The organism is Gilliamella sp. B14384G10 (genome assembly GCF_016101685.1).
GTDB lineage: Bacteria > Pseudomonadota > Gammaproteobacteria > Enterobacterales > Orbaceae > Gilliamella > Gilliamella apis_A.
In genome coordinates this window covers 403700-519042 of record NZ_JACFQA010000002.1, presented here as the reverse complement: position 1 = coordinate 519042, position 115343 = coordinate 403700, and the positions used below count along the sequence as shown (strand labels likewise).

Genomic DNA, 115343 nt, shown 5'->3' with positions numbered 1-115343 from the left:
TCTAACGATGAGGCGTTAAATTATCAAGCTAAGGCAAGGGATTATTGTAAAAGTTTAGGTAGTGGTTATCGATTGCCAGATGTGAATGATTTTTCCAATACCAATCCTGGCTATGGTTGGATTGGCGGTTATGTTAATGAGTATGGAACGTTTGCTCGTCGGCAATTAAGTTATCAGGAGAATGGAAAATGGATTGGTGGAATTGCGAATGAATGGGGGTGTATGGCTGAAGATGATTTGTATGATCCTGGTCATAATATGCTTTGCCAAACTTATACAGGAACAGACTGGCAATCGTATCAGTATTGGACAAATAATGTAATTTCACAATCTGAGCAATCTAAAAATAACGGAAAACCATTTATATATGTAAATGAAGGATATATCGACACAATTGATATGATTCTCGGGGACGGTATTTTTGCTGCTTGTGTTACACCTTAAGTGTTAATTACGATTATAAATAAAAAGTAGGTTAATTTTGATTAACCTACCTAAGTTTAGTTTATTGAATTGCTTTAGCGACTATTTGCTGTGCTTCTTGTTGAAGAGTTAATAGATGCTCATTACTGATAAAACTTTCTGCATAAATCTTATAAGCATCTTCTGTACCAGAAGGACGAGCAGCAAACCAACCATTTTGCGTGATCACTTTTAAACCACCAATTGGCGCATTATTCGCCGGAGCAGTGGTTAAGCATTGAGTAATTTCCTCACCAGCTAGTTTATCTGTGGTTAATTGGCTGGCATCGAGTTTGGCTAATTTTTGTTTTTCAGTAAATGATGCAGGTGCTTGAATTCGACCATAATAAGAAACACCAAATTTAGCTTCAAGTTCTTGGTATTGCTCCTGTGGATTTTTGCCTGTTTTAGCCGTCATTTCCGCCGCTAATAAGCATAAAATGATGCCATCTTTATCCGTTGCCCAAACTTTGCCATTAGTTCTTAAGAATGAACCACCTGCACTTTCTTCACCGGCAAAACCGAGTTTACCATGATAAAGTCCATCAGCATACCATTTAAAGCCAACTGGATATTCAAGGTATTTTTTGTTTAAGCTATTAGCAACACGATCGATCATTGAGCTAGTGACCAGCGTTTTACCAATAGCGATATTTTGATGCCACTGTGGACGATTTTGAAATAAATAGTTTACGCAAGTTGAAAGGTAAGCATTCGGATTCATTAACCCTTTTGGTGTAACAATGCCGTGACGGTCAGCATCAGTATCGTTACCAAAAGCTAAATCAAATTTATCTTTGAGGTTTAATAAACCGGCCATTGCCCAGCGACTTGAACAATCCATACGGATCACTTCATCATGATCAAGGTGCATAAAGCTAAATGTTGGGTCAATTTTATTGTTGACGATTTCAAGGTTTATGCCGTATTTTTCAGCAATGCGGGGCCAATAAGTAATACATGCACCGCCAAGTGGATCAACACCAATTTTTAGCGATGATGCTTTAATTAATGACAGATCTAAAATATTTTCAAGATCGTTAACATAATCAGTTTCATATTCTTTAGTATGAACGTAGTCTGATTTTATTGCTTTCTCTAAGCTAACACGTTTAACACCACTAAGGTTATTTTTTAATAATTCATTAGCACGATTTTCGATTTGTTTAGTTATATCAGTATCAGCGGGACCACCATTAGTCGGATTATATTTGATACCGCCATCTTCAGGTGGATTATGTGATGGAGTAATAACTATGCCATCAGCTAATTGAGATTGTTTATCCTGATTATAAGTCAATATTGCATGAGAGATCACTGGTGTGGGAGTATAGCCCCAATTTTGCGCTATAACTACAGTTTGTTCATTCGCCACAAAGACTTCAAGCACTGATTTTAAAGCAAGTTCAGATAAAGCATGGGTATCTTGACCAATAAAACATGGTCCAGTAATATTGTTTGCTTTGCGATATTCGGCTACTGCTTGGGCAATTGCTAATATGTGTACTTCATTGAAGGTTGCTTTATTTGAGCTACCACGATGACCTGATGTCCCAAAAATAACTAATTGGCTAACATTATCAACATCTGGTTGAATTTGATAATAGTTATTTTGTAATTCTTGGATATTAATTAGGTCAGATGGTTGAGCTAATAATCCTGCACGGCTTGACTTAGCCATTTTTTACTCCTCTTTCATAACTTTATTTTAATATTCACTTTTATAATCATTATGTTAGTGAATTATTATATAGTTTACGGTAAAAAAGCATGGATAACTTGATTAATCATGCTTTCTGAGATACCCATGTCACTCATAATTGATTCAATAATATGAAGTTTTCTAGCTGTATTTGTATTACTAATTACCCAATATGGGGTACCAACAATTTCTCGTGGTTTAGTGTTTTTTCCTGAGGTTTCTAAAGATTGTTTATCTTTAGCTAAGTATTGCCGTTTACTACCATGTAGTGATGTTGCAGCAATTGAAAATAGTGCCGGGTTGTAGTTATAGAGGGCACCAAGTAGTAATAAAAAACGGCTAATGATCGATTTTTCATTTGTAAATGTATCGCTAGTAAGTAGATCATTAAAAATAGGGTAGTGATTTTCTTTGGCTAATATAGGATCAGCTTTAGTTAATACAGGTTGATTAAAGTTTAATAAACGTCGCAAAATACTTGATGCATCTTCACCAATATGTTTAGTTTGACCTGCAATAAATTGATAAAGTTCTTCGTCGATTTCGATAGTTTTCATTCTGTTACTTTGCCTATTAAATTATTTTACCGGACAACCATCAACGGGAATGGCGTCAAAATTTAAACTTTTAATTGGTTTGTCTTGTAAACAATCTGGTTTAGATTGATGAGAGACGGTTTCGTTTTTTGTCGTCGGTTGTTGATTTTCATCATGACAGGCCGTTATCATAACTGATAATAGTAAAGGAAAAAATAACCGTTTCATGTACTTGTTGTATGGTAGATTAACAATTGAGCTGAGTATAACTCAAGTTAACCAAAAATTATATTATCTAATGATAAAAAAATGAAAATGATATTGTTGTTTTTCAAAAAGAATATTATGCTAAACATGGTATAAAAAAGTATACTCAAATTATATGAGGAATAAATTATGAAAAAAATCGTCACATTAACTATTCTAGCAGCTATTTTATCTGGATGTAGTAATAGTGATATTTACTCTGGCGATGTTTATACAGCCGACCAAGCAAAACAAGTCCAACAAGTAAGTTATGGTACAGTTGTATCGGTAAGAGCAGTTAAGATTCAAGCGAATTCTGATGGTAAAAATAATGGTAATTTAGCTGGTACTGTAGGTGGGGCTGTAATTGGTGGTGTTTTAGGTAATACGATTGGTGATGGTACCGGTAGAATTTTAGCTACAGCAACGGGCGCTATTGGTGGTGCAATATTAGGTGATGCGATTGAAAACAAATCTAGTCAAGCTGATGCAGTTGAATTAGAAATTAAACCTGAAAATGGTTCTAATTTTGTTATCGTACAAAAAGGTGATGCTAAACAGTTTTATGCTGGACAAAATGTTAAATTAATTACTAATGGTCAACGTATCAATGCAGCTCCAAGATATAGTGGTAAATAATATCTTATTTATTTCAAATTTATCATTTAAATCTGGCTAGTTTTATCTGAATTTGCTTTCGCTTATAGTTATTATAAGTGAAAGCTTCTTTTAATTTTAATTATCTTATTAGCTATTTAATCCCCATCAGCTAATTGATTATTTAGTCGACATAAAAATTTGCCTGTCTAATCACAAATCGCTAAACTCAAACTAAATGTTTTAATAGTAATAAGGAACTATATAGCAATGCGTGTATTACATACAATGATCCGAGTCGGAGATTTAAAACGTTCAATTGATTTCTATACTCGAGTTATGGGAATGACACTGCTAAGAACCAGTGAAAATCCGGAATATCAATATTCACTCGCTTTTGTCGGTTATGGTGATGAATCAACCAGTTCAGTAATTGAATTAACTTATAATTGGGGAACAGAAAAATATGATCACGGTACAGCTTTCGGTCATATTGCTATTGGTGTAGATAATGTCGCTAAAATGTGTGAGGATGTTCGTCAAGCTGGCGGTCGAGTTACTCGTGAAGCTGGTCCAGTGAAAGGGGGAAAAACGATTATTGCTTTTGTTGAAGATCCCGATGGTTATAAAATAGAGTTAATTCAAAATAGCCAAGCGACTAAAGCATTAGGCAATTAATTCAGTTATGCTAATTTTAACTATCGCCGAATTATCGGCGATATTGGTTCGTTAAATTGAGTTAATATTTCGCAGCTAATAGAGCGGCTAATAGCTGTTGATGTGCTATAGCTTGTTTGCTTTGTTCAAGACTAGCACTAGTCATAATGGCATTTAATGACCTTAGTGATTCATCAAAATCATCATTGATAATCACATAATCATATTCATTGTAATGTGAAATTTCAGATTGAGCTTTATGCATTCTTTTGCTGATCACTTGAGCATCGTCTTGACCTCGTTTGATGAGTCGATTTTCAAGTTCTTTCAATGATGGTGGTAAGATAAAAATACTTTTTGATTCGGGCATTTGCTGCCTAACTTGTTTCGCCCCTTGCCAGTCGATATCTAAAAAAACATTAATACCTTGCATTAAAGATTGCTCAATTTCGGCTTTAGATGTTCCATAATAGTGATCGAATACATGCGCATATTCCACGAAAGCATTCTGCTTAATTAATGATTCAAATTTTTGATTATCAACAAAATAGTAATGTTCACCAGGCTGTTCTCCAGGTCTTGGTTTTCTTGTCGTATGAGAAATAGAAACTTTTGCTGGATGGTGATTTTCTTGTGCTAAATAGGCACGAATAAGACTTGATTTACCAGCACCACTTGGTGCCGAGATAATGAATAAAGTACCCGTATTCATAAATAATATTACCGTTTTTTAATAAGATAATGAGTGATTTTTATTGTCACAAAGAGCCGATAGGCGCTATTATAACAAAATTTGCTTATTGTATGTGGCTTATTGTTACATCTAGATTTTATTATTAGCAATCAATTATATAACGAATAATGTAGTATAGAAATTGAATCAATATTATTACAATTACTAAATATATTAGATAGCAATTTATTTCATTAAGGAAAGGAAAATGTCTTTAACATTTAAAGATGGTGTACAAGCGTGTATTCCAACTTTATTGGGTTATATTGGAATAGGTATTGCCGCAGGTGTTGTGGGTAAAGCATCTAACTTATCGGTATTAGAAGTGACTCTCATGGCAATTATTATTTATGCTGGTGCATCACAATTTATCATCACCGGTTTAATGATGGTAGCAACACCAATAACAGCGATTATTTTTACGGTGTTTTTAGTTAATTCACGGCATTTTTTGATGAGTATGGCTACCGCACCGGCATTTCGTCGTTTCTCATTATTGAATAATATTGGTATTGGCAGTCTATTAACTGATGAAAGTTTTGCAGTAGCCATGAATGCTATTGCTAATAAACAACCCGTAAATCCAGCCTGGATGCATGGACTAAATATAACCGCTTATTCTGCGTGGATATTATCATGCTTAGTTGGGGCATTGATTGGTGAATGGTTACCCAATCCAGCACAATTTGGATTAGATTATGCATTAGTGGCGATGTTTATTGGTTTACTTTATTTACAGTTAACAGGTGATAAATCTAAAACAGTTCTAAATCGTGTTATAGCAATGTTGACGGTCAGTGTGATATTGATCTTTTTATTACGTTTTGTCTCATCAGAAATGGCGATATTATTTAGTACTTTTGCCGGTTGCTTTATGGGGATTATTGTGGAGCGTAAAGCATGAGTATTTATAGTATATTAATCATTTTGGGTAGTGGTTTGGTGACTTGGTTACCTCGGGTTATCCCTTTCTTATTAGTCAGAAAATTGCAATTGCCTGAAGTAGTCATTCGTTTTTTATCCTATGTACCTATTTGTATTTTAACGGCACTATTTGTTGAAAATCTTTTTATAGTTAAACAAGGCGAATTTCCTAGTTTTAATGTTGAATATTGCTTAGCTGCAGTGCCAACTATTGGTATTGCTGTTTTGACTCGTAACTTAATGTGGGTCGTTATTGTTGGAATGAGTAGTATGGCATTAATTCGCTATTTTATTATCTAAGCTGATTTTTTTTATTCAAACAAAAACAGGGCTATTGCCCTGTTTTACTATTTAATTTTTTTAGGTTCTTTCTTTTTGTTCCAATCTTATAATGCTTTTAGTCAGCTTTTCCGCTTCGGCTGTTTGGCCTAATTGATTTAAATAATTGGCCATTGCTTTCTGATTAGCTAAGTTATTGACGATAACTTTTGGTTGTTGTTTCCACCATTTTATTAGAGCAAGTGGATCACTATTGGTTGATAATTGTTTGATACGGCCAATATAGGCTGCTTGTCTAAATTGATCAAGTTGAGAGTCTGGATAAGCTTTAGTTTTATACATGATTGGTAGTAAATCAATAACCGATTGATAATCTTCCGTTTCATAATAGAGTTGATCTGCCAATCTCAATATTTCAACATTACGCGGTTTTTCATTTAATAATTTTTCAATTGTGATTTTAGCTGCACTATATTCATGATTTTTGAGTTGTAGACGAATTTGTACCAGTTGAAAAGCAAATAACTCTTTTGGTTGGCAACATTTTGCCGCCTCGACTAAAGATTGATTGGCGGCGATTAATTGGTCTGCATCAATTTGTGCTTGAGCTGCAAGTAAATAAGATAAAGTTGAGCTTTTTGCACCTTTGGCACTTTTCATAAATAGTTTAGCGGCTTGTTGATAATCACCTTGTAAAAGGTAAAATTGCGCTTGTTCAACACGTTTAACCGATTTTTTCGGTGATTTTAATCTTAACCATTCACCTAGAGCAGTTTTTGAGTTGAAGATTTTTTTACATATTTCATAAACTAAATACAGGACAAGTAATCCTAACAATTGTAATATGACAAATGAGTTAAAAGACATACTTATTCTATATTTAGCAACTTCAAATACCGCTGACCCTTGATGGCCTTCAAAAATAGGGCCAAGGAAAAATCCACCGACTAATACTAAGAAAATAATGAGTATTTTTAACATTATTATTCTCCTATTTACCTAATGCTGATTTGACTCGGGTTTGCATTAATTTTTCAAGCTCAATAATGCTGTCGAGTTTATCGGGGATATTTTGATTACTAATCGATTGTTTTTGTAAACTATCAAGATCATTTAAGAACAATTTAACTGCTGATGCATTACCATCGAAATAAGCATTAATCCAAGTCGAAGCATCATGTAAAGCACGTTGATATATGAGTTCTTGATGTCTTGGTACTGCCTGTGCCGCAATTAATAACCGGAAACGAATATTTTCACGAAGATACAGAGTCTGTTCTAAACTTAAAGGTGTTTTTAAAATTTGACATCTAACAATTTGCTTTTCATCATTACCAGCCTTATCTAAACAAGTGGCAAAATGGTTATCTTTTGCGTCAAGTTTTTCAATTTTGATAAATTTGTCCATAAATTTTTCGGCATTGACAAGTAAATTATCTGACCAATCATCTATTGATGAGCTAACATTATCATTTTCAGCTAAGTTCGATGACGGTTTATTACTTGTTGAAACCTCATCTGCGGTTTTAATTTCATTTTGGTTAACTGCCTGCGCAGCTTCTTTATAATTACCGACTAAAGGTAGGTCTGTTAATGATTCAGATAAACCTAATAGCTTAATAATAATTCCATCCTCATCAATAAAACTGATTTGTGATAAGGCATTAATATCTTTGCTGATGGCTTGTCTTGCGGCTAATAGACTTGGATCATTGGTTTTGGCCAAACTTTCATCAGCACTTTTTAATAATAGACGAGCACTGGTATAATCTTGGTCATTCCAAATTTTTCTACCAGCAAGATGGACTAAATAGTTAGCCTGTGAGATTAACCAAACATTATTATCAAGTGTGGATAGGGCTGATAAACGTTCATTAATAGTATTTAAGTTTTGTTCGTTTAACTTAGTTGCATCGTTAATTTGTATGGTTAATTGTTGTTGAATCTTTTGGTTTTCATTTAATTGGCGATCAACACGTTGTGATAAAGATGTAAACTGTTGGTTTTGTTGATTAACGGCATCATTAATATTACTTTGCAAATCATTAATTATGCTAGCTTTAGTATTTTGCTTTAAGTTTGCAACTTCTGTTTGTAAGGTGGCAATCTTTCGCTTTTGATTTTCAATTTGTTTATATCCTTGGAAATAAACAAATCCACTTAGACAAACTGTTAATGCTATGGCAAGTACCGACAGTTTTGATACAGGTGTATGGGATTTACTGCTATTAACCGATGAATTGGTTGGTTGTTCGATTTTTGGACTAGAAGTTTTTTTGATTGGTTCTTTTTTATCTACGTTCATCGTCTTTTTCGCTTCTTTGTTTGCATTAGGTATAGGCGGTTGACTAAATGAAGTGGTGCTGATGTTTGAAAGTGTTGCATTGGCACCATAGTATTTTGCTGGCATAAATTAACCTCATTTAGATTTTTTAAATATTTTTGGCATTATGACATAGAGTTATCATTGTTTTAAATAAAAATTGATTATTTGCGCTAACAATTTTTAAAACTTTTTGCCAATTTAACTGTTTAGCTTTTGTAAAAATTCTCTCACTGGTAACGATTAGTTGCGCTTCATTCTTATGTTTATTTTGGCAGTAAATATCTAGTTGTAATAAGTGATCAACACTTGTAATTAATATGATTTGTTGGGCAATATTTTCGGCTAATATGTTTGGTTTATAAGTAATAGTTTGACGAGTATAGCATGCAATTGTTTTCACATTAACTGTTTGCAATTTTAACTGCTGAGATAATTGTTGACCACCATTATCCCCACAAAGAATTAATGCATTATGACCACTTATTGCTTGTTGATTTAATAATGATAATAATCCGGCACTATTTTCTTCATTAGGGTAATCAACATGAACGTTATTTTGCTGACTAAATAATTTGGCAGATTTTTTGCCAATGGCAAAATAGCGAAGGTGATTAGGTAACCTGAGATTAGGCAGATATTGTTCAATCATATAAGTGACTTGTGGTGAAACAATAATAACCATATCACTTAGATTGAGGTTATCCAATTGTTGCTGCAAATGCCTCAGATCTTGACCAGCTAAGATATTAAAAAAAGGTAGATGTATTGCTGATACATTGGCTTGATTTAATAATCGGGTTAAATTATCCCCTTCGGGGGAAGGGCGAGTAATATAAATCATTAGTTAATTAGTTCCGCTAATATTTTATCAGCGCCTTTAGCTAATAATTTTGCTGCCAATTTTTCACCTAAGCTCTCGGCTTCTGTGGCAGCTCCTGTTATACTAACTTTAATAATTGTTGAACCATCTAGACTGCCAACTAAACCATTTAAGGTTAATAAATTGTTATTTAAAAGACTTTGACAGGCAATAGGCACTTGACAGCCACCTTGCAATGCCTGATTCATTGCTCTTTCGGCTTGAATACAAATTCGGCTATGTTTATCATCAAGTGGCGCAAGTAATTGCAAGATTGTTTCATCATTGATTCGAGTTTCGATACCAACTGCACCTTGGCCTACCGCGGGTAAAATTAAGTCAGTATCAATGTATTGCTTGATTCGTTCCTGTAATCCTAGTCGTCTTAAACCAACCGCAGCTAGAATTATGCCATCATATTCTTGATTATCCAATTTTGATAAGCGCGAACCAACATTACCACGTAAATCCTTGATTATGAGATGTGGATATTTAGCCCGTAATTGACATTGACGTCTTAAACTTGAGGTGCCAATGATAGCGCCATTAGGTAAATCATCTAAACATTGATATTGATTTGATATAAATGCATCACGAACATCATCTCGTTGACAGATTGTAGCAAGTGTTAATCCTGTAGGAAATTGAGCTGGAATGTCTTTAATAGAATGAACGGCAATATCAGCTTTATTATCTATTATGGCTTGTTCTAATTGTTTGACAAATAACCCTTTACCACCGATTTTCGATAGCGGACTATCCAATAGTACATCACCCTTAGTTACCATTGGGATTAGTTCAACGGTTAAATCTCGGTGGATAGTCATTAATTGTTGTTTAACAAAGTTAGCTTGCCAAAGGGCTAAGGGACTTTTTCTTGTTGCGATGCGGATTTTCAATGATGCTCCCTATCTACCGAATTTTAAATATTTTTGTTGTTATATGTCATTCAACATAAATTGGTTAGCCTAAAACTCATTATGTTTGAGTTTTAGGCTGCGACACTCATAATGTCAGTTATAATTCATCAACAAAATTAATGGCAAAACCAATGTAATTTGCTGGGGTTAACTGTTTTAAACGAGCTTTTTCATGTTCAGGTAACGCTAACGAATCGATAAATTGTTGCATTCCTTGTGCATCGACACGTTTACCTCGCGTTAATTCTTTTAATTTTTCGTATGGTTTTTCGATACCATAACGACGCATCACGGTTTGAATTGGTTCAGCTAATACTTCCCAATTTCGATTAAGTTCATCAAGTAGATGCTCTTGATTTACTTCAAGTTTATTTAGACCTTTAAGTGTTGACTGATAAGCAATAATCGCATAACCAATACCTACTCCGAGATTACGTAATACCGTTGAGTCGGTTAAATCTCGTTGCCAACGAGAAATAGGTAATTTACTACCAAGATGACTCATGATTGCATTAGCAAGGCCTAAATTGCCTTCTGAATTCTCAAAATCAATTGGGTTAACTTTATGTGGCATAGTTGAAGAACCAATTTCACCAGCAACGGTTTTCTGTTTAAAATGATTTAAAGCGATATACCCCCAAACATCACGATCAAAATCGATCATAATTGTATTAAAACGGGCAATACAATCAAAATATTCAGCAATATAATCATGTGGTTCAATTTGGGTAGTATATGGATTCCACTGTAATCCTAATGAAGTTACAAATTCCTCACTAAATTTATGCCAATTGATTTGTGGATAAGCAACCATATGCGCATTATAATTACCTGTAGCACCATTGATTTTACCTAGGATTTCAATTGACTCTAATTGTTTTAACTGTCTTTTTAATCGATAAGCAACATTGGCAAATTCTTTACCGATGGTAGAAGGCGTAGCTGGTTGTCCGTGTGTTCTTGATAATAATGGTAAGTCACGATAAGTCTTAGCTTGCGTAGTGATGATAGTAATTAATTTGTTCCAGTAAGGGATAAGAACTGTGTCTCTGGCTGTTTTTAACATTAAAGCATAAGATAGATTGTTGATATCTTCTGATGTACAGGCAAAGTGGATAAATTCATTAATAGCTTGCAGTTCTTCGTTAGTGTTAACTTTTTCTTTTAAGAAATACTCAACAGCTTTAACATCATGATTTGTTGTCTTTTCGATTGTTTTGATGCGTATTGCATCTTGTTCATTAAAGTTTTCAACAATTTTATTAAGGTGCTTAGTAGCTTGCTCACTTAGCGTTGGTACTTCAAGAATATCTGCTTGTTTAGCGAGTTTTTGTAGCCATCGAACTTCAACTTGCACACGATATTTTAACAAACCATATTCACTAAAAATGGTGCGTAATTCTGTTGTTTTGTCACCATAACGACCATCAATTGGTGATAGGGCGGTAAGAGCAGATAATTCCATCGGTTTTACTCCGTTGCTATTTTTTTAAATTTAATAACTTTGTTGATTAATATCTTTTAATAATTCTTGTGCTGCATTACATATTCGTTTACGACCCAGCAAAATTTGCCAGCGACTACCACCAACTTGGTACCATAAAATGGCGGAACGAACACAACCTAGTAGTGAAGCTCTAACTTTGGCTTGCACTAATGAATTTTGTAAATACTCAGCTTTACCTACTACTTTGATTTTGGTTGATAGAGGACTGATAATATCCGAATAGATTCCCGCTAATGAATAAGAGAGATCATCAACATGATTACCAATTGTCTCCTGATTCATATCTGAATAAAGTCCAGATATCCGTTGTAAACGTTGATCGATTTTACCTAGTGCATCATTATTTTTTAAAAGTTTGCTAGTGACACTTAATGCACCAAACAAATAACGGATGATTTCAACTTGTTGCTTTTGATTGGATGATAGTAGTGAGATAAGTGTTTCAAGACCAGTTTTAATATTGATAATACCATCATAAACATCATCAGTGGTTTTTGGTGATGTCTTAAATATGCTTTTAATTGCTATTTGATAAAGCGTATTGTTACAAACCCCTGTATTAGCAATTTGGGGAATAAGTGACGCACTTTGTGTTACGCCGGCAAGGGCTATTGCAATATGATGGTATTTACTATTCACTTTAATGATCCTTACTGCTTACAATTCGTTCCTCAATAATACCGCCACCAAGGCAGACTTCATCTTGATAGAATACCGCTGATTGCCCTGGTGTTACTGCTGCAACAGGTTGTTCAAACATTACTTGAATTTTATCTTGTTCTAATGGTGTGACATTACAAACAATATCTTGTTGACGATAACGGGTTTTTACTGTGCATTGAAAAGGTTTAGTTACAACTTTACGATCAACCCAGTGTAGTTGTTGAGCAATTAATCCATCCGAAAACAAAGCAGGATGATCATGACCTTGGGCTACAATTAATTCATTATTTTTTATGTCTTTGTCAACAACATACCATGGTGTATCATCGGCTTGTTTTAGACCACCTATACCAAGTCCTTTACGTTGTCCTAATGTGTGATACATTAGACCTTGATGTTGACCAATAACTTCACCGTCTACAGTACGAATCACTCCTGATTGTGCGGGTAAATAACGAGCTAAAAAGTCACTGAATTTTCTTTCACCAATAAAACAGATCCCTGTTGAGTCTTTTTTTGTTGCTGTTGCTAGGCCCAGTTTTTCGGCTATTTTTCGTACTTGTGGTTTTTCCAGTTCACCAACAGGAAATAAGCTTTGTCTAATTTGATTTTCACTCAGCGTATATAAAAAATAACTTTGGTCTTTATTGTTATCTATACCGCGCAGTAATTCGACTTTATTTCCATTTTCTCGCTTGCGAACATAATGACCGGTAGCGATATAATCAGCGCCAAGATCTTCGGCTGCATATTCAAGAAAAGCTTTAAATTTGATCTCTTTATTGCACAGGATATCAGGATTAGGCGTTCTACCCGCTTTATATTCGGATAAAAAATGTTCAAATACGTTATCCCAGTATTCGGCAGCAAAATTGATTGTGTGTAATTTGATGTTTAATTTATCACAAACTGCTTGCGCATCGGCTAAATCGATCGCCGCTGAACAATATTCTTCAGTGTCATCTTCTTCCCAATTTTTCATAAATAAACCAACAACATCGTAACCTTGTTGTTGTAATAAATAAGCAGAAACGGAAGAGTCTACGCCGCCAGACATGCCGACAACGACTTTTTTTCGAGTGTTTATATTTGGCATAATAACTAAATCAATGGGCAAAAATTTTGTGATAATTTTAGCATAATTATGATGAAATGTATAAGGCTATGCAAAAGAGGGATATGGATTAGATTAACAAATTTTGATTAATAGTTGTCTGCTGATGTTTATTCGCAGAAAAAAATAATTATGGTTCAAAACTCCATTGATAATATCAATGGAGTTAAAATTAGAAATAGTTTTATTATGGTGATATTAATTAAGATCTTTTAATAAATAGACTACATGACCGATTATTTTAAAATCGTCCTGTTCTTTTCTGTCAACCACCATAGCTGGATATTTAGGGTTATCTGAAATTAAAACTAAGTTAGCACCTTGATTTTGAATACGCTTGATACTTATATGCTCATCGTACTGTACCGCATAAAGAAAACCATCAATAGGTTTAGCATAAGCTTTATTGATAATAAGGATATCATGATTTGATATAGTTGGTTCCATACTATCACCCTTAGCCCAAACAGCGACTAGATTATCAACTTCACAACCATGATGTTTGATTAAGGTGATATCAAATGGAATTGTTTCCAAAACTGAAAATGCACTATTTGTTTCATTGAGATGATGAAATGGAATATCAATAGAACCTTTACCTTGGCTTTCTGGAAGTAAACGACATTCTCCCTTTCCTGTCACAAGCCACTCGATTGGTACATCGCATTTCTGAGCTATTGTTGCCAATCTATTTAGCGATGGATAGGTTTTACCACATAAATAATCTCGTATTACTGCTTCAGACATTCCTACTTTTTTTGCAAAAGCGTTTCCTGAGAGACCTTCTAAAACAATAGTTAATCGATTTTTAAAGTTTATTACTCCCGTACTGGTTAGTGCTCGTGTTTTTTCTTGATCTGACTGTTTTTTTACTTTATTTTCCATTGTTTTTTATTCCATTTCTAGATATTTTTTTGTTTTTATTATTTTAATTCGTTTTTTTATATGTTATTCTTTGTTGGTAACTTGTTATCGCTTTAGTCGCGTAATACCGATAATCTTTACAATAGCAAAAAATTTAACCAATAGAGGATCTCATAATGAGAGAACAAGATCAAGACTGGACACCATCAAGAGTAGTAGGTGAGATTAAAATTCGAGGTGGAAATTTAAGAGCTCTTTCACGTTCAAGTGGTTTACAGGCTGATACTTTACGTAATGCATTATATCGACATTGTCCTAAATATGAACGTATTATCTCTGAATATTTACAAGTACCTGTTGAGCAAATTTGGCCATCTAGATACGAAAAGAAGGTTAAAAAATAAGTTACAATTGTATTACTGAGTAGAAAAAGACGCCTAAGATAGGCGTCTTACGTTTTATTTCTTAGCTTGTTCTGCTGCTTTAACGATTGCTGCAAATGCATCAACTTTTAATGAAGCACCACCAACCAAAGCACCATCAATATCCGGTTGTGTAAATAGTTCAGCTGCATTTTTATCATTAACTGAACCACCATATTGAATGATTACTTGTTCAGCTACAGCTGCATCTTGTTTAGCAATATGATCACGGATAAATTTGTGAACAGCTTGTGCTTGAGCAGGAGTTGCAGATTTTCCTGTACCGATTGCCCAAACTGGTTCATAAGCAATTACCGCACCGTTAAATGCTTGTACACCTAATGCATTAATGACAGCATCGATTTGACGAGCACATACTGCTTGAGTTTGGCCAGCTTCGTTCTCAGCTTCAGTTTCACCAATACAAAGTACTGGTACTAAACCTGCTTCTTTTAATACACCAAATTTTTGCGCAATAAATTCATCAGATTCTTTGTGATAAGTACGACGTTCAGAATGTCCAATAATAACGTGAGTTACGCCGATTTCTTTTAACATAGTTGCTGATACTTCACCAGTATAAGCACCAGAAAGATGAATACCGACATCTTGAGCGCCTAAAAGAATGTTTGAGCCACCTAATTGGTGTGCTACAAAATCTAAATAAACGCTAGGCGGTGCAATTGCAATGCCACAGTTGGCATCTGTTGATAGCTCATTTCTTAATCCTGTGACTAAGTCTTTTGCCATACCGATACTACCATTGAGTTTCCAGTTACCCATAACGAGAGGTTTTCGCATATTTTTCTCCAACTTAAAATTTAAAAAGGTGTTGATTTCAGAATGAATTGGTTATAATACTACTTATTATACACCAAATAAATTGAGCTTGAGGAAAAATATGTCATTAGAAATATTGAATCAATTAGAAACTAGAATTCAAAACACTGTTAACACCATTAATACATTGCAACAAGAGATCGCTAGATTAAAACAAGGCAATCAAGAACTTGAGCAATTAATTAATGATAGTTCTGATGAAATGAAAGCATTACGTGATGAAAATGAAAAATTAAAACAAGACCAACAAATTTGGCAGCAACGGATTCAAACTCTTTTAAATAAAATTGGTGAAATTACCCAGTAAGCGATTTAATCGATTTTAAACGCGACTTATGTCGCGTTTCTTTTATGACGAACCAATATGTGAAAATTAAATTAAAATGCGTGAAAAGCTAAAATCTTTATGGCTTACTGAAACTATTCATTTAATTGAGTCACAATCTGGACGCTTTGCTGATCAAGATATTAATCGGCAAGTTAAAGCTATGTCAACATCTTTGGTTAATCGTATTGTTATGCGAGCTACCTTATTATCTAAACAAAATGGTTTATATTTGGCACAAAAAGTCATGTTGCGCTCAATTAAGCTCTCATTTTTGCTATTATTGTTTTTATCGCTTTTTATCGGTAGCTCGTTGACATTTGGCGCATTGAGTCAAAATCCAATCAATTTATATTGGGCGTTATTCAGTTTATTGGGTGTTCATTTTATTACGCTAATTATCTGGCTTTGTTCAATGTTATTTTTTTCTCGGTTTGGTGGTAGCTTATTAATTCACTGTTGGTTATGGATAGCAGAAAAACTTTACCAAAAAAAGACCGTGCAACAACTTGTTCCCGCTTTTGTTTCATTAGTTGGTTATCGAATTCGTTGGTTATTAGGTTTTGTTCTTAATCTGTTTTGGACAGTTATTTTGACTAGCGCTTTAATCGTTTTGTTAGTACTTTTTTCTACACAACATTATAGTTTTGAATGGAAAACAACTTTATTAAGTGCGGATTCAATTATCCAATTGACTCATTATTTAGGTTATTTACCTTCTTGGTTTGGATTTTCTATTCCAAAAGATGAAGTGATTAAACTTAGTGAACATGCATTAAGTGCTGGTGATATTCGTTCTTCATGGGCGATATGGCTGATTGGCGTTTTTATTTTTTATGGCTTAATTGTCCGTTTATTTCTAATGATTTCTTGTGGTGTCATCTGGATGCTAAGTAGTCGTAAAATTAAATTAAATTTAGATGATCCAGATTATCAAATACTAGCACGACAATTGCAGCCATTAGTCACTAATGTAGAAGATGAAGATAAATTAGGTGAAATTAGATGGCAATTGCCGATTTCGCAAATTGAAGAAGTACATGGTATCTATTTGGTTGCAGTGGACATCGTTGACAGTTGGAAACCGGCAACTATTGTTCCGTTCTATGGATTTCTCAATACCCGTGAACAACGGATTGCTATATTAGATCATTTGCAACTAAAACCGGCGAAAAAATTATTAATTGCCATCGATACTGATCGAGCACCTGATCGAGGATTATTGAACTTTATTCAACAGTTAATTAATAAATCACAGCAATCTCGGATATGGTTTATTAATCAAGGAAAGCAATTTCATAATTGGCAATCGTTATCTTTACCATTAGCTAATCCTAATTGGTTAGAGCAGGATAATTAATATGATAACTTCATTGAAATTAGCGATAGTTGGCCATGCAAATTTTGGTAAAACATCACTTTTACGAGCATTATCGTACAATAGTCATTTTGGTGATGTTTCAGATAAACCAGGCACCACAAGACACGTCGAGTCGATTAAGTTGCCGTTGGCTAATGATACTGACATCACTTTTTATGATACTCCTGGTTTTGAAGATAGTTTGGCGCTTTATGATTATATAACACAACTTTTACCAGCAAATACTAAGCTTGATGGTATCGATAAATTAACGAATTTTTTACAAAGTCCAGAGGCTGAAAACCTTTTTAATCAAGAAGCAAAAGTCATTAGACAAGTGTTAAATTGTGATGCAGCTATTTATGTCATCGATGTGAGAGAGCCTGTGCTACCTAAATATCACGATGAATTAGCCATCTTAGCGAATAGTGATAAACCCATTCTTGCTGTCCTTAACTTCACTTCAACTAAAGAACAAAACGAAAAGGAATGGAAAAGATTGCTTTCAAGAATGGGGATCCATGCTATCATTGGGTTCGACGCTATGTTTCCACCCATAGATGGTGAGGAAAAATTATACAAAAGTTTAGCTTTATTAATTGAACCAGCTAAAAAAATATTGGATAATTGGTTAGATAATATTACGAGGATTCGTGAATCGCGTAATCATACAGCAAATAAGCTTATTGCCGAAGCATTGGTTGATGTGACTGCTTTTTATAAAATGGCAAAATCGGATGATAATCAAGCTGTAACTGATATGCAAAATAAAGTCAGGTTACGTGAACAAAAAGTAATTAACGATTTATTGCAACTATATCAATTTGATTCAACTCAAGAGAGTGAAGAGAATCTACCTTTAATTAAAGGTAGATATAATGCTGATTTGTTTAACTTAGATGCGTTGAAATTGATGGGTATGCATTTGACCAAAGGATTTGTGTCTGGCGCAACTATCGGAGCTAGTATTGATTTAGCTACCGGTGGATTATCCTTTGGTTCAGCTGCGTTAATTGGCGCTGCGGTGGGTAGTTTGATGCAAACTGCAAAGCATTATGGATCTAGAATGCGCTATCAGTTTTCTGGATATAGTAAATTAAGTGTTGATGATGTGATTATTTGTTTTCTTTCTTTACGATTAGTTCAACTAAAAGAGAGTCTAAATTATCGCAGCCACGCGAACACCAGCCCGATTAGGTTATCTAGATTAGATAAAAACGAGTGGCAAAAAGGTGTGTTACCTAAAAGTCTAAAGGTAGCGAGACGTTATTCGCAGTGGTCGACTTTAAATAAAGGATCAAAAAGAAATGATAAAAAAAGACAGTCGGTTATTAATCAAGTTGCGCAACAATTGCAGCAGTGTTAGAAAACGATGTTTAGTAATTTCACTTATTTTTTCTCTGTTTGTATTGTTTGGTTGTAGTAGTAGTCAGGGGCAAGTAGCTGTAAATAAATCAGATCCAGTTATTTTGGCAAAAATCGATCAACATTATAAAAAATGGAAAAAAACCCCATATCGTTATGGTGGGACGACTTTAGCCGGTAGTGATTGTTCTGCTTTAGTCATGAATTTCTACAAAAATAGATTGGCAAAAACGCTACCAAGAAGTGCTGCTGAACAAGCTAAATTAGGTTATAAAGTTACCACCCCTAAAGCTGGTGATTTAGTATTTTTTAAAACTGGCCGTAGTCGAAGTGGTTTGCATGTTGGCATCTATTATGCTGATGGTAAATTCCTACATGCTTCGACATCAAAAGGTGTTATTTTCTCTAATTTAAAAGAAGATTATTGGAAAAAACATTATTGGATGACTCGTCGGGTAATTGATACTAAAGTTAAATAAAATTTTGACTCACTGATATGAAATATATTCAGTGAGTCTTTGTTTCCTTTCCTTAGTTTTTCCAATTTTATATCTGTGATTTTTCTCTTAAACCATATAACACATTGGCAACATACAACATTTCGCCAGGTGTTCCCAATGATATTCGGCACCAGTTGGTAGCTGGATTAAAATCACGTCCTATTAATATAAAATTTTTCTTCATTAATTCACGATATTGTCCCAACTCAATAGGGCTCTTATGAAAGATAAAGTTTGTTTCTGATTTAAGATAGTGTAATCCTAATTCTGACAATACTTTTTCCATAATATTACGTGATACATCAGTTGCTTTCTTTGAGTAGGTCAAAAATTGATTATCATCGATTGATGCAAGAGCTGCACAAACTCCACAGTAATTCAGTTTTTCACCTGCTACATACTGACCAATATTTTTGATATTATCTGGCGAACTGACAACATAACCGACTCGCAAACCTGCCATAGCATGAATTTTTGAAAAAGTTTTCAGTAAAATAATATTGCTATAACCTTGAAAAATTAAACTATCAACAGAACGGAATACCGGATCATTGACAAACTCGGCATAAGCTTCATCAATAATAAATAATGTATTTTTAGGCTTACTTGTTATCCACGATTCAACTTCTTTGTAACCAATTACCGTAGATGTAGGATTGTTCGGATTTACTAGATAAACAATCGAAAATCCTTGATGATTTTCAACCGCTTTGCGCAAACCGTTAATATCAATTTGCCAATCTTTTAATGAAGGAACTTTAGTTATTTTCAAATTAAAAGTTTTAGCGAAATGCTCCCCATCACCATAAGTCAATTCTGGAATAACTAGTTGAGTGTTAGGATTTATATGAGCAGCAATGGCACTACGAATACCCTCAGATGATCCTGCTGTTAATAAAATATGTCCCTCGCTAACATTATGATACTGTGCTAATCTTTTACTCAATAGCAGTATTTCAGCTTTAGCATATCGATTAGCTTTCGGAACTGCATCTATAGCTGCTTGTTTGGCTGTTCCCGACATACCTATGGCATTTTCATTAAAGTTGAGTCTAACTGGATTATCTAGACTAGGTGTAACAGCTGTATCCATTACCGGAAGTGAGAATGAAATCGTTTTTTGTAACTCGCTAGCATAGGCTTTAGATAATAATTGATTTACAGATAACCCAGCAATAGCTGCAGTAGAAAAACCCAATAATGTTCTACGACTAATGTTTAAATTTGTTACCATAATTCACCTCACGTTCAGTCCGCTTTTACAAATATAAAATACAGCAAGATTCATACCAATTTAATAAACAAATAGAAATAACTGATATCAAATTGATAAAATTAAAGATTGGTGAATTTATGATGTTTGAATACTAATTAGCTAGATTGAAAAGCGCACTAATTTAGTTCGGATTTGCACTGCATTATATCAATGTTTAAGATCATTGCTACTATTAATGAATATACGAACAATGATCTTAAGACCTCATAACTAAGACTATTTTTGCCTGATAGTTACTTTGTTATTAACTATCTGCTGGTGTTTCAATATCAGAATAGGTTGCCAGCATTTGCAAGAATTTATATTTAGAATTTACCATTTTAGTTGATTGCTCATGTAAAGTATTGGCAATAACTGGTTCAAGTGTTTCTAAACGACGGAAACGTTGCTCTTTAAGTAAAATATCCGTTAATGATTGACTGTTTGGTGCTTTAGAGTCTAACACTAAACCTGGTTTTCCTTCTTGCATGCGGCGTGGATCATAACGATATAGCGGCCAGAAACCAGATTTAACTAAATCTTTCATCTGTTCATGAGATTTAGATAAGTCGTAACCATGTTCTTCACAAGGGCTATAAGCAATAACCAGAGAAGGGCCATCATAAGCTTCGGCTTCTTGTAATGCTTTAAGTGTTTGGTTCAATTGCGAACCTAAAGCAACTTGAGCGACATAAACGTGGCCATACATCATTACACTGACCCCAAGATCTTTACGAGCTTTATGTTTACCTAAATCTGCAAATTTGGATACAGCTCCCATCGGTGTTGCTTTAGATTGCTGTCCTCCTGTATTCGAGTAGCATTGGGTATCGAGCACTAAGATGTTAACGTTTTCGGTTAAACTCATTACATGATCGAGTCCACCAAAGCCAATATCATAAGCCCAACCATCACCACCAATAGCCCATACTGATTTATCAATCAGATAATTAGCATCTTGCATTAACTCCTTAGCTTCTGCTGAAGTTAAATGCGCTAATTGTTGACGTAATAAATTAACTTGAGTTCGTTTTTCATCAATTGATAAATCTGGTGATTGTAAATTAATAACAATCTCTGGCGAAATCTCACCGGCAACATGTTCAAGCAAACGTAATGCTCGTTTTTTATGTTGATCATAAGTAATACGATAACCAAGTGCAAATTCGGCATTATCTTCAAATAGTGAATTTGCCCAAGCCGGTCCACGGCCATTGCGATCGGTTGTATATGGTGAAGAAGGTAAATTACCACCATAAATTGACGAGCAACCCGTTGCATTAGCAATAGCGAGATGATCACCATATAATTGGGTTAGTAGTTTGATGTATGGTGTTTCACCACAACCGGCACAAGCACCAGAATATTCAAATAAAGGTGTTAATAGTTGTGATGTACGTACATCAATTCGTTCTAGCGTTTTGATTTCCCGATCAGGAAGGTCGGTGAAATAATTATAATTAGCACGCTGAGTTTCTAAATTGTCAATTCGTGAACGCATGTTAATGGCTTTAACATCAAAGTTATTACGGTCACGTGAAGGACAAACTTCAACACATAAATTACATCCGGTACAATCTTCAGGTGCAACTTGTAAAACATAACGTTGACCTTTCATATCTCGAGCTTTTACTTCAAGTGAGCTTAGTGATTCTGGTGCATTGATCATATCTTCTGGTTCAACAACTTTTGCTCGAATGGCTGCATGCGGACAAGCAACTGCACAATGGTTACATTGAGTACAAAGTTCAGGTTGCCAGATTGGTATTTCTTCAGCAATATTACGTTTTTCCCATTTGGTGGTGCCAACTGGCCATGTTCCATCGGGTGGAAAGGCTGAAACAGGTAAACTATCACCTAAGCCAGCTAACATAGTTGCAGTGACCATTTTAACAAAATCAGGGGCGTTGCTTGGCACAACTGGCGGACGTGATGAACTACTTTCATCCACGCAACTTAATGGAATTTGCTCAAGAGATGCAATGGCTAAATCGAGTGCTTTCCAGTTATTTTCAACAATATCTTGTCCTTTACTGCTGTAACTTTTGGCAATAACTTCTTTTAGCTGTGAAATGCTAAAGTCATTTTTAAATATTTCTGATAAATGGAAGAATGCAGCTTGCATGACCGTATTAATTCTTGCACCTAAATTACATTCTCGAGCAATTTTAGCTGCATTAATAATATAAAAATGTGCTTTTTTCTTAATTAATTGAATTTGCACTTCTTTAGGTAATCTATGCCAAACTTCATCCTTACTATAAGGTGTATTTAGTAAGAAAATACCATCATCTTTTAATCTTTCAACTATTTGATATTTGTCGATAAACTGATCTTGATGACAACCGATAAAATGGGCACTGGTTATCAAATATGGTGAATCTATTGGTTCAAGGTTAACTCGAAGATGAGACGTGGTTAAACCACCTGCTTTTTTCGAATCGTAAACAAAATAACCTTGTACATAAAATGGTGAACTATCACCAATGATTTTGATATTATTTTTGGTCGCTGAAACCGTACCATCACTGCCTAAACCATAAAATAGTGCTTCAAGTGCTGATTTTTGTGGGATGGATTTTTCTGGTAATGGTAGTGACAAGCCGGTTATATCGTCATAAATACCAACGGTAAAGCGAGGTTTAGGTTTCTCTGTTGTTAGTTCATTAAAAATAGCTAATACACAGCGAGGATCGAACTCTTTCGATGATAAACCATAACGACCACCAATAATTTGCGGTAAATGGTTTCGTTCGCCACGTGAAAAACTCTCAGCAAAGGCTGTCATTACATCTAGATAAAGAGGTTCAGCTTGTGCACCTGGTTCTTTGGTTCGATCTAGCACTGCGATTTTTTTCGCAGTTTGCGGAATAACGTCAAGTAGATGAGTTGCTGAAAATGGTCGGAATAATCTTACGATAACGACACCAACTTTTTCATCATTTTTAATCAGATGATCAACAACTTCCTTCGTTGTGCTGACACCGGAGCCCATAATGACAATGATACGCTCAGCATCTTTTGCGCCATAATATTCGAAAGGTTGATACTTCCTACCTGTCTCTTTTTCAAAGGCTTGCATAGCATCTGCAACATGATTGAAGGTATTCTCATAATATGGATTAACTGCTTCACGGCACTGGAAATAGGTATCAGGATTAGCTGATGTACCACGAATAACTGGATTATCAGGCGTTAAGGCGCGGTGGCGAAAAGCATCAATAGCTTGATGGGGAAGCAAATTACGAATCTGTTCATCACTGATTGGATAAATTTTATTTACCTCGTGTGAAGTTCTAAAACCATCAAAAAAATGAATAAATGGCACTCTACTATTGAGTGTTGCAATTTGCGAAATTAAGGCTAAATCTTGTGCTTCTTGTACCGAGCTAGAACACAACATGGCAAAACCAGTTTGCCTGACAGACATAACATCAGAATGATCACCAAAAATAGACAAGGCATGAGTTGCAACAGTACGGGCGGCAACATGTAATACAAATGGTGTTAATTCCCCAGCTATTTTATATAGCGAAGGAATCATTAATAACAGCCCTTGCGATGAAGTAAATGATGTTGCTAATGCTCCAGTCATTAATGCACCGTGTACAGTTGATATTGCTCCCGCTTCCGATTGCATTTCAACAACTTTAGGTGTATCACCAAAAACATTGGGTTTGTTGAACTCCGCCCACGAGCTAGCTTGTTCAGCCATAGATGAACTTGGCGTTATTGGATAAATAGCAATGACTTCGTTTGCACGATATGCGACAGATGACACCGCACTATTAGCATCTGATATGATCATTAAAAAACCTTGTATCTTAGAGTATTATGACATTACTTAGTTATAATAATTTTGCATATTGTACCAGAAACTAAGATAGCTTTTAGTTATTTTTGAGTTAAATTTTTGGCTAACTATACGTTTTTAGTAAAAATAAATAAGGAAGGGTATTGGTATAGAAAAACATAAGACGCAAATATTAGGTTGATACTGCAAGGAATTTTTTTGAAGATTCTTATATCGATGATTTTTGTCCAGTAATATTAGCTGATTAGTTACAATTACTAGACAAAAATTGATATTGTATATATTACTGAATAACAACTCGTTCAGTTGATGAAGAGTGTTTTATTTCGCCAAGTAACCAAGCTTTTTCACCATGCTGATTAAGTAAATTAATTGCTTGTTCGGCTAACTGTTTTGGTAAAGCGATGATTAAACCTACTCCACAATTGAAAGTACGGTACATTTCATGACGGCTTACATTACCTGCTTGTTGTAACCAATTAAAGATGGCCGGCCATTGCCAACTAGATTCATCAATAACAGCTTGAGTGTTATCAGGTAAAACTCGTGGAATGTTTTCCCAAAAACCACCGCCAGTAATGTGTGCAATAGCATGAACATCGATTTTTGAAATCAAATCAAGTACTGATTTTACATAAATCTTAGTTGGCGCAAGTAAGTGATCTGCTAATGGTTTTCCGTCTAATTGTTCTGTTGCTGGATTAACACCACTAACTTCGATAATTTTACGTACTAATGAATAACCATTTGAATGCGCACCACTTGATGCAAGGGCAATTAGTGCATCGCCATCTTGAACTTTACTACCATCAATCATTTCTGATTTTTCAACTACACCGACACAAAAGCCCGCTAAGTCATAATCATCGCCATGATACATACCAGGCATTTCTGCAGTTTCACCGCCAACCAATGCACACCCAGATTGTTTACAACCTTCCGCAATACCTGTAACAACTGTCGCTGCAACATCAACATTTAATTTGCCAGTAGCATAATAGTCGAGGAAAAATAAAGGCTCAGCTCCTTGAACAATTAAATCATTAACGCACATAGCAACCAAATCAATACCAATTGATTCATGGCGATTTAAATCCATTGCAAGGCGTAATTTAGTGCCAACACCATCAGTACCTGAAACTAAAATAGGTTGTTTATATTTTTCCGGAATTGCACATAATGCACCAAAACCACCAAGTCCACCCATAACTTCAGGACGTTTGGTCTCTTTTACGACAGATTTAATACGATTAACCAATTCATTGCCAGCATCGATATCGACACCAGCATCTTTATAGCTAAGAGATTTATTATTTGACACGGGGAGCAGTCCTTTCAATAGAAAAAATTGCTTGTTATTTTAGCAAGGATGAAATTTATTGGCGACTAATTATTGTTAAAATAATTTCTTGATTATCAAGATTCGCTATTTTCGAACCAACTTTCTAAAATAATAATTGCCGAAGTCGCATCAACATGGCCTTTTTCAAGGGCTCGGTAGCCACGTGAAGCAAAGATGTGTGATTTTGCTTCAACGGTTGATAACCGTTCATCTTGTAAATGAACTTGATAGCCAAACATTCCATGCAGGCGGTTAGCAAATTTGCGTGCTCTTGCGGTTAACGGTTGCTCTGTGCCATCCATATTTAGTGGCAATCCTACCACTAAATAATCAGGTTTCCATTCATTAAGTACTTTTTCTATTGACTGCCAATTAGGGATGCCATCTCGAGCTTTGAATGAACAAAGTGGATTCGCAGTCTTGGTTATATCTTGACCGATAGCTGCGCCGATGCTCGCTGTACCAAAATCAAATGCAATGATGGTAGCCATAATTTATGCGTTACCCATTTGAGGTGAAATCATTTTAATATTAATGCCCAATGATTCAGCTGCTTTCTGCCAACGATCTTCAATAGCTACCTCGAAGATAATTGCAGGATCAACATTGGTAACTAACCAATCATTTTTTGCTACTTCACTTTCAAGTTGTAATGATTGCCAACTTGAATAACCTAATGCTAAGAAAAGATCTTTTGGTTGTTCTGGTGAGCCAATAGACTTTAATGCATCAAGAGATGTGGTAATCATGATATCATCAGAAATTTTTATACTTGAAGCAAACCCTTGATGAGGAGTATGAAGAATAAATCCTTGCTCTTCAGCAAGCGGGCCGCCACAAAACACTGGGTGTTCAAGTTCAGCACAACTTTTTGATGCGGTTATTTCTAAACGGGATAATACCGTTTCTACGTTGAGATCAACAATGGGTTTATTAATAATAATCCCCATTGCACCATCACGATTATGTTCACAAATATATATTACTGAACGACTAAAAATTGAGTCATTAACAGTAGGCATGGCTATAATAAAATGATTTTTTAAATTCATATGCTCACATTGTCGTTAAATTTATAATGCACATTTACCTATTTTGACTTTATGTTCAACATTACAGCGCATTAATATTTCAGGATGATTGGTTTCTTCATTAATTGATTCACCAACAATTTCAAAATTTTGTGATAAATAAAAGTTAATTGCATCACTATTTTGTTTGTAAACATGTACCATTAATTCGTTATGACGTTGTTTGGCCTTTTCAACTAATGCTGCCCCCGTACCTTGATGACGAGAATTTTTTTCAACATATAAACCTGAGATATAGTTTTCAGTTAGGCCAATAAAACCAACAACAACGCCGTTGATATCTTGAACATATATTGTTGACATTGGGATCAACATCTTGACTAATTCAAAGTTTTGTTTAAAAAACTCAGGATCGATAAAATTATGTGCTTGTTCATTACCTTGAAGCCAAATTGTCATTATGGCATCTAAATCTTTTGCTTGATATTCTCTAATCATTTTTAACTCTTTATATTTAATCTTGATTCAATAGCATCCATTAATAAACCTGTGATTGATAAATCTGGGTTAGCAGCTTCAATTTCTCGAACACAAGTCGGGCTAGTAACGTTAATTTCGGTTAGTTTGTCACCAATAATATCAAGTCCCACAAATAGTAGTCCTTTTTGTTTTAAAACTGGGCCGATACTGTTAGCGATTTGCCAATCACTATCACTTAATGGTCTGACTTCACCATGTCCACCAGCTGCTAAGTTTCCTCGTGTTTCCCCTTTCTGTGGGATTCTTGCTAAGCAGTAAGGCACGGGTACACCGTCGACAACTAAAACCCGTTTATCTCCATCTTTGATTGCAGGAATAAATGTTTGCACCATGCAATAACGGGTATTATGTTCAGTAAGCGTTTCAATAATCACCGAAACATTAGGATCATCTTGTTTTACTCGAAAAATTGACGAACCACCCATGCCATCTAGTGGTTTTAAAATGATGTCATGATATTGTTGATGAAAAGCTTTAATTTGTGATGTCTGGCGAGTAACTAAGGTTTCAGGTGTAAAATCAGCAAACCAAGCCGTAAATAATTTTTCGTTACAATCACGCAGACTTTGGGGTTTGTTTACTACCAATACTCCTTTCTCTTCTGCACGCTCTAATATATAGGTTGCATAGATAAATTCAGTATCAAAAGGCGGATCTTTGCGCATTAATATTACGTCAAGTTCACTTAATGCTATAGTCTGTTCGTCTCCAAAATCAAACCAATGCTCACTATTGTTATGAACTGTTACTGTACGTGTTGTTGCACTAGCTTCTCCATTGCGTAAAAACAGATCATTCATTTCCATATAATAAAGTTGATAGCCGCGTTTTTGTGCTTCAAGTAGCATCGCAAAACTAGTATCTTTTTTTAATTTGATATGGCTAATGGGGTCCATAACAATACCAAGTTTGATCATGGTAACTCCTTACTGATTATATTTGATTTTACTGAATTCGGTGTTGATGATTTGCATGCTGCTCTACCTATTTAATAATTTATATAAAATCAAGGTAGAAAGAGGTATTAGCAATAATAATCAAGTTTTCAACTATCATACCCGTTACCGATTAATAAGCAAAGCAATCATTTGTTAACTTATTTATTTCTTGCGACTAACCTAAATCACCTAAACGAACTTGAAGGGCTGTTATTGCAGTTAACGCCGCTGTTTCAGTACGTAATACTCTCGGTCCAAGCAAGATATCAGTAAATTGATATTGATGAGTCATGTTAATTTCTTCATTAGATAGACCACCTTCCGGCCCAATTAATAAACTAATATTTTTGTTATCATTCGCTAATTGATTAATTCCTTGTTCGGCTTTAGGGTGTAAGTTAAGTTTTAAACTATCGGTTAAATTTGCACACCAATTTTCTAATTTCATTACTGGATTGATGCTTGGGATGATATTTCGTCCACATTGTTCACAAGCCGAAATAACAATTTTTTGCCATTGCTGAACTTTCTTTTCGAGTCTTTCTTGATCGAGTTTGACGCCACAACGTTCTGAAAGTAGGGGAGTAATGGTATTAACACCTAATTCTACCGATTTTTGAATAGTAAACTCCATTTTATCACCCCGAGAAATTACTTGTCCTAAATGAATGTTCAATGGTGATTCTCGATTATCTAACACACTGTTTGCTGTTTTAACAATAACCGTTTTTTTATTAACTTCATGTATTACGGCAGGCGTAATTTGGTTGGAACCATCAAAAAGAGTAATTGATTCCCCCGTTTTCATTCTTAATACTCGAATAAGGTGATTAAAAGCATTATCATCTAAAGTGATCAAACTATTTTGATTGATTGTGTAAGGCTGAAAAATTCGCGTCATATAAACTATTATTTACTATTATTTAAAATAAATTATAGCGTAATTTATTAAGATTCGGTAATCTCTATTTTAAACAATATCTATATTTGGAATAGAATATGACATTAACAATTAAAGATAGAGTATTCATTGAATCACTAACGGCTTATACCACAATTGGTGTTTATGATTGGGAAAAAACGATTAAACAAAAGTTAGTTCTTGATCTTGAAATGGCATGGGATAATCAACCTGCTGGGCAAAGTGATGATGTGAAGTTTTGTTTAGACTATTTTGTTGTGTCGCAATCAATAACGTCATTTATTGAAAGAAATAAATTTGAGTTGATTGAAACTGTAGCTGAACGTGTCGCAATGTTAGTCATTGAGCAATTCTCGGTACAATGGTTGAAAATAAAAGTGTCAAAACCTGATGCCATTGCTAATGCTGGTAACGTTGCGGTATTAATAGAACGCAGCGCTAAATAACTACAACTAGATATCCCTTAATGAGTAAAGCGAACAAAATAATATGTGATCAGTCACATCATAAAAAGAAAGGTTTTGATAATACTGAACCTTTTTCAATTAAATTAACTGATGCTTTGCGTTGGCGACTGCAACGTAAAGTGTTACCGCCGAAAGGCGGATATCAAGCATTCATCCAAAATTGGGTTAGCTCAATTGATATTAGCTTAAGTGGTGATAGAGTTTGGTGGATCGGACATTCTACTACCTTGATAAAGCTTAATGAACAATGGATATTAACTGATCCAGTTTTTTCTAATCGAGTTTCGCCTGTTCAATTTATTGGGCCAAAACGACGAACAAAACCAGCAATTACCATTGAGAAATTACCTCCAATTAATGTAGTGGTAATCTCTCATAGTCATTATGATCATCTTGATTTTAATAGTATCCGCCAACTTATAATGCGGTATCCGCAACTTACTATTCTGGTTCCCTTAGGACTTAAAAGAAAACTATTAAAATGGGGAGCCAAGCAAGTTATTGAGTTAGATTGGTGGCAGTCAACTAATGTTAATGGAATTACCTTTAATGCTACACCGGCAAAGCATTGGAGTAATCGAGGTGCATTTGATGTGAATAAAGCATTATGGAGTGGATGGGTTATGCAGACAGATATTGATAAACCATTATCAACTAAAACGGTCTACTTTATGGGGGATACAGGTTATTGCGCAAGCTTAAAGAAAATAACCGATAAATTTAAGCAAATAGACCTTGCTTTGATACCAATTGGTGCTTATGCACCACGTTGGTTTATGCAATCGCAGCATATAGATCCACAACAAGCTGTACAACTTTATGATGAATTAAATTGCCAGTCAGCCATTGCGATCCACTGGGGGGCTTTTGAATTGGCTGATGAGCCATTAGATGAACCACCAACATTATTAAATTCATTAAAGAAAGATAGAGCATTTTATATATTAAAAATAGGTGATAGCTTAGCTATCAATCGTCGCAATAATGAACTAAAATAATTAGTAATAATAATTTAAACTACATTTTGATATTTGAGAGGGAAATATGATGAAATCTGTAATTATTGCATTAACTTGTTTAACGCTTAGTTTAGGTTTAACTGCTTGCGGTGGCAAAAATGATGAAGGTAAACAATATCATTGGTCAAAAGCTCATGGCGTTCTCGAAGATTGCCGCGGTGTAATGAATAAATCAGAACAATGTCAAAGAAATTCTAATAATCAACAATATTTATTCCAAATTGATAGGTATTAACTTATATGAGTGCTTGGCTTATTTATGCATTATTATCGGCGATTACTGCTGCTTGTGTGGCTATTCTTGGTAAAATTGGTTTACAGCACCTTGATGCTAATACTGCGACAGCAATTAGATCTATAGTAATGGCAGTATTCTTAGTTGGTGTTGTTGTTGTACAAGGAAAACTAAATTTAATAAATACTTTTTTTAATGATAAAAAAGCATTGCTTATTATTGCATTGAGTGGCGTTGCTGGGGCGTTATCGTGGTTATTTTACTTTATGGCAATAAAAGAAGGGAAAGTATCGCAAGTCGCCCCCATTGATAAACTTAGTGTCGTTTTTGCGGTTATTTTTGCAGCCATCATATTTGGCGAAAAAATTTCATTTCTTTCGGCTATAGGCGTTGCCATGATAGCTGCTGGGGCGATATTAGTTGCACTATTTTAATAGTGTATTAAACAGCTCAACAGTTACTATCTCACCTTTGGTTACATTGCCTCTATCTTTTTCAAGTAAGATAAAGCAATTAGCATGATTAAACGATTGCGTGAGATGGGAGCCTTGTTGACCAGTTGAGACAACCTCTAACTCGCCATTAGCTGAAATTTGCAATACACCTCGTTGAAAATCCAATCTACCGATACTTTTTTTCAGATTTGTTGCTGTTTTTGCTTTAAGTGATAACTCAACTTCTGTTAAATTTTGTCCAGCAAGCGCTAAAATTAATGGCTGAACCAATTGATAAAAAGTGACGAGAGTTGAAACAGGATTACCCGGCAATCCGCAAAATAACGCATTACCTATATTGCCAAAGGCAAACGGTTTTCCTGGTTTTATGGCAATTTTCCAGAAGTTAACTTTACCCAGTTCCTCTAGTGCCATTTTAGTATAATCAGCATCCCCGACTGAAACACCGCCACTACTAATCACTAAATCAGCTTGTTTAGATGCGGTTTCGAGTGTTTGCATAATTTTGCTCGGATCATCGACAATAATCCCTAAATCAATAATTTCACAATTTAATTTATTTAATAATAATTTGAGGGTAAATCGGTTACTATCATAAATTGCACTATTATTTGCTAATGGGGTACCAATCTCGGTTAATTCATTACCGGTGGAAAATATTGCAACTTTTAACCTTCGATATACTGTTAACTCAGCAATCCCAAGTGTTGCTAAACTGGATAAGGTCGGAATAGTTAATCGAGTACCTTTTTCGACAATAACCGCACCTTGTTTAGCATCTTCACCTATATAACGAATATTACTAGCTGGTTTTATCTCATGTAAAAATTTAATTCCTGATTCAGTTTGTTCTGTCTCTTCTTGCATTACAACTGCACTAGCTTCGTTAGGAACTGGTGCACCAGTCATAATTCGTAAGCAACTACCTTTAGGCCAATTTAGTGATGAGATATCGTCACCTGCATAAATGACTCCTGCTAACGGTAATAAGGTCGATTGATTGATATCAGATAATCTTACGGCATAACCATCCATAGCCGAATTATTAAAGCTAGGTACATTAATTGGCGAAATAACAGGTTCAGCAGTGATTCGATCTAAGGCATCAAATAATGCTACTTTTTCCATTGCCGGTTTATGATTATTTGTTGCTTCAAGTATATTTTTTTGGGCTTGTTCAAAGGTTAATAACATAAATGAAGCTCCTTGTAATCGATTTTCCGTGGTGTTAGACAAGTAGTTAATTGAGAGCAGATAATCTATTGAGTTATATAAATATATGATAATGATGCCGCAATATACGGCATCAACAAAGATTAAACATTAAATAAGAAATTCATAATATCACCATCTTGTACGATATAATCTTTCCCTTCAGAGCGCATTTTGCCTGCTTCTTTAGCGCCTTGTTCACCACCATATTTAATGAAGTCATCAAAAGCAATGGTTTGAGCTCGAATAAAGCCTTTTTCAAAATCGGTATGAATTTTACCTGCAGCTTGTGGCGCAGTATCTCCAACAGAAATTGTCCATGCCCGAACTTCTTTAACACCAGCAGTAAAGTAAGTTTGCAGATTAAGTAAACTATAACCTGCGCGAATTACTCTATTTAAGCCAGGTTCAGTTAAACCAAGGTCTTGCATAAATTCATCGCGATCAGCGTCATCAAGTTCAGCTAATTCAGCTTCAATAGCAGCACAGACAGGTACAACGACGGCTTTTTCTTGCTCAGCAATAGCTTTGACTTTTTCTAAATATGGGTTGTTTTCAAAACCATCTTCATTAACATTAGCAATATACATTGTTGGTTTTAGGGTTAAAAAGCTTAAATATTTAATTGCATCTAATTCTTCTTTACTAAAATCGAGTAATAATAGTTTTTTGCCTTGTTCAAGATGAGGTAAACATTTATCTAAGATTTCCAGTTCGTACTTGGCGTCTTTATCACCACCTTTAGCACGTTTTTGTAAACGGGTAATGGCTCTTTCGCAAGCCTCAAGATCAGCTAACGCAAGTTCAGTATTAATGATTTCAATATCTTCAGCCGGATCGATTTTACCTGCAACATGAACGATATTTTCATTTTCGAAACAACGAACAACGTGGCCAATCGCTTCTGTTTCACGAATATTGGCTAAAAATTGATTACCGAGGCCTTCACCTTTCGATGCACCTTTAACTAATCCTGCAATATCAACAAATTCCATTGTAGTAGGTAAGGTTCGCTGTGGTTTAACAATTTCCGCAAGTTGATCTAAACGCGGATCTGGCATTGGCACTACACCTGTATTCGGTTCAATCGTACAAAACGGAAAGTTAGCAGCTTCGATTCCTGCTTTGGTTAGTGCATTAAAAAGCGTTGATTTACCTACATTAGGTAGTCCGACAATTCCACATTTAAATCCCATACTGTTTATTACCTTGTATTATAAAAATCTTAAAAATAGGCAACAATTATATACTAAATTAGGCTAATTATGCTAATGTTGATACTGATATAAAATATTCAGCAAAACAAGTGTATTAAGTTTAGGAACTAAAAATTGTTGTTCCTATCATCATAATTAACTATTAATTACCTTTTTGATTAATTTTCCAGTGATAAACCGATCTGATATAATTGATTTTTCTTCAGCCCATACATCTCTGCGGTAATTGCCGCTGCTTTTTTCAATGGTAACTCTTTAACTAATAACTTTAAGGTAGTCATGACTTTGGCATCAATAGCATTATCAGTTTTGCTATGTCCTTCAACAATTAGAACAAATTCGCCTTTTTGGCGATTACTATCTTCTTGTAACCAGTCAATTAACTCATTTACTGGATAGTTGACAATCGTTTCCCATGTTTTAGTGAGTTCTTTTGCTAAAACAATATGTTTATCGCACCCCCAAATTGTTTGCATATCATTTAGGGTTCCTAACAGTCGATGAGTTGATTCATAAAAAATCATTGTTCGACTCTCTTCGCATAAAGTAGTTAGATAATCTTGACGAGCTTTGGTTTTTGCCGGTAAAAAACCTTCATAACTGAATTTGTCAGAAGGTAATCCAGCAACCGATAATGCGGCAATAGCCGCACAAGCGCCCGGAATTGGTACCACATTAATATTATTTTCTCGACAGGCTTTCACTAGGTGATAACCAGGATCATTAATTAGCGGTGTGCCTGCATCTGAAATTAATGCAATTGATAAACCTGATTTTAGTTTTTCGATCAAAACTTGTGCTTTTTCTTGTTCATTGTGATCGTGTAAAGCAAAAAGTTTAGCTTTAATACCTAGGTGTTGTAATAGTAGTCCACTATGTCTAGTGTCTTCAGCCGCAATAAGATCAACACTTTTAAGTGTATTAATGGCTCTTAGTGTAATATCATCTAAATTACCGATGGGTGTTGCAACAATATATAAAGTCATTCTATTTTGATCACTGTAAATTTTATGGTAAGGCATTAAATATACTATACCAAACCTTGTTTTATTGTATATACTCATTACCGTGAAATTAGTTTTAATAACTATTGGATAAAAATATGGCTTGAATGCTTTTTTGTACTGATGATATTTTTTCGTTCTATAGTTAGTAGTTTATTTAGAATGCGGAAATTATTTATATATTCTGTGAACAATTAGCCATCAAATGAGATGTATTAATAACTTTTAAATCAAGAATTGTACATTTTTGCCAGTGATTTTATTGATTTACTTTACAAGTAATTAATATAATAGCTTTTTGTTGTAAAAAAGTTAAAATGTGCATAACAAAATAATATAATATAAATTAATGAAAGGTGTTATTGTGAAAAAAATTCTCACATTAAGTTGTTTAAGTTTGATGATCGCCGCATGTACACAAACTAATCCAGCTCAAATTGAAGATATTTCTGACTCTTCCAGTTGTTCTACTTCGTCGGTATATTCAAAACCACCGGCGAATATTTCCACTGGGACTCGTTCTTCGTCACAAATTTATTCATCATCAACACCAACAACATCTCGCTCGCCAGTTACAGCCAATAACAATAGCACTAGAGATAGCCAAAGTGTGGTTACCTCCAATGAACGTATTGTTTATAATCGTGACTACAATGATATACCTAAAGGTGGTTATCAAGGTGATACTTATACAGTTAAACGAGGTGATACACTTTTTTATATCGCTTGGGTAACAGGTAATGATTATAGAGCATTGGCAGCCAAAAATAACATTAAAGAACCATTTGCTGTAAATGTGGGGCAAGTATTGGATGTTAGTGGTGGTACAACAGTGGTTGAAACTAAAAAAACCACCTCTACTATGCCTGTTGTCACAACAAATAATAACAATAACGGTTCAGTAACCAATACCACGACTAAAACTAAACCGGTTGTAACGACAGTTACAACAACTACAACTACAACTTCTGGTAAAAATAAACCAACCAATACGATTCAAACTACGGAAACGGTAACTGAACCAGTTGATACTGCAGTGCCAACTAAACTACCAACTACATCTAACGTAGCTAATATTATATGGCAATGGCCTGCACAAGGTAAAATTATTGAAAAATTTTCTAATGCTAGCAAAGGGATTGATATCTCAGGTAATTTAGGTGCTAAAGTCGTTGCTGCGGCTAATGGCCGAGTGGTTTATTCAGGTAATGCATTACCTGGTTATGGTAATTTAATTATTATAAAACATAACGATGACTATTTAACAGCGTATGCACATAACCAAACCATTTTAGTTAAAGAACAACAAAATGTTCGTGCTGGTGAACAAATTGCTACCATGGGGGCTACAGGAACTTCATCAGTAAGATTACATTTTGAAATTCGTTATAAAGCACAATCAGTCGATCCGTTAAAATACTTACCGACAAAATAATCGGTATTTTATATTAATATAGAGGCTTATGACCAATTAATCAGGTGTTTTATTGCAAACCAATTTGATTTAACAATTTTATTTTACGTAACTTAAGGAGTTATATTCATGGCAGTAAAAAAATTAGTTCTTATTCGTCACGGAGAAAGCGTTTGGAATCAAGAAAACCGTTTTTGTGGTTGGACTGATGTTGATTTATCTGACAAAGGTAACAAAGAAGCAGCAGAAGCGGGTCAATTATTAAAACAAGAAGGTTTCGAATTTGATTATGCATATACTTCTGTTTTAAAACGTGCAATTCACACATTATGGCACGTTTTAGATGCAGTTGATCAAGCATGGTTACCGGTTGAAAAAAGCTGGAAATTAAATGAACGTCATTATGGTGCACTACAAGGTCTAAATAAAGCTGAAACTGCTGCTAAATATGGTGATGAGCAAGTTAAATTATGGCGTCGTGGTTTTGCGATTACTCCTCCAGCACTTGAAAAATCTGATGAGCGTTTCCCTGGGCATGACTCACGTTATAGCAAATTACCAGAATCTGAATTACCTTTAACTGAAAGTTTAGCTTTAACGATTAAACGTGTTCTTCCTTATTGGGAATCAACTATTGCTCCACGTGTTGCTAAAGGTGAACGTGTAATTATTGCTGCTCACGGTAACTCACTTCGTGCACTAGTTAAGCATTTAGATAACATTAGTGATGATGATATTATCGATCTAAATATCCCAACTGGTGTGCCACTAGTTTATGAATTTGATGACAACATGAAAGTTGTTAAACACTACTACTTAGGTAATGCTGATGAAATCGCCGCTAAACAAGCTGCGGTAGCGAACCAAGGTAAAGCAAAATAGTATTAATTAATCTAAAGGGTAAGTTGAATAACTTACCTTTTATTTCCTAACACAGGGAATAAATATTTAACTTTTTGAGACGCTAATTTTGTCGAAAATTTATTATATTTATGGCGTAATGAACGCTGGAAAATCTACCGAATTACTGCAAATCGACCATAACTACTTAAGTAATAATATGCAAACATTATTGCTTAAATCTTCGGTTGATACTCGAGATTCTGCTGTTGAAATTGTATCTCGGCTAGGCTTACGTAAAAAAGCATTACAACTTGATGATAGTACAGTGGATGGCATAATTGAGCACATAAAACAAAATAATTACGCTTGTATTTTAATTGATGAAAGTCAGTTCTTATCATCTAGCACCATCTGGAAATTATCTGATGTTTGTGATGAATACAGTGTTCCTATGATGTTTTTTGGTTTAAAAACAGATTATATGGGGCATTTATTCGAAGGTTCGAAAACCCTATTAGAAATTGCTGATAATTATAGGGAACTTAAAACGGTTTGCTGGTGTGGTAAAAAAGCCACCATGATCCTTTTAGAGGGAGAAAATGGGCAAATAGTTAAATTTGGAAATTCGATACATCTTGGTGATAGCGAGTATCATTCAGTTTGTCGAAAACACTGGAAAGCTGGACAGGTAAGACCAAATCATTAAATTTACTTGTGCAGTTGGATAAATATTTTACCATCAGAAAATAATGCTCATATTTTGATGTGCAAAAATATTAAATTATTATAAGGAATTAATCGCATGAAAATTAAAAATACATCATTAGCTATTTTACTAGGTTTAGTTTCATATTCCGCCAGTGCAAAAGATTATGTAATTACTGATGGAGATAGAGTAATTCAAAAAGGTGATTGGCAAATATCAAACAAAAATATTAGTCCAGATGCACCTCCTTTTACCATTGGAAATGTAATCCTCAAAGGTGGTAAGCAAGAGGGATCTGAACTATTAACGATCAAAAGTGAAGGCTTAACAATTAATTTAAGCCCAACTCGTGGTTTGGGTATCGTAAACGTTGAAGGTAATGGGATTCGCTTAGGTTGGGACTCTCCGGTTAAAGAGATTGTTAATCCTAAATATATGAATTTAGAAAGCCGTGGTGGTGCAGGTTGGCTAGATGGCTTTAACGAAATGATGGTTCGTTGTGGTTTTGAATGGACAGGGCATGCAGTGCAAGCTGATGGTATGATGTATACACTTCATGGTCGTGCACAAAATACTCCTGTGTCAAAATTATTTGTTGAGGTTGAAGAGCAAGCTCCTTATACGATTACTATCAGAGGGTTAATTAAAGAAAATGCTTTCAAAAAGAGCAATTTTGAAACTTGGGTTACTATCAGACATGTTCCTGGCAGCAAAGAATTTACCGTACATGATATCCTGACTAATTTAAGTGATTATGATCGTGATTATCAAATTATTTATCACAGCAATTTCGGTACACCAATTTTAGAACAAGGGGCTAAATTTGTTGCACCAGTTAAAGAAATTTCACCTTTCAATGAATATGCAGCAACTGGTTTGAAAAATTGGCAAACTTATCAAGGGCCAACAAAAGGCTTTGATGAAATGGTTTATAACATTTTCCCTTATTCAGATGCAAATAATCAAACTCAAGTTATGTTGAAGAGTAATGCAAGTGATAAAGGGGTTGGGATTGCTTTTAATACTCAACAATTACCTGTACTGACATTATGGAAAAATACTGATACGCTTAAACAAGGCTATGTAACTGGTATTGAACCAGGAACAAGTTTTGCTTATCCAGTTACAATTGAGCGTGAGCAAAAACGTGTACCTCAATTGGGTGCAGGCAAAAGTACGGAATTTATTTTAACTTATAGCCTATTGTCAAATAAAGAAGAAGTAGCAAACTATGAGGCTAAAATAAAGGCTATTCAAGGAAACAAACAGACCAAAGTAGTTGAAGAACCTATGGCAAAAGAATAAGTCGTTCGCAAATACCGCTAACAATTTTGTTGGCGGTATCTTTTCCTGTTCAAAGAAAGTTTTAATCATCCTGTCGATTCAAAATATTATTATCTATAATATGTTATTCTAAGCTACACTAATCAACAAATTTTCGGATTCAATTAAATAACAGGAATAAATATGGCTGCGAAAAGGATAGTAATTGGAATAAGTGGTGCTTCAGGCTTTGCTTATGGTATCAAAGCTTTAGAACTATTAAAACCAATGGATATTCAGACACATTTAGTGATCTCAAAAGCGGCAAAAATTACCGGTCATTATGAGCATTCGAAATCACAATTAACGCAATTGCAAGGGTTAGCTGATGTTGTATATGCGATCGATAATATTGGTGCAGCGATAGCGAGTGGCTCATTTAAAACAATGGGAATGTTGATTGCACCATGTTCAATGCGAACACTTTCAGCTATAGCGAATAGTTTGTCAGATAATTTACTTACTCGAGCAGCAGATGTGGTATTGAAAGAGCGTCGTCGATTAGTGTTAATGACGCGAGAAGCGCCATTACATTTAGGTCATATTAAAAACATGGAGGCGGTGACTTTAATGGGGGGGATTATTTTTCCACCAGTTCCTGCCCTATATCAACACATTGAAAGTGTTGATGATATTATTACTCATAGTGTTGCTAGAGCGCTCGATCTGTTTGATATTGATGTACCTTGTTTACCTCGCTGGGGTGAGGATAGGAATCTTAATCAAAAGCCTGAATAAACAGTAATATCATGAAGACAAACGAGTTTAAAATAGCGCAATTTATCCAGCAACAACATGTACTAAATTTATGTGTGATATTAGCTAATAGCCAGCCATGGGCATGTAATGTCTTCTATGTATTTGACAAAGAGAATTGGTGTTTATATTTCTTATCGGAATTGAAAACTAAGCATGCACAAGCAATGCTACAGAATCCAAATGTTGCTGGTACTATAAGTATTAATCCAAAATCGATAACTAAAATTCAAGGTATTCAATTTAGCGCTATAGCTGAACAACTCATTGATAATGAAGCTAGCAATGCTTATAAGCTTTATTATTCCGCCTTTCCTTTTGCAAGAGTTATGAAAGCACCGATTTGGTCACTACGATTGCAAGAAATTAAGATGACCAATAATCTAATTGGTTTTGCGCACAAAAGCCATTGGCAACGAGACGAAGATCTGAAAAATCATTAATTTGATAAATGGTATGTTAGGTTTCAGCATAATCATTATCTAATCACAAACTAAAACCCACTAATAACTTAAATCAAAAATGAGTTATCACAACTTGGATGGGATATTTTCCTCATATTCAGCATCACCATCACAAATAGTATCCCAATTGGCTTTTGAACCCGTATAAATGTGTATACGCTTTTCAGCATTAATTGGCTCATTAATCAACCCAATACGTAATCGGTAAGTACTATTATCATTATCACGACTAGAAAATAGATGTGAACCACAATTACCACAAAAATGACGGTTGACACCTAAGTTAGAAAAAACTTTTATATTTTCTTCCCCTTTGATAAAAGTTAAATCTTCCTTGTTAATGAGTGTGGCAGAATTAAAGGCTGAACCGGTTTGTTTGCGACAACGTGAACAGTGACAAAAAACAATCGCTTTGATATCACTATTTAGTTGATAGACAATTTCACCACATAAGCAGTTACCTGTCATCATGATTAATTTCCTTGTATTATTTATAGTCGTATTATTACCGCATTTTACATGTAAATTTAAAATAAGCTATAGATAGCTAAATGATGAGCATAATTCAACAAAAGCACAAAAAATTTAAGGAACGGGGTTTTAAAAGCCTAAATCTAGCCACAATTTCACTGACATTGGTTATAAAACTAAAATCAGCTAGCTCTAAATATAAAAGTTTATTTCTGGCAAATCAAACTGGAATACTTCATTTCGCGACATGAGCAATGTGCTGATAACTGAGAGAGATTAGCATGGCAAACAGTGATGTTTGGCAAGGCTGGTGTTTGTCAGGAACAAATCACAGCTGGTGCGTTAAAGCGAACGCAGGCGGAAGACAGTCACGCAGTGACCATTTGCGTAGTCGCCGCGAGAGTTGGTAAAGAGGGTTCGCGTAAACCCTCTTTACTCGGACGTAATCGCCGTATAGAACTAATCACCAAACAACAAAACGTCCGAAACTAAAAAAACAAAAAAGTTGAGGAGAGGGTTTTTTAAAGCCTAAATCTAGCCACAATTTCACTGACATTGGTTATAAAACTAAAATCAGCTAGCTCTGAACATAAAAGTTTATTTTTATCAATCAGTTTGATGCTTCTCATTTAGCGACATTAGCAATGTGCTGACAACTGTGTAAGCTTAGCATGGCAAACAGGGATGTTTGGCAAGGCTGTGTTTTGTCAGGAACAAATACAGCCGGTGCGTTAAAAGCGAACGCAGGCGGAAGGCTGTCACATAGTGACCACTTGCGTGGTCGCCGCGAGAGTTGGTAAAGAGGGTTCGCGTAAACCCTCTTTACTCGGGCGTAATCACCGTATAAAACTAGCCACAAAACAGTAAAACGTCCGAAATTAAAAGAACAAAAAAGTTGAGGAAAGGGGTTTTTTAAAACCTAAATCTAGCCACAATTCACCGAAATTGGCTTTAAAACTAAAATCAGTTCGCTCTAAATATAAAAGTTTATTTCTAGACAATCAGATTGGAGTGCTTCATTTCGCGACATTAGCAATGTGCTGACAACTGAGAGAGATTAGTAGCATGGCAAACAGGGATGTTTGGCAAGGCTGTGTTTTGTCAGGAATAAATCACAGCCGGTGCGTTAAGAGCGAACGCAGGCGGAAGACAGTCACATCGTAACCATTTGCGAAGTCACCGCGGGAGTTGGTAAAGAGAGTTTGCTCAAATGCTCTTTACTCGGACGTAATCGCCGAATAGAAATAACTGCAAAACAACAAAACGTCCGAAACTAAAAAAGCAAAAAATATGAGGAACGGGGTTTTTAAGACAAAAAATGGCACTAATAATTAGTGCCAATAACCAAATATTACTAAAATTTGCCATTTTTATAGTTTAAAAATGGACTATATTTTAAGCATTAACATTTTTCAACAAAATAGCGCATTATGCGGTTATCAGTAGTTAGTTCTGGGTGGAATGAACATACCAAAATATTATCTTGTTCCGCCATTACACAATGATTATCAACAAAAGCGAGTTGTTTTACTTGTTTACCTGCTTTGGCAATATAGGGGGCACGAATAAATACCGCTGGAATTTGCTGACCGATAGGTGCAATATCTAACAGTGTTTCGAAGCTATTTATTTGTCGCCCAAAGCCATTTCTTTCAACAAGAATATCTATTAGTCCTAGTTGTTCAACCTCATTATGATTCGTTTCAGTGCCACAAAGTACTAATCCAGCACAGGTTCCAAAAATACCTTTACCTTGTTTAGCAAACGCTTGGATTGGTTCGAATAAATCATTTTGTCTAATTAAACGACTTATTGCTGTTGATTCTCCTCCCGGAATAATTAAGCCATCAAGTTGAAGCAATTGTTCGTTTTTTTTAACTGCAATAGGACTCACAAAATCAATGCTAGCAAGCATGTTTAAATGTTCGGTTACGGCACCTTGTAAATTAAGCACCCCAATGATTTTATTAGCTTTTACGTTGGCAATTGTTGTCATTACCAGCCTCGATCTTGCATTCTTTCTGATTCAGTTAATTTACTGATTTCGATCCCTTTCATTGCTTCACCCAATCCTTTGGATAATTCAGCTAATCTTGGATAATCATCAAAATAAGTTGTTGCTTGAACAATCGCTTTGGCAAATTTTTCTGGATTTTGTGATTTAAAAATACCTGAACCGACAAATACACCATCAGCACCAAGTTGCATCATTAATGCGGCATCAGCTGGCGTGGCTACACCACCGGCAGCAAAGTTAACGACAGGTAATTTACCAAGTTGTTTAATTTGTAATACTAATTCATATGGTGCGCCAATTTCTTTAGCAAATGTCATAAGTTCATCCTTAGATTTGCCAACGACTAAACGAATTTGTTCATTGACACGACGCATGTGTCTAACTGCTTCAACAATGTTGCCTGTTCCTGGCTCACCTTTGGTTCGTAACATAGATGCACCTTCACCAATTCGGCGTAATGCTTCTCCCAAATCTCGACAGCCACAGACAAAAGGCACAGTGAATTCATCTTTCAATAAGTGATATTGTTCATCAGCAGGAGTCAACACTTCGCTTTCATCAATATAATCCACACCCATTGATTCTAAAATACGTGCTTCAACAATATGGCCAATTCTTGCTTTAGCCATAACAGGAATTGTTACTGCTTTCATTACTTCTTCAACAATGGTCGGATCGGCCATTCTTGCGACGCCACCAGCAGCACGAATATCGGAAGGAACACGTTCTAAAGCCATAACAGCTACGGCACCAGCTTGTTCAGCGATTTTTGCTTGTTCGGCATTGACGACATCCATTATCACGCCGCCTTTTTGCATTTGTGCCATTCCACGTTTTACAGTTTGTGTACCGGTATGTTGTTTCATTGCTACTCCTGATTAATTAATGTTAGTTGTCTAATGTCAGGACTATTATTCAAAATTAAATCACTGCAATAAACAGCCAATTGGACTATAATTAACCCATCCAATTTTGCTTTTAAGGTAATAAGTTCTAGAAAACTTAAAAAATAAAAGATGTGGAATAAACAAAAATTGAGCCTTTTTAATGGCGCATTATTTAAAAAAGTCACGCAATTGATTGAGAACTATATCGAACAAGGAGTATTAATAGCCGGTGAACGATTACCATCTGAGCGTAATTTAGCCAAAGATCTACAAGTTAACCGTTCAACTATTGTGCATGCGCTAGATATTTTGACTGAACGAGGTATATTAGTGCGAAAGCAGGGCTGTGGGACTTTTGTTAATGAACAAAAGTGGGGGCTGCAAGCTTATTCGACTATTAATTGGCGATTGCCAGCCAATTTTTATCATCATCGTCAAAATGTATATCACCAAAAAGTGACACAGGTTCGGCATCAAATGGATCATATTTGTGATTTAGCTAATGGTGACTTGCCCACTAATATGATCCCAAAATTAATATTACCAAATATTACTTCCCATGAAATGGTTGCTTACGAAAAGAAAAGCGACATGTTGCAATTAGGGCTTCCTTCGCTTAAGCAGCAAATTGCGCATTATATGAAGAAACAATTTGCTATGGTGGTTGATACCGAACAAATTCTTATTACCTCAGGCACTCAACAATCTCTTTTTTTGATTACCCAAGGATTATTAAAACCTGGCGATGCGATAGGTATTGAATCACCATCATATTTTTATTCATTACCATTATTTCAAGCTGCAGGATTGCGTTTATACGGTATTGAATGTGATGAAGAGGGTATTACTTTAGAGAGTTTACAAAAAGTTACCTTAGAGCGACAAATAAAATGGTTATTTCTAAATCCTATCTTTCAAAATCCAATTGGTTGTGTGATGAGTAATCAGCGCAAGAAGCAGGTACTGGCATTTTGTCGAAAACAATGTATTGGTATTGTTGAAGATGATGCCTATAGTGGATTAGCTTTTGATGAAAAGACCAATATTTTACCGATTAAAAAATTTGATGTAAGTAATCAAGTGGTCTATTTAGGATCTTTATCCAAATATATCGGCCGTAATATACGTATTGGTTGGATGATAGCACCAATTGAAATTATCGAAAAATTAGCCAATATCCGGCATCATATTGACTCTGGCTTAAGTATTTTACCGCAACTATTAGCTGAGGAATATTTAAGTCACCATTATCAAACACATCAAAAATGGCTCCGCCAACAATTGCAGAATAAAGCTAATCAATTGATGGATTGGCTTGATGATTATTTTAATGGTGATGTTATTTACCGAGTCCCAACCGGAGGTTTTCATTTATATGCTCATTTACCAGTTAATAATGCTGCACAAGAACTGACAATATTAAATCAATTGTTGTCAAAACATATTATTGTTTCGCAAGGTACTGACTTTGGCGATAAGGTGGGTTCTATCCGATTAAGTTATGGACATTTTGAAAAAAATTTGCTTTGATCACACATACTAAAATCTGCGTTAAATTATTGATTATGGAAAGTTCTAAAACCGCATTATTATCTACCAATAAATTATTGCTTATTGCCGGCACTGGCTGGCTTTTTGATGCAATGGATGTTGGATTATTATCTTTTATATTAGCTGCTTTAAAGCAAGATTGGGGATTAACACCATCACAACTTGGTTGGATTGGCAGTGTTAATTCAATTGGTATGGCTGTTGGTGCCTTTCTATTTGGTATTTATGCTGATAAAAAAGGTCGCAAATCAGCTTTTCTATTCACTTTATTAATGTTTAGTATTGCCAGTGGCTTAAGTGCTTTTGCTTGGGGATTAGGTAGTTTATTAGTTTTACGATTCTTCATTGGTATGGGGCTAGGTGGTGAATTACCTGTTGCATCGACGCTAGTTAGTGAAAGTGTTGAGCCTGAAGTACGCGGGCGCATTGTGGTATTACTTGAAAGCTTTTGGGCTGTAGGTTGGATTTTAGCTGCGCTAATTGCTTATTTTCTAATTCCTCTGCCTGCAATTGGTTGGCGTGGCGCAATGATATTATGTGCAATACCAGCTTTTTACGCGCTTTACTTACGCTTTAATTTACCGGACTCACAATCGTATCAACATCAAAATTGCCATGCTCAAACAGAGCCAGTTATCAAAAAAATACAATCACTATTATCAAACTCATTCCGAAGTCAAACGATAATGTTATGGATAGTATGGTTTTGTGTAGTATTTTCATACTATGGCATGTTCTTATGGTTACCAAGCGTAATGATGCTTAAAGGCTTTGATATGGTAAAAAGCTTTGGTTATATTCTCATGATGACCTTAGCCCAATTACCCGGCTATTTCACAGTTGCGTGGTTGATTGAACGAGTAGGGCGTAAATGGGTATTAATAGCATATTTATTGGGCACTTTAATCAGTGCTTATTTATTTGGTATTGCTGACTCAATTAACCAATTGCTTATCAGTGGAGCATTATTATCATTTTTCAATTTAGGAGCATGGGGAGCAATGTATGCTTATACACCAGAACAATATAGCACCAATATTCGTGCTACCGGTGCTGGTATGGCTGCATCTATTGGTCGAATTGGTGGCATATTAGGTCCATTAACGGTTGGATTCTTAATGGCTAACCAAGTTGGTGTAAGCATGATATTTGCGCTATTTAGTTTATCAATTCTGGTTGCTATTTTAGCAATATTATTGCTTGGCAAAGAGACCAAACAAACTCGTCTTTTATAACTAATTAACCACCTTAGTTGTTTTAGTTGCGGACGTTTTATTATTTTATGACTAGTTCTGTATGGCGATTACGTCCGAGCAAAGAGGGTTTGCGCAAACCCTCTTTACCAACTACAGCCAATCTTGTCAATGTTGGCGATAATGAAGTTGTTGAAGTAAATCATAATGAAAATAGGAAACACATTGGATAATTCTACATCTAAAATTGAAATAAAAGCATACTCTTCACTCTATGCCATTGAAATATGCGATTTGTTTCATTCGACTATTCATACTATTGATACCGATATTTATAGCAAAGCAGAGCAAGAAGCATGGTGCCCAACACCACCAGATTATCAGATGTGGCTAAAACGTTTAGATAACACTCAGCCTTGGATAGCTATCTTTGGCTCACGCCTTGCGGGATTTATTGAACTTAAAGATGATGGTTACATAGACTGTTTTTACGTGCATCCTGACTTTCAAAAACGAGGCGTAGCTAGAAAACTCTATAACCATGTGCTTGATTTGGCCCACCAGAAAAATTTTTCACAATTAAGTGTAGATGCTTCAAAAGTGGCAATGCCAATTTTCCAAAAATGGGGTTTTATAATAAAGCGAGCTAACAAAATATACAGAAAAAATCAGGTCCTAATAAATTACCATATGTATAAAACACTTTGATTTTTATTGCGGCCTTTGTACGATAAATCTTCACTTAAACTAAATTCCTAACCGCGCTTTTTTGAGGCATTAGGGGTTATATTTAGACCTAAATACCTCTAGATAAGTGACTATTTATCGTCATTTCCCTGTTTTAGGCGCAAATTTCCTGCTGTACTGTTATTTATTCCTGACAAAACACAGCCTTGTTAAACATCCATTTTTGTCATGCTAACCTTACTCTGTTGTTAATACTGCTAATGTCGTAATCAGTTTTTGTACATTGCTTCTTAAGCTTAACGGTAATATAAAAGCAAAAAAATTCAGCAAAGCAATTTGGCAAACCAAAGTAAATTTTTTTATTTTTTATTTTCAAAATATTACTAATTTTGCCAGTTATTTTTTATCATTTTATTTACATAAAATTGTCTAAAAGCTAGGTAGGACAAGGTTTAATTCGCTGATTATCTATGATAGATTAATTTCTCCATTCACATTTAAGCAGGCAGGTTGATCTTGAATCTTTCCCCTAAAGCTTTCCATTATTTAGGCGTCGTTGCAACGATTGCATCATTAGGCATGTATGTGTCATATATCCCACAAATTATCGACAATCTTCATGGTTTTAAAACCAATCCAACTCAACCATTAGCAGCAGCAATTAACTGTTCATTATGGGTTTGTTATGGATTATTACAACCTAAAAAAGATTGGCCGATTGCTATAGCTAATTCCCCTGGTGTTTTGTTTGGTTTAATTGCGTTTTTTACGGCATTGTAAATATATTGTTATACTTCTTTGTATTATTTCAATACAGCATAATTTAAACCTTATGCTGTATTTTTTTATCAAAATTTTATCAAATTATTAGATGATTTCTGTTGACAAATATAGAGTATTTATTTTCAAAAATAGGTTTTTATATTGCAGATTAAATTTTAACCTTGAAATTAAATTCATAAATATCAATTTGTTATAGAGTTATCAACAGGTTTGTTAAATACTTATCAAATAATTAAGTGAATAATTCACAAGTTAGTTTTGAATAAATGAAAAAGTTTTAGTTTGTGTTATTTGATTCAATCATTGTCATCTATTTGCGATTCGATTATATTGGAGATCCGGCTGTTTATTAAACAGAGTTTATTTTTTAATACTCTTTTATATTAAGTGGTGATGTTATTAATTTAGATGTCGACTTAATCGTATGAGCGTTAAAGATATAAAATAAGGAAATCAAAATGACTAACATTAATCTTTCTGACGATTTGATAAAAGATTTTATCTATTCTATGTACCGTAAAGAAGTATTATTAAATTTAAAAGGGGTTGTTTTGACTGATGAAGATCGTAAACAACTTCATGAAAAAAGAGATTTTGTTAATCGATTGTCTGAAACTGAACTAGCCGATATTCGCTGTTGGGTTTTAGATAAATTGAAAGTACTTGAAAGCCAGCATAAGCAAGATTAATCGGTTAGAATCTTGCGCTAACTTCATTAATAAACTGATAAAATTTATTTATCATATTGCTTATAACGATATGGACAGTTTTATCAATCGTTTTACAATGCAACAAGACTTATTATTTATAATTTATAGGAAAGGGTATGAAAAAGTTAGTCGTCGTTTTATTGTTAGGTCTTCCAATGGTTGCCGCTGCCTCTAATTGTGAAGAAATTAGTGCCAGTATCGCTGAGAAAATCAAAAACAATGGTGTTGATGAAAACAGTTTTCAATTAAATTTAGTTCCATCAGAACAAGCTGAGCAAGGCGTTGTTGGTAAAATTGTCGGATCGTGTGACCGAGGTCAACAAAAGATAGTATATGTTCGTTCACAAGATAATTCGGTAACAACTGAAGCAAAACAACAAGAACCTTCAAATTCTAATCAGCAAGCCGAAAATGCTGAATTAGAGAAATCTTCTCAACAAGAAATAGTAGCGCCATCTTCAGAAGATAATCAGCAAATTGACTCGAAGACAGAATAATTACTGATTATTAGCTACAGTTATAGAAGATCTATCGGTTAATTAATGAAGAATATTTGAATAAATAGTAACGGTTAATAAACTATTATTTTTACAAAAATTGTTAGTTATTTTCTGAGCTATTATTCATCTATATTTATCCGGGGTGCCTTAGGCTGAGATTATACCCGTTGAACCTGATTCGGTTAGTACCGACGAAGGGAGTATAAAACACGCTTTTCTGCAAGTCTGTTGTACTCCTTAATTACTAATTTTTATAAAAAGGAGTCATCATTTTATTCACTTATTCAATCATGCCAAAGTGATTGGGATAACTATATTCAACATGAGTTTATTCAACAATTAGGTAAAGGTACATTAGATATTGCCTGCTTTCAACACTACTTAAAACAAGATTATCTTTTCCTTATCAATTTTTCCCGAGCATGGGGATTAGCAGTGTATAAAAGTCATGATCTGGTTGAAATCAAACAATCTTTAAATAACTTGAAAGCAATTGTTGAAGTTGAACTAGATTTACATATTATACTAGCGCTAGATGATTTTAGTTTTATAACCAGTTTCGGAGAAAATGTGGGGGTTTTTAGGCTTTAAAAACCCCGTTCCTCAATTTTTTGGGGTTCGGTGAGTTTCGGACGTTTTGTTGTTTGTTGGTTATTTCGATACAGTGATTACGTCCGACTAAAGAGGGTTCGCGCAAACCCTCTTTACCAACTTCCGCGGCGACCACGCAAGTGGTCACAATGTGACTACCTTCCTCCTTCATTCGCTCTTAACGCACTGGCTGTTATTTGTTTCTGACAAAAACAGCCTTGTCAAACATCCCTGTTTGCCATGCTACTAATCTCTCTCAGTTGCCAGCACATTGCTAATGTCGCTAAACAAGACTTGCCAAACTGATTCGCAAGAAATAACAATATATATAACAGTTGGGTTAACATGTATGCTAGTAAGGAATTCCAACAAACAATGCAAAATGAAATTGCGTTGATTGATCAGCGCTTAGTAAATTTGGATGCTAGTCATATTGAACATTTAACAAAATTATTCAGGCAAGCAACTAAACTTGAAACTGGTTTCTGGCAAATGGGATTAGATAAAAGTATTTAAATAATAAGCATACTTTACCACTCTGGGTAAAGTATGCTGAATTTGAACTATATTTAAACAATGTTTAAACTAAAGTAGTTTTGAATAATCTCGTTTGGTGGCATCGTCCCAAACGCTTGCTTGTACTTGGCCAATATGTTGTTGCTGTAAAAGTAACATGGTTAATCGTGATTGGCCAATTCCACCACCAATTGTTTGTAAAAAATCACCATTAGCTAATGCTTTATGCCACGCATATTGGAGGCGATCTTCATTATTCGTCAGTTTTAATTGTCGTTTTAAGGTTTCTGGATCGACACGGATTCCCATAGACGAGATTTCAAAACCACTATTTAAAACAGGATTCCAAACTAAAATGTCACCATTTAAGCCTTTTGAACCCATTTCATTATCACTACTCCAATCATCATAATCAGGAGCACGTACATCATGTTTTTCGTTATTTGATAATTCACCACCAATACCAATTAAAAATACGGCGCCTAACTCTTTGGTAATTGCATTTTCACGCTCTTTCGGTGATAAATTTGGATAACGTTTTAACAGTTGTTCACTATCCATAAAGGTAATTGTTTCGGGTAAAAAACGTGATAAATGATATTTTTCAGAGACTGCTTTTTCAGTCGCTTTAATCGAACTATAAATTTTTTCAACCGTTTGTTTTAAATAAGCTAAATTGCGATCTTCGGGACGAATCACTTTTTCCCAATCCCATTGATCAACATAAACAGAGTGAATAGGCGAAAGTTTATCTTCATCTGGGCGCAGAGCTTTCATATTTGTATAAATGCCTTCACCAACAGGAAAATTGTGCTGACTTAACGTTTTACGTTTCCATTTAGCTAGTGAATGAACAACTTCGAATTGTGCATTAGGAATACTTTTAATATTAACTTGAACGGCTTTTTCGGTACCTGACAAATTATCTTGAACGCCATCACCAATTTGACTCAATATTGGTGCTTGAACTTCAATTAATGATAGATTATTTGCTAATTGCTCGGCAAAAAATTGTTTAACAAAATTGATTCGTTGTTGCTGCTCTTTAAATGATATTGTCATGTTTAGTCTCGAAATATAAAAAAATTTGTGTTGTTAAATTAAACTAGAAAGCAGAAATATGCAAGTTTAGTTAACTGCTTAGATTAAAGATCAAAAACTATCTCAATTACTTATAAAACACATTTTTACTAATAACTATTTATGATGTTTTTACAATCTAATTATCTTTTTTAACTATTGCTGATAATTAGTGTCAGGATCATTTAGTTATAAAATCAGCTCACACTAAACATAAAAGTTTATTGTTTCCCAATCAGTTTGGTTTGTTTTATTTAGCGACCTTAGCAACGAGCTGACAACTGAGAGAGGTTAGCATGGCAAACAGGGAAGTTTGATAAGGCTGTGTTTTGTCAGGAACAAATCACAGCCGGTGCGTTAAGAGCGAACGAAGGCGAAAAGCAGTCACATCGTGACCACTTGCGTGGTCGCTGCGAGAGTTGGTAAAGAATAGTTGCGTAAACCCTCTTTACTCGGACGTAATTGCCATTTAGAAATAGCCACCAAACAACAAAACGTCCGAAACTCACCGAATAAAAAAATTTGAGGAGCGGGGGTTTTTAACCTCGATACTATTCCGCAAATTTATTTTTATGATCATATCGATTATAGTGAATATCATCGCTAATTAAATAGTTATAAATATCATCAACAATTTCTATACCATTTTTTTGATAATCGGCTTCACGTTTTTTGCTTCGTTCTCCCGGGAAGAAAACTTCACTATTACCTTTGGCTGGTTTAGTTTGTTTTAGTTGGTCTAGCATAGTAGACATACTTTGTTTAAATATATCAAGGCCAATAAAATATTCAGGATTGATAACAATATGCAGATGGCCAAGGTCACGGCCTTTGGATAAATCTGCATACATGGATGAAACATTTTTACCAAATGGTAAGCCAAGCAATATGCCAGAAAGTACGTCAACCATCATCATTAATCCATAACCTTTAGCACCGGCAATCGGTAATAGTGCATTTACTTTATATGGATCAGTAGTCGGCTCACCGAATTCATCAACCGCCCATGTAGGTGGAATTTGGGCACCTTTGGATCTAGCATATAATACTTTTCCCCAAGCTTGAACTGTGGTTGCCATATCGAATGAGACAATTCGCTCGTTATTGGTGGGAGCAGCAAATGCAATAGGATTGGTACCAAAAAATTCTTCAGCGCCACCATATGGAACTGCCATTGGATCAGATTGGCACATGGATATGGCGACTAAGTTTTGTTTGGCTGCCATCTCGGTAAAATAGCACAGTGAACCACTGTGTGACATTCGACGAATCCCTACTACTGCAACACCATTTTTCTTCGCTAATGCTATCGCTTTATCCATACCGACCTTTGCAGCAACTAATCCACAACCATTATCAAAATCTAAGATTGCTGACGATGGGCCAGTCTCTTTATAAGTGACATTAGGATAGGGAGTCATGCCACCTTTGGCAATCCGTTCCGCGTAATATTCAACTCGTACGGCACCGTGTGAGTGAATACCTCTGGCATCGGCAAATGCCAGTGTATCTGCGGCGATATCGGCATGCTCTTGAGTTAATCCAGCTTTATGTAACTTTTTGGCAATCAAGTTATGTAGTTTTTGTCTGTCTAATCTCATATTTAAACTCCTGTCCAATGTATCTATCCGTTACTGTTGAGTTTTATAGGTGCTATTGGCTGATAATGGTACCTTTGGTTTTTGCTAATAGCGATTCAACATCAGTTAAGTTACCGATATAAGCGGTGTTACCTGTTTGCTCAACAAATTCAATCACTGATTTTATTTTTGGTCCCATGGCGCCATCATCAATAGCCATTGGTTGTAAACGTTTGGTATCGACTTTCCCTAAAGCTTTTTGTTGTGGCGTACCCCAATTTTCATACACTGCATCTGTATCGGTTAATATCATTAGATGGTCAGCTTTTAATTCAATAGCGAGCTGTGCGGCACTATGATCTTTGTCAATGACAGCTTCAATACCTTTATAACCAGCATTATCTTTAACTACAGGTATACCACCACCGCCGTTACAGATAACGATAGTATTTTGGCTTAGCAATTCTTTTATCGTATCAAGCTCAATTATTTTTTTCGGTTTTGGCGATGCCACAACTCGACGAACATATTTACCATCTTGCTTGAATTGCCAACCATATTGATTTTGTAGATTCTGTTGTTCTTCTGGTTTATATACAGGACCAATATATTTGGTTGGATCTTTAAATGACGGATCGTTATTGTCGACCTCAACTTGGGTTAATACGCAGGCGACTTGGTCGACATTTTCATATTGTTGTAAGCTGCGTTGTATCATATAACCTAACATACCTTGGGTTTGTGCAACTAGGACATCGAGAGGATAGGCTGGCACGCTTGGATAACTGGCATTTTGTAAGGCAAGTAATCCAACTTGAGGCCCATTGCCATGGACAATTACCAGTCGATATTTATTGGCTAATTTTGCAATAAATTTGGTGGTGCTGTTGATATTTTGATATTGGTTATCAATAGAAAGTAATTCGTTTCGTTTTGAAATTGCATTACCACCTAGTGCAATAACTATCAGTTCCATATGGTATCCTTTGAGATATTTAGCTAATATAGTTTATTGTTTAGATATTTACATCGCGATGACAATCTTTGGAATAGATATAACTCAAAGGTTGTTGGCCTACCGCATAACAAGCTTGCAATGCATAAGCACCCATAAAGATATAATCATCCTTTTTTACAGGAATCCATTGATTATCAAGTAGGTACATTCCTTCACCGCTAAGTAGATAGGCGCCATGTTCTTGTACATGAGTCTCAATATAGCCATGGCTGGCACCGGGTAAAAAAGTCAGAATGTGAAAGTTCATATCAAAACCGAGCTCTTTAGGTAGTAGGTCTTGAATAAATACGTTATTCATATTTTCATAATTAACCCGTTCTAATTGCTCAACATGATTGACAATAATTCGTGTTTGGTAACCTAAAATAGGATTGTAGCGACGCTTATATAAAAATAAGCGTGATGAAGAAACTAAATTTTGTAAGTAAAGTTTAACGCCAGCAGGGCAATAGATATATCCGCCAGCATGGAGATCATATGATTGTTCATTTGCTTTAACCTTGACTTCACCTTCAATCACATAAGCAAATACCTCAATACCATCATCACCAAATCCTTGTAAGTTATGACCACCTTGATACATGGTAACCAGATAATCAACAAACGAAGCGCCTAATTTAGGGGTAGCTAAGATAGTTATGTCACAATTTTCAAAACCAGGAATAATATTTTTAACTAAACCATCTGGAGGAATTAAAGCGAAGTTTTGACGTTTGATAACTGCGCGTGATGCTAATAGGTCTTTTGGGTAACCGGTATTATTATTGATATATCCCATAATGATCTCCTTGGAACATATAATGTTCGGTCTGCTATGGTTTTTAGGTGCAACGAGCGTGAACCTAAAAGCATAACTTGGTGTACTAATTTTTAATTGGTCGACCATTTACTCGGGCTATAGATCGATAAATAGTCGACATTTTGCGCAATCAGTAAGTTATATGTTTACGCAAATTAATTAAAAAGAATAACGCCGTTGCAATGATTAATATTGCTATAGCAACGTAAAAACCAGTAATTTTGGTACCGGTTATATCCGCTAGTAAGCCTGTCAACGGTGGTGCAATAACGGATGAACTCATACCAAAAAAGTTAAATACACCAAATGCGGTGCCATAACTGTTTTTTGGGGCAATGTCAGCAACATGAGAAATTAAAATCGGTTCAACTACAAATTTGCCAAACAATCCATATAAGATTAAGCCGATTAGCAACAATGTGATGGTAGCTGATTCGACCGCCATTAACAGTGTTACCGCTGAAAGCAGCTCTAATACAATAATAAACATCAGTCGTTTAGATCTAAACTTATCAGAAATTTTGCTGATAACTAATGCACCAGGAATAGCAGCAAAGGCAACCAACGAGGATGCTGAACCAACACTACCGCCAGAAAAACCCCGTTCAGTTTCAAGAAAGTTGGGTAACCAACTTACTACCATGTAATAGCCATAACAAGTGGCAAAATACATGATATAACAAGCAACCATTGGGCTTGTAAAAAAGCTGTGTTTCTGTTTTGTTGCTGTTTCGGTTACGGTTTTATGTTTTTGCTGTTTGTTGTGTGCGATAACAGTTTTAATCGATGGCTCTTTAATAATTATGGCAAATCCAGCTATTAAAGCGAGAGTTAATGCTGCAATAATGAAGAGCATATATTGCCATGGCATATCTAATGATTTAACTAAAAAGCTGGTGGATAGTAAACAAATCCCCATACCTAATGCTGCACCAGTATTGATAATTGCCGAGGCAAAGCTACGATGTTCAGCAGGAATATTTTCTGCTGATAGTGACCATGCAGAACCATAATAAGAACCACAACCTAAACCAGCAAGTAAGCTACCGATATAAATCATCATCATCGAATGAGCATTACCAATTATTACCGCTGCAATAGTGAACAAAATAAAGCCTGGAATAACCACGGCTTTTTTACCATATTTATCGACTAAGATCCCTGCTGGAATTTGCATCAAGGTATAAGAAAAAAAGTAGCAACTAGCAATTAATCCTAGTTCAGTGTTTGATTGTGGGCCTACAGTTTGTTGAATTTCCGGAAAAAGCGCCGCTAAAACAGGGCGATATATCCACATTACTAACCAACCAAGGAATAATAAAGCAACGATTTTATGCCAGTACTGAATGCCACCTTTTGTTTCTACTGTTGTCATTTTACTTCCTTATTATTCCTGATAAGCCAATTGGTAAAGCGCATAGGTTAATGCTTTTATGCCTTCGACTAAGTCTTCAGTTTTAGTATCTTCTGCTGGATTGTGGCTTATACCTTTGATACTTGGAACAAATAACATGGCGGTAGGTACTCGTGGTGCAAAAATCTGTGAGTCGTGACCAGCACCGCTGTGCATAACACGATAGCTAAGGTTTTCTTGTTGACAGATATCTTTCAACATTTTGATTAATTGATCATCCATTGGGATTGGCACTTCATCCATCCAACGATTTATTTCGATCTCAAGACCGAGTTGTTTAGCGATACCGAGCATATCGGCTTCCAATTCTTCAGTGAATTTTTTAAGTTCAGCTTGATCAGTATGACGACAGTCTATCGTAAACATCACTTCACCAGGCACCACATTAACTACATTGGGTTTTGGATCAACATGACCAAAGGTTAATACTAATGGATCGCCTATCTTGATCGCTTTATTGATAGATTCGTGGCAAATTCGGCTAAAGGCATAGATAGCATCTTTACGGTAACTCATTGGTGTGGTGCCTGCATGATTGGCTTCACCAACTAGGCGAACATTATAACGGCGTTGGCCTACGATGCTGGTAACAACACCAATGCTTTTTTGTTCTCTTTCAAGCACACCACCTTGTTCGATATGAAGTTCTAAAAAGGCTTTGATATCAGTTCGTGCTTTTTGGCTGTTAAATTTAAAACCACAGCTGCTCATAGCATCAACAAACTTGATTCCATTATTATCTTGAATTGTGGCTATATCGTCATTGTTCGCTATGGCAAAGACGTTTTTACTTCCCCAAAAGACATAAGGAAAACGGCTACCTTCTTCTTCGGCCATTGAGATAAGTTCTAAACTGCGTAATGGTTGGCCATAGTTTTCTTTTAAATATTTCATGGCAAGCATAGCTGCAATAATGCCTAATTGTCCGTCAAGTTTTCCGCCATTTACGACCGTATCAACATGGGAACCAGACATAATCACCTGTTCTTTATATTTGCTACCTTCAAATCGGCCATATAAGTTTCCTACATCATCAAAATAGGTATCCATGCCGATTTGCGTAAGTTTTTCTTTAAGCGCATTTTGGGCAGCCAGCCACTCAGTAGTATAAAGTAATCGTGTTGTGCCACCTTGTTCTAAACCACCAAAACTGGATATCCATTTAACTGCATCAGCAACATCATCATATAAAATATTCATTAATATTTACCTATTTTTTAAAACTCGCCATCCATTATTAACATCAATCATGATTAATATTAACTACACATATCGTATTGTTTCGATATTCAGGATCATTTTAAACGTTTTTTTATATTTGTTTACCATACTATTAATAGCAAATAATAATGTGATCAAACTAGCTTTTTTATGTTTGTGAAATTTAATTAAATTAATTAGTTACTATTATAAAAAATTTTTTAACAATCTTTTATAATACTGATTTTAAATAATATTATATTTTTGTTATTGTAATTGTTTTGTGATGTATAAACTGCTTATTACTGATTTTTTCCGTAATATATAAATACAATCTAATTGTTAAATTTTTATAATGAGCTTAATGAGGTTCAAAATTAACAGCATTTATCATATTTGAGAGGCCTGTTCTCATGATTCAATCTTTTATAAAAAAGGGAAGCTTTCAAGATTCCGTCAGTTTGATGTTGATATCAAAAAAACTCAGTAATCTTGATGAGGTTGATGAAGTATCTGTCATGATGGGTACTCCTGCCAATAAGTCTTTATTAACCGCAACTGGTTTTTGGAGTGATAATTTTAATGATGCTACACCAAATGATATTTGTGTGGCGATTAAAACCAACGATGATTCTACAGATGTTGTCGAGTTAATCAGTCAACAACTTGAAGATGCTTTAAAAAATATTGCTCAAGCTCAGCAAGGTGGCGCAAAGCTGCTCAAAGCCAGACGCCTAGCCAGTGCGACCAAAAAATTATCTGATGCCAATTTGGTTTTAATTTCGATAGCGGGTGAATATGCTGCTGAGTTAGCCGATCGCGCTTTAGATGATAATAAAAACGTTATGATCTTTTCTGATAATGTATCAATTGAAGATGAAATCCGTTTGAAAACAAAAGCAGCTGAAAAAGATTTAATTGTCATGGGCCCAGATTGTGGGACTGCATTTATTGCTGGTGCTCCATTGGCGTTTTCCAATGTTATTCCAAAAGGAAACATTGGGGTAATCGGTGCATCTGGCACCGGTATTCAAGAGGTGGTTTCGCAAATCGCTTTATTAAATCAGGGAATTACCCAAGCTATTGGTCTTGGAGGACGTGATTTATCTTTAGAAGTTGGGGGAATTAGTGCACTCACAGCCTTAAAAATGTTAGCGGCTGATTCCGAAACTCAAGTTATTACCTTTATCTCGAAACCTCCTGCGGAAAGTGTCAGGGAAAAAGTTATTTCGGCTATGAAGTTAATTGATAAACCTGTAGTAGCATTATTTTTGGGCTCTAAAATTGATAAACCTAAAGATGATAATATCTATTTTGCCAGAACATTAGATGAAGCTGCTCGATTAGCCTGTTTATTAAGCCCAGTCGAAGCAATAGCAAGTAATTTACCTAATTTAGCTAACAAAACTATTACAGGATTGTATACTGGCGGAACGTTAGCCTCAGAAGCGGCAATGCTGTTGGCAGAGGAACTGAATCTAACAACAAGTCATCATCATGATAAAGGGGTTATGTTAGAGCAAAATGGCCATAAAATTATCGATTTAGGTGATGATTTCTATACAGTAGGTAAACCTCATCCGATGATCGATCCTTCAATCCGCGAAGATGAAATCGCTCAACTCGGCAATAAACCTGATGTTGGTGTATTACTTATTGATTTAGTAATCGGTTATGGTGCAAATGCTGATCCTGCCGAATCAGTAATTTCTGGTTATCAAAAAGCTTGCTCTAAACGTGACGATAATCATCCATTAATTGCTATCGCAACTGTGACCGGCTCTGAACAAGATCCTCAGTGCCGTAGTAAGCAAATTGAAGCATTAAAATCAGCAAATATTGTTGTGATGAATAATTTACCCGAAGCTATCTTGCTAGCTAAAAAACTCATTACAACAAATAAATCTGCCAATTTAGTTAAACCTTATCCTTTATTAAGTCATATTAGTGTTATTAATGCTGGTTTAAGAGGTTTTGCTGAAGATCTTCAGGCATCGAATATTCCTGTTGTGCATTATCAATGGGCGCCAATAGCCGGCGGCAATAAAAGATTAGCGGCTATTTTGCAAAAATTAAATTAAGAGGTTTTGATATGTTAAGTACCGCAATAAATGAAGCAAACCAAAAAATTATTGAACGAATTAAAGCGGCTAGACCACATTGGGTAGGTGTTATTGCTGCTAAAGAAGCCGTACCAACATTGGCGCAAGGTAAAAAATTATTACATGCTGGTCCTCCAATTGTTTGGCATGATATGACTGGACCAATGCAAGGTGCCTGTATTGGTGCATGCTTGTTTGAAGGTTGGGCACAAGATGAAAAGCAAGCTTTGCATCTGTTAGAGTCTGGACAAGTAGAATTTATTCCATGTCACTCAGTCAATGCCGTTGGTCCAATGGGGGGGATAACCTCAGCCAATATGCCAATGATTGTTGTTGAAAATGTTACTCATGGTAATCGAGCTTACTGCAATTTAAATGAGGGCATTGGTAAAGTAATGCGTTTTGGTGCTTATGGACAAGAAGTTTTAGACCGTCATCGTTGGATGAAAGAGTCATTAGGGCCTGCATTAAATGAAGCATTAAAACTATTTGATAATGGTATCGATTTAACGGCTCTTATGGCGCAAGCCATAACCATGGGTGATGAATTCCATCAACGTAATATTGCTGCTTCAGCATTGTTGTTACGAACGCTTTCACCAAAATTAATTTTACTTGACCGTAGTAAAGCAGAAATGGAAAAAATCTTCAGCTTTTTAAGTGTGACAGATCAGTTCTTTTTAAATGTTGCTATGGCATTTTGTAAATCCATTATGGATAGTGCAGCGCAAATCAAAGAAGGTACCATTGTTACTGCAATGACTCGTAATGGCAAAGAGTTTGGAATTAAAGTCAGTGGACTTGGCGATCAGTGGTTTACTGCACCCGTTAATACCCCTCAAGGTCTTTTCTTTACTGGGTATTCCCAACAAGATGCTAACCCAGATATTGGTGATAGTGCTATCACTGAAACCTTTGGTATTGGTGGCGCAGCCATGGTTGCAGCACCAGGCGTAACTCGTTTTGTTGGTGCAGGTGGCACAGATGTTGCTTATGAAGTATCAGAAGAGATGAGTGAAATTTATTTAGAACATAATATGCTATTCCAAATTCCAACTTGGAATTTCCAAGGCTGTTGTTTAGGTTTAGATCTTCGCTTAGTGGTCGAAACCGGTATTACACCATTAATTAATACTGGTATAGCTCATAAACAAGCAGGTGTGGGCCAAATTGGTGCAGGAACGGTAAGAGCTCCATTAGCATGTTTTGAAAAAGCACTCGAAGCATTAGCTAAAAAATTAGAAGTGTAGATTATGAAATTGATATATGCAGATGATGAATGCTTAAATAAACCGATTAACCGATCTAAGTTAAGTACCCATACAATTGATTATTGTCAACAGTATGGTCTATTTATAGCTCAATCATCGCATATCATCAAACCACTACTAATTAGTGCTGATATTCCGATAAAAGAGGGCGAATTATCGCTATTTAGTTGTTATCAACATACCATTAATTTAATCACGGCTAATCAGCTATTAATTACATTACATCGCTATAACAGTGGTTTATCACCAATGGGTGTAGTGTTTAAATCGTCTGATTTTGATTTCCTTATGTCGCTTTTATTGGATAATAAGATATCGCTTTATCAATTGTCGACAGGTGATTTACAAATCGGCACGTTTCTCATTTCATTTGATACACATTTTTGCCAACTTCATTCAAAAAAGTATTCACTAAATAACATGAGTAAATTGCAAGTTGCTAATCAGTTAAAGCAAATTCACAATCCTACGGGATTATTTGGCCAATTAAGCAATAATGTAAATGGTCATTATCCACAGCAATTAAATCAGTTATGCAATATTATGATGAATTTAATGAATGGCAATGTTGATGATATCTCGCCGTTTATTGGTTTAGGTCCCGGTTTAACACCAAGCTTTGATGACATTATTGTTGGTATTTTAGCTGTCACCTCAAGTGATCCTTGTTTTGTAGATCGAATGCAACGATTTAAAACAGCCTTTGCAAAGTTATCATTAGATTTATTAACTACAACAGTTAGTGTTGCCTTCTTAAATTATGCATTACAAGGCAAATTTTCGTTACTGGTATTACAAGTCATTAACTCATTTGTAAAAGGTCACTATCATCATTCATCGATAAAAAACTTAATGAATTATGGCCACACCTCTGGATCAGATCTTTTACTTGGTATATGGTTAGGTATTGATCGTTTTGTTTTAAGGGATTAAATCATGTTAGATACAGAAACCATGCGAACCTTTATCAAAGTAGTAGAAAGTAATAGCTTTTCAAAAGCCGCAAAACTACTTTACAAAACACCTGCCGCAATTAGTTATCGCATTAAATCATTGGAAGCCGATCTCAATACCCAACTTTTTGAACGAACCACTCGAACCGTGACACTTACATTAGCAGGGCAACACCTTTATGAACAGTGTAGCCAATGGTTGCTTTGGTTATCGACTATGCCCGATGAGCTTCAACAAATCCGTGATGGTGTTGAACGTAAAATTAACATTACTATCAATAATTTATTGTATGATGTTGAAGCTGTTGCCGATTTATTGGCTTTTCTGAAAGAAAAATTTCCTTTTACCCATTTTAATGTGAATCGACAAGTGTATATGGGGGTATGGGACTCGTTATTGCATGGTGAATGCCATTTAGCCATCGGTGCAACAGGTACTGAATCGCTTGATACTATGATAAATATACTTCCGCTTGGTGAAGTTAGTTGGGTATTCGTTGCGGCAAAACATCATCCTATTTCTCAAATTGAGGGGGCGTTATCGAATGAAACATTACGCAAATACCCAGCAATTAATGTTGAAGATACATCTGTTCATATGAATAAACGAGTGGCATGGTTATTACCGAGTCAATCAGAGATTATTGTTCCCAATATTTCAACTAAGTTGGCTTGCCACTTAAGGGGACTCGGGATCGGTTTCTTGCCAAAATCAATCTGTCAATCTTATTTGGATTCAGGTGAATTGATTGCTTGCCGAGTTATTAATGAACGTAAACCATCGCCATTGTCCTTAGCATGGAAAAAAACGCATATGGGTAAAGTGATGAATGAAATTGTAAATCTATTTAGATTTCATCATCCCCTTGCCAATAATTTTTTAAAAAATATAGATAAAAGAAGATGAATTACCAATTAGTGTGATCATTAACTAATTAACTCGATATTAATAAAGGAAAAAATAATGTTAGATCTAAATAAATATGATCAAATTAATCCGCCTTCACGGCTATTAATGGGTCCCGGTCCAATTAATGCAGATCCTCGTGTAACTAGAGCGATGGCTGCCCCTTTAATTGGTCAATTTGACCCGATTATGACTGATTATATGAATCAAACCATGTCACTTTATCGGGATATTTTCAAAACCAAAAATGAACAAACTTTTGTTATCGATGGAACAGCAAGGGCAGGTATTGAAGCAGTATTAGTATCAACGATTAAACCAGGTGATAAAGTCTTAATACCCGTGTTTGGTCGCTTTGGTTTATTACTATGTGAAATTGCTCATCGTTGTCGTGCTGATGTTCATACTATTGAAGTGCCATGGGGCGAAGTTTTTGATCCTAATGTTATCGAAGATGCGATTAAAAAAGTTAAACCAAAATTACTGCTTTGTGTTCAGGGTGATACTTCAACAACATTGTTACAACCATTAGATAATATTGGTGAAATTTGCCGTCGACATGGCGTATTATCTTATGTTGATGCTACAGCTTCAATTGTTGGTAACCCGCTTGAAGTTGATAAATGGCAACTTGATGGTGTTTCAGTCAGTTTACAAAAATGTTTAAGTGGGCCTCCAGGTGTTGCTCCTCTCACATTAAGTCCGAAAATGGTCGAAATCATCCAAGCACGTAAATGTGTTGAATTAGGTATAAGATCTGATAATGACACCAGTGGCAATGATGAGATGATCTATTCTAACTATTTCGATATCGATATGATTATTCGTTATTGGGGATCTGAGCGTATTAATCATCACACCGAAGCCACATCAATGCTTTATGCAGCACGAGAATGTGCTCGAATCGTGTTACAAGAAGGTTTAGATAATGTTATTGAGCGTCACCGTATCAATGGTGCAGCGATGGTTGCAGGTTTACAAGCAATGGGGCTGAGCTTATTCGGTGATTTATCTCATAAGATGAATAATGTTGTTGGTGTTTTACGACCTGATCATATTAATGATCTTGAAGTTCGCAATTTAATGCTCAATGATTTTGGTATTGAAATTGGCGCCTCTTTTGGGCCACTTAAAGGTAATGTATGGCGTATCGGTACTATGGGATACAATGCAAGAAAATCTTGTGTAATGCAAACCCTTACTGCGTTTGAAGCAGTATTAAATCGTGTTGGCTTTAAAACAACCCAAGGAGCAGGTTTAGAAGCCGCTTGGAATGTCTACAATAAATAAGTAGTAGATATTTGATAATTATAAAAAATTCACTTAAGTGAAATAAATTATATCCTTTGGATATTGAGCGTTTGATTTAAATTAATAAATAGTAATCTATTGATTAAATGATAAAAATCAACAATAGATTACTATTGCTACAAATATTAACTTTTGTTTCAAGTTAATCAAGATAACACTATTTAAACAAAAGGAAATTTAATGAATCAGTTACACAATAAAATTCCTAACTCTGGATATAAACAAAAAAAATGGAAAGGGCGATATACAATACTATTACTTTTATGGTCAGGTTGGTTACTCTCATTTCTTGACCGAATGGTAATGAATGTATCGCTACCCTTTATAGGTCAAGATCTCGGTATCGACAAAACAGTACAAGGTTCGATTATCAGTGCTTTCTTTGTTGGTTATGCGTTATTTCAAATTCCAGGGGGATATTTATCAGATAAATTTGGTCCTCGTAAAGTGATGGCTTTTGCTATTGTATGGTGGTCAATATTTACTCTGTTTACTGGATTAATTTATGTATTACCTCTGATGTTATTGACTCGATTTTTATTTGGTGCCGGTGAAGGATGTTTCCCTGCATCATCTTGGAAAACAATTGCAACTTATTTTCCTGCTAAAGAACGAGGCAGAGCAACAGCAATTCAATCATCAGTTAATACTTTAGGGCCAGCAATTTCAGTTATTGTTGCTGTCGCTATAATTGAATGGTTGGGTTGGCGTGATGTATTTATTATATTAAGTATTCCTGGATTCATATTAGGTGTACTTATTTATAAATTTATTCGCAACAATCCGACAGAAAATAGTTTGCTTGATGCTAACGAATTGCAAGAGTTGGAAGTTAGCAATAGCCAAGATAACAATAATTCAGTAGTAGATAACAGCTCATCTTCGTTAATAAACGTATTGAAGATGCCAATACTATGGAAGTTATCGCTTATCTGGTTTTTGTTTGATATCACATTTTGGGGCTTCACAACTTGGTTACCAAGTTATTTACTCGAAGCAAGAGGATTATCCCTTTCAAAAACCGGGATTTTAGCGGCAATTCCTTTCCTATTTGGTGCATTAGGCACATTAGTAGGTGGATATTTTGCTGATAAATTTGAACATAAATTAAAATATGTTTATGGTTTAACTGCTTTTATATCTGGCATATTTCTCTTCTTTATGTTTCAGGTTGATAATCTACAAGCGGCTATTATTTTCCAATGTCTATCAGCACTATTTATGTTTATTGCTTTTGCGATCTTCTGGGGAATGTTAATGCATATGATCCCTCCGGTGATTATGGGTAAAGCTTCAAGCATTGTTAATTTTGGTGGTCAAGTTGCAGGGGTATTATCTCCATTTATCATTGGATTCTTAATCGATAACGCTAACGGTGGTTATAATCATGCTTTTATATTTATGGTAATAGCGCTAATTAGCTCGGCAATTTTGACTTTTTTCATCAAAAAAATGAATATTTAAGCATAGAAATAGATTTTCGATCTAACAAATCATAAAAATACTCAAACTAAGTTTGAGTATTTTTTTACATTGAGAAAATAGTTTATTCTAAAAAAATTTGAGGAACGGGGTTTTTAAACCCTAAATCTAGCCACAATTTCACTGAAATTGGCTTTAAAACTAAAATCAGTTCGCTCTAAATATAAAAGTTTATTTCTAGACAATCAGATTGGAGTGCTTCATTTAGCGACATTAGCAATGTGCTGACAACTGAGAGAGGTTAGCATGGCAAACAGGGATGTTTGGCAAGGCTGTGTTTTGTCAGGAACAAATACAGCCGGTGCGTTAAAAGCGAACGAAGACGGAAGGCAGTCACATCGTGACCACTTGCGTGGTCGCCGCGGGAGTTGATAAAGAGGGTTCGCGCAAACCCTCTTTACTCGGACGTAAACGCCATATAGAACTAATCACCAAACAACAAAACGTCCGAAACTCAAAGAACTAAAAAAGTTGAGGAACGGGGTTTTTTAAAGCCTAAATCTAGCCACAATTTTACTGAAATTGGCTTTAAAACTAAAATCAGTTCGCTCTAAATATAAAAGTTTATTTCTAGACAATCAGTTTGGAGTGCTTCATTTAGCGACATGAGCAATGTGCTGACAACTGAGAGAGGTTAGCATGGCAAACAGGGATGTTTGGCAAGGCTGTGTTTTGTCAGGAAGAAATCACAGCCGGTGCGTTAACAGCAAACGAAGGCGGAAGGCAGTCACGCAGTGACCATTTGCGTAGTCGCCGCGAGAGTTGGTAAAGAGGGTTCGCGCAAACCCTCTTTACTCGGACGTAAACGCCATATAGAACTAGCTACCAAACAACAAAACGTCCGAAATTAAAAGAACAAAAAAGTTGAAGAACTGGTTTTTAAAAACCTAAATCTAGCCACAATTCACCGAAATTGGCTTTAAAACTAAAATCAGTTCGCTCTAAATATAAAAGTTTATTTCTAGCAAATCAGATTGGAGTGCTTCATTTAGCGACATGAGCAATGTGCTGACAACTGAGAGAGGTTAGCATGGCAAACAGGGATGTTTGGCAAGGCTGTGTTTTGTCAGGAACAAATCACAGCTGGTGCGTTAAAGCGAACGCAGGCGGAAGGCAGTCACGCAGTGACCACTTGCGTGGTCGCCGCGGGAGTGTTGGTAAAGAGGGTTCGCGCAAACCCTCTTTACTCGGACGTAAACGCCATATAGAACTAATCACCAAACAACAAAACGTCCGAAACTAAAAGAACTAAAAAAGTTGAGGAACGGGGGTATAAGGTCAAAAATCCTCCAATAACCTCTTCGAAATTGGTTTTAAAGGAATAATTAAAGTGTAATCTTAGATTAAACTTTACAAAAATTAACAATTTAACAGTCGAAATAAGTTGCATGGTTTTTTTCAATCACTATACTTTTATAACTTATTTATATAACAGGATGAATTTTGTGCCAATAGGCATAAAATTGCAAATAAATCATTAATTTAGTTGACAGGATGTCGGATATGTATTATAATTTACAACACCAAACACCAAACACCAAACATGCCCAACCTATAATTTAACGTCAGTAAAGTTAAGCATGCTCGGTTTATTATCTCACTACAATTCATTTCTCCAGCAAATTCGGCAAAATTTCTCAAAATTTATTGGTTTAGCCTTTTTATCTCGGCAGATGGTTTTCGTGCTAATCGTGGTTGTATTACAGTCTATCTCTTTTTCTAATTATGCATTAACCACTAAAACGACCAATATTATTAAAGGTTCAGCGCCTTATTTAACGCTAGATGATGGTGTCAGCAAAATAATTAGTACAGAAGAGCTACTGGCAATTAAATTACCTAATGGTACTGTGATAACCCCGCAAAATGATGTATCAAGTATAACCAATCCGATCGAGTTACCTGATAAAACAAATACTTATGCCAGTGTACAAACGATTGTTCCATTACCTATATCAGGCAATAATCAGTTTCCTGTCATAAATATGACTGATTTACTTGCTGCACCGTATAATTATTTTGCTGATGATGATGGTGATGGATTTGATGATAGTGACCTTATTACCGCAACCGCAACAGGTGACATTAAGATAAAATGGGAAGCCCGTAATCCTGCCGTAGCAGATATTAATGCTAAAAACGCATTTATAGATATTACATCGAAGGTGAAAAGTCATCCTGATGCCATTCCAGATTTATGTGATGGGATACATAAAATAACCATTAGCGCTAGTGATAGTGAGTTAACTACCCCTTATGGTGATCCCAATACAAATCATTTTCAAGAAGGTTCACATAGTTATTATTTAACGCCAAAATTAGATCCAAAAGTGTGTTATGCCCAGCCAAATTTGTATCCTGATAACGCTAGTTTAGCCGGTCGTGATTATGAGATAGATGGCATTTTATGGGATGCCGCACAAATCGAGAGTGACCATGATTATGGTGTTTATCGAGGGTATCCAAGTAAAGGTATTAAGGTATTACGAGCAACCAATAGTGGTAATTATCAAGGTGAAATTTCAATAACTAAAAATAACTTTCCAACGACCGGGTCACATGGATTGTATTTTTATTTACTATTTGGCGGTATAACACCTGAAGCGGTATTAGCTGCCAATGGCAGTACTATACAATCTATAGAGGGGGGAAATGTTAGTTTATCATTAAGTGTAAGTAAAACCACTGAATGGGAGCATAGTGAGCATGGACCCAGTCCATATGGATTGGCTGAACCAGCTATAAAAGTAACATTAGTTGGTCCACGCTATAATTCAGCGGATAAGAGTTTTAGACCTATGACTTTCAGATTATATGCTGATAGTAATAAAAGTACGCTAATTTACGAATTTAAATTAATGCGTTGGTTTATTGCTAATCCTGAGATTTTTTTTAATAAGGAACATGGATTTCCATCATCTGATGAAAATAAAGAAATGTTAAGTTATCAATCTAAGGCAAGGGATTATTGTAAAAGTTTAGGTAGTGGTTATCGATTGCCAGATGTGAATGATTTTACCAATATTAATGGGTATGGAATGTATGCTCGTCGACAATTAAGTTATCAGGAGAATGGAAAATGGATTGGTGGAATTGCCAATGAATGGGGATGTATGCCTATGAGTGAGGATGATAGTGACGCTAGTTGCCCATCTTATAGAAGCACAGACTGGAAGGCATATGATTATTGGACGAATAATGTAGCAACAAATACTGCGCGACCTAAGGATGAAGGAAAACCATTTTTATTTGATCCCGATGGAGTTATCGAGATACTTCAATCTATTTTGTGGCCAATTCGTGCCGCATGTGTTACACCTTAAGTGTTAATTGTGTTAATCCTAAAATATAATAAACGCAAGTTATAGTCACTGTTAGTTTTTGATGTATTTTAACAGTTATTAGAGTATTGGTTTTTTATTAATATATTGCATAAAAAACATAAAAAACCAATATAATATCTAGTATTTAACTAATTGAAATTTTTTTAAATGGTTCTTTGCAACTATTGTTAAACGTAGTTATGATTTTGTCAGATCATAATTAGGATATAATATAGGGATATAATGGATAATCAAAATCAGTCTTACTTTAAACTGCCTTTATTTTTTACTTTTGCTTGTTATTTCATTTGGTTGATAGTTCCAATGATTAATTTTTTCGATTTTGCCAACATTACTATACGTTATAGATATGATAATATTTTTGTCTATCATATAACATTGGGAAGTTTAACTTATTATTTGTTAGTTTATATGATTGCTTTGTATTTTTTTCAAAAATATCGTATATATGACTTGTCAAAAAATTTGGTAAGAATATGTTTATTAATTACCGTTTATACCTTAATTAGATATGTTTTTTATATATTAGAACACTATATTTTAAGCAATATAATTTTTCGTTTTTTCGATCATGATTATATTCCCTTATGTCTTAGATTTTTAGAATGGTTTGATATAATATCAATATTAATTATTTTAATTATATTATTTAAAATAATACCTTTTTATTCTTCAGTAATCGAGTTTAATTCTATAGTAATAAAAAGAATTCACATTCAAATATATAGCTTTTTCTTGTCTTATATTTCACTTAAAACTATTTTGCTAAATGTTTATGCAATCAACGAATTATTTGATTCAAGTATTACCGTAATGCTACTATTTGTATTGTTAACCTTTTTGGTATGGGGAATTTTATATAAGCTTTTCAATATAATTCTTATAAATTGTTTTGGAGAATTTGATTCACAAGTTAAATTTAAAAAATTAATATTAACTCTTCTTGGAACAATTTTTTTAAGTGCTTTGATAAGCACTATTGTTGTTTTTATAATATTAATGCTTTATATGCCTACACATCTGAATTTGAAAAATAAAATCCAATTTTATTCTTCTTACTTTTTGTACAGTTTTTCTGGGATGAATTTGTTGTTTTCTTTAATATTTAGTCGATATTTTATAAAGATTTTTTATTCAAAAAGATAGTTGTTTTTTGCTTATTGGATAAAAGAGCAAAGTATTCAATTATTCTAAAAAAGCATACGATTAATTAATTGAGATTTCTAGGTAAATTAATTTAATAATATATTTCATTATGAAGAAATGATTGACCATAGAGTAAATAATAAAGGTCGATTATAAAAAATTTGAAGAACGGGTTTTTTGAAATCTAAAGACACCCCATCACTACCCTTTTTTTTGACTTAAAATTAAATTTTTAAAAAATCAATATATTGAGAAATGGCTTAAAAAAAGGGTTTTTACTGGTAAAAATGGACTTTGCCTTTTTGCCAACAACATTTATAGTATATGGGATTCTAGTTCACTGCCGTATAGGTAGTTTAGAAAAAATGTTTGGATGTATATAAAAAATATGGTGGGTTCACTGCCGTGTAGGTAGTTTAGAAATCAGAGCCAAATGTTTCAGAAATCGGATAAAAGTTCACTACCATATAATTAGATTAAGACATTAATTATTTCTAAAAAGATTAGGAAAAATTTTTTAAAAAGCTAAAAATCCAAATTAGTTATAGCGTTGTCAAATAAAAAACCGTTCTAGTTAAGAACGGTTTTTTATTATTGGTTAGATAATTTAACAATTATGCTTTGTATTTTTTCATGACAATTGACGCATTAGTACCGCCGAAACCAAAGCTATTAGACATTACTGTGGTTAATTCACGTTCGGTTGGTTCTGTAATAATATTCATTCCTACTGCTTCATCTGCAAGTTCGTCAATATTGATACTTGGTGTAATAAAGCCATGTTCAAGCATAAGTAGTGAATAAATTAATTCTTGTGCGCCGGTAGCACTTAATGAGTGTCCAGTCATGGATTTAGTTGAAGAGATAGCTGGGATGTTATCACCAAATACTTGTTTGATTGCCCATAATTCTTTGACATCACCAACTGGAGTTGATGTACCATGAGTATTGATATAGTCAACTGGCCCATCAAGATCTTGAATAGCAAGCTGCATACAACGCATTGCCCCCTCACCAGATGGAGCTACCATGTCATAACCGTCAGATGTTGCCCCATAACCAACAAGTTCACCATAGATATGTGCACCACGGGCAAGAGCATGCTCAAGTTCTTCAACTACTACCATTCCGGCACCGCCTGCGATTACAAAACCATCACGGTTTTTATCATAGGCACGTGATGCTTTTTCAGGTGTGTCGTTATATTTAGTTGATAATGCCCCCATAGCATCAAATTCGCATGACATTTCCCAACATAGTTCTTCACCACCACCAGCAAACACGACATCTTGTTTACCAAGTTGAATAAGTTCAGCTGCATGGCCAATACAGTGTACTGATGTTGCACAAGCTGAAGTCATTGAGTAGCTAACACCTTTAATTTTAAATGGTGTCGCTAAACATGCAGAAATTGCTGATGACATAGATTTTGTTACTGCATAAGGACCAACACCTCTTAAACCTTTTTCTTTCATGCCGGCAACAACATTATATTGAGTTTTGGTTGAGCCACCATAACCAGCGATAAGACCTGTGCGTGGATTAGATACTTGCTCTGGGGTTAATTTTGCATCTTCGATTGCTTGTTGTAGTGCAAGATATCCATAAATAGAAGCATCGTTCATAAAACGGACGACTTTTCGATCGATTAATCCAGTTGTATCTAATTTAACATTACCACAAACATGACTGCGCATTCCGCTATCTTTCATTTCTTGCGAAAAAGTAATACCACTTCGGCCTACTCTTAACGATTCTAAAACTTCTTTGGTATTATTCCCAATGCTTGAAAGAATACCTAATCCTGTAATTACTACACGTTTCATCTAATGCTCTACTCCTAAGTTAACTGGCTTCATATGAAAAATTGGTCTGATTATAGCGTACACTTGTAAGCTGAACAATACCCCCAGATTGATTTTATTTGTTAAGTTAATAAATAAAATTGGGATAACCGGTCAATAAATCAATCAACATGATTACTTTTACATTCTATTAATGAAATTTTGATTAAATCAGTCTTAATCGCAAGTTTATTGAATAAAAATTTTTAAATTCGATCTGATTATTAACTTGCTAACGGCAATAAAATAATTATAATACTGTAAATATATACAGTTATTGGTGATAATTATGATTCAAGAAAAAATGATCTCAAAGCTTGAGATCTTAGCCGAATCTGCAAAATATGACATTTCATGTGCCTCAAGTGGTACTTCACGCAGTAATAAAAATAAAGGTATTGGTAGTGCTTCTCGCTGTGGTATTTGCCATTCATTTACTGCTGATGGTCGCTGTGTTTCACTGTTGAAAATCATGTTAACGAATTATTGCATGTTTGACTGTGCTTATTGTATCAATCGCCAGAGTAATGATATTCCTCGTGCAGGATTTACACCAAAAGAGTTAGCGGAACTGACGATTGAATTTTATCGTCGCAATTATATTGAAGGGCTGTTTTTAAGCTCGGGTATTGTACGTAGTGCTGATCACACGATGGAAAAAATGATTCGGGTGGTCAAAATATTACGGCAAGAATATAACTTTAATGGTTATATTCATATGAAGGCGATTCCAGGTGCAAGTAATGAATTAATTCATGAAGCAGGTTTACTCGTTGATCGAATGAGTGTCAATTTAGAGATCCCTACCGAGCGAAATTTAAAATTATTGGCGCCAGATAAAGATCATCAAACCATTTATCAACCAATGCGACATATTCAGCAAAATTTGCTAGAAAATATTGAAGATCGTAAAAAAATCAAATCAACACCAAAATTTGTTCCTGCTGGGCAAAGTACTCAGGTGATTATTGGCGCGACAGATGAAACTGATAATCAAATTTTACAGCTCACCGCCAAACTATATAAGCGACCAAGTATGAAGCGGGTTTACTATTCGGGATTTATTCCTGTGAATGGTTATGATAAGCGATTACCTGTTTTGCAAGAAGTACCAAGAGTGCGAGAAAATCGTTTATATCAGGCAGATTGGTTACTTCGTTTTTATGATTTCAGTGTCGATGAAATTGTAAATGATGAACATCCAGATCTTGATTTGACTGTTGATCCCAAATTATCTTGGGCGATTCGTAATCCGCAATTTTTTCCGGTTGATATCAATCGGGATAGTTATCAAAAAATTCTACGGGTGCCAGGAATTGGCGTTAAATCAGCAAAATTAATTGTTATGGCAAGGCGACATCGAAAACTAAATAAAGAGGCGCTCAAACGTATTGGTGTGGTGCTAAAACGAGCGCAGTTTTTTATTATTTGCCATGAAATGAATACATTTAAAGTACTTGATTCATCCGCCGAATATATCCGTCTTAGTTTACAAGATTTGCCTCGTCTTGAAGTAAAACAACAAGCCCTTCCACAGCAACTAGTTATGGGATGGTAATTTATGCTGGCGTTCTATTATGATAAGTCTTTCGAAGGACTAATGTGTGCGGTGTTTGATGCATTTAAACTAAAAAAAATGCCTGAATGTTTATTAGCTGAGGGAGAAGATGTGCCACTTTTGGTTACTGATTTTCATCAAGTTGAGTATCGCAACAGTAAATATGAGCGTGTTTATACTGCACTGCAAAAAAAATTATCACAGATTGCGCTAAATCAACTCTTGTTTACTTGGCTATCAGAATTACCTGAAAGTGATTTAATTATCTTTCGCTATATTTGTAAAGTATTCAAGTCAACCAATTCGATTGAAACTGATTTTGCTGATGCGGATGTGTTAGCTGTTTATGATATAGCTAAAAAGGTAAATAAAGAAAAACATCATATTCAGCAATTTGTTCGCTTCAATAGTATCCAAAATCCAGCAAACAGTTGTGATAATAATGACAAAATTTACTTTGCGGTTATAGAGCCTATATATAACGCTTTACCGTTAACCACACGATTTTTTAAAGATCGTTATGCTGATCAAAAATGGGTAATTTATGATGAAAAACGCCAATATGGTTATTTTTATGATTTAGATAAGATTGAGCAAATCTGGTTAAACGATAACGATCCTCTGATCGTTAATAAGCAAATTAACCAAGATTATCTAACTGATGATGAAAAATTGTTTCAAACCATGTGGAATCGTTATTGTCAGGCCTTAACCATAAAAGAACGAATTAATCCAAGATTACAAAGGCAAAATATGCCTAGACGGTTCTGGCACCATTTACCCGAAATGCAAGGCAAATAAAAAACGCCGAATAAATCGGCGTTAATTATTAATAAATCTTACTATTTATTGGGCATCAATTTCATCAAGAATGCCATTAATGCTTTGTTGACGTTGTTGTTCTTTTTGTTCATCAACTTTACCGCCAGAAGCATTAAAATCATTGCGCTGGAAGTAAGCATTACGCATAAAGTTGTATGGATCATCACTATTTTTAATTAAATCTTCATACTCAATGGCCACAGCTCGAGCTTCAATGCCATCAAATACACCGCGAACCAGTGCCCATTGCCAATCTATCCAAACAAGTGGTGGATATAAAGTATCAACCAGATTACCACCTTCTTGACGAAGTGTTGCTGAACCATAGAAAGGTAATACAACATAAGGGCCATAAGGGACATCGTAATGGCCTAATGTGTCACCAAAACCACGTTTAGAACCTTTTTGCAATTGAGGGTCTGCCACACTTGCAACATCAAATAAACCGGCAACACCAAAAACAGTGTTAATAAAGAACCTTGCTAAATGTTTACCTGCTTCATGTCCTTCACCTTGTAAAGCACTATTTACCATCGATGCAGGTTCAGAAAGGTTAGAGGAAAAATTAACTACTCCTTTACGTACTGGTGTTGGAACATAATCTTTCCACGCTACGGCAGCTGGGCGCAAAATATAAGGATCAAGCGCATAGTAGTTAACATTAAACATTGTTTTATTAAAACCCGATAATGGGTCACTATAACTATTTGTTTCAGCCTGATAGGTCGCACAACCTGTCAACGCTAAAACCGAGAACATCATACCTATAATTTTTTTTCTCATAATGCTACCGAATACAAATGATAAAGTGTTGGATGCAGCGATTGTATCATGTTTGCTTGAAATAGAAAATTTTTCATTATTTGATTGATATTGCCTTGATAAATTTATTAGAATAAATAGCCTTGATGACCTCATAGTTAAATGGATATAACAAGCCCCTCCTAAGGGCTAGTTGTAGGTTCGATTCCTACTGGGGTCAAAGTTGTATTAACTTACTTATCTCTTTTCTTCCTCAATAAACTACCTAATTGTATAATTTATAAAATTATTTTATTTCGCTTTAAGTGATAAGATAGCAAATAATATAGTAATATAACTCATATAAATAATCATACACTGTATGGAGTATGGAACAATTAACTAGATGGATTTAGGGAAGTTAATGGCTAAATATTATTGTTTATTAAAAGGAAGAGTTAATTATTTAACGGTATTCGAAAAAACTAAAACTAAAGTTGAACAGCATTCAGGTAATCTTACAAAAGCATTTATTGATGAATACGGTGGGTTCATTATGGCCATTCTTTTATTATTTTATACAATTATAAGAGACATGGTTGTTATTTTTATACCATCTAAAGCTCTACAAAGAAAACTAATTAAAGGGACATACTTTTGTTGTTATGTTGGTAATATTAAAGTTGAAGGAAAATTAGAAGATATTATTTTTAAGAATGGCGACTATGTTGAAATGGTTGTCGAACAGACCGAAAAAAATAAGTATTTTGTTTATGCTGTGCGAATGCCCAAATACCATGCTTTGTTTTTTCCTAAAGGGAATTGTTCATCAACCTTAGAATTATTTAAGGGTTGTCTATTGATTTGTTGCCTACTGATATTTCCTTATATTGTTTTTATGATAATAGCTATTTTTGATGATCATAGTGATTTTATTTTTATTACTCTGTTATTTTTGGTTATTTATGCTTCTTTTGTTGTTATCTGCTTTATTTTATTGGGTATGCGTTCTTCATTTATAAACAATCGAATCTATGCAACTTTAGGTTATCGAAATTCATGGCGACATATGCATGCTAATGAAGACTATGCTTTTAGAGAAATGAATCGTAAAAGAGATCCATTGTTGTTTGATGATCCACAAAGTCCTGAATTCAAAAAAAGAATAAAACCAAATAAGTCTTATACCTATTATGGACGGACGCCCCAATTACCCCAAGAAGTAGAAATTATTGACGAAAGCTAAATTGGAATAAGGTTTGGAATTAGTATAATTTGATTAATAAAAAAGTGAGGAAAGGGGTTTTTTGTGCATCTTTTTTATCATTAAATCGTTTTTTGCATGCTGCAATATTGTTATTATCATTTAAGCAAATTTAGCTAATGCTTTTCCTATGAATTAATATATGGCAGCATTTAATTTGTTTATATTTACACAACTATTGTGGTTTATTTTTTTGTTATTAGCCATTTTTTAAGCTGCGATGTTTTATAAGCTTTTAAAAAATAGTATTTTGCTTTAGTTAACTCTAGTAAAACAATGTTTTCCCATTTTCTTTATTAAAACTATGTTAATTTAAATATTCATTTCAAATGATAGTTATCAATATCTCATATGATAATTACGTTCTTATAAAGAATGTTGGACTATTATTAATAATAATTTATTTACTTTAAATCTTTATTTATTGATAAAAATATCAGAATATTCGTTTATTAAGTAAAGAATTTAAAAGTATTTAATTTCTTACAGTTATTATTTTCTCGCTGATGAATTGTCTAAAATAAACTGATAAACCTTATCACCTATATTATCCCACATTTCTTTTGCCCCTGATCTTGATAAGTGGTCATTATATGAATAAAAATATTTATCAAGTTTATTCTTCGGAGCGTTATAACAAAATTTTTTATCGCAGAATAGATCGTATATTTCTAAGTAAGAAAGATTTGTATTATTATTAATTAGATCTATCATTTGATTATGAGTTGTAATTCTTGAATGATCACTTTCATATTTTATTTTTATAAATTCGTTATTATTATTTATTAGGTAAAATAAAGGTGCATTACCATTTATATGTACGGAATGATCTATTTTGGGATGAGATAAAATAAATAACATTTTATTTCTGTTAATTTTTTGCTGATTTAAAGTTTCATTCCATATTTCTTCAAATCTGACTTTCTTTGTATTAAGTTGATTATCATAGAATTGCTTGTTAATTGAATGTTCTTTATAAGATGACCAATTAGAAATACGTATAATAGGTAAATTAAATGTTAATACATTATAAAGTTTATTGGTTGCCTCGATGCAAGAAGAACTTTTAGTTTTATTTATATTATTCATCATTAAACAGTTATATTCACCTATAATAAGAACTGATTGATTTTTACTTTTGTAATATAAGTCTATCTGCTCTACAAATTGACCTAAAAAACTGTCACCTACAAATATGGCTATAGGTGGTTGATTTTTACTGCCTAGAAGTTGCACGTTATTATTCCATTTTGTATATTCAGGCAAAGAACCTGCATAAATAGATTTTTTTACAATATCTTCAGTGTAAACAATTAACCTTTTGGGAAAACCTTCTGTACGAATCAATGTTAAATTGAGTGTTATGAGCAGAATAAATAAAGCTGAAAATACTTTTCCACTTGGTTTGAATATAGAAATAGATATTTTACGGTATTTGTTTTCGATAAATTTAAATATAAATATAGCAAACAGAACTGTGATGAATAATAAAATCAATTGTTCTATATTTGTTATATGGTTTTTTTGTGATAAATATCTATAAAAAACAATTAGAGGCCAATGAATCAGATAAATTGAATATGATATAGTCCCAATATATACTATTAGTTTTTGACGTAGGATCATGCCAGTATATTTAGCATCGCCATATAATATACATAAAAGAGAACCTAAAATGACCAGTAAAGTATTCAAACCTGGATAGTAATTTATACTGGTCTCATAAAATATTGCACATAAACTTAATATAGAAAATCCAATTATAAATAGAATTTCTTTATGGCTATTTTTTATATTCTTTAAGCTATCTCTCTTAATTGCGAATATTCCGCCAATACCTAATTCAAAAAATCTTGAGAAAGTGAAATAAAAATTTGTTGATGGTATTTTCTGTGATAAATATTGTGCACAAATAAATGAAAAAATAGAAAAAATTATTGTAGTAATTATAATTGTATATTTAGTTTTAAATACTTTTGCAAAAATAAATAAAATAAGTGGAAAACATATATAAAATTGTTGTTCGACACCTAGCGACCAAGTATGCAATAATGGGTTTTCATTCGATGATGCATCCCAATATCCTTTTGAACGCATAAACATTATATTTGAAGCAGAGAAAAAGACGTATTTGATAGTTTTTAATGTCGTTAAATAATAATCTGTAGCATAAATTAAAAATCCACCAACAATAACGAAAAATATGGTAAATAATAAAGCAGGATATAATCTAGCTATTCGACGATTCATAAAATCGGTAAATTTGAACTGCTGATTATTGATATCTTTATAAATAATTCCAGTAATTAAGTAACCAGAAATAACAAAAAATATATCAACACCAATATAACCCCCACTAAAAATACCTTCAGGATTTAGGTGAAAAATTAATACAAATAAAACAGCTATTGCTCTCAATCCATCAATTTCAGGGTAGTATTTTTTCATATATATTCTTGTTAAGAAATCTTTTTAAAACGGTTTGGGATAATATCATATTCTAATAACTAGACAAAAATTATAAATTGGAGTCTATATAACAATGTTTGTTATTAAAATTTAATTAACTATATTATTAATCATTTAGGCTATCTAAAATGAATGATATTTTGGGCTATTCCATTTCGGTAATTTTGGTATAACTCAAATATGAGTTGGTTAGGATAATTTTAATAGCAATTAGTAAAAACCATTTATTTAGGTTGTGGTAGGTTATTATAGATTTTATTTATCTAAATTTTTTCAAATTGTAGTAAATAAAATTAATTGCTAAGAAGGCTTGTGGAATAAGGCTTTGAATTGGTACGCCCGGGTGGACTCGAACCACTGACCCCCACCATGTCAAGGTGATGCTCTAACCAACTGAGCTACGGGCGTACATTTGAAACACGCAAATATTAGCTGGCAAACTGTTTTGTTTCAAGTAAAAAAATCAAAAATAGCTGTTTTTTTAATCTTTTGAGTTTGTTTGTTGGAAAAACAGTCAATGTTATTAATCAAATAATATACAAAATCCGATTTTTACCAATTTTATTTCCCGATGATAATCGTTTAGGGATAGTGCAATTTTTTATGAATTGTAAATAAATGTAAATTCACGGTGGTTTGTTAATTTCAAATTCGTTATACTCCTTGAAAATAGATAAGGTATTACTGGTTTAGGTTAGTATGTCATTTAAAGATCAGATTGAGGACGTTTTACATAATGTTTTTGGGTACAAATCGTTTAGAAATCAGCAAAGAGATATTATCGAATCAGTTATTGCCGGACGAGATACTTTAACCATTATTCCAACAGGAGGCGGTAAATCACTTTGTTATCAGATTCCGGCAGTAGTATTGCCTGGTACTGCGTTGGTTATTTCGCCACTTATTTCGTTAATGAAGGATCAAGTTGATCAATTAATAGTTAATGGTATTCCGGCGGCTTTTTTAAATGCGACTCAATCTCCAGAAGAGCAACAAAACATTATTGAACAGTATTTAAATCACACAATTAAATTATTATATATTTCACCTGAGCGACTGGCAGTATCGTCCTTTTCTTCATTAATTACTGCTCATCCTCCATCATTAATCGCTATTGATGAGGCGCATTGCATTTCACAATGGGGGCATGACTTTAGGCCTGACTATCGTCAATTAAACCATTTATCATTGCGTTTTCCCGAAGTTCCAATTATCGCGTTAACAGCAACCGCCGATAAATTGACTCAAGCAGATGTGATTAATCAGCTTAACTTAATCGATCCGTTAGTGGTGGTGCGTAGTTTTGATCGGCCAAATATACGTTATACGGTAGTTGAAAAATTTAATCTTACTGAGCAAGTTGTCTCTTTTATTGAAACCCAAAAAGGGAATAGTGGTATTGTCTACTGTTCTAGTCGTTCCAAAGTTGAGGATATGACAACCAGACTGGCTGCGAGAGGATTCTCTGTCGTTGCTTATCATGCTGGTTTAACCACTGCTGAGCGTCAACAAGCACAAGAAAGTTTTTTGAAAGATAATGTGCAAATTATTGTTGCTACTGTCGCTTTCGGGATGGGAATTAATAAACCCAATGTTCGTTTTGTGGTACATGCTGATTGCCCAAGAACGATTGAGGCATATTATCAAGAAACTGGTCGAGCAGGGCGTGATGGCGTTCCGGCAGAGGCTCTTTTATTATTTAATAGTAAAGATCTAAACTGGTATCATCGACAAATTGCTGATAAACCAGAGAATAAACATAAGCAAGTTGAGTTACATAAGATTCAATCCATGGAGTCATTTGCCCAAAGTATGACTTGTCGGCGTACCGTATTACTTAACTATTTTGGTGAGAATAGAATCGAACCTTGCAACAACTGTGATATCTGTCTTTATCCTCCCGAGCATTATGATGGATTAATTGATGCACAAAAAATACTTTCTTGTATATACCGAGTTGAGCAACGTTATGGTGCTCAATATGTTGTCGATGTGTTACGAGGATCTTCTCGCTCACAAATTAAAGAAAATGGTCATGATAAATTATCGGTTTATGGAATAGGAAAAGCGCATTCTTCTGATTATTGGCTTAGTGTAATTAGACAATTAATTTATTTGGGATATGTGAGTCAAAATATTTCCACCTTTACTACGTTACAATTGACCGAACAAGCACGTGCGATTCTTAAAGGTCAAGTCGCTTTATCTTTAGCAAAACCACGTTTAGAAATTGTGAAGAAAAGTCGCTTAAATCGTTATGCTCGAGCGATTAATTTAACCACGATATTATCTTATGAAGAACGAATATTATTCAATAATCTTAAGCGGTTACGCAAAGAAATTGCTGATATGGAGGATATTGCCCCTTATGTTGTATTCAGTGATGCAACCTTGCTTGAGATGGTGCAAATCAAACCTGAAAGTAAGAAACAACTGATTAATGTTACTGGTGTTGGTAAAATCAAATTAGAAAAATATGGTAATCTTTTCTTAGACGAAATTAATGATTTTATGATAAAAAACATATAACAATGTTTAAAATATTATCTATAATAGCCATTTTGATATCATTTTAATTATTTTGATAATTTAATTTTTTATTAAAAATGGAGTTTATATGTCCGTTATGAATGATATGCCACAGATGTTGGCATTAGTTTTATTGCTTATTATTTTATATCTAGGTGATGTTGTTTCAACACGAACTAAAGCTTGGGTACCTTCAGTTTTTATTTGCGCGGTACTGTTTTTATTAGGTTATTGGACATTTTTTCCAACTGATATTGTTGCTCGAGCAGGTATTCCAAATGTAGTCGCTGTTATGTTTATGTATTTATTGATTGTGAACATGGGAACTTTGTTATCAATAAATGAGTTGATACTACAATGGAAGACAATACTTATATCGCTTTCTGGGATTGTGGGTATTATTGTTATTGCTATTATTGTTGGATATCTATTTTTTGATCTCAATACTATTATTGTCGCTATTCCACCATTAGTCGGTGGTATTGTTTCAGCTATTATTATGGCTAAAGGGGCAACCGAAGCTGGATTGCCAGATTTGGCTGTATTTGCAATTATAATTTATGTAATGCAAGGTTTTATTGGTTATCCATTAACATCAATTATGCTGAAAAAAGAAGGCCGCCGTGTATTGAAAAAATATCATGAAGGGACTTGGGTAGTTGAAAAAGATGTTACTACTATGGATAAGCAAACTGCAACTACTGATGAAAATCCAATGCCTAGTCTGTTTGCTAAAATTCCAGCGAGTTATAATTCTTCGTACTTTATCTTTTTGCGTATTGCAATAGTCGGTTTTTTAGCTTATTCAGTGTCGGAAGTATTAAAACCAGTCGTCAGTATTAGCCCATTTGTCTTATGTTTATTATTTGGTGTTGTTGCTGCTTCTTTAGGTTTTTTAGAGCGTCATCCTTTAAAGAAAGCTGGTGGTTTCGGGCTGGCAGTAATGGGATTAATGTTATTTATTTTTGATACTTTGAGCCGAGCAACGCCTGATATGTTAATTAGGCTTATCACACCTTTAATTATTTTTATTCTTTCTGCCGTTATTGGGATGTTTATTTTCTCGGTTATTGTCGGTAAAGTTTTAAAAGTAAGTAAAGAAATGGCTTTTTCGATCGCCTTAACTGCATTATATGGATTTCCGGCCGATTATATTATCACTAACGAGGTCATTAATAATTTAACCAAAGATCCAAAAGAAAAAGAGGTATTAACCAGCCATATGTTACCACCAATGTTAATTGGCGGATTTATTTCAGTAACGATGGTATCAGTTGTATTAGCTGGCATCATGGTTAATATGATTGTTGGCCCGTTAACACCAATAAAATAGTTGGAAATTTAATTATCAGATTCAACTTGTAGATTTGTGCAAATATGTGCACTATTAAATGAATACATATGAAATATATAGAAGGTAGTAACATGATTAATCAAACTATTAAAGATTCAATAAAACAGAATATTAACGACATGATCGCGTTTCGTCGTGATTTACATCGTCATCCAGAACTACCGTGGGAAGAATTTAGAACCACCGATAGAATTGCTGAAGAACTTGATAAAATTGGTATTACTTATCGACGCACTAAGCCGACTGGAATTATTGCTGATATTCAAGGCGGTAAATCAGGTAAAACGATCTTACTTAGAGCAGATATTGATGCTTTACCGGTAAAGGAATTAAGCACCAATATTGATTATCAATCCACTATTGATGGCAAAATGCATGCTTGTGGACATGATACTCATACGGCTATGTTGCTAACGGCTTCTAAAACGTTATATTCTATCCGTGAACAGTTAAAAGGTAATGTACGGTTAGTATTTCAGCCGGCTGAAGAAATTGCTCAAGGGGCAAAAGGGATGATCGAACAAGGTGTACTTGAAGGTGTTGATAGCGCTTTTGGTATGCATATATGGTCACAAATGCCGGTAGGTAAAGTATCTTGTGTTGTTGGTTCAAGCTTTGCTTCAGCAGATCTATTAACAGTTAGATTTAAAGGGCGTGGAGGTCATGGTTCAATGCCTCATGACACAGTGGATGCGGTTATGGTTGCATCTGCATTTGTTATGAATGTTCAATCAATTGTTTCTCGTGAAATATCGCCTCTCGATCCTGCGGTTGTTACTATAGGTCGAATGGATGTGGGTACGCGCTTTAACGTAATTGCTGAAAATGCGGTTTTAGAGGGAACTGTGAGATGCTTTAATGTTGCAGTGCGAGAGAAAATTGAAGCAGCAATTAGACGTTATGCTAACCAAGTTGCAGCCATGTATAGAGCGACAGCTGAAGTTGAATATATCTATGGTACTTTACCGGTTATTAACGATAAAGAAAGTGCATTATTAGCACAAAAAGTCATTGTTGAATCATTTGGTGAAGATGCATTGTATTTTGAAGCACCAACCACCGGTGGTGAAGATTTTAGTTATTATACGCAAAACATTCCAGGTGCATTTGCTTTAGTCGGATCTGGTAATCCTGAGAAAGATACTCAATGGCCACATCACCATGGCTGTTTTAATGTCGACGAAGATGGCATGGCATTAGGTGCAGAATTTTATGCACAATATGCATGGGCCTTTTTAAATCAAGATTAGCCATTCATAATTAATCACCAGTTGATTATTTTTTTACTTATCAACCTTCGATTGACTGTTTGAAGGTTGATAAATCATTTTTCAATAATTAATCCTTCAAAACAGCCTAATAGTTTCAAAATTTGTGCAAAGGGTATTTTATTGCTTAAAAATCTCACCTAATATCGAATCGGTTATCGGCATCTTAAAGACTACATTGACACTTTATGGTATGATTAGCAAAATTTATTAGTAATAAGTAACGGTGATTATGAGTTATCAAGTCTTAGCACGTAAGTGGCGACCAAAATCATTTTCTGAAGTAGTAGGACAGCAGCATGTTTTAAAAATTTTATCTAATGCTCTTTCTCTTGGTCGAGTTCATCACGCTTATCTGTTCTCTGGTACTCGAGGTGTAGGTAAAACTTCGATTGCTCGATTATTAGCCAAAGGTTTAAATTGTGAAAGTGGTATAACTGCAACCCCTTGTGGTGTTTGTGATAATTGTCGTGAGATTGAACAGGGTCGATTTGTTGACTTACTCGAAATTGATGCCGCATCACGTACTAAAGTCGAAGATACTCGGGAAATTTTAGATAATATTCAATATTTGCCAAGCAAAGGCCGTTTTAAAGTTTACTTAATCGATGAAGTCCATATGCTCTCTCGTAGTAGCTTCAATGCTTTATTAAAAACATTGGAAGAGCCACCAGAACACGTTAAGTTTTTATTAGCAACAACTGATCCGCAAAAATTACCTATCACTATTTTATCTCGCTGTTTGCATCTGCATTTAAATGTGCTTGATACATCATTAATTTCTGAGCAACTAAAACATATTTTGCAATTAGAACAAATTGAAAGTGAACCGCGGGCAATACAGCTGTTAGCTAAAGCAGCAAATGGTAGTATGCGGGATGCATTAAGTTTAACCGACCAAGCAATAGCGCTTGGTAATGGTAAAATCGATGCTGCGTCAGCAGCCTCTATGCTTGGCACTCTAGATAAAGCAATTCCCTTTTCATTAATTAATGCTCTTTATCAAAGTGATGGTAATACTTTGATGCAACAGATTGAAGCGGCTGCTTTGCAAGGTGCGGATTGGGATAATTTATTAACCGAATCTATTGCTTTGTTACATCAAATTGCCTTATTACAAGTTGTGCCGACAGCATTGGGTGATTATACAGACAATGAAGAACAGTTACGCTTCTTAGCTCAATATATGGCTCCTAATGATGTGCAACTGTTTTATCAAATTTTATTAATGGGCCGTAAAGAACTTGCTTTTGCACCAGATAAAAAAATGGGTGTTGAAATGAGTTTTTTACGCGCTTTAGCATTTATGCCTAAAAATGTCGATGCGATTAAGCCACCAGCTGCAACAGCTACTATACCGACAAAAAAAGCTGAATCGCCGATTAAAACACAACCAGCTCAGGCTGTGACACTTTCATCACAAAACGCAAATGATGCAATGCCTATTAAGCAAACTGTTAAATCAGCTATTGAAAATCAGCAATTAAATGACAATACAATAGTAAGATCAGTTACTAGTGATGAAAATACTGCATCACAACCAGAAATATCACTTCCAGATGATGCATCATCAATCACTAAAAATATTTTAGAGATGAGAATGCAGTTAATTAAAGAGGAACAAAAGCCAAAAAAGCCTGAATTGGTTGATCACCATCAACCATCAAATTCTTTAATTAACAGTAAACGGGGTGACGCTCAGCAGCTTGCCAACAAGTTAGGCAATAATATTGAAAAAAATGATGAGGAAGCAAAACAAGAAGAGATAACTGCTGAGAATTATCAATGGCAAGCTTGTGGCTTAGTTGAAACGAAAAATGAACCGGCACTCGATGCAAAAACATTATGCGATTCTTTAAAAGTTGATAAAACGCCAGAAATGACTAAAAAACTAATTGTTGAAATGGCTGAAAAAGACGCGTGGTGTGCTGAAATTGAACAATTAGAACTTGCGCCATTAATTAAACAAATCGCAATTAACTCTTATTTTGAACAAATTGATGACAATAATATTGTTTTGCATATGCGTTCGTCAGTGAAACACTTGATAAAATCACCGGCAAATTGCACAAAACTTGAATCTGCTTTATCAGCATATCGTCAAAAACCATTAAACTTAAAAATTGTTATTGATGATAATCAAGAAAATAAAACGCCGTTAGAAATGCGTGAAGATTTATATCAACAAAAGCTTGAACAAGCTAAACAGACTATTAATCAAGACGCTAAAGTCGAAATGATTTGTCAATATTTTGATGCGAAGATTGATGAAGCGAGTATTCGTCCTGTATAATTACGGGCTAAATATTATTAACGAGGAATAATTATGTTTTCAGGTGGAAAAGGTGGCTTGGGTAATTTGATGAAGCAAGCCCAACAGATGCAAGCCAAAATGCAGCAAGCTCAGGAAGAAATTGCTAAATTAGAAGTTACCGGTGAGTCTGGTGCTGGTATCGTTAAAGTGACTGTAAATGGTGCGCACAGTTGTAAACGTGTGGAAATTGATCCATCTTTATTAACTGAAGATGATAAAGAAATGCTAGAAGATTTGATTGCGGCTGCTTACAATGATGCAACTCGTCGTTTAGAAGAAGCGCAAAAAGAAAGAATGGCTCAAGTAACTGGCGGCATGCAATTACCACCAGGCTTTAAAATGCCATTTTAAGTTGAAAAACTAATCCGATATCGTCTTATCCATTTTGCCGACTATGTCGGCAAAATTTCTTTTTATCTCCTGTCTATTTATACAGTTTTTCTTTATTAATTTTTTCCTATCAGGTAAACTAACTGACAATTACATTCAATTCACTTTCAATGTTGATCATATCAATTTGATTAATCTAGAATCTTAAATATTATTTAATTTAGGGTTATTTTAATCAAACTTATGTAATCAATATTAACTTATTAAGGATATATTGTGATAGGTCGTTTACGTGGAATCATTATTGAGAAACAACCACCCAAAGTATTAATTGAAGTTGGTGGTGTTGGCTATGAAGTTTTTATGCCAATGACCTGTTTTTATGCGTTACCCGACAATGGCAAAGAAGTGATTGTGTTAACGCATTTTGCTGTTCGAGAAGATGCTCAAGTACTTTATGGTTTTAATCATGAACAAGAGCGAGAGTTATTTCGCGAATTAATTAAAGTTAATGGCGTTGGCCCAAAATTAGCGCTGGCGATTTTATCTGGAATGTCAGCAGCACAATTTATTAATGCTGTTGAACAAGGTGAAATTAAAACATTGGTCAAATTACCAGGTGTGGGGACTAAAACCGCTGAACGATTAATTGTTGAAATGAAAGATCGTGTTAAACGCTTTGGTGAAGAACTATCAAATGTTAACCTAGCTATTGATATTGGTGATATTAAAAAATCATCAAATCAAATTGAAAGTGAAGCTGTTTCAGCACTTATTGCTTTGGGTTATAAACCACAAGAAGCCAGCCGTATTATTAGTAAAGTCATTAGACCAGAAATGGATTGTGAAATGCTAATACGTGAAGCATTAAAGTCAGTATTGTAAAGTAGGTATTGATAATGATTGAAGCGGATCGTTTAATTGCTCCACAGGCACAAAAAGAAGAAGAGTCTTTAGATCGAGCCATTCGTCCTAAGTATTTGGATGAGTATATTGGACAACCTCAAGTTCGTGAGCAGATGAAAATTTTTATTCAAGCAGCTAAACAGCGTAGTGACGCACTTGATCATGTTTTAATATTTGGCCCTCCAGGTTTAGGTAAAACGACATTGGCAAATATTGTTGCTAATGAAATGAATGTTAATTTACGTACCACATCAGGCCCGGTGTTAGAAAAAGCGGGTGATTTAGCTGCTATGCTAACCAATTTAGAACCTAATGATGTGTTATTTATTGATGAAATCCATCGATTATCGCCAGTTGTTGAAGAAATCTTATATCCAGCAATGGAAGATTATCAACTTGATATTATGATTGGTGAAGGGCCTGCAGCACGTTCAATTAAAATTGATCTGCCACCTTTTACCCTTATTGGCGCAACAACTCGAGCCGGTTCATTAACCTCGCCATTACGTGATCGTTTTGGTATTGTGCAACGGCTTGAGTTTTATCGTGTAGAAGATTTGGAATATATTGTTAGCCGTAGTGCAAAATTTTTAGGTATGGATCTTTCTAAAGAAGGTGCTTACTTAATTGCTAAACGTTCGCGAGGTACACCACGGATTGCTAACCGTTTATTACGGCGGGTTAGGGATTATGCAGATGTAAAATCTAAAGGCGTTATTGATGAACGAATTGCCACTCAAGCATTAGATATGTTAGATGTAGATAATGAAGGCTTTGATTATATGGATCGCAAGTTACTTCTGGCTATTATCGAAAAATTTATGGGTGGGCCGGTAGGATTAGATAATATTGCAGCTGCAATAGGTGAAGAACGTGAAACCATTGAAGATGTGTTAGAACCATTTTTGATTCAACAAGGTTATATCCAAAGAACACCGAGAGGCCGAATTGCTACGCCTCATGCTTATCGACATTTTGGTATTATTCAAGACGTTTAAATTTGATCGAATAAGATAATAGCTTAACTCTTTATCATTTAATAAAACACCGCTCAAGAGCGGTGTTTTGTTTCTATTGAATAATCTAACTGAATTAACCGAGTTCTTTCTCGGTGAAAATCCCACTAAATAGATCAGTACTAAGATAACGTTCGCCTGATGATGGTAGTATCACCACAATAGTTTTATCGGCATTTTCAGGCAAACGAGCTAAGCGGTCGGCGGCAAATACGGCGGCACCAGAAGAAATTCCTGCTAAAATACCTTCTTTTTCCATTAATAGCCGCGCAGTATCGATAGCATCTTCATTGCTTACTTTTTCGACCAAATCAATCAAACTTAAATCTAAATTATCAGGAATGAATCCTGCACCAATACCTTGTATTTTATGTGGTCCTGGTTTGATTGGCTCACCAGCAAGTGCTTGGCTAATAACCGGTGAAGTACTTGGTTCAACTGCTACTGCAGTGATGTTTTTACCTTGAGTTTTTTTAATGTATTTAGTTACACCAGTAAAAGTCCCACCAGTACCGACCCCAGCAACAAAAATATCGACTTGTCCGTCAGTATCAAGCCAGATTTCTGGCCCAGTAGTTTTTTCATGAATTTCTGGATTAGCGGCATTACTGAATTGTTGAAGCATAATATTGTGTTTAGGATTACTAGCAACAATCTCTTCCGCTTTTTCGATTGCGCCTTTCATTCCTTTAGCTGCGTCGGTTAACACGAGATTAGCACCTAAAGCTTTTAAAAGTTTACGGCGTTCAATGCTCATGCTTTCAGGCATGGTTAAGGTTAATTTATATCCACGAGCAGCTGCAACCGCGGCAAGTGCGATACCAGTATTACCACTGGTTGGCTCGATAAGTTCAACATCAGGGTTTAATAAACCACGTTTCTCAGCATCCCAAATCATATTTGATGCAATGCGACACTTGATACTGAAGCTAGGATTACGAGATTCTACCTTGGCTAATATATTTCCTTGTCCGAAATGTTTTAAACGAACTAAAGGTGTATGGCCAATGGTCTGTGAATTATCATCAAATATTTTACTCATGTTTGAATCCTTTTTTATTGCCTAATGATAAATAGTATCACTTTGTTAATATTAATATCATTATAAATATAACTATAAAAGATAAAACTAATTAATAATTATAACAATATTCGTTTTTGATATAAGAGAAGGTTTAATTATCATTGATAACTAAAAATGTGATCATAAAATAGTAAATAATTTAAGTTAATTTAATTAGATCTCAACGTAGTATAAAAATTTATAATTATCTGATAGATTGGTAACTTTTAATAACGCAAAACTATAAAACAAGGACTATTAAGTTGCTAATAAATTAGTTCTTAATTATGAATGGTATTAAAGGAAATCGAATGTTTGAATCAAAATATGCTGTGCCAAGAAATATTGATAAGCTTATTTCTAAATTAAAAATTACAACAGATTCTCATAATTCTTATATTAAATTTTTAAAGAAATATAATGTCATTGCTTTTGATGAGGATCTGTTTGATTATTCCATTGACTGTCAAGGTGAATTACTTCCGCTTGAAGTAATGTTCGGATTCTCTAGGAAACTAGATCGGGAAGATGTAATTGCTAATAACTGGATGTATTTAAATAGAATCCCTAAACGGTCCATTGCTATAGCATCTCTAAATTTCGGAGATTTACTTTGTTTGTATCCAAATGGCAAAGTTTATCATTGGGATCATGAAGTTAATGACCTATATTTTGATATGACAGTCAGAAATGGTTATTTAGAGCAGAATCTAGATTTAAAACTTGTCGCTAATTCCTTTGATGAATTTTTAACAAAAATTATTAAAACCGAAATCGAAGATTTTGCTCCTAATGTTCCTTATTCTGATAATTATATAAATTTTTTGATGAATGATTCTAAATACTTTTTTATGTCTTCGAAAAAAATAATTCAGGTGCGTTTAAAAAAATTAGAACTTTCTGAAAAAGGACGTGAGTTGATAGCGAAATTTAAAAGAGAAGGGCTTATAAGGTAAAAAAGGGATAATTTTATTAAAAAGGATCATCTAAATGATAGATTTTAATGCAGATATCATAAGCTACAAATCTTTGGGTAATATTGAGATTGGACGTAATGAACAAAGCTATAATGTTAAAATAGGTTACTCATAATGAATGAAGAATGGAACCCCATATTTCAAATAGAGTTAATGGATATTATTAACAGTCTACACATCAAAAAATTGCATGTCGGATCATCTGATTCTCTTATTTATGAAACGATGGGAGAACCAGAATTACCTGTAGCAAGACTGAACAGAAAATCAAAAATATTTAGCCATCTATATGGCAATGTCAATATTTTATCTAAAAATAACACTGTAATAAGTATAGATATTGACATGCATGGTTTTAGAAAAAAGATGGTAATTCTTGGTAGAATAAATAGCTGGAAACTTAATAATTGGCTAGAGCTAGCTAAAATAAAAAATTGGAATGTAAATAAAATTTGTGATGTAGTTCGACTGGAAGGAAAAGGAATAGTTATTTGTTTATCACCGGATGGAAAAGTAGGAATGATTTCTCTTTCTTGAATAACTTTTAACTGTTTCCAATATAAGATTGCTGGCTGATTAATTGAACAAACCTATCTGGACGGGCGTAAATAACAACTAAGCTACGACCAAACCACTGGGCAACCATATCGCCACTACCCTGCCGGATAGGCGAGCCATCGACAAACTGTATTATGATTCCGGACACTTGCACCAGATAAATATCGACGGCAACATCATCAGCGATATCGAACGCGACCACCTGCACCGCGAATTATTACGCACTCAGGGACGCCTGAACACCCAGTTCAAATACGACCGCAACAGCCGGCTGCAATGCAAACAGATACAGCGCAATCAGAATCCCATCCTGCCTGATATCCTGCTCGAACGCAGCTACCAGTACGACAACCTCGACCGATTGGTAAGCAAAAAACACAGCAAACACGCCAGACCGATTACCGCTATGATCACACTGGCAGAATCGAAGGCTGCCGTAATCAGAGATACTGGGAAAACCTGCAATACGATGCCGCTGCCAACCTGCTGGACAGCAAATACAGAGAAGACTACAGCAATCACAACCTGATTCGCTGTAACCAGCTCCTGCATTTCAGAGGACACCACTACCGCTACGACGAGCACGGCAGAACTGCCAGCAAACAGACCATCGGCACAACCCAGCACTACCACTACGATGCTGAACACCGCCTGAGCGAAGTACGCATCGAACAAACAGGCCGCAGTCAGCGTTACGGCTACGTCTACGACGCCCTTGGCCGGCGTATCGAAAAACATCAGATAGACCGCGAAGGCCAACCCTACAACCGTACCCGCTTCCTGTGGGACGGCTTAAGAATGATTCAGGAAACCGGCTCGAATCACCCCACCAGCCTGTATATCTATACCGACCAGAACAGCTACGAACCACTGGCGCGGATAGACACAGACGGCAACCAAGAACAACATATCCGCTACTTCCACACCGACCTGAATGGCTGTCCGGAAGAACTTACCGATGCAAACGGTAAAATACTGTGGGAATGTAGCTTTCAGTTGTGGGGAAAGCGGATTCATGAAATTAAGCACGAACCCATAGAGCAAAACCTCAGATATCAGGGACAATATTTAGACAGAGAAACCGGCTTACATTACAATACTTTCAGGTATTATGATCCGGATATAGGTAGATTTACTCAGCTAGCCCCGATTGGGTTGCTGGGCGATTTGAATCTGTATCAGTATGCGCCGAATCCGTTAACTTGGTTTGATCCACTAGGTTTTAATCCTTGTACATTATCTGGTAATACAATCAATCGCGCTGATGGTTCAAATCTCATCACTATTCCAAATAATGCTCAGATTCGTAAATTATTTTCTCCAAAAGGCTATACTGGAAACTATGGCTATGAGTATAAATGGCAGAATGCAAATGGAACTTTAATAGTCGTTCGAATTCATGATATTGATATTACAGCACCTTCCTGCTCTAACAAATACAGGAATTAAAATACGCAATAGATACTAAAGATTCTGATATGTATGAACTAATTGGTTCTATCAGAGATGTGTTTTCATCACCTTATATATCAACGCCGATTGTTAGCCCTAATTTAGTTAAGGAATTATGGATTTTATTAACTAAAATATTTATCCATAGTGATATTTACGATAATAAATTTTTTGCAATATTCGCAATGGATGATATTTACTTATACTCTAGACGTCAAAATATTAAATTATGCCTAAAAGATTTAGAAAAATGGAGAGAAAAACATAACAAAAATAATACAACGGAAGAAATTTTAGAATGCGTTGATGATATAATTTTACCTGATGTTCAATTCTTTAAAAACGCATATCTTTAATCCTTAATAGCTCAAGTATTTAGATTAATAAAGTTTTGGCGCAGCTTATATATTAAATAATAGTTTTCCATCAGCATATTTTCTCTGGGAGGGCTTGATGTATTGAAAATGGAATCTGGAAATATATAAAATAGAATAGATTAACATGTTATCTAATTATTTTAACTATTAAAGTGAAATTATATGACTGGTAAAATTAAACTGCCTGCTTTAGAAATCTTTATGACTGCAGTGGATGCAGTAGAATTTTCAAAAGTTTTAAAAGATCAGATTCAATCGGTTAAATTTATTACACAAGGTATTTGGCCCGATCGAAATGTACCGATTTTTGATATACTGGATATAGAAACAGCCAAAAATATAGATTTTGGTATTATAAATACCGATATTTTAAGTATTGAAGATTATAAAAAAAATTATGTTGGACATTATCCTAATTCAACAGATTATCATAATGCCGTGGTTGGAGAAGGTCTTGTCCGCTTTTCATGTTCTGAATTAGCCGATTATGATACTGAGTCTTTAAGAAATGGTCGGTTAACTGCTTCTTATGATGTGGTAAAAGAACCTGAAACCGATAAATTTGTAAAAGCCGTATGGAAAATATTTAAAAAAGGCGCCAAGAAGGTTTATTTAATTAATCGGGAAACGGGGCAGATTGCGGATAAACCTGAGACACGTTTTTTTGCCTGGCCTGATGCAGCGAAAAAATTTAATGGGGAAAATGGGCATTATTTAACTAACCATGCCTTTGCCTATTTTGTGGCCAAAGACGTGTAATAAAATCGAAATAAAATAGCCATTGCTAATTTTTATTCTGATGATCTAAATAACTTTGATTCTATTTATAAAATGTTAAACGCATTCTTAAGCAAGATCATGATGCAGTTGCGATTGCCGTACCAAAAGGAACTATACCCTCTTCGGGAGCACTTGATATATCAAAATGGAATCTGGAAATATATAAAATAGAATAGATTAACATGTTATCTAATTATTTTAACTATTAAAGTGAAATTATATGACTGGTAAAATTAAACTGCCTGCTTTAGAAATCTTCATGACTGCAGTGGATGCAGTAGAGTTCTCCAAATTTTTAAAAGATCAGATTGAATCGGTTAAATTTATTACACAATATAGATGGCCTGATTTGAATATACCAATATCAGATGTACTGGATATAGAAATAGCTAAAAATATAGATTTTAGTATTATAAATACCGATATTTTAAGTATTGAAGATTATAAAAAAAAATATGTTATACATTATCCAGGGGCAAATTATGATGGTGCTATGGTTGGAGAAGGTCTTGTCCGTTTTTCATGTTCAACAATGGCTGGTTATGCACCTGGATCTTTAATGAACGGTCGGTTAACTGCTTCTTATGATGTAGTAAAACAACCCGAAACCGATAAATTTGTAAAAGCGGTATGGAAAATATTTAAAAAAGGCGCCAAGAAGGTTTATTTAATTAATCGGGAAACGGGGCAGATTGCGGATAAACCTGAGACACGTTTTTTTGCCTGGCCTGATGCAGCGAAAAAATTTAATGGGGAAAATGGGCATTATTTAACTAACCATGCCTTTGCCTATTTTGTGGCCAAAGACGTGTAATAAAATGCAAATAAAATAGACAAGATGTTCAATATAATCTAATAAAAGAACAGATAATATTTAAGTGACCTATCAATTGGAAAATAAAATGATAGCGTTTAGCATCATAGTGAATAATAGCGATCTCACTGAGATAGAAACAATACTTAAAAAAGAATTAAATTGCTCCCTCGAACCAATAGCAAGCCGAAATAGGGTCGAAGAGATACATTTGGACCTTCGCAAAGGAGGTAATTTTCCTATTGTAGGTGTTTTTTATTATCCATGTGTGAATAATGATCAGCTAATATCTGCACCTAATTGATCTGATGGGTAGGGCTCCTTGCTTTATTGTATAACGAAAGCAAATAATTCTAGCTATCTATTATTCAGGTTATATAGTGGAGCAGAGCCATGTATGGAGATGATGCTTGTTGATTCTGGAAAAACGATTCGATTAGTAAGTGCGATGAAAGAAGATAAATAGATTTTTTATTAAATAGTTATTAAAAATAAAAAAAAGTTAAAACGAAATCAGACCTGATTGAAATGATTAATGGATTTATTTAAAAAGGTCTAATAGCGCATGTTAGGCACATTGATCTGCATAATAATCAGGCTCATAGTAAAGCAATCGAATAGTTATGTTGGGGGTTGTCTGACAAAAAGTAAAATTCAAATGGAGGTAGTGCATGGAAAACCCTAACAATCAAGTAGTTGATTTGTTGATTTCCCATAATCAAATTTTAGTTCGATCTAGAGCTTATTCTGAAAAATTATCTCAATGGGGTAAAGAGAATATTGAACAAGGTGCCGTCATTCATAAAGATTATGTTATATTTGATCCTTTACCTGACGAAGCTTTTGGAGCTAATGTTGTTTTAAATCTAACAGATAATTTTGTTATGGATGAAAATACACAACGGTGTATTGTGACTCCTTTTTATATTAATAATAGTGATAATGTAGAAGTTGCATCAGCTGCAGAAAAATTCAAAATAAACATAGCATTTGATAGATCTTTATATGATCTTTATTATGAAATTTGCGAAAATGATGAGGTTTTTTACAAATTTACTTTTGTTCCAGCAGAAAGCCCAATAGTTGCCAGATACCTGATTGATGATCCTTGGGGCGGCGAAAAAGATAAAGCACTTAAACTTGGTTTCTTATGATTAACTAATTTATATAATCAATGTAATTTTTAATAAAACATTTAATTTAGTTTATATATGTGAGGCCTTACCTTGTTAATTAGCGAAATTAAAAAGTAAGTATGTATATATAGATTTTTATATCTTATAGATGTTATAAAAATCACTACATATTAATCTTAAAAATATTTGCGGTCAGAAGTTTTTTAAAATTGATAGGGACGATAGAAATCAAAGTTAAATTTCAAACAAGCCAAAAGCAGTGATAGGAAAGATGCAAATTTAGATCCTATTACTGGCAAAAAGTGTGTCTTAGTTTATATTCAACTAAGATACACATTGTCTGGTAAATAATTGTAGTTGGAGAAGGTCATCGTATTGATGATAAAGTTCTATCAAAGGAAACATTTGAGGCATATATGCCATTAAACACTAAATAATAAAGAATTTTAAATATGCATGATTGGACATTAGTATCTTTGATTCTTGATTGGCAAGAAAGTACTCTTATAATTAAGTTCCTTAATAATTCTTCTCTTCCTATGGATATTATATGCAAAGGTATTAAAGGCATTAATATACCAAAATGGGATGAATGGGGCGAAAGTGTAAGTGTAAATCAATTTAATCTTAAAGATGATACGAAATACAAATATATAGAGATAGAAATGCAATCAGGTGATGTTATAAATATAATTGCAACTGATATAGTTATGCCTGCATAAAAATATGAAAACGAGTTTAAAAGATAAATTAAATTTATTTAGAGCAAGAGATTATGCAACCAAATTAAATGGTATTAGTTCATTTAATGTATCACTTTTACATGATAATGAATTTATATGGCATAGAAAAATGTTAATAGAAATAAATAAAATTGATAATGATATTAAAAAAATTTTTTTTAATTTACCTATAAATAGAAATGTCCTAGCTAGGGAAGTTGAAAGTATATTGAATATAAAAAAGGATATTATGTGTAATATGTTCTATTCCGGAAATGTGAGTATATCTTTTTATGTCGAAAGTTTTTCAGACTTCATATTAAGCTTGTTTTCAATCAATAGGACATATGATTTTTCATTGGTATTCACGTCCCCAGATAGAGTAATTGCTTTAAGCGATAATGAATATGATATTCATCTGTATTATATTCATAAATAAAGAATTCATATAAAAATAATAAATTATTTTTTGTCTTTATCAGCAATCAGGAATAGTTGACGGATGAAGCTGGTGAAATTCTCAGGGAATGCTTTTCCCGATTATGGTATAAAGCAATACAGAAAGCCTCACATATCTTAATCCAATAAGATTTAAAGGGTTAAGGCCAATAATTAGACAAAAATCTAACTTCACTACAATAATTTCAGGTATTATGATCCAGATATAGGGCGCTTTATTCTGCTGGCCCAGATATGGTTAGCTGGCGAATTTAATTTGTATCAGTATGTGCTCAATGGACGAAAACTTAGGTGGGCCGTGGAATTTTAATTTGTGAATATGTAACCGGTCGAGCTGATAGCTGTATCAAGTTTCAGGTCAGTAATTATTGAAAATATTTAACGAGGTGGTTTATGGATCTTATTTCCATTGGCGATGTTTTATCTTCTCCAGAAAATAATACAGAGTTTTTTTGTTTACCTCCAAATAAAAACAACTGGACATTGTCTACAAAAGGAGTTTTTACTTTAGATGCTAGGGATTTTCCTCCTGATTCTGATGAATATTTACCAGAACAAGTTAAAAATGATGGTTGGGTTGAAGTTTTAGATGGAGGAACGATCGAGGAAATTGTAGCAAACGCAAAACAACAATTAGGTGTTCCGTCATTAGATGAATTATTTGAAGCATTTATTTTTTATTATGAAAACGATGCTTTTTTAGAATTCCAATAATATATTACTGAAAGTACGCGATCTTTCGATGTATCTCATTAATAGCATATTATTCCACAGAAAACCATCTGTAGTTGAATGGTAAATTAATATTTTTCAATATGATATATCGAAACTATGCGAAGTTAATCAATTTAAAAGTATTTAGGATTCTACTAAATGAGATATAAGCCTAAATGTTAATTAAGAAAGGATTATTATGAGTAAAATTGATGTAGATAAAGTGACTATTCTGTTATGGATAGGTAATAATTTTTCTTCAGAGAAAAAATACAAACAATATTTTGAACAGAATGAAAATATACCAATTAATGATTTCCTTACACCATCATGTTTATTCTGTGCTGATATAGGTGATGTAGTGTACATGTCAGAGCAGCTTATTATGCCTGACAGGTTTTCTACACCTCAAGATATCAATTCGATTATTGATATAATAGAAGTAAATGAAAGTGAAAAGAAAAAAATTTATGAACAATGTATTAAATTAGGTATCACAACGGCTAATTCTGTATTTTGGTATATAAATAATGATCCAATGTTAAATCTAGAGGTCAAGAAACCCTATAAAGAAAATTATAACGGACTTAAGTATATAGGTGAATTTAGTGCTGAGACTAAATACCAATCTCAATTTAATAAAGATCTATCATCGGATCAATATTTATGGATAGGGTCAAATTTTATGCCAGTTGAAAAATATGAGGAATATTTTGAACTGGATTATACTACTGAGGAATTAGATAGCCCTGAGTATAAGATTTGTGGTTTTTGTAAAGATATAGGCACTAATTGGTATGATGAAGATTTTATCGGATATCCTGAACCATTGAAAAAAGAGATTGATGTTGGAGAACTGATTGATAAATTAATTTCACCAGGAATAGATTGTAGACAGAAAATTATAGATCAATGTTATAAAATGGGCATAACCAAAGCAAATGCTTTAGTTTGGTATAAAGCAAGTGAAGCGGTACTTAAAAAACCTTATAAAGAAAATTATAATGGTCTTAAGTATATAGGAATATTTAAATTTTGAGATCAATATAAAGATAGTAATAAACTTTGTAATAATCTGCCATATAAGCCTGAATTTCATTATTCAGGCTTTTTTTGACACAAGTAAAACTTTTTGCTTTGATTTCATTTATCAGCGCCGGTCAAATTAAATGTTCATATCTAAAGAATTATATAAGATGGGTAAAATGTAAATAGCATGTCCATGCTTGTTGTGAGATAACCAATATTGAAAATAGAATGCATCTCGATTTAACTAAATCAGAGGTGACTGACTCTTTATTAGGGTCAGAGAATATGGATAATATAAAATTATTAAATGTACAATCACTCGATTCGCATAAAAGACTTGAATACTTAATTAGAAAAGTAGCAGATTTTGAATTAATTTGGAGCAGTTATGGAGATAATGGCTGGTTACTATTATCTGATGAAAATGGTAGAAGAATAACACCTTTTTGGCCTGAAAAAGAATTTGTTAATGAATACAATATAACTCATAAATATGACTATTTTGCTAAAAAAATGGATTTATATTATTTTTTAGACAAATGGATAAATGGATTAGCAAAAGATAAAATTGATATAGTCCTTTTTCCGGTAAAGGAAAAAGAGAGTATTATCATTTCTCCTTTGCAATTAAAAGCGCTAATAGAAAACGAATTAGAACAATATGAGTAATTTGTGTATAAAATCTATTAGTGTGATTTTATAAATTTATAATGCATTGAGTAAAATGAACAAATAGTGAAAATAATAGAAAAGCAGGAAGTAAGTGTGATTAAAACTATAGATGTTGATGTTGATTTTAATGGCATAATTATTTTTGATTATCCTGGGATACTGGGCCCTTTTGATGGAAAAATAAATGATGGAGAGAATATACTTCAACAATTTACAACTACAGATAAAGGAGATTTTGTTTTAGAACAGGGTATTGCGTTACCAATCATGGGTATTGATGATGGTGGGTATATAGTTAGATTGTTTTTAAATGAAATTCCTAGTAATGACAATCGGAATGTTATATTCAGTGATAAATATTTTTTTCTTAATGTAACAGGTAGTTTATATATTGCCGATATGGCAGTTTAGAAAGACTGCGTAGTCATGTAACTCATTAATTCTATGTTTACTACCGTGTAGGTAGTTTAGAAATGGCGGATTACTAAATCGTCGTTGATTTAATAACTAAAATTTCATACTATTCATTACATATTAGTTAAATAAGGATGAATGGAATGAAAAAATTGTGTTTAGTTGGTTTAATTAGTTTATTTTTGTCTGGATGTGCAACTATCAGTGATGTAAATGGGGATGATTTTATAACAGCCCGCGCGGTATCACCGCTGCCTGCAATGGTGGGTTTTTGGGTGGGGGCATCAGGTCCATACCTGAACACATTAAAAATTAACAATGATGGAACTGGAGAATTTTGTTACTCGTGGAATGGTAAAAATGCTAATGGTAAATTGGTATTCAATGGTGCAGAAATAATTTATCAAAGCGGAGAAAAACTTGAAGTTACAGAAATTACTGACAACACAATCGACGCTGTGACGCATTACTATGGTAAAACAAAGTATAAATTTTATAAGGATGACAATTTAGCTAAATCATCGACGTTTTGCCAAAATATATTTAACAAATAATTTTAATAAATGTTTTAGTTTGTATATATAAATACTATTCATAAACCCTCTAACGAGGGTTTTTTATTGCTCCTAATTCTTAAATAACATACCATTGCCAAAAAAGGAGATGGTATGAAAAGAATAATTTTAGCAGGCTTAATTGGGATGGTTTTAACTGGTTGCGGTGATGAAAGTAGCGAGAAGAAAGTAACTGAGGAGATGCTTGTAGGAGGTTGGGAGTGCACAGCTACCACACAAGAAGCTGATTGGAAAAATGGTTTATTTCAGGATTACTCGACACCTGTTAATCAAGGAAAATCGTTAATTGTATATACAAAGGAAAACGATGCTCTATTTGTAAAATTGCCCGATAGTGATAGAAAAATAAAGCTGGATTTTAAAAAATTAAATGAAGAATATAGCAATACTTTCGATGACACAAAAATAACTGGTTATAACAAACTCGAATATATATCAGATGATGAGTTTAAAATGACCACTGAGACATCACAGATGTTTACTGACTCGGAATATAATAAAAAGAACAAAACATTAATGCACTGTACAAGAATGAATTAATTCTTTATTCAAAAATATAATTTCTAAATAAAACCCTCTAACGAGGTTTTTTTATTAATTATTTTGAAGAGTGTTTAGGTGTTCCCTGTGTATACAGGGATAAACCGTGAAATTAAATCGTTTATAGACGAGCTGGGTTGTGTTCCCTATATACATAGGGATAAACCGGGTCAATAACAAAATATTCATTATTAATTGAAGCGTTCCCTGTGTATACAGGAATAAATCGGATAGCGGTTTCTGAACAAAGTTTATTGTGTATAATGTTCTAGTTTACTGCCGTGTAGGTAGTTTAGAAATGGTAGCGTACAGCCGAAACTTGATGAAAATTGTTTACTACCGTGTAGGCAGTTTTTTGGCAATGGGAAGAATATACTGGTTGGCATAATTCAAATATTCCTAAAGGGATATATAGAGTTTGTTTAGAAGGCGTACATTTAAAACAAAACGATGATATTTCCTATTGCTATGATCTAATTTTAGAAAAGGTAGACAAACTCGGCAAGCGCAATATTGAACCACGCTCCTATTCAAACCTATATTAAATAAAAAGTTAAGTAAAATTTATATTTTATTAAAACGTGATTTTAATCAGGTAAATTTAATATGGTCACTAACCTTATTTGACCGCATTGTAAGCAAACGTAATTAAACTATCATCTATGAGTTTTGAACACATTGAAGTGTATAATAATCGAAGCTATCAAATAATTCTATTTACAGAACAGTCATTTTCCATGTCAAATACCGACAAATAGGCAATGGTATATTATTGATAATAAGCGAATTGTAGATTTATATCTTGTTGATTTAGCTCATAAAGATATATTATTACTAATTCATAGTTATTTAAATTATATAAATGCTACTGCAAACTCATAGTCGATACTGAATATTCAAATGAATATAATAAACGATTTGGAATGTGAAATAATATATGATGCAGTTAGTTATAAATATTATGTATTATAAATTTAGATAATTTAAATGTCGGAAAATAAAATTAAATTTTTGATAATTTTTATCATGTAATGTCAGTAAGAAAAGCAATATGGATAAACGGATAAAGCTTGAAAAATATATTTTGAATGAATTTCAAGCGAAAGATAGTCAGACATTTTTATATCAACTGCATGAAAATTCTTATTTTGATAAAGAAAAATTTTCAATATTGTTAAATATTTGTCATAGTTTGGCAAAAGCGTATGGTGAATTTGGTAAAACTGATAACTATAATGAGGTGATTAAAGGTCTATTCGTTATTTTCGAACATACACTTTTTTTATTATTTACTCATTTTGTTGAACATGATTTCTTTACAATTAGTAATTACGGTAAAGATTTCAAAGCCAGAGATGTATCAGCATATTATTCGCAAATTAGGGAAATAACTCAAAAAATTATTTTATAATTGGATCATACTTAGCTACTCACCTTAGTCATTCTAATGACTATTTAATTAGTTCCATCTAGATTCTAATTCAATTAAATCATCGTATTGATAATCAATTATGTTTATTCCTTACTCTGTATGTTTGATTGGAGGATGAAACTATTGCTGATAGTGTTAGGTACTGGACTACTCAAGTAGCAGCTGTTTTTCGCGACGAAAGATTAAGGAAAGACCTTAATATATCACTAAAATCGAATGATATTGATATAAAGGGCGCTACTGAAATGGCTTTAAGTATTTTAGAAGATTAATAACGTATAAATTAAACAGATAAAATTTTTAATTTATAAAAACAAGATATTATAAAATTATTGTTAATGAGATTAATAAAAATAGGTTGCTAAAAAATCAATATATTATGTGAGATAAAGATATATGAGTTAGCTACTATAATATAAGTATTCATGTATGATGTTTTAAGGAGCAAAAATGTCGGTGACAGCTGAATTAAGAAAATTGTTTGAATTTGAGTTGTATAATTATTTAAAGGAAAACATCATATATAGCCCAAATATCAAATGTTTAAAAACGGAAATATCCATAAAAAAAACAAAAATTAATCAAGCAAGTGGCCGTATAGGTTTCAGATTTTTAAATAATGCTCAGGGGTACTGTCTCAGTACAAGTGTTGATTCTCCAGAATTAATTGTTTTTTTTAATAAAATAAATCCACCATATAGATCAAATAACCCCGAAGGCGTCGTTTATGCAATGAATACTTCAATGGAGATTGGTTTTAAATCATTCGCTCCTAATTTGGGTGGTACTGTAGATTTACCCAGAAATGAAGAAGAAAGAAAAAAAACTTGTGAATGGATTTTTACTAAGGTGAGAGATATTTATTTGCCAAGAGCTATCAATCTTATTGAGTTAAAGCCTGAAACGATAAAAGATATCATATTATTCCCAGACTATTATGCTTATCCTTTTTTGACAATTTTATACCTAAGCAAAAAACATAATAGGTCTTTAACAGATAAAGAGATGGAATTGATATTTAGTAAAAGAAAAAGAATATTAGGCAACAAATTGTTTGATAAAAAACTCTTAGAGATATATCTATAAAAAATCGATACTATTTCTTTGATGTTTGTACATTAATTTGGGTGTTTTTATCTTCTGATTTATAATGTTTACTCACATTTTTTGAATAAAAGAAATATTTTTGGGGTTATTTATGGAGTGGACTGGTTCTTGGAACTCTTTTTATTCAACTAAACCTATAAATGTTGTTTTCTCCGAATGGAGAAAAAAAATGATAGCTATTAACTACAAAAGTTATTATAACCCTTGGATGGGAGACGAGTGGTTATTTAGTTATAAGAATAATGAAATGCTTGAATATCACTATGAGAATGGTTATAACATTGATATGCAAGGTGAAGGCTGTGTAACGATAGAAGCTAAAAAAGTTTCATTGAACGCGGTTGCAACTTTGATTGAATTTGAAAGGGAAACGAATTTCGAACCTTACAATATTAATCTACATCTTAAAGACTTATACTACTATGTTCTAGTTCTACCAGAGGAATTGGAAAATTCGGAATTTAGTCGTAAGCTACACGAATTATTTATTAGTGTACTTAAAGTATAAAATTAACTTAGTAAATATGAAGGATTTTTCGTATTTTATCATTTATTTAATTTGAGGAAATAACATCTTTTTATCTATTTGATTCGTAATCATTTACGATAACTAGCTATGAGGGGGGTATTTAATAATATCTACTCACTTTTCTTTAAATTATCAATTAATCGCGGTTATTTTATCTGTTAGGGAATTATTTGTTTAATAAATAGATTTTTATTTTTATTAAAATAGTAAAATAATAGCTATCATGTTTAAATTTTTACCAAAATGATGTATTCATAATTTTAATTTAAAAAGTTTTAGTTTATATATATTGTTATATTTGTTATAAACGAGCATTATTTAGCTTTAGATAGGCTAAAGTGTATCATTTAACAATCATGGTTTAGATAAATAATCAATATGCCACCAACATGCAGTGATGGTCACTGTTAATATCTCAAATTTGCATTGATAAAATAATTCGACTTTAATCGAAGACCTCATTTTCCATATCTAACTCAATCTTTTTTATTGCTTGTTCACAACGATATATCCGATTATCTAATGCTGCTATTTTTGTATAATCAATAGCCTCAGGCGATAGTTCTAATTCATATTTCATCTCTTGCAATCGTCGCAGATAATCTAAATGTCTGGAATGTTTTTCTGCAACGGTTTCTTGAATTACATAACTTGTTGGTTGCTTGCGTAAATGTACAGTAGCAAGCTCACGACTTAGTGCAGTAATTTGGTCAATAAGTTTTTCTGATAAAAATTCAATTTGACTTAGTTTTTCGGTTAAAGCTGCATCACAGAGAGAATGATAAGTAAGCTTTATCTTATCGATATAAAATTGAAAATCGACCTCAATCTTACTGCTATTAAACAGATGTTCATCAAAATAGTGTTCTTGATAAGTGGGTTGATCAGATAGGTTGATCTGTTGCTCAAGTTGATTTATCTGATCTTTTAATTTTTCCAAAAAATTCTGCATAGATATATTTTCATGGTTGGTTAGATGTATCATCATCTTGTCCAAAATAGTTGCCTAGATGAATTTTAGATAGATTCATCAATTTCATTAGTGCTTCAAACGTTAATTTTTCATTAGGATTTCGGTTTGGACTGATTATTTTTTTTTCAATTAGTTGTGATTTAATTCGGTTATAACCATCAACCAAATATAATGGTAGTGGCGATTGAGATCGATAGCCTAACCATAATATTCCTTGAATAGGTAAGCTTAAAGCAAATAGAATAGTAACAATAGTTACTGCTAATTGTGCTGGCAGATAATATTGCCAAACAATTAAGCCAATAATGATTGGTGGTAATATTTTTTTTGCGGTTTTTATGTGGTTAATAATTTTTAATTCCGGAAATGAATATGAAAGCGCCTTATCTTTGGGGCAAAGATCCATATATGTTTGACCTGCCTTAAATTTTTTAACTAAATTCATCTGATTTGGATTCCTCGACATTCACATTTTAATGTCTTAAAATAGTGTCATTCAAATTGGGGGCTCTCTTTATTTTATCTTAAAAACCAAGATATCAGAAGTCGCCTTGTATATCACATTGATTATTTAATCATGTGTAGAGTTACCAATTTTGATTGGTATATATCTTTTTATTCAATTTATAGGAATTACTATGTCATCAAGTAATAACGCTCTTGTTCTGAATTGTGGAAGTTCATCTTTAAAATTTGCAATCATAAACCCTGAAAATGGTGATGAATTTTTATCTGGCTTAGCTGAATGTTTTCACCTTCCTGATGCTCGTATTAAATGGAAATTAGATGGTGAAAAGAAAGAAGCTTCTTTAGGTGCTGGTGCAGCGCATAGCGAAGCAATCCGTTTTATTGTTAACAGTATTTTTCCACAAAAACCAGAATTATTGGATAGTATTAAATCAATTGGACACCGTATTGTTCATGGCGGTGAGAAATATACCCAATCAGTTGTAATTGATGATTCAGTATTAAAAGGAATTGAAGAAGCAGCGGCTTTCGCACCTTTACATAATCCTGCACATTTAATTGGTATCCGTGAAGCTTATGCCGCTTTTCCTCATTTAAAAGATAAAAACGTCGCAGTATTTGATACCGCATTCCATACTACAATGCCTAAAGAAGCATATTTATACGCAATCCCTAATGAATTATATACTAAACATGGTATTCGTCGTTATGGTGCGCATGGTACAAGCCATTATTATGTTAGCCGTGAAGCAGCTAAATTATTAAATAAACCAGTTGAAGAAACTAACGTGATCACTTGTCACTTAGGTAATGGTGCCTCTATTACTGCGGTTAAAAATGGTAAATGTGTTGAAACTTCAATGGGGTTAACGCCACTTGAAGGTCTAGTTATGGGTACACGTAGTGGTGATATTGATCCTGCTATTATGTTCTTCTTACATGACAACTTAAAAATGTCTGTTGCTGATATTAACAACTTATTAAATAAAAAATCTGGTTTACTAGGTTTAACGGGTGTTAGCAGTGATTGTCGTTATGTAACCGATAATTACGATAAAGATGAAAATGCAAAAAATGCCTTAGATGTTTTTGTTCATCGTTTAGTAAAATACATTGGTGGTTATGCAATGTTATTAGACGGTCGTTTAGATGCAATCGTATTTACTGGTGGTATCGGTGAAAATTCTGAAGAAGTTCGTCGTATGGCTTTACAAAAATTAAGCTTACTTGGTATTGAACTTGATCAAGAACGCAACTTAGCGGCTCGTTTTGGTAAAGGCGGTACAATTACTAAAGATGGTTCAGTAATCGCGATGGTAATTCCAACCAATGAAGAACTCGTCATTGCCCAAGATGCTGCACGTTTAACAGCTTAAAAGTTTTTAAAACCGCCTATAAGGCGGTTTGTTTTTTGGATTTAATAAAGAATTAAGAGGAAACAAATTATGTCTCGTACCATTATGCTGATTCCAACAGGTACCAATGTTGGTTTAACAGGTGTAAGTCTAGGTGTTATTCGAGCGATGGAGCGTCAAGGTATTAATTTAAATGTATTTAAACCAGTTGCGCAACCAAGAGCAGGTGGCGATGCCCCTGATAATACAACTACTTTAGTTAGCACTAACACATCAATTCCTACGTTAAAACCGTTAAAAATGAGTCATGTTGAAAACCTATTAGGTTTAAATCAACAAGATGTATTAATGGAAGAAATTGTTGCGCTGTATGCTGAAAATACCAAAGGTGCTGATGTTGTCTTAGTTGAAGGTATTGTACCGACAACTGATTATCCTTTTGCTAATGAATTAAATAATAACATCGCTAAAACACTTGGCGCTGAAATTATTTTTGTTGTAAATATGGGTAAAGATAATCCAGAACAGTTAAAAGATCGTATTGAGATTGCCCGTTCTAATTTTGGTGGCATTAAAAATGATAAGATTATTGGTGTCATTGTTAATAAAGTCAATGCTCCAGTTGAAGAGCAAAACCTTGCTCGTCCTGATGTGGCCGAAATTTATCATACGCCAAAATTTGATAATAAAAAAATCACTATTAAAGAGTTAAGCGAACATAGCCCGTTACCAGTTCTTGGCTGTATTCCGTGGAATATTGATTTAAGTGCTTGCCGAGCAATCGATATTGCTAAACATTTTGATGCAAAAATTATTAATGAAGGCGCAATTAAAAATCGTCGAATTAAACATGTTTCTTTCTGTTCTCGCAGCGTTCAAAATATTATCAATCACCTCCAACCTAATGCGCTTTTAGTGACTTCAGCCGACCGCGCTGATGTATTGGTTACTATTAGTTTAGCTGCGATGAACGGTGTTGCCATTGGTGGGGTATTACTAACTGGTGGTTACGATATTGATGAAAAAGTGTATAAGTTATGTCAACCAGCATTTGATACTGGTTTACCAGTATTTACGGTTAAAACCAATACATTCCAAACTTCAATTAATTTACAACAATTTAATTTAGAAATTCCAGTTGATGACAAAGAGCGTATGGATAATACTCAAAACTTTGTTGCTGACCATATTGATGCAAATTGGATTAAATCATTAAATGAAGTTGTAAGTTCTACTCGACGTTTATCTCCACCAGCATTCCGCTATCAATTAACTGAACTTGCTCGTAATGCGAAAAAAGTGGTGGTATTACCAGAAGGTGACGAACCAAGAACTATCAAAGCTGCTGCAATTTGTGCAGAGCGCAACATTGCAAAATGTGTGCTGATTGGTAATCCAGATGAAGTTCGTAAAGTGGCTGCATCGCAAGGTGTTACGTTAGGCGCCGGTGTTGAAATCGTTGATCCAGATAGTATTCGTGAAAAATATGTACCACGTTTAGTTGAATTGCGTAAAAACAAAGGTATGACAGAAGTCATTGCTCGTGAGCAATTAGCGGATAATGTGGTACTTGGTACAATGATGCTTGAAGCAAACGAAGTTGATGGTTTAGTTTCAGGTGCGGTACACACTACGGCTAATACAATTCGTCCACCATTACAATTAATCAAAACTGCACCAGGAAGCTCACTTGTATCATCAGTGTTCTTTATGTTAATGCCAGATCAAGTTTATATTTATGGTGACTGTGCAATCAATCCAGATCCAAATGCGCAAGAGCTTGCGGAAATTGCTATCCAATCTGCTGATACTGCAATTGCCTTTGGTATTCAACCACGCGTAGCAATGATCTCTTACTCAACTGGTAGTTCTGGTCAAGGTGCCGATGTTGAGAAAGTAAAAGAAGCAACTCGTATAGCACAAGAAAAACGCCCTGATCTAATGATCGATGGTCCATTACAATATGATGCTGCCGTTATGCCTGATGTGGCAAAATCTAAAGCACCAAATTCACAAGTAGCGGGTAAAGCAACCGTATTTATCTTCCCTGATTTAAATACTGGTAACACCACTTACAAAGCGGTACAACGTTCAGCGGATCTTGTCTCAATTGGTCCTATGTTACAAGGTATGCGTAAACCTGTGAACGACTTATCACGTGGTGCATTAGTCGATGATATTGTTTATACAATCGCATTAACAGCTATTCAATCAGCACAAGAACAAAATGCTACTAAATAGTTAGTATTTATACGGCAATTTATGAGAGGTTATTAATAACCTCTCATTTTTATTTCTCCTACCAATCCTCTTATTTTTAAATACGGTTTTTTGATTGCAATTTTATACATGACATAGTACTTTTCGGACTGGTTTTTAGCTCTTTAGGGTTTATATTTATGTGATATAAATTATATAAATGTGAATTTACTATCTGTTTAAACTATTATCTATAGATAAATTCGAGTTATTTTTGCATTAGTAATAAAGAATTTCAAAGTAACAAAAATGAGTTTTTCGATATAGTTCGATTTTTAATGACCTTTATTGAAGTTAAGACGCAATGAATTTTCTTAATACGCTAAATAATTTATATCTCTCTTTGCAAACAGCTATTTTCTCATCTTGATTAAGATAGTCATGTACAAAATAAGATTATAAACCTTTATGTCGTAGGATGAATATACAAAAAAAATGTTTATACGCTATTTAAGCTTAATAATTAGATGATACAATAGCCACCAACTTTTATATTAGCCCATATTTTAGGAATTAAGATTGATGAATAAAGACATCCACCAGCAGCGTATATTAATTTTGGATTTTGGCTCACAAGTAACGCAATTAATTGCTCGACGAGTTCGTGAAATCGGTGTTTATTGTGAACTTTGGCCATGGGATGTTTCGGAAGAAAAAATTAAACAATTTAATCCTAAAGGTATCATTTTATCGGGTGGTCCCGAAAGTACTACCGAGCAAAGTAGCCCTCGTGCACCTGAATATGTATTTAATGCAGGAGTGCCGGTATTAGGTATTTGCTATGGTATGCAAACAATGGCGATCCAGTTAGGTAAGGGCGGAGTCGTTACTGCATCTAATCAACGTGAATTTGGTTATGCTAAAGTAGATATTGTTGCAAAATCAAAATTAACAGACGGAATTTTAGATAGCATTAATGATCAAGGTATTAATCAGCTTGATGTTTGGATGAGCCATGGTGATAAAGTAACCTCATTACCAGACACATTTAATTTAATCGGTCAAACAGAAACCTGTCCATTTGCTATTATGGCAAATGATGAAAAACAATTTTATGGTGTACAGTTTCATCCTGAAGTTACTCATACTGTTAAAGGATTTGAACTATTACAACGCTTTGTTATCGATATTTGTCATTGTGAAAAATTGTGGACACCTTCTTCAATTATTACTGATGCCGTGGCACGTATTAAAGAGAAAGTTGGCCAAGATAAAGTATTATTAGGTCTATCTGGTGGTGTTGATTCTTCGGTTACTGCACTATTATTACATCAAGCAATTGGCGATCAATTAACCTGTGTTTTTGTTGATCATGGTTTATTACGTTTAAATGAAGCACAACAAGTAATGGACATGTTTGGTGATAAATTTGGTTTAAATATTATCGCGGTTAATGCTGAAGATCGCTTTATGGCGGCATTAAAAGGTGAAGCAGATCCTGAAGCTAAACGTAAAATCATTGGCCGAGAGTTTGTTGCAGTTTTTGATGAAGAAGCAGCAAAACTTAAAGATGTAAAATGGCTAGCTCAAGGGACTATTTATCCCGATGTTATTGAATCAGCCGCCGCTGACACAGGTAAAGCGCATGTTATCAAATCTCACCACAATGTCGGTGGTCTACCAGAAGATATGAAAATGGGCTTAGTTGAACCATTACGTGAATTATTCAAAGATGAAGTACGTAAAGTTGGTTTAGAACTCGGTTTACCATACGATATGCTATATCGTCATCCATTCCCTGGACCAGGTTTAGGCGTACGCGTATTAGGTGAAGTGAAAAAAGAGTACTGTGATTTACTACGACAAGCGGATGCTATTTTTATCGAAGAACTTTACAAAGCTGAACTATACCACAAAGTTAGTCAAGCGTTTACCGTATTCCTACCGGTACGTTCAGTTGGTGTTATGGGCGATGGTCGTCGCTATGATTGGGTTGTTTCGCTACGTGCCGTAGAAACCATCGACTTTATGACTGCCCATTGGGCGCATCTTCCATACGACTTTTTAGGAAGAGTATCAAACCGTATCATTAACGAAGTTAATGGTATATCACGAGTGGTCTATGATATCAGCGGCAAACCGCCAGCGACTATTGAGTGGGAGTAGCACTTTCTCAGTTGTTATCTTCAATTAATATCTAAAAGCCATTCCATATCGAATGGCTTTTTTATTGTAAGATTTTAAAAAATTATTAAACTAAACGTACAGCTAACAATAATCATTCATTTTACATTTAGATGATTATTCGCTCTGTTGCATACCAGATTAGCGATTGTGAGTGATCGACAAATTGATTTTCATCATCTAATAATAATTGGATGGATCTTTTGGCTTCAGGTGAAGTTCTGATACTTAACATTTTTTCTTTACTTTGCCAGTAAATTTCAGCCATTCCATCAAAATCAAAAATAGGTGCATCTCTGCTATTGCGCATAGCATTTCCCGGTTTTTTATCCTGTAATGGAACACTTTGGACGTAATGAAGAATTCCTAGCGCTTCTTTTTGTGAATTAACCAAATTTGCATGATGGTTATGCCAATAGTTATCAAATTCTTGATAACTTAATGTCTTTTTGCGTTTAACTAACGTAATTAATTTGATCATTTAATATCTCCTTTAATAAATAAAACCATATGGTAAAGTATGACAGGGCTGTTAGAGTCAATAGGAGGTGTTATGAAAATTGGTGAATTATCCAAACTTAGTCAAATTAGTATAAGGATGCTTAGATACTATGAAGAAGAAGGACTTCTTTCACCAAAACGCACAGTTTCAGGTTATCGTCAGTTTGAAATAGAGGACATTGACCGAGTTAAACTCATTCATAAATTAAGTAGTGCCGGATTAACATTAAAAGTTATACGTAAGATCCTTCCTTGTTGGCAATATCAAAGTAACAAATTTTCTCCTTGTAAGGAGTTTAAAAATGGCTTGAGTGAAACACTTTTAAAACTTGATAAACAAATTGAACTTTTACAACAAAGTCGTAGTCATTTAATAACCTTGTTAAAGGAAAATAATGAAAATAAGTAAAATTAAGATTGTTTAAATAGGCTTTCAATCGTCAAATGCTAAAATTAAAATGGGATATTACCTAAAATTAAAAGATATTGGAGAAGCTAATCCTCCGCAGAGTAGGGTTATTGTTTATCATTTTAATTACAACGTTATTGATAAAAATTATGAATAGTTTTCTTTTAATAATCCTATTATATCGCTAGACAGTGGTTATTCTTGTTTATTTTTGCAGATTAAATATGATCTAAATAATGAAATAAATAGGATGTTATAGACCTAAACATTGAAATAAAGCTAAATTAGAATTTTATGTTATTTTTGTTATTATAAAATCGAATTTTTAGTTAATTATTAAGGTAAAACATGTTTAATTTAAAAAAATATTTAGTTGGTTTATTGGCATTGTTTAGTGTTTCTTGCTATGCATTCGATCATGTTGTTACTTTTGTTTGTACAGGTAACACAGGCCGTAGCCCTATGGCCGAAGCATTGGCTAAGGATTATGTTGACAAACATAATCTCAATATTGAGGTTCGATCACGGGGTGTTAATGTTGATCCAAGTGAATTAACACCAGAAGAAGGTACAGTTAAGGTATTAAAAGATAGAAATATTGATATATCTTCACATAAAGCAACGCAATTAGTGAAAGAGGATATCGATAAATCAGAATATTTACTGACAATGACGCAAAAACATAAAGATAAAATTTTGGATAAATTCCCAGAATCGAAAGATAAAGTATTTACATTATCTGAATTTGCCACAGGTAAAAATGAAGATCTTTCTGACCCATACAAATTACCATTATCTGCTTATATCAAAGTAGAAAAACAATTAGATAAATTTTTACCATTGGCATTGGATAAAATTGCCAAAGAGAAATAATTTGATCTAAATATATTCTTATAAATTTTCTTTTTTAAAACCGCATAATTGCGGTTTTTTAATATTTACGTGATTTCGATAATAGATTGTTTTTCCTAATTTTTAATAAATGAACTATAAAAAATTATTGCTTGAGTATATACTCTTGCCTAAAGATTTTATTCTTCCATATAGTTGTATGTAGAAGAGTATAGTGAATAGTTATTGCATCAATTTATAAGTGAAGGAGCATTGAGTATGATTTTAGGTAATGTTAATCATTTGGATTTAGTTCCATACTTGCCGGCCAAAATTAAACAATCGATTGAATACGTAAAGGACAATGTTAATGGCAATACACCAGCTGGTCGTTATGATATCGATGGTGACAATATGTTTTTTATGGTGTCAGATAATTCATTAAGATATATTCATGACGCTAATCCTGAATATCATAAAAAGTATATTGATGTACAAATTGTTTTAGAAGGGCAGGAAGGTATGGCTATTTGTACTTTGCCTCCACACACTCAAGTTTTAGATGATAAAATAGCGGAAAATGATATCGCTTTTATCAAAACGCCTAACGAAGAAACTATGTTAGTATTACAGCCTGACGATTTTATTGTTTTTTTACCCAATGAAGTTCATAAACCACTTTGTGCTGTTGATAATAAGATTGCTACGGTTCGTAAAGTTGTGGTAAAAATTGCATTGAATTATTTATAGATAGAGTAAGGATTTTAGGTAACACTATGACTACAAATATCGCTGTTATTGGCGAATGTATGATTGAGCTTTCAATAAAACAAGATTCAACAACCCGTAATTTTGGTGGTGACACTCTTAATACCTCGGTTTATTTATCGCGTTTGTTGACCAATAAAGATTTTTCGATTCACTATGTGACAGGCTTAGGAACCGATCCTTTTAGTCAAGAAATGCTTGATAGTTGGCAAAAAGAGCATATCTCAACTGATCTAGTTCAAAGAATGGCTGATAAAATGCCAGGACTTTACTCCATTGTGACTGACGAGCAAGGTGAACGTTCTTTTTATTATTGGCGTAATGATGCAGCAGCTAAATTTTGGTTAAAAACAGCCGAAACAGCCAAAGTTACTGAACAAATTGCTAAATGTGATTATGTTTATTTAAGTGGTATTAGTATCGCAATTTTAGATGCAGAAAGTATCGTTAAATTATTAGCGTTATTAAAACAAGTTAAGGCGAATGGTGGTAAGGTTATTTTTGATAATAACTTCCGTCCTCGTTTATGGAGTAGCTTTGATTTAGCTCGTAGCGTTTATTCAGATATTTTGTCATACACTGATATTGCCTTTTTAACTTTAGATGATGAAGATTTATTATGGGGTAAATTACCTTATGAACAAGTTATTGAGCGTACTAAAAACTTTGGTGTTTCGGAAATAGTGATAAAACGTGGTAGTGATAGTTGCATCATTGATTCTTTGGAAGGTCGTTTTGAAGTTCCAGCTAATAAAATTGCTAAAGAAGATGTTATCGATACTACAGCTGCTGGTGATTCATTTAGTGCTGGTTATTTAGCTGCTCGTTTAAGTGGTAAAACTCCTTCACAATCAGCCAGTCAAGGTCATCTAGTGGCAGGAACTGTGATTCAGTATCGTGGTGCTATAATACCTTTGGACGCTACACCAAAATTAATTGAGAATTAATAAATAAAACGGTCTTAATGACCGTTTTTTATTGCAAATCAATATTTACCGAAATATTAGCCCTTAATATCTAACCAAAATAGATAGTAGGGCATGATGAATAAATTAAGGTAATATAGCAAAAGAACGAACCGGAAAACCTGATGCATTATTAGGTTTGGCTACAATATTAAAGATAACTGCTCCTTTAGCTGGCAGTTGATCTAAATTGGTCATTAATTCAACTTGATAAGTATCTTGCTCTAAAACATAGTATTCGCCTTTTAAAGCATTATTTTCCCTAAATGCTTTGGCTGAATCAGTATCAAAAGTTTCATGACCAATAGCTTTAATTTTTCGTTCTTCAAATAAAAATTTCAGTGCATCAAGTCCCCATCCCGGAATTTGGTTATTCCCATTAGCATCTTTGTTTTCCATTGCCGTTTGTGATGGCCATTTTTTACTCCAATCAGTTCGTAATGCAACAAAGCTACCAGCTTCAATTTGTCCATGCTGCTGTTCAAAGCTTAATACGTCTGCTACTGAAAAAGAGAAATTAGGATCTTGTTGTGCTCGTTGCGATTGGTCGATAACAATTAACGGTAATACTAGTTCTTGTAATTGTAATTCATGCAAATAGCGAGTGTTAGGCACAAAATGAATAGGCGCATCTAAGTGAGTGCCATATTGTCCAGCAAAACTAAAGTTTTGTGCTAAAAAACCATCATTATGATCAAATAGCGTTTTGATTTCGGCTGGATTAAACATAAAAAAATGTGGTGAATTGTGATCAAATGCATGGGTCAAATCAATCCATTTTTTTGATTTTAATAAATTTAAAGCTTGTAATACATCGTTATTCAAAACTATTCCTCACACTATAAAACACAATTACTTGTTTATTGTAAAATGGTTATATTTGTTAAACAAATAATTTTAAGTTATAGAAATATAATTTTTAGTTCTAATCTATTAAGAAAAATTTTGAGGAACGGGGTTTTTGAATGATTAAAAAATGCTTTATTTTTATTATTTAATGAACAAATTTGGTTTATATTATTGAAATTTTACTAACCGACCCTATTGAGCTATATAGTTGTATATTTAATCATTCCATACTGGTATAATATACAGTTAATCTTTTGTCTATTTATCTAAACACACATATAAGAAGAGATCTATGTCAATTAAAGATATCGATATTCGTGGTGCAAGAACACACAACTTAAAAAATATCAATGTAGTTATTCCAAGAGATAAATTGGTTGTAATTACTGGTCTGTCTGGGTCTGG

General features: G+C 34.1%; 118 protein-coding genes, 2 tRNA genes, 1 pseudogene and 1 riboswitch (2 of these 122 running past the window's edge). Of the genes and pseudogenes, 76 read left to right on the top strand and 45 right to left on the bottom strand.

Features of this window, described 5'->3' with window-relative positions:
- Nucleotides 1-444, top strand: the end of a protein-coding gene (locus tag H3T54_RS06735; protein ID WP_198223315.1) for a hypothetical protein. 1239 nt of this gene lie to the left of the window's left edge; 444 of the gene's 1683 nt are visible here — the last part of the coding sequence; its start codon lies beyond the left edge, outside the window; it ends in the stop codon at nt 442-444.
- 61 nt (nt 445-505) lie between these two features.
- Here H3T54_RS06735 and pgm read toward each other — a convergent pair whose 3' ends face one another.
- The 3 genes from pgm to H3T54_RS06720 form a co-directional block, all read right to left on the bottom strand.
- Entirely contained in the window at nt 506-2143 is a 1638-nt protein-coding gene (pgm, locus tag H3T54_RS06730; protein WP_110448128.1) for a phosphoglucomutase (alpha-D-glucose-1,6-bisphosphate-dependent), read from the bottom strand.
- Between the two features lie 74 nt (nt 2144-2217).
- On the bottom strand, nt 2218-2721 hold the full coding sequence (locus H3T54_RS06725) for a replication initiation regulator SeqA (protein ID WP_198201080.1): 504 nt from the start codon (nt 2719-2721) through the stop codon (nt 2218-2220).
- Nucleotides 2722-2742: 21 nt separating this feature from the next.
- On the bottom strand, nt 2743-2928 hold the full coding sequence (locus H3T54_RS06720) for a hypothetical protein (RefSeq protein ID WP_198221619.1): 186 nt from the start codon (nt 2926-2928) through the stop codon (nt 2743-2745).
- 165 nt (nt 2929-3093) lie between these two features.
- Between H3T54_RS06720 and H3T54_RS06715 the strand changes: the two genes are divergently transcribed.
- Nucleotides 3094-3585, top strand: coding sequence for a glycine zipper 2TM domain-containing protein (locus tag H3T54_RS06715; RefSeq protein WP_110448126.1), 492 nt, complete (start codon nt 3094-3096; stop codon nt 3583-3585).
- Nucleotides 3586-3813: 228 nt separating this feature from the next.
- The gene (gloA, locus tag H3T54_RS06710) at nt 3814-4221 is read left to right on the top strand and encodes a lactoylglutathione lyase (RefSeq protein ID WP_110448125.1); all 408 of its coding nucleotides are present in this window, start codon (nt 3814-3816) and stop codon (nt 4219-4221) included.
- 61 nt (nt 4222-4282) lie between these two features.
- On the opposite strand, the gene gmk is transcribed toward gloA, so the two are convergent.
- The gene (gene gmk, locus H3T54_RS06705) at nt 4283-4912 is read right to left on the bottom strand and encodes a guanylate kinase (RefSeq protein ID WP_198221617.1); all 630 of its coding nucleotides are present in this window, start codon (nt 4910-4912) and stop codon (nt 4283-4285) included.
- 229 nt (nt 4913-5141) lie between these two features.
- Here gmk and H3T54_RS06700 point away from each other — a divergent pair, with 229 nt between their 5' ends.
- Complete coding sequence (locus H3T54_RS06700; RefSeq protein ID WP_198199587.1) at nt 5142-5837, top strand: AzlC family ABC transporter permease; 696 nt, start codon at nt 5142-5144, stop codon at nt 5835-5837.
- A complete protein-coding gene (locus tag H3T54_RS06695) occupies nt 5834-6157 on the top strand; it encodes an AzlD domain-containing protein (protein ID WP_198221615.1) in 324 nt (107 codons plus the stop codon). Before H3T54_RS06700 ends, H3T54_RS06695 begins: the two co-directional genes overlap by 4 nt.
- Nucleotides 6158-6217: 60 nt before the next feature.
- On the opposite strand, the gene H3T54_RS06690 is transcribed toward H3T54_RS06695, so the two are convergent.
- The 8 genes from H3T54_RS06690 to H3T54_RS06655 all read right to left on the bottom strand — a co-directional run bounded on the left by H3T54_RS06690 (nt 6218) and on the right by H3T54_RS06655 (nt 14410).
- Complete coding sequence (locus tag H3T54_RS06690) at nt 6218-7117, bottom strand: heme biosynthesis HemY N-terminal domain-containing protein (RefSeq protein WP_110448121.1); 900 nt, start codon at nt 7115-7117, stop codon at nt 6218-6220.
- Nucleotides 7118-7127: 10 nt separating this feature from the next.
- On the bottom strand, nt 7128-8546 hold the full coding sequence (locus tag H3T54_RS06685; protein WP_198221613.1) for a uroporphyrinogen-III C-methyltransferase: 1419 nt from the start codon (nt 8544-8546) through the stop codon (nt 7128-7130).
- A 22-nt stretch (nt 8547-8568) separates the two neighbouring features.
- Nucleotides 8569-9303, bottom strand: coding sequence for a uroporphyrinogen-III synthase (locus tag H3T54_RS06680; protein WP_198221611.1), 735 nt, complete (start codon nt 9301-9303; stop codon nt 8569-8571).
- Nucleotides 9303-10220, bottom strand: a complete 918-nt coding sequence (gene hemC, locus H3T54_RS06675) for a hydroxymethylbilane synthase (RefSeq protein ID WP_198221609.1) — start codon at nt 10218-10220, stop codon at nt 9303-9305. Before hemC ends, H3T54_RS06680 begins: the two co-directional genes overlap by 1 nt.
- Nucleotides 10221-10338: 118 nt before the next feature.
- Nucleotides 10339-11706, bottom strand: a complete 1368-nt coding sequence (gene purB, locus H3T54_RS06670) for an adenylosuccinate lyase (protein ID WP_198221606.1) — start codon at nt 11704-11706, stop codon at nt 10339-10341.
- Between the two features lie 30 nt (nt 11707-11736).
- Nucleotides 11737-12387, bottom strand: a complete 651-nt coding sequence (gene hflD / locus H3T54_RS06665; protein WP_198221604.1) for a high frequency lysogenization protein HflD — start codon at nt 12385-12387, stop codon at nt 11737-11739.
- A gap of 1 nt (nt 12388) precedes the next feature.
- Complete coding sequence (gene mnmA / locus H3T54_RS06660; RefSeq protein WP_198221602.1) at nt 12389-13507, bottom strand: tRNA 2-thiouridine(34) synthase MnmA; 1119 nt, start codon at nt 13505-13507, stop codon at nt 12389-12391.
- A 216-nt stretch (nt 13508-13723) separates the two neighbouring features.
- Nucleotides 13724-14410 carry a LexA family transcriptional regulator gene (locus H3T54_RS06655; RefSeq protein ID WP_110448114.1) on the bottom strand — a complete coding sequence of 229 codons (687 nt, stop codon included), beginning with the start codon at nt 14408-14410 and terminating at the stop codon, nt 13724-13726.
- A 155-nt stretch (nt 14411-14565) separates the two neighbouring features.
- On the opposite strand from H3T54_RS06655, the gene H3T54_RS06650 reads away from it, so the two are divergent.
- Entirely contained in the window at nt 14566-14793 is a 228-nt protein-coding gene (locus H3T54_RS06650) for a helix-turn-helix domain-containing protein (RefSeq protein WP_110448113.1), read from the top strand.
- Between the two features lie 54 nt (nt 14794-14847).
- On the opposite strand, the gene tpiA is transcribed toward H3T54_RS06650, so the two are convergent.
- Nucleotides 14848-15612, bottom strand: coding sequence for a triose-phosphate isomerase (gene tpiA, locus H3T54_RS06645; RefSeq protein ID WP_110448112.1), 765 nt, complete (start codon nt 15610-15612; stop codon nt 14848-14850).
- Nucleotides 15613-15712: 100 nt separating this feature from the next.
- Between tpiA and zapB the strand changes: the two genes are divergently transcribed.
- From zapB to H3T54_RS06625, 4 genes are all read left to right on the top strand, one after another.
- Nucleotides 15713-15958 (top strand): cell division protein ZapB, encoded by a 246-nt coding sequence (gene zapB, locus H3T54_RS06640; protein ID WP_110448111.1) that lies wholly within the window; start codon nt 15713-15715, stop codon nt 15956-15958.
- Between the two features lie 76 nt (nt 15959-16034).
- The gene (locus H3T54_RS06635) at nt 16035-17336 is read left to right on the top strand and encodes a DUF2868 domain-containing protein (protein ID WP_198221601.1); all 1302 of its coding nucleotides are present in this window, start codon (nt 16035-16037) and stop codon (nt 17334-17336) included.
- A gap of 1 nt (nt 17337) precedes the next feature.
- The gene (locus H3T54_RS06630; RefSeq protein ID WP_198221599.1) at nt 17338-18702 is read left to right on the top strand and encodes a DUF3482 domain-containing protein; all 1365 of its coding nucleotides are present in this window, start codon (nt 17338-17340) and stop codon (nt 18700-18702) included.
- Entirely contained in the window at nt 18644-19180 is a 537-nt protein-coding gene (locus tag H3T54_RS06625; RefSeq protein ID WP_110448108.1) for a C40 family peptidase, read from the top strand. Before H3T54_RS06630 ends, H3T54_RS06625 begins: the two co-directional genes overlap by 59 nt.
- 67 nt (nt 19181-19247) lie before the next feature.
- Here the strand turns inward: H3T54_RS06625 and H3T54_RS06620 are convergent, their stop codons facing one another.
- The 8 genes from H3T54_RS06620 to rsmE all read right to left on the bottom strand — a co-directional run bounded on the left by H3T54_RS06620 (nt 19248) and on the right by rsmE (nt 29022).
- Nucleotides 19248-20435, bottom strand: a complete 1188-nt coding sequence (locus tag H3T54_RS06620; RefSeq protein ID WP_198221597.1) for a histidinol-phosphate transaminase — start codon at nt 20433-20435, stop codon at nt 19248-19250.
- Between the two features lie 286 nt (nt 20436-20721).
- Nucleotides 20722-24264 carry a pyruvate:ferredoxin (flavodoxin) oxidoreductase gene (nifJ, locus tag H3T54_RS06615; RefSeq protein ID WP_198221595.1) on the bottom strand — a complete coding sequence of 1181 codons (3543 nt, stop codon included), beginning with the start codon at nt 24262-24264 and terminating at the stop codon, nt 20722-20724.
- Nucleotides 24265-24553: 289 nt separating this feature from the next.
- Complete coding sequence (gene purM / locus H3T54_RS06610; RefSeq protein ID WP_110448105.1) at nt 24554-25591, bottom strand: phosphoribosylformylglycinamidine cyclo-ligase; 1038 nt, start codon at nt 25589-25591, stop codon at nt 24554-24556.
- 95 nt (nt 25592-25686) lie between these two features.
- Nucleotides 25687-26103 (bottom strand): Holliday junction resolvase RuvX, encoded by a 417-nt coding sequence (ruvX, locus tag H3T54_RS06605; protein WP_232351535.1) that lies wholly within the window; start codon nt 26101-26103, stop codon nt 25687-25689.
- A gap of 3 nt (nt 26104-26106) precedes the next feature.
- Nucleotides 26107-26664 (bottom strand): YqgE/AlgH family protein, encoded by a 558-nt coding sequence (locus H3T54_RS06600; protein ID WP_198221593.1) that lies wholly within the window; start codon nt 26662-26664, stop codon nt 26107-26109.
- Nucleotides 26665-26685: 21 nt separating this feature from the next.
- Nucleotides 26686-27141 (bottom strand): GNAT family N-acetyltransferase, encoded by a 456-nt coding sequence (locus tag H3T54_RS06595; protein ID WP_110448102.1) that lies wholly within the window; start codon nt 27139-27141, stop codon nt 26686-26688.
- Between the two features lie 2 nt (nt 27142-27143).
- Nucleotides 27144-28100, bottom strand: coding sequence for a glutathione synthase (gene gshB, locus H3T54_RS06590; protein WP_198221591.1), 957 nt, complete (start codon nt 28098-28100; stop codon nt 27144-27146).
- A gap of 196 nt (nt 28101-28296) precedes the next feature.
- The gene (gene rsmE / locus H3T54_RS06585) at nt 28297-29022 is read right to left on the bottom strand and encodes a 16S rRNA (uracil(1498)-N(3))-methyltransferase (protein ID WP_198221589.1); all 726 of its coding nucleotides are present in this window, start codon (nt 29020-29022) and stop codon (nt 28297-28299) included.
- Between the two features lie 98 nt (nt 29023-29120).
- Here rsmE and folB point away from each other — a divergent pair, with 98 nt between their 5' ends.
- Genes folB through H3T54_RS06565 form a run of 4 tightly spaced genes read left to right on the top strand, consistent with a single transcriptional unit; the run spans nt 29121 to nt 31198 of the window.
- Nucleotides 29121-29489 (top strand): dihydroneopterin aldolase, encoded by a 369-nt coding sequence (folB, locus tag H3T54_RS06580; RefSeq protein ID WP_110448099.1) that lies wholly within the window; start codon nt 29121-29123, stop codon nt 29487-29489.
- Between the two features lie 20 nt (nt 29490-29509).
- Nucleotides 29510-30508, top strand: coding sequence for an MBL fold metallo-hydrolase (locus tag H3T54_RS06575; protein WP_110448098.1), 999 nt, complete (start codon nt 29510-29512; stop codon nt 30506-30508).
- Between the two features lie 49 nt (nt 30509-30557).
- Nucleotides 30558-30764: a hypothetical protein gene (locus H3T54_RS06570; RefSeq protein WP_110448097.1), complete on the top strand. Its 207-nt coding sequence runs from the start codon at nt 30558-30560 to the stop codon at nt 30762-30764.
- 5 nt (nt 30765-30769) lie between these two features.
- Nucleotides 30770-31198 carry an EamA family transporter gene (locus tag H3T54_RS06565; RefSeq protein WP_086359021.1) on the top strand — a complete coding sequence of 143 codons (429 nt, stop codon included), beginning with the start codon at nt 30770-30772 and terminating at the stop codon, nt 31196-31198.
- Here the strand turns inward: H3T54_RS06565 and moeA are convergent.
- The 3 genes from moeA to rsmI form a co-directional block, all read right to left on the bottom strand.
- Complete coding sequence (gene moeA, locus H3T54_RS06560) at nt 31190-32413, bottom strand: molybdopterin molybdotransferase MoeA (RefSeq protein WP_198221587.1); 1224 nt, start codon at nt 32411-32413, stop codon at nt 31190-31192. The two genes, H3T54_RS06565 and moeA, sit on opposite strands and share 9 nt — an antisense overlap.
- A gap of 122 nt (nt 32414-32535) precedes the next feature.
- The gene (gene ychF / locus H3T54_RS06555) at nt 32536-33627 is read right to left on the bottom strand and encodes a redox-regulated ATPase YchF (RefSeq protein ID WP_034902214.1); all 1092 of its coding nucleotides are present in this window, start codon (nt 33625-33627) and stop codon (nt 32536-32538) included.
- Nucleotides 33628-33806: 179 nt separating this feature from the next.
- Nucleotides 33807-34670 carry a 16S rRNA (cytidine(1402)-2'-O)-methyltransferase gene (gene rsmI / locus H3T54_RS06550; RefSeq protein ID WP_232351534.1) on the bottom strand — a complete coding sequence of 288 codons (864 nt, stop codon included), beginning with the start codon at nt 34668-34670 and terminating at the stop codon, nt 33807-33809.
- 346 nt (nt 34671-35016) lie between these two features.
- Between rsmI and nlpD the strand changes: the two genes are divergently transcribed.
- From nlpD to H3T54_RS06520, 6 genes are all read left to right on the top strand, one after another.
- Nucleotides 35017-36087, top strand: a complete 1071-nt coding sequence (nlpD, locus tag H3T54_RS06545) for a murein hydrolase activator NlpD (protein WP_198221585.1) — start codon at nt 35017-35019, stop codon at nt 36085-36087.
- Between the two features lie 108 nt (nt 36088-36195).
- On the top strand, nt 36196-36948 hold the full coding sequence (gene gpmA, locus H3T54_RS06540; protein WP_034902210.1) for a 2,3-diphosphoglycerate-dependent phosphoglycerate mutase: 753 nt from the start codon (nt 36196-36198) through the stop codon (nt 36946-36948).
- Nucleotides 36949-37036: 88 nt separating this feature from the next.
- The gene (locus tag H3T54_RS06535; RefSeq protein ID WP_198199639.1) at nt 37037-37615 is read left to right on the top strand and encodes a thymidine kinase; all 579 of its coding nucleotides are present in this window, start codon (nt 37037-37039) and stop codon (nt 37613-37615) included.
- Between the two features lie 96 nt (nt 37616-37711).
- Complete coding sequence (locus H3T54_RS06530) at nt 37712-38920, top strand: aldose 1-epimerase family protein (protein ID WP_198221583.1); 1209 nt, start codon at nt 37712-37714, stop codon at nt 38918-38920.
- Between the two features lie 162 nt (nt 38921-39082).
- Nucleotides 39083-39676: a UbiX family flavin prenyltransferase gene (locus tag H3T54_RS06525; RefSeq protein WP_198199643.1), complete on the top strand. Its 594-nt coding sequence runs from the start codon at nt 39083-39085 to the stop codon at nt 39674-39676.
- A gap of 11 nt (nt 39677-39687) precedes the next feature.
- On the top strand, nt 39688-40137 hold the full coding sequence (locus tag H3T54_RS06520) for a pyridoxamine 5'-phosphate oxidase family protein (RefSeq protein ID WP_198221582.1): 450 nt from the start codon (nt 39688-39690) through the stop codon (nt 40135-40137).
- Between the two features lie 87 nt (nt 40138-40224).
- Here H3T54_RS06520 and H3T54_RS06515 read toward each other — a convergent pair whose 3' ends face one another.
- Nucleotides 40225-40629 carry a GFA family protein gene (locus H3T54_RS06515; protein ID WP_198221580.1) on the bottom strand — a complete coding sequence of 135 codons (405 nt, stop codon included), beginning with the start codon at nt 40627-40629 and terminating at the stop codon, nt 40225-40227.
- 671 nt (nt 40630-41300) lie between these two features.
- Here H3T54_RS06515 and H3T54_RS11970 point away from each other — a divergent pair.
- Nucleotides 41301-41429, top strand: a complete 129-nt coding sequence (locus tag H3T54_RS11970) for a hypothetical protein (protein ID WP_255520626.1) — start codon at nt 41301-41303, stop codon at nt 41427-41429.
- A 602-nt stretch (nt 41430-42031) separates the two neighbouring features.
- On the opposite strand, the gene pdxT is transcribed toward H3T54_RS11970, so the two are convergent.
- Together pdxT and pdxS are read right to left on the bottom strand one after the other, a co-directional pair.
- A complete protein-coding gene (pdxT, locus tag H3T54_RS06510; RefSeq protein WP_198221578.1) occupies nt 42032-42625 on the bottom strand; it encodes a pyridoxal 5'-phosphate synthase glutaminase subunit PdxT in 594 nt (197 codons plus the stop codon).
- Nucleotides 42625-43512, bottom strand: a complete 888-nt coding sequence (gene pdxS, locus H3T54_RS06505) for a pyridoxal 5'-phosphate synthase lyase subunit PdxS (protein WP_086363324.1) — start codon at nt 43510-43512, stop codon at nt 42625-42627. The genes pdxT and pdxS overlap by 1 nt, the downstream gene beginning before the upstream one ends.
- Before the next feature lie 150 nt (nt 43513-43662).
- On the opposite strand from pdxS, the gene H3T54_RS06500 reads away from it, so the two are divergent.
- From H3T54_RS06500 to H3T54_RS06460, 9 genes are all read left to right on the top strand, one after another.
- On the top strand, nt 43663-45063 hold the full coding sequence (locus H3T54_RS06500) for a PLP-dependent aminotransferase family protein (protein WP_198221576.1): 1401 nt from the start codon (nt 43663-43665) through the stop codon (nt 45061-45063).
- Between the two features lie 35 nt (nt 45064-45098).
- Nucleotides 45099-46319, top strand: a complete 1221-nt coding sequence (locus H3T54_RS06495) for an MFS transporter (RefSeq protein ID WP_198221574.1) — start codon at nt 45099-45101, stop codon at nt 46317-46319.
- Between the two features lie 47 nt (nt 46320-46366).
- Nucleotides 46367-46510, top strand: coding sequence for a hypothetical protein (locus tag H3T54_RS06490; protein WP_198221572.1), 144 nt, complete (start codon nt 46367-46369; stop codon nt 46508-46510).
- Nucleotides 46503-46985, top strand: a complete 483-nt coding sequence (locus tag H3T54_RS06485; RefSeq protein WP_198221570.1) for a GNAT family N-acetyltransferase — start codon at nt 46503-46505, stop codon at nt 46983-46985. Before H3T54_RS06490 ends, H3T54_RS06485 begins: the two co-directional genes overlap by 8 nt.
- 495 nt (nt 46986-47480) lie before the next feature.
- Nucleotides 47481-47744, top strand: coding sequence for a SemiSWEET family transporter (locus tag H3T54_RS06480; RefSeq protein WP_034903376.1), 264 nt, complete (start codon nt 47481-47483; stop codon nt 47742-47744).
- Nucleotides 47745-48205: 461 nt separating this feature from the next.
- A complete protein-coding gene (locus H3T54_RS06475; protein ID WP_110448084.1) occupies nt 48206-48436 on the top strand; it encodes a hypothetical protein in 231 nt (76 codons plus the stop codon).
- Nucleotides 48437-48573: 137 nt separating this feature from the next.
- The gene (locus H3T54_RS06470) at nt 48574-48954 is read left to right on the top strand and encodes a DUF1161 domain-containing protein (RefSeq protein ID WP_198221568.1); all 381 of its coding nucleotides are present in this window, start codon (nt 48574-48576) and stop codon (nt 48952-48954) included.
- 131 nt (nt 48955-49085) lie between these two features.
- Nucleotides 49086-49175: riboswitch (TPP riboswitch) on the top strand.
- Between the two features lie 10 nt (nt 49176-49185).
- A complete protein-coding gene (locus tag H3T54_RS06465; RefSeq protein WP_198221566.1) occupies nt 49186-49548 on the top strand; it encodes a hypothetical protein in 363 nt (120 codons plus the stop codon).
- Between the two features lie 324 nt (nt 49549-49872).
- Nucleotides 49873-50064 (top strand): hypothetical protein, encoded by a 192-nt coding sequence (locus tag H3T54_RS06460; RefSeq protein ID WP_370527364.1) that lies wholly within the window; start codon nt 49873-49875, stop codon nt 50062-50064.
- Nucleotides 50065-50133: 69 nt separating this feature from the next.
- Here the strand turns inward: H3T54_RS06460 and asnA are convergent, their stop codons facing one another.
- The 6 genes from asnA to allC form a co-directional block, all read right to left on the bottom strand.
- Entirely contained in the window at nt 50134-51126 is a 993-nt protein-coding gene (gene asnA / locus H3T54_RS06455) for an aspartate--ammonia ligase (RefSeq protein WP_198221562.1), read from the bottom strand.
- A gap of 569 nt (nt 51127-51695) precedes the next feature.
- Nucleotides 51696-52745 carry an ureidoglycolate dehydrogenase gene (gene allD / locus H3T54_RS06450; RefSeq protein ID WP_198221560.1) on the bottom strand — a complete coding sequence of 350 codons (1050 nt, stop codon included), beginning with the start codon at nt 52743-52745 and terminating at the stop codon, nt 51696-51698.
- Between the two features lie 52 nt (nt 52746-52797).
- A complete protein-coding gene (locus tag H3T54_RS06445; RefSeq protein WP_198221558.1) occupies nt 52798-53700 on the bottom strand; it encodes a carbamate kinase in 903 nt (300 codons plus the stop codon).
- A gap of 40 nt (nt 53701-53740) precedes the next feature.
- Nucleotides 53741-54520 (bottom strand): (S)-ureidoglycine aminohydrolase, encoded by a 780-nt coding sequence (gene allE / locus H3T54_RS06440; RefSeq protein WP_198199665.1) that lies wholly within the window; start codon nt 54518-54520, stop codon nt 53741-53743.
- Nucleotides 54521-54671: 151 nt separating this feature from the next.
- A complete protein-coding gene (locus H3T54_RS06435) occupies nt 54672-55916 on the bottom strand; it encodes an MFS transporter (protein ID WP_198221556.1) in 1245 nt (414 codons plus the stop codon).
- Between the two features lie 12 nt (nt 55917-55928).
- The gene (gene allC / locus H3T54_RS06430) at nt 55929-57155 is read right to left on the bottom strand and encodes an allantoate deiminase (RefSeq protein ID WP_198221554.1); all 1227 of its coding nucleotides are present in this window, start codon (nt 57153-57155) and stop codon (nt 55929-55931) included.
- Between the two features lie 413 nt (nt 57156-57568).
- Between allC and fdrA the strand changes: the two genes are divergently transcribed.
- From fdrA to H3T54_RS06395, 8 genes are all read left to right on the top strand, one after another.
- On the top strand, nt 57569-59236 hold the full coding sequence (gene fdrA, locus H3T54_RS06425; RefSeq protein WP_198221552.1) for an acyl-CoA synthetase FdrA: 1668 nt from the start codon (nt 57569-57571) through the stop codon (nt 59234-59236).
- An 11-nt stretch (nt 59237-59247) separates the two neighbouring features.
- Nucleotides 59248-60507, top strand: a complete 1260-nt coding sequence (locus H3T54_RS06420) for a DUF1116 domain-containing protein (RefSeq protein WP_198221550.1) — start codon at nt 59248-59250, stop codon at nt 60505-60507.
- 3 nt (nt 60508-60510) lie between these two features.
- A complete protein-coding gene (locus tag H3T54_RS06415; RefSeq protein ID WP_198221548.1) occupies nt 60511-61461 on the top strand; it encodes a DUF2877 domain-containing protein in 951 nt (316 codons plus the stop codon).
- Between the two features lie 3 nt (nt 61462-61464).
- Nucleotides 61465-62388 carry an HTH-type transcriptional activator AllS gene (allS, locus tag H3T54_RS06410; protein WP_086363308.1) on the top strand — a complete coding sequence of 308 codons (924 nt, stop codon included), beginning with the start codon at nt 61465-61467 and terminating at the stop codon, nt 62386-62388.
- A 57-nt stretch (nt 62389-62445) separates the two neighbouring features.
- Nucleotides 62446-63678, top strand: a complete 1233-nt coding sequence (locus H3T54_RS06405) for an alanine--glyoxylate aminotransferase family protein (RefSeq protein ID WP_198221546.1) — start codon at nt 62446-62448, stop codon at nt 63676-63678.
- A gap of 201 nt (nt 63679-63879) precedes the next feature.
- Nucleotides 63880-65163 (top strand): MFS transporter, encoded by a 1284-nt coding sequence (locus tag H3T54_RS06400; protein ID WP_198199673.1) that lies wholly within the window; start codon nt 63880-63882, stop codon nt 65161-65163.
- Between the two features lie 264 nt (nt 65164-65427).
- Nucleotides 65428-65553 (top strand): hypothetical protein, encoded by a 126-nt coding sequence (locus H3T54_RS11965; protein ID WP_255520625.1) that lies wholly within the window; start codon nt 65428-65430, stop codon nt 65551-65553.
- Nucleotides 65554-66761: 1208 nt separating this feature from the next.
- Nucleotides 66762-68504, top strand: a complete 1743-nt coding sequence (locus tag H3T54_RS06395) for a hypothetical protein (protein WP_198223314.1) — start codon at nt 66762-66764, stop codon at nt 68502-68504.
- A 1781-nt stretch (nt 68505-70285) separates the two neighbouring features.
- Here H3T54_RS06395 and fabB read toward each other — a convergent pair.
- Nucleotides 70286-71497: a beta-ketoacyl-ACP synthase I gene (gene fabB / locus H3T54_RS06390; protein WP_086359708.1), complete on the bottom strand. Its 1212-nt coding sequence runs from the start codon at nt 71495-71497 to the stop codon at nt 70286-70288.
- Nucleotides 71498-71807: 310 nt separating this feature from the next.
- On the opposite strand from fabB, the gene H3T54_RS06385 reads away from it, so the two are divergent.
- Both H3T54_RS06385 and H3T54_RS06380 read left to right on the top strand, forming a co-directional pair.
- Nucleotides 71808-73073 (top strand): putative DNA modification/repair radical SAM protein, encoded by a 1266-nt coding sequence (locus tag H3T54_RS06385; protein WP_370527363.1) that lies wholly within the window; start codon nt 71808-71810, stop codon nt 73071-73073.
- A gap of 3 nt (nt 73074-73076) precedes the next feature.
- Nucleotides 73077-73874 carry a TIGR03915 family putative DNA repair protein gene (locus H3T54_RS06380; protein ID WP_198221539.1) on the top strand — a complete coding sequence of 266 codons (798 nt, stop codon included), beginning with the start codon at nt 73077-73079 and terminating at the stop codon, nt 73872-73874.
- A gap of 45 nt (nt 73875-73919) precedes the next feature.
- Here H3T54_RS06380 and H3T54_RS06375 read toward each other — a convergent pair whose 3' ends face one another.
- Nucleotides 73920-74678 carry an MlaA family lipoprotein gene (locus H3T54_RS06375; RefSeq protein WP_198199677.1) on the bottom strand — a complete coding sequence of 253 codons (759 nt, stop codon included), beginning with the start codon at nt 74676-74678 and terminating at the stop codon, nt 73920-73922.
- A gap of 127 nt (nt 74679-74805) precedes the next feature.
- Between H3T54_RS06375 and H3T54_RS06370 the strand changes: the two genes are divergently transcribed.
- Together H3T54_RS06370 and H3T54_RS06365 are read left to right on the top strand one after the other, a co-directional pair.
- A tRNA-Arg gene (locus H3T54_RS06370) sits at nt 74806-74877 on the top strand.
- 183 nt (nt 74878-75060) lie between these two features.
- Nucleotides 75061-75882 (top strand): hypothetical protein, encoded by an 822-nt coding sequence (locus H3T54_RS06365; RefSeq protein ID WP_198223326.1) that lies wholly within the window; start codon nt 75061-75063, stop codon nt 75880-75882.
- A gap of 510 nt (nt 75883-76392) precedes the next feature.
- Here the strand turns inward: H3T54_RS06365 and H3T54_RS06360 are convergent.
- Both H3T54_RS06360 and H3T54_RS06355 read right to left on the bottom strand, forming a co-directional pair.
- On the bottom strand, nt 76393-78348 hold the full coding sequence (locus tag H3T54_RS06360) for an acyltransferase family protein (protein WP_198221535.1): 1956 nt from the start codon (nt 78346-78348) through the stop codon (nt 76393-76395).
- A gap of 352 nt (nt 78349-78700) precedes the next feature.
- Nucleotides 78701-78777: transfer RNA gene (locus tag H3T54_RS06355), tRNA-Val, on the bottom strand.
- A gap of 291 nt (nt 78778-79068) precedes the next feature.
- Here H3T54_RS06355 and recQ point away from each other — a divergent pair.
- The 7 genes from recQ (at nt 79069) to ruvB (ending at nt 88068) form a co-directional block, all read left to right on the top strand.
- Nucleotides 79069-80898, top strand: a complete 1830-nt coding sequence (gene recQ, locus H3T54_RS06350; protein ID WP_198221533.1) for a DNA helicase RecQ — start codon at nt 79069-79071, stop codon at nt 80896-80898.
- A 106-nt stretch (nt 80899-81004) separates the two neighbouring features.
- The gene (locus tag H3T54_RS06345; RefSeq protein WP_110448068.1) at nt 81005-82231 is read left to right on the top strand and encodes a hypothetical protein; all 1227 of its coding nucleotides are present in this window, start codon (nt 81005-81007) and stop codon (nt 82229-82231) included.
- Nucleotides 82232-82323: 92 nt separating this feature from the next.
- Nucleotides 82324-83502 (top strand): M20 family metallopeptidase, encoded by a 1179-nt coding sequence (locus H3T54_RS06340; protein WP_198222012.1) that lies wholly within the window; start codon nt 82324-82326, stop codon nt 83500-83502.
- Between the two features lie 250 nt (nt 83503-83752).
- On the top strand, nt 83753-85813 hold the full coding sequence (dnaX, locus tag H3T54_RS06335) for a DNA polymerase III subunit gamma/tau (protein ID WP_198221529.1): 2061 nt from the start codon (nt 83753-83755) through the stop codon (nt 85811-85813).
- A gap of 33 nt (nt 85814-85846) precedes the next feature.
- Entirely contained in the window at nt 85847-86185 is a 339-nt protein-coding gene (locus H3T54_RS06330) for a YbaB/EbfC family nucleoid-associated protein (RefSeq protein ID WP_086364356.1), read from the top strand.
- Between the two features lie 255 nt (nt 86186-86440).
- Nucleotides 86441-87049 (top strand): Holliday junction branch migration protein RuvA, encoded by a 609-nt coding sequence (gene ruvA / locus H3T54_RS06325; protein WP_198221527.1) that lies wholly within the window; start codon nt 86441-86443, stop codon nt 87047-87049.
- A 14-nt stretch (nt 87050-87063) separates the two neighbouring features.
- Nucleotides 87064-88068: a Holliday junction branch migration DNA helicase RuvB gene (gene ruvB, locus H3T54_RS06320; protein ID WP_065578930.1), complete on the top strand. Its 1005-nt coding sequence runs from the start codon at nt 87064-87066 to the stop codon at nt 88066-88068.
- Between the two features lie 94 nt (nt 88069-88162).
- On the opposite strand, the gene cysK is transcribed toward ruvB, so the two are convergent.
- A complete protein-coding gene (gene cysK / locus H3T54_RS06315) occupies nt 88163-89128 on the bottom strand; it encodes a cysteine synthase A (protein ID WP_086364358.1) in 966 nt (321 codons plus the stop codon).
- A 332-nt stretch (nt 89129-89460) separates the two neighbouring features.
- Here cysK and H3T54_RS06310 point away from each other — a divergent pair, with 332 nt between their 5' ends.
- The gene (locus tag H3T54_RS06310; protein WP_198221525.1) at nt 89461-90105 is read left to right on the top strand and encodes an SMI1/KNR4 family protein; all 645 of its coding nucleotides are present in this window, start codon (nt 89461-89463) and stop codon (nt 90103-90105) included.
- Nucleotides 90106-90240: 135 nt separating this feature from the next.
- The gene (locus H3T54_RS06305) at nt 90241-90663 is read left to right on the top strand and encodes a hypothetical protein (protein ID WP_110447999.1); all 423 of its coding nucleotides are present in this window, start codon (nt 90241-90243) and stop codon (nt 90661-90663) included.
- Nucleotides 90664-90670: 7 nt separating this feature from the next.
- Here the strand turns inward: H3T54_RS06305 and H3T54_RS06300 are convergent, their stop codons facing one another.
- Both H3T54_RS06300 and H3T54_RS06295 read right to left on the bottom strand, forming a co-directional pair.
- Nucleotides 90671-90832 (bottom strand): hypothetical protein, encoded by a 162-nt coding sequence (locus H3T54_RS06300; RefSeq protein WP_181414670.1) that lies wholly within the window; start codon nt 90830-90832, stop codon nt 90671-90673.
- A gap of 188 nt (nt 90833-91020) precedes the next feature.
- A complete protein-coding gene (locus H3T54_RS06295) occupies nt 91021-91443 on the bottom strand; it encodes a hypothetical protein (RefSeq protein ID WP_198221523.1) in 423 nt (140 codons plus the stop codon).
- Between the two features lie 39 nt (nt 91444-91482).
- Here H3T54_RS06295 and H3T54_RS06290 point away from each other — a divergent pair, with 39 nt between their 5' ends.
- The 14 genes and pseudogenes from H3T54_RS06290 to H3T54_RS06225 all read left to right on the top strand — a co-directional run bounded on the left by H3T54_RS06290 (nt 91483) and on the right by H3T54_RS06225 (nt 100368).
- Nucleotides 91483-92133, top strand: coding sequence for an RHS repeat domain-containing protein (locus H3T54_RS06290; RefSeq protein ID WP_198221521.1), 651 nt, complete (start codon nt 91483-91485; stop codon nt 92131-92133).
- A 29-nt stretch (nt 92134-92162) separates the two neighbouring features.
- Nucleotides 92163-92492 carry a hypothetical protein gene (locus tag H3T54_RS06285; protein ID WP_198221520.1) on the top strand — a complete coding sequence of 110 codons (330 nt, stop codon included), beginning with the start codon at nt 92163-92165 and terminating at the stop codon, nt 92490-92492.
- Nucleotides 92493-92675: 183 nt separating this feature from the next.
- The gene (locus H3T54_RS06280) at nt 92676-93272 is read left to right on the top strand and encodes a hypothetical protein (RefSeq protein ID WP_198221518.1); all 597 of its coding nucleotides are present in this window, start codon (nt 92676-92678) and stop codon (nt 93270-93272) included.
- 241 nt (nt 93273-93513) lie between these two features.
- Nucleotides 93514-94107, top strand: a complete 594-nt coding sequence (locus tag H3T54_RS06275; protein ID WP_198221516.1) for a hypothetical protein — start codon at nt 93514-93516, stop codon at nt 94105-94107.
- 671 nt (nt 94108-94778) lie between these two features.
- Complete coding sequence (gene comJ, locus H3T54_RS06270) at nt 94779-95261, top strand: competence protein ComJ (protein WP_086364676.1); 483 nt, start codon at nt 94779-94781, stop codon at nt 95259-95261.
- A gap of 434 nt (nt 95262-95695) precedes the next feature.
- Nucleotides 95696-95965, top strand: coding sequence for a hypothetical protein (locus H3T54_RS06265; protein ID WP_198221513.1), 270 nt, complete (start codon nt 95696-95698; stop codon nt 95963-95965).
- A 4-nt stretch (nt 95966-95969) separates the two neighbouring features.
- Nucleotides 95970-96404, top strand: a complete 435-nt coding sequence (locus tag H3T54_RS06260) for a hypothetical protein (RefSeq protein WP_198221512.1) — start codon at nt 95970-95972, stop codon at nt 96402-96404.
- Between the two features lie 201 nt (nt 96405-96605).
- A pseudogene (locus tag H3T54_RS12075) lies at nt 96606-96734 on the top strand (hypothetical protein); the annotation flags it as partial.
- Nucleotides 96735-96817: 83 nt separating this feature from the next.
- Complete coding sequence (locus H3T54_RS06250; protein WP_198221511.1) at nt 96818-97138, top strand: hypothetical protein; 321 nt, start codon at nt 96818-96820, stop codon at nt 97136-97138.
- A 199-nt stretch (nt 97139-97337) separates the two neighbouring features.
- A complete protein-coding gene (locus tag H3T54_RS06245; RefSeq protein ID WP_198221510.1) occupies nt 97338-98177 on the top strand; it encodes an immunity 22 family protein in 840 nt (279 codons plus the stop codon).
- A 275-nt stretch (nt 98178-98452) separates the two neighbouring features.
- Nucleotides 98453-98836: a DUF2750 domain-containing protein gene (locus H3T54_RS06240; RefSeq protein WP_198221509.1), complete on the top strand. Its 384-nt coding sequence runs from the start codon at nt 98453-98455 to the stop codon at nt 98834-98836.
- Between the two features lie 66 nt (nt 98837-98902).
- The gene (locus tag H3T54_RS06235; protein ID WP_198221508.1) at nt 98903-99250 is read left to right on the top strand and encodes a hypothetical protein; all 348 of its coding nucleotides are present in this window, start codon (nt 98903-98905) and stop codon (nt 99248-99250) included.
- A gap of 146 nt (nt 99251-99396) precedes the next feature.
- Nucleotides 99397-99807 (top strand): J517_1871 family lipoprotein, encoded by a 411-nt coding sequence (locus tag H3T54_RS06230; RefSeq protein ID WP_198221507.1) that lies wholly within the window; start codon nt 99397-99399, stop codon nt 99805-99807.
- Between the two features lie 114 nt (nt 99808-99921).
- Nucleotides 99922-100368 (top strand): hypothetical protein, encoded by a 447-nt coding sequence (locus tag H3T54_RS06225; RefSeq protein ID WP_198221506.1) that lies wholly within the window; start codon nt 99922-99924, stop codon nt 100366-100368.
- A gap of 251 nt (nt 100369-100619) precedes the next feature.
- On the opposite strand, the gene H3T54_RS11960 is transcribed toward H3T54_RS06225, so the two are convergent.
- Entirely contained in the window at nt 100620-100754 is a 135-nt protein-coding gene (locus H3T54_RS11960; protein ID WP_255520624.1) for a hypothetical protein, read from the bottom strand.
- Between the two features lie 665 nt (nt 100755-101419).
- On the opposite strand from H3T54_RS11960, the gene H3T54_RS06220 reads away from it, so the two are divergent.
- The 3 genes from H3T54_RS06220 (at nt 101420) to H3T54_RS06210 (ending at nt 103415) form a co-directional block, all read left to right on the top strand.
- Nucleotides 101420-101779: a hypothetical protein gene (locus H3T54_RS06220; protein WP_198199701.1), complete on the top strand. Its 360-nt coding sequence runs from the start codon at nt 101420-101422 to the stop codon at nt 101777-101779.
- Between the two features lie 471 nt (nt 101780-102250).
- Nucleotides 102251-102886, top strand: a complete 636-nt coding sequence (locus H3T54_RS06215) for a hypothetical protein (RefSeq protein ID WP_198221505.1) — start codon at nt 102251-102253, stop codon at nt 102884-102886.
- Between the two features lie 112 nt (nt 102887-102998).
- Entirely contained in the window at nt 102999-103415 is a 417-nt protein-coding gene (locus H3T54_RS06210; protein ID WP_086359891.1) for a hypothetical protein, read from the top strand.
- Nucleotides 103416-103881: 466 nt separating this feature from the next.
- Here the strand turns inward: H3T54_RS06210 and priC are convergent, their stop codons facing one another.
- Nucleotides 103882-104388, bottom strand: coding sequence for a primosomal replication protein PriC (gene priC / locus H3T54_RS06205; protein WP_198221504.1), 507 nt, complete (start codon nt 104386-104388; stop codon nt 103882-103884).
- Nucleotides 104389-104398: 10 nt separating this feature from the next.
- Nucleotides 104399-104854: a terminus macrodomain insulation protein YfbV gene (gene yfbV / locus H3T54_RS06200; RefSeq protein ID WP_198199711.1), complete on the bottom strand. Its 456-nt coding sequence runs from the start codon at nt 104852-104854 to the stop codon at nt 104399-104401.
- 193 nt (nt 104855-105047) lie between these two features.
- On the opposite strand from yfbV, the gene H3T54_RS06195 reads away from it, so the two are divergent.
- The 3 genes from H3T54_RS06195 (at nt 105048) to guaA (ending at nt 110597) form a co-directional block, all read left to right on the top strand.
- Nucleotides 105048-106253, top strand: coding sequence for an acetate kinase (locus tag H3T54_RS06195; RefSeq protein ID WP_110447983.1), 1206 nt, complete (start codon nt 105048-105050; stop codon nt 106251-106253).
- 69 nt (nt 106254-106322) lie between these two features.
- On the top strand, nt 106323-108473 hold the full coding sequence (pta, locus tag H3T54_RS06190) for a phosphate acetyltransferase (protein ID WP_198221503.1): 2151 nt from the start codon (nt 106323-106325) through the stop codon (nt 108471-108473).
- Nucleotides 108474-109013: 540 nt separating this feature from the next.
- A complete protein-coding gene (gene guaA, locus H3T54_RS06185; RefSeq protein WP_198199714.1) occupies nt 109014-110597 on the top strand; it encodes a glutamine-hydrolyzing GMP synthase in 1584 nt (527 codons plus the stop codon).
- 127 nt (nt 110598-110724) lie between these two features.
- Here the strand turns inward: guaA and H3T54_RS06180 are convergent, their stop codons facing one another.
- Nucleotides 110725-111096 carry an EthD domain-containing protein gene (locus H3T54_RS06180; protein WP_198221501.1) on the bottom strand — a complete coding sequence of 124 codons (372 nt, stop codon included), beginning with the start codon at nt 111094-111096 and terminating at the stop codon, nt 110725-110727.
- Nucleotides 111097-111168: 72 nt separating this feature from the next.
- On the opposite strand from H3T54_RS06180, the gene H3T54_RS06175 reads away from it, so the two are divergent.
- From H3T54_RS06175 to H3T54_RS06160, 4 genes are all read left to right on the top strand, one after another.
- Nucleotides 111169-111525 (top strand): MerR family transcriptional regulator, encoded by a 357-nt coding sequence (locus H3T54_RS06175; RefSeq protein WP_198199716.1) that lies wholly within the window; start codon nt 111169-111171, stop codon nt 111523-111525.
- 348 nt (nt 111526-111873) lie between these two features.
- Nucleotides 111874-112398, top strand: coding sequence for a low molecular weight protein arginine phosphatase (locus tag H3T54_RS06170; protein ID WP_110447976.1), 525 nt, complete (start codon nt 111874-111876; stop codon nt 112396-112398).
- Between the two features lie 237 nt (nt 112399-112635).
- Nucleotides 112636-113106 (top strand): YhcH/YjgK/YiaL family protein, encoded by a 471-nt coding sequence (locus tag H3T54_RS06165; RefSeq protein WP_198199717.1) that lies wholly within the window; start codon nt 112636-112638, stop codon nt 113104-113106.
- Between the two features lie 26 nt (nt 113107-113132).
- Complete coding sequence (locus H3T54_RS06160; protein WP_086356949.1) at nt 113133-114071, top strand: sugar kinase; 939 nt, start codon at nt 113133-113135, stop codon at nt 114069-114071.
- Nucleotides 114072-114176: 105 nt separating this feature from the next.
- Here the strand turns inward: H3T54_RS06160 and H3T54_RS06155 are convergent, their stop codons facing one another.
- Nucleotides 114177-114914, bottom strand: coding sequence for a cyclase family protein (locus tag H3T54_RS06155; protein WP_232350074.1), 738 nt, complete (start codon nt 114912-114914; stop codon nt 114177-114179).
- A gap of 322 nt (nt 114915-115236) precedes the next feature.
- On the opposite strand from H3T54_RS06155, the gene uvrA reads away from it, so the two are divergent.
- Nucleotides 115237-115343, top strand: partial view of an excinuclease ABC subunit UvrA gene (uvrA, locus tag H3T54_RS06150; RefSeq protein ID WP_198222010.1) — the start only. It continues 2734 nt past the right edge of the window; only the first 107 of its 2841 coding nucleotides appear in the window; the start codon lies at nt 115237-115239; its stop codon lies beyond the right edge, outside the window.

Excerpts from the sequence above, each read along its gene's own strand:
- pgm (WP_110448128.1), bottom strand. The coding sequence starts at position 2,143 with ATGGCTAAGTCAAGCCGTGCAGGATTATTAGCTCAACCATCTGACCTA.
- H3T54_RS06725 (WP_198201080.1), bottom strand. The coding sequence starts at position 2,721 with ATGAAAACTATCGAAATCGACGAAGAACTTTATCAATTTATTGCAGGT.
- H3T54_RS06720 (WP_198221619.1), bottom strand. The coding sequence starts at position 2,928 with ATGAAACGGTTATTTTTTCCTTTACTATTATCAGTTATGATAACGGCC.
- gloA (WP_110448125.1), top strand. The coding sequence starts at position 3,814 with ATGCGTGTATTACATACAATGATCCGAGTCGGAGATTTAAAACGTTCA.
- gmk (WP_198221617.1), bottom strand. The coding sequence starts at position 4,912 with ATGAATACGGGTACTTTATTCATTATCTCGGCACCAAGTGGTGCTGGT.
- H3T54_RS06700 (WP_198199587.1), top strand. The coding sequence starts at position 5,142 with ATGTCTTTAACATTTAAAGATGGTGTACAAGCGTGTATTCCAACTTTA.
- H3T54_RS06695 (WP_198221615.1), top strand. The coding sequence starts at position 5,834 with ATGAGTATTTATAGTATATTAATCATTTTGGGTAGTGGTTTGGTGACT.
- H3T54_RS06690 (WP_110448121.1), bottom strand. The coding sequence starts at position 7,117 with ATGTTAAAAATACTCATTATTTTCTTAGTATTAGTCGGTGGATTTTTC.
- H3T54_RS06685 (WP_198221613.1), bottom strand. The coding sequence starts at position 8,546 with ATGCCAGCAAAATACTATGGTGCCAATGCAACACTTTCAAACATCAGC.
- H3T54_RS06680 (WP_198221611.1), bottom strand. The coding sequence starts at position 9,303 with ATGATTTATATTACTCGCCCTTCCCCCGAAGGGGATAATTTAACCCGA.
- purB (WP_198221606.1), bottom strand. The coding sequence starts at position 11,706 with ATGGAATTATCTGCTCTTACCGCCCTATCACCAATTGATGGTCGTTAT.
- mnmA (WP_198221602.1), bottom strand. The coding sequence starts at position 13,507 with ATGCCAAATATAAACACTCGAAAAAAAGTCGTTGTCGGCATGTCTGGC.
- H3T54_RS06655 (WP_110448114.1), bottom strand. The coding sequence starts at position 14,410 with ATGGAAAATAAAGTAAAAAAACAGTCAGATCAAGAAAAAACACGAGCA.
- H3T54_RS06650 (WP_110448113.1), top strand. The coding sequence starts at position 14,566 with ATGAGAGAACAAGATCAAGACTGGACACCATCAAGAGTAGTAGGTGAG.
- tpiA (WP_110448112.1), bottom strand. The coding sequence starts at position 15,612 with ATGCGAAAACCTCTCGTTATGGGTAACTGGAAACTCAATGGTAGTATC.
- zapB (WP_110448111.1), top strand. The coding sequence starts at position 15,713 with ATGTCATTAGAAATATTGAATCAATTAGAAACTAGAATTCAAAACACT.
- H3T54_RS06635 (WP_198221601.1), top strand. The coding sequence starts at position 16,035 with ATGCGTGAAAAGCTAAAATCTTTATGGCTTACTGAAACTATTCATTTA.
- H3T54_RS06630 (WP_198221599.1), top strand. The coding sequence starts at position 17,338 with ATGATAACTTCATTGAAATTAGCGATAGTTGGCCATGCAAATTTTGGT.
- H3T54_RS06625 (WP_110448108.1), top strand. The coding sequence starts at position 18,644 with ATGATAAAAAAAGACAGTCGGTTATTAATCAAGTTGCGCAACAATTGC.
- H3T54_RS06620 (WP_198221597.1), bottom strand. The coding sequence starts at position 20,435 with ATGGTAACAAATTTAAACATTAGTCGTAGAACATTATTGGGTTTTTCT.
- nifJ (WP_198221595.1), bottom strand. The coding sequence starts at position 24,264 with ATGATCATATCAGATGCTAATAGTGCGGTGTCATCTGTCGCATATCGT.
- ruvX (WP_232351535.1), bottom strand. The coding sequence starts at position 26,103 with ATGGCTACCATCATTGCATTTGATTTTGGTACAGCGAGCATCGGCGCA.
- H3T54_RS06600 (WP_198221593.1), bottom strand. The coding sequence starts at position 26,664 with ATGAATTTAAAAAATCATTTTATTATAGCCATGCCTACTGTTAATGAC.
- H3T54_RS06595 (WP_110448102.1), bottom strand. The coding sequence starts at position 27,141 with ATGATTAGAGAATATCAAGCAAAAGATTTAGATGCCATAATGACAATT.
- gshB (WP_198221591.1), bottom strand. The coding sequence starts at position 28,100 with ATGATCAAACTTGGTATTGTTATGGACCCCATTAGCCATATCAAATTA.
- rsmE (WP_198221589.1), bottom strand. The coding sequence starts at position 29,022 with ATGACGCGAATTTTTCAGCCTTACACAATCAATCAAAATAGTTTGATC.
- folB (WP_110448099.1), top strand. The coding sequence starts at position 29,121 with ATGACATTAACAATTAAAGATAGAGTATTCATTGAATCACTAACGGCT.
- H3T54_RS06575 (WP_110448098.1), top strand. The coding sequence starts at position 29,510 with ATGAGTAAAGCGAACAAAATAATATGTGATCAGTCACATCATAAAAAG.
- H3T54_RS06570 (WP_110448097.1), top strand. The coding sequence starts at position 30,558 with ATGAAATCTGTAATTATTGCATTAACTTGTTTAACGCTTAGTTTAGGT.
- H3T54_RS06565 (WP_086359021.1), top strand. The coding sequence starts at position 30,770 with ATGAGTGCTTGGCTTATTTATGCATTATTATCGGCGATTACTGCTGCT.
- moeA (WP_198221587.1), bottom strand. The coding sequence starts at position 32,413 with ATGTTATTAACCTTTGAACAAGCCCAAAAAAATATACTTGAAGCAACA.
- ychF (WP_034902214.1), bottom strand. The coding sequence starts at position 33,627 with ATGGGATTTAAATGTGGAATTGTCGGACTACCTAATGTAGGTAAATCA.
- rsmI (WP_232351534.1), bottom strand. The coding sequence starts at position 34,670 with ATGCCTTACCATAAAATTTACAGTGATCAAAATAGAATGACTTTATAT.
- gpmA (WP_034902210.1), top strand. The coding sequence starts at position 36,196 with ATGGCAGTAAAAAAATTAGTTCTTATTCGTCACGGAGAAAGCGTTTGG.
- H3T54_RS06530 (WP_198221583.1), top strand. The coding sequence starts at position 37,712 with ATGAAAATTAAAAATACATCATTAGCTATTTTACTAGGTTTAGTTTCA.
- H3T54_RS06525 (WP_198199643.1), top strand. The coding sequence starts at position 39,083 with ATGGCTGCGAAAAGGATAGTAATTGGAATAAGTGGTGCTTCAGGCTTT.
- H3T54_RS06520 (WP_198221582.1), top strand. The coding sequence starts at position 39,688 with ATGAAGACAAACGAGTTTAAAATAGCGCAATTTATCCAGCAACAACAT.
- H3T54_RS06515 (WP_198221580.1), bottom strand. The coding sequence starts at position 40,629 with ATGATGACAGGTAACTGCTTATGTGGTGAAATTGTCTATCAACTAAAT.
- H3T54_RS11970 (WP_255520626.1), top strand. The coding sequence starts at position 41,301 with ATGGCAAACAGGGATGTTTGGCAAGGCTGTGTTTTGTCAGGAACAAAT.
- pdxT (WP_198221578.1), bottom strand. The coding sequence starts at position 42,625 with ATGACAACAATTGCCAACGTAAAAGCTAATAAAATCATTGGGGTGCTT.
- pdxS (WP_086363324.1), bottom strand. The coding sequence starts at position 43,512 with ATGAAACAACATACCGGTACACAAACTGTAAAACGTGGAATGGCACAA.
- H3T54_RS06500 (WP_198221576.1), top strand. The coding sequence starts at position 43,663 with ATGTGGAATAAACAAAAATTGAGCCTTTTTAATGGCGCATTATTTAAA.
- H3T54_RS06495 (WP_198221574.1), top strand. The coding sequence starts at position 45,099 with ATGGAAAGTTCTAAAACCGCATTATTATCTACCAATAAATTATTGCTT.
- H3T54_RS06490 (WP_198221572.1), top strand. The coding sequence starts at position 46,367 with ATGACTAGTTCTGTATGGCGATTACGTCCGAGCAAAGAGGGTTTGCGC.
- H3T54_RS06475 (WP_110448084.1), top strand. The coding sequence starts at position 48,206 with ATGACTAACATTAATCTTTCTGACGATTTGATAAAAGATTTTATCTAT.
- H3T54_RS06470 (WP_198221568.1), top strand. The coding sequence starts at position 48,574 with ATGAAAAAGTTAGTCGTCGTTTTATTGTTAGGTCTTCCAATGGTTGCC.
- asnA (WP_198221562.1), bottom strand. The coding sequence starts at position 51,126 with ATGACAATATCATTTAAAGAGCAGCAACAACGAATCAATTTTGTTAAA.
- allD (WP_198221560.1), bottom strand. The coding sequence starts at position 52,745 with ATGAGATTAGACAGACAAAAACTACATAACTTGATTGCCAAAAAGTTA.
- H3T54_RS06445 (WP_198221558.1), bottom strand. The coding sequence starts at position 53,700 with ATGGAACTGATAGTTATTGCACTAGGTGGTAATGCAATTTCAAAACGA.
- allE (WP_198199665.1), bottom strand. The coding sequence starts at position 54,520 with ATGGGATATATCAATAATAATACCGGTTACCCAAAAGACCTATTAGCA.
- H3T54_RS06435 (WP_198221556.1), bottom strand. The coding sequence starts at position 55,916 with ATGACAACAGTAGAAACAAAAGGTGGCATTCAGTACTGGCATAAAATC.
- allC (WP_198221554.1), bottom strand. The coding sequence starts at position 57,155 with ATGAATATTTTATATGATGATGTTGCTGATGCAGTTAAATGGATATCC.
- fdrA (WP_198221552.1), top strand. The coding sequence starts at position 57,569 with ATGATTCAATCTTTTATAAAAAAGGGAAGCTTTCAAGATTCCGTCAGT.
- H3T54_RS06420 (WP_198221550.1), top strand. The coding sequence starts at position 59,248 with ATGTTAAGTACCGCAATAAATGAAGCAAACCAAAAAATTATTGAACGA.
- H3T54_RS06415 (WP_198221548.1), top strand. The coding sequence starts at position 60,511 with ATGAAATTGATATATGCAGATGATGAATGCTTAAATAAACCGATTAAC.
- allS (WP_086363308.1), top strand. The coding sequence starts at position 61,465 with ATGTTAGATACAGAAACCATGCGAACCTTTATCAAAGTAGTAGAAAGT.
- H3T54_RS06405 (WP_198221546.1), top strand. The coding sequence starts at position 62,446 with ATGTTAGATCTAAATAAATATGATCAAATTAATCCGCCTTCACGGCTA.
- H3T54_RS06400 (WP_198199673.1), top strand. The coding sequence starts at position 63,880 with ATGAATCAGTTACACAATAAAATTCCTAACTCTGGATATAAACAAAAA.
- H3T54_RS11965 (WP_255520625.1), top strand. The coding sequence starts at position 65,428 with ATGGCAAACAGGGATGTTTGGCAAGGCTGTGTTTTGTCAGGAACAAAT.
- H3T54_RS06395 (WP_198223314.1), top strand. The coding sequence starts at position 66,762 with ATGCTCGGTTTATTATCTCACTACAATTCATTTCTCCAGCAAATTCGG.
- fabB (WP_086359708.1), bottom strand. The coding sequence starts at position 71,497 with ATGAAACGTGTAGTAATTACAGGATTAGGTATTCTTTCAAGCATTGGG.
- H3T54_RS06380 (WP_198221539.1), top strand. The coding sequence starts at position 73,077 with ATGCTGGCGTTCTATTATGATAAGTCTTTCGAAGGACTAATGTGTGCG.
- H3T54_RS06375 (WP_198199677.1), bottom strand. The coding sequence starts at position 74,678 with ATGAGAAAAAAAATTATAGGTATGATGTTCTCGGTTTTAGCGTTGACA.
- H3T54_RS06365 (WP_198223326.1), top strand. The coding sequence starts at position 75,061 with ATGGCTAAATATTATTGTTTATTAAAAGGAAGAGTTAATTATTTAACG.
- H3T54_RS06360 (WP_198221535.1), bottom strand. The coding sequence starts at position 78,348 with ATGAAAAAATACTACCCTGAAATTGATGGATTGAGAGCAATAGCTGTT.
- recQ (WP_198221533.1), top strand. The coding sequence starts at position 79,069 with ATGTCATTTAAAGATCAGATTGAGGACGTTTTACATAATGTTTTTGGG.
- H3T54_RS06345 (WP_110448068.1), top strand. The coding sequence starts at position 81,005 with ATGCCACAGATGTTGGCATTAGTTTTATTGCTTATTATTTTATATCTA.
- H3T54_RS06340 (WP_198222012.1), top strand. The coding sequence starts at position 82,324 with ATGATTAATCAAACTATTAAAGATTCAATAAAACAGAATATTAACGAC.
- dnaX (WP_198221529.1), top strand. The coding sequence starts at position 83,753 with ATGAGTTATCAAGTCTTAGCACGTAAGTGGCGACCAAAATCATTTTCT.
- H3T54_RS06330 (WP_086364356.1), top strand. The coding sequence starts at position 85,847 with ATGTTTTCAGGTGGAAAAGGTGGCTTGGGTAATTTGATGAAGCAAGCC.
- ruvB (WP_065578930.1), top strand. The coding sequence starts at position 87,064 with ATGATTGAAGCGGATCGTTTAATTGCTCCACAGGCACAAAAAGAAGAA.
- cysK (WP_086364358.1), bottom strand. The coding sequence starts at position 89,128 with ATGAGTAAAATATTTGATGATAATTCACAGACCATTGGCCATACACCT.
- H3T54_RS06310 (WP_198221525.1), top strand. The coding sequence starts at position 89,461 with ATGTTTGAATCAAAATATGCTGTGCCAAGAAATATTGATAAGCTTATT.
- H3T54_RS06305 (WP_110447999.1), top strand. The coding sequence starts at position 90,241 with ATGAATGAAGAATGGAACCCCATATTTCAAATAGAGTTAATGGATATT.
- H3T54_RS06290 (WP_198221521.1), top strand. The coding sequence starts at position 91,483 with ATGATTCAGGAAACCGGCTCGAATCACCCCACCAGCCTGTATATCTAT.
- H3T54_RS06285 (WP_198221520.1), top strand. The coding sequence starts at position 92,163 with ATGTATGAACTAATTGGTTCTATCAGAGATGTGTTTTCATCACCTTAT.
- H3T54_RS06280 (WP_198221518.1), top strand. The coding sequence starts at position 92,676 with ATGACTGGTAAAATTAAACTGCCTGCTTTAGAAATCTTTATGACTGCA.
- H3T54_RS06275 (WP_198221516.1), top strand. The coding sequence starts at position 93,514 with ATGACTGGTAAAATTAAACTGCCTGCTTTAGAAATCTTCATGACTGCA.
- comJ (WP_086364676.1), top strand. The coding sequence starts at position 94,779 with ATGGAAAACCCTAACAATCAAGTAGTTGATTTGTTGATTTCCCATAAT.
- H3T54_RS06265 (WP_198221513.1), top strand. The coding sequence starts at position 95,696 with ATGCATGATTGGACATTAGTATCTTTGATTCTTGATTGGCAAGAAAGT.
- H3T54_RS06260 (WP_198221512.1), top strand. The coding sequence starts at position 95,970 with ATGAAAACGAGTTTAAAAGATAAATTAAATTTATTTAGAGCAAGAGAT.
- H3T54_RS06250 (WP_198221511.1), top strand. The coding sequence starts at position 96,818 with ATGGATCTTATTTCCATTGGCGATGTTTTATCTTCTCCAGAAAATAAT.
- H3T54_RS06245 (WP_198221510.1), top strand. The coding sequence starts at position 97,338 with ATGAGTAAAATTGATGTAGATAAAGTGACTATTCTGTTATGGATAGGT.
- H3T54_RS06240 (WP_198221509.1), top strand. The coding sequence starts at position 98,453 with ATGGATAATATAAAATTATTAAATGTACAATCACTCGATTCGCATAAA.
- H3T54_RS06230 (WP_198221507.1), top strand. The coding sequence starts at position 99,397 with ATGAAAAAATTGTGTTTAGTTGGTTTAATTAGTTTATTTTTGTCTGGA.
- H3T54_RS06225 (WP_198221506.1), top strand. The coding sequence starts at position 99,922 with ATGAAAAGAATAATTTTAGCAGGCTTAATTGGGATGGTTTTAACTGGT.
- H3T54_RS11960 (WP_255520624.1), bottom strand. The coding sequence starts at position 100,754 with ATGCCAACCAGTATATTCTTCCCATTGCCAAAAAACTGCCTACACGGT.
- H3T54_RS06220 (WP_198199701.1), top strand. The coding sequence starts at position 101,420 with ATGGATAAACGGATAAAGCTTGAAAAATATATTTTGAATGAATTTCAA.
- H3T54_RS06215 (WP_198221505.1), top strand. The coding sequence starts at position 102,251 with ATGTCGGTGACAGCTGAATTAAGAAAATTGTTTGAATTTGAGTTGTAT.
- H3T54_RS06210 (WP_086359891.1), top strand. The coding sequence starts at position 102,999 with ATGGAGTGGACTGGTTCTTGGAACTCTTTTTATTCAACTAAACCTATA.
- priC (WP_198221504.1), bottom strand. The coding sequence starts at position 104,388 with ATGCAGAATTTTTTGGAAAAATTAAAAGATCAGATAAATCAACTTGAG.
- yfbV (WP_198199711.1), bottom strand. The coding sequence starts at position 104,854 with ATGAATTTAGTTAAAAAATTTAAGGCAGGTCAAACATATATGGATCTT.
- H3T54_RS06195 (WP_110447983.1), top strand. The coding sequence starts at position 105,048 with ATGTCATCAAGTAATAACGCTCTTGTTCTGAATTGTGGAAGTTCATCT.
- pta (WP_198221503.1), top strand. The coding sequence starts at position 106,323 with ATGTCTCGTACCATTATGCTGATTCCAACAGGTACCAATGTTGGTTTA.
- guaA (WP_198199714.1), top strand. The coding sequence starts at position 109,014 with ATGAATAAAGACATCCACCAGCAGCGTATATTAATTTTGGATTTTGGC.
- H3T54_RS06180 (WP_198221501.1), bottom strand. The coding sequence starts at position 111,096 with ATGATCAAATTAATTACGTTAGTTAAACGCAAAAAGACATTAAGTTAT.
- H3T54_RS06175 (WP_198199716.1), top strand. The coding sequence starts at position 111,169 with ATGAAAATTGGTGAATTATCCAAACTTAGTCAAATTAGTATAAGGATG.
- H3T54_RS06170 (WP_110447976.1), top strand. The coding sequence starts at position 111,874 with ATGTTTAATTTAAAAAAATATTTAGTTGGTTTATTGGCATTGTTTAGT.
- H3T54_RS06165 (WP_198199717.1), top strand. The coding sequence starts at position 112,636 with ATGATTTTAGGTAATGTTAATCATTTGGATTTAGTTCCATACTTGCCG.
- H3T54_RS06160 (WP_086356949.1), top strand. The coding sequence starts at position 113,133 with ATGACTACAAATATCGCTGTTATTGGCGAATGTATGATTGAGCTTTCA.